The 103,491-nt window shown below is 60.6% G+C and carries 103 protein-coding genes; 54 read left to right on the top strand and 49 right to left on the bottom strand.

Going from position 1 to position 103,491, the window contains the following annotated elements; translation table 11 throughout:
* Positions 1-192: 192 nt before the first annotated feature.
* Both AC1DTN_RS26875 and AC1DTN_RS26870 read right to left on the bottom strand, forming a co-directional pair.
* The gene (locus AC1DTN_RS26875; RefSeq protein WP_477923312.1) at positions 193-714 is read right to left on the bottom strand and encodes a 2-thiouracil desulfurase family protein; all 522 of its coding nucleotides are present in this window, start codon (positions 712-714) and stop codon (positions 193-195) included.
* Between the two features lie 32 nt (positions 715-746).
* Positions 747-1,661 (bottom strand): LysR family transcriptional regulator, encoded by a 915-nt coding sequence (locus AC1DTN_RS26870; RefSeq protein WP_477923310.1) that lies wholly within the window; start codon positions 1,659-1,661, stop codon positions 747-749.
* A 97-nt stretch (positions 1,662-1,758) separates the two neighbouring features.
* Between AC1DTN_RS26870 and AC1DTN_RS26865 the strand changes: the two genes are divergently transcribed.
* Positions 1,759-1,968 carry a tautomerase family protein gene (locus AC1DTN_RS26865; RefSeq protein ID WP_007817881.1) on the top strand — a complete coding sequence of 70 codons (210 nt, stop codon included), beginning with the start codon at positions 1,759-1,761 and terminating at the stop codon, positions 1,966-1,968.
* Positions 1,969-2,019: 51 nt separating this feature from the next.
* On the opposite strand, the gene glyS is transcribed toward AC1DTN_RS26865, so the two are convergent.
* Positions 2,020-4,197 carry a glycine--tRNA ligase subunit beta gene (gene glyS, locus AC1DTN_RS26860; RefSeq protein WP_477923308.1) on the bottom strand — a complete coding sequence of 726 codons (2,178 nt, stop codon included), beginning with the start codon at positions 4,195-4,197 and terminating at the stop codon, positions 2,020-2,022.
* Between the two features lie 238 nt (positions 4,198-4,435).
* On the opposite strand from glyS, the gene AC1DTN_RS26855 reads away from it, so the two are divergent.
* The 4 genes from AC1DTN_RS26855 (at position 4,436) to AC1DTN_RS26840 (ending at position 9,694) form a co-directional block, all read left to right on the top strand.
* Positions 4,436-6,745 (top strand): Tex family protein, encoded by a 2,310-nt coding sequence (locus tag AC1DTN_RS26855; protein ID WP_477923307.1) that lies wholly within the window; start codon positions 4,436-4,438, stop codon positions 6,743-6,745.
* Between the two features lie 133 nt (positions 6,746-6,878).
* The gene (locus tag AC1DTN_RS26850; protein WP_477923305.1) at positions 6,879-8,138 is read left to right on the top strand and encodes a class I SAM-dependent methyltransferase; all 1,260 of its coding nucleotides are present in this window, start codon (positions 6,879-6,881) and stop codon (positions 8,136-8,138) included.
* Positions 8,139-8,188: 50 nt separating this feature from the next.
* Complete coding sequence (locus AC1DTN_RS26845) at positions 8,189-8,767, top strand: histidine phosphatase family protein (protein ID WP_439014224.1); 579 nt, start codon at positions 8,189-8,191, stop codon at positions 8,765-8,767.
* Between the two features lie 117 nt (positions 8,768-8,884).
* Complete coding sequence (locus AC1DTN_RS26840; protein WP_310378487.1) at positions 8,885-9,694, top strand: MipA/OmpV family protein; 810 nt, start codon at positions 8,885-8,887, stop codon at positions 9,692-9,694.
* 24 nt (positions 9,695-9,718) lie between these two features.
* Here the strand turns inward: AC1DTN_RS26840 and AC1DTN_RS26835 are convergent, their stop codons facing one another.
* The gene (locus AC1DTN_RS26835; RefSeq protein WP_439014225.1) at positions 9,719-10,510 is read right to left on the bottom strand and encodes an SDR family NAD(P)-dependent oxidoreductase; all 792 of its coding nucleotides are present in this window, start codon (positions 10,508-10,510) and stop codon (positions 9,719-9,721) included.
* Between the two features lie 161 nt (positions 10,511-10,671).
* Positions 10,672-12,573: an autotransporter outer membrane beta-barrel domain-containing protein gene (locus AC1DTN_RS26830; protein ID WP_477923303.1), complete on the bottom strand. Its 1,902-nt coding sequence runs from the start codon at positions 12,571-12,573 to the stop codon at positions 10,672-10,674.
* Positions 12,574-13,130: 557 nt separating this feature from the next.
* On the opposite strand from AC1DTN_RS26830, the gene AC1DTN_RS26825 reads away from it, so the two are divergent.
* Positions 13,131-13,808, top strand: coding sequence for a FadR/GntR family transcriptional regulator (locus AC1DTN_RS26825; protein WP_439014227.1), 678 nt, complete (start codon positions 13,131-13,133; stop codon positions 13,806-13,808).
* A 148-nt stretch (positions 13,809-13,956) separates the two neighbouring features.
* Positions 13,957-14,916 (top strand): 4-hydroxybenzoate octaprenyltransferase, encoded by a 960-nt coding sequence (ubiA, locus tag AC1DTN_RS26820; RefSeq protein ID WP_477923301.1) that lies wholly within the window; start codon positions 13,957-13,959, stop codon positions 14,914-14,916.
* Positions 14,917-14,993: 77 nt separating this feature from the next.
* Here ubiA and AC1DTN_RS26815 read toward each other — a convergent pair whose 3' ends face one another.
* Positions 14,994-15,560, bottom strand: coding sequence for a DUF6101 family protein (locus AC1DTN_RS26815; RefSeq protein ID WP_007817899.1), 567 nt, complete (start codon positions 15,558-15,560; stop codon positions 14,994-14,996).
* Positions 15,561-15,860: 300 nt separating this feature from the next.
* Here AC1DTN_RS26815 and AC1DTN_RS26810 point away from each other — a divergent pair, with 300 nt between their 5' ends.
* Positions 15,861-19,607 carry a DUF1217 domain-containing protein gene (locus tag AC1DTN_RS26810; protein ID WP_477923300.1) on the top strand — a complete coding sequence of 1,249 codons (3,747 nt, stop codon included), beginning with the start codon at positions 15,861-15,863 and terminating at the stop codon, positions 19,605-19,607.
* 35 nt (positions 19,608-19,642) lie between these two features.
* On the opposite strand, the gene AC1DTN_RS26805 is transcribed toward AC1DTN_RS26810, so the two are convergent.
* From AC1DTN_RS26805 to AC1DTN_RS26795, 3 genes are all read right to left on the bottom strand, one after another.
* On the bottom strand, positions 19,643-21,073 hold the full coding sequence (locus AC1DTN_RS26805; RefSeq protein ID WP_477923299.1) for an FAD-binding oxidoreductase: 1,431 nt from the start codon (positions 21,071-21,073) through the stop codon (positions 19,643-19,645).
* Positions 21,074-21,092: 19 nt separating this feature from the next.
* Complete coding sequence (locus tag AC1DTN_RS26800) at positions 21,093-22,067, bottom strand: L-threonylcarbamoyladenylate synthase (RefSeq protein WP_477923298.1); 975 nt, start codon at positions 22,065-22,067, stop codon at positions 21,093-21,095.
* Between the two features lie 90 nt (positions 22,068-22,157).
* On the bottom strand, positions 22,158-22,766 hold the full coding sequence (locus AC1DTN_RS26795; protein ID WP_113323041.1) for a DUF6656 family protein: 609 nt from the start codon (positions 22,764-22,766) through the stop codon (positions 22,158-22,160).
* A 392-nt stretch (positions 22,767-23,158) separates the two neighbouring features.
* Here AC1DTN_RS26795 and AC1DTN_RS26790 point away from each other — a divergent pair, with 392 nt between their 5' ends.
* Both AC1DTN_RS26790 and AC1DTN_RS26785 read left to right on the top strand, forming a co-directional pair.
* Positions 23,159-24,403: an aromatic ring-hydroxylating oxygenase subunit alpha gene (locus tag AC1DTN_RS26790; RefSeq protein ID WP_477923296.1), complete on the top strand. Its 1,245-nt coding sequence runs from the start codon at positions 23,159-23,161 to the stop codon at positions 24,401-24,403.
* 144 nt (positions 24,404-24,547) lie between these two features.
* A complete protein-coding gene (locus AC1DTN_RS26785) occupies positions 24,548-25,033 on the top strand; it encodes a BA14K family protein (protein WP_477923295.1) in 486 nt (161 codons plus the stop codon).
* A 54-nt stretch (positions 25,034-25,087) separates the two neighbouring features.
* On the opposite strand, the gene AC1DTN_RS26780 is transcribed toward AC1DTN_RS26785, so the two are convergent.
* Positions 25,088-26,080 carry a transporter gene (locus AC1DTN_RS26780; RefSeq protein ID WP_477923294.1) on the bottom strand — a complete coding sequence of 331 codons (993 nt, stop codon included), beginning with the start codon at positions 26,078-26,080 and terminating at the stop codon, positions 25,088-25,090.
* 311 nt (positions 26,081-26,391) lie between these two features.
* Between AC1DTN_RS26780 and AC1DTN_RS26775 the strand changes: the two genes are divergently transcribed.
* From AC1DTN_RS26775 to AC1DTN_RS26760, 4 genes are all read left to right on the top strand, one after another.
* Positions 26,392-28,170, top strand: a complete 1,779-nt coding sequence (locus AC1DTN_RS26775) for an acyl-CoA dehydrogenase (protein WP_477923293.1) — start codon at positions 26,392-26,394, stop codon at positions 28,168-28,170.
* Between the two features lie 10 nt (positions 28,171-28,180).
* Positions 28,181-28,933 (top strand): crotonase/enoyl-CoA hydratase family protein, encoded by a 753-nt coding sequence (locus AC1DTN_RS26770; RefSeq protein ID WP_439014237.1) that lies wholly within the window; start codon positions 28,181-28,183, stop codon positions 28,931-28,933.
* 290 nt (positions 28,934-29,223) lie between these two features.
* Positions 29,224-29,589 carry an ArsR/SmtB family transcription factor gene (locus AC1DTN_RS26765; protein ID WP_113323047.1) on the top strand — a complete coding sequence of 122 codons (366 nt, stop codon included), beginning with the start codon at positions 29,224-29,226 and terminating at the stop codon, positions 29,587-29,589.
* A 4-nt stretch (positions 29,590-29,593) separates the two neighbouring features.
* On the top strand, positions 29,594-30,067 hold the full coding sequence (locus tag AC1DTN_RS26760; protein WP_162748021.1) for an SRPBCC family protein: 474 nt from the start codon (positions 29,594-29,596) through the stop codon (positions 30,065-30,067).
* Between the two features lie 7 nt (positions 30,068-30,074).
* Here the strand turns inward: AC1DTN_RS26760 and AC1DTN_RS26755 are convergent, their stop codons facing one another.
* Positions 30,075-31,325: a class I SAM-dependent RNA methyltransferase gene (locus AC1DTN_RS26755; RefSeq protein WP_477923292.1), complete on the bottom strand. Its 1,251-nt coding sequence runs from the start codon at positions 31,323-31,325 to the stop codon at positions 30,075-30,077.
* Positions 31,322-32,068: a TlyA family RNA methyltransferase gene (locus AC1DTN_RS26750; RefSeq protein WP_477923315.1), complete on the bottom strand. Its 747-nt coding sequence runs from the start codon at positions 32,066-32,068 to the stop codon at positions 31,322-31,324. The genes AC1DTN_RS26755 and AC1DTN_RS26750 overlap by 4 nt, the downstream gene beginning before the upstream one ends.
* 313 nt (positions 32,069-32,381) lie before the next feature.
* Between AC1DTN_RS26750 and AC1DTN_RS26745 the strand changes: the two genes are divergently transcribed.
* Positions 32,382-34,328: a methyl-accepting chemotaxis protein gene (locus tag AC1DTN_RS26745; RefSeq protein WP_477923290.1), complete on the top strand. Its 1,947-nt coding sequence runs from the start codon at positions 32,382-32,384 to the stop codon at positions 34,326-34,328.
* A gap of 63 nt (positions 34,329-34,391) precedes the next feature.
* On the opposite strand, the gene AC1DTN_RS26740 is transcribed toward AC1DTN_RS26745, so the two are convergent.
* Positions 34,392-35,267 carry an AraC family transcriptional regulator gene (locus tag AC1DTN_RS26740; RefSeq protein WP_439014242.1) on the bottom strand — a complete coding sequence of 292 codons (876 nt, stop codon included), beginning with the start codon at positions 35,265-35,267 and terminating at the stop codon, positions 34,392-34,394.
* A gap of 175 nt (positions 35,268-35,442) precedes the next feature.
* Here AC1DTN_RS26740 and AC1DTN_RS26735 point away from each other — a divergent pair, with 175 nt between their 5' ends.
* Complete coding sequence (locus tag AC1DTN_RS26735; protein ID WP_439014243.1) at positions 35,443-36,180, top strand: SDR family oxidoreductase; 738 nt, start codon at positions 35,443-35,445, stop codon at positions 36,178-36,180.
* A 2-nt stretch (positions 36,181-36,182) separates the two neighbouring features.
* Positions 36,183-36,521 (top strand): Atu4866 domain-containing protein, encoded by a 339-nt coding sequence (locus AC1DTN_RS26730; protein WP_310378445.1) that lies wholly within the window; start codon positions 36,183-36,185, stop codon positions 36,519-36,521.
* 23 nt (positions 36,522-36,544) lie between these two features.
* Here AC1DTN_RS26730 and dxs read toward each other — a convergent pair whose 3' ends face one another.
* The 5 genes from dxs to AC1DTN_RS26705 all read right to left on the bottom strand — a co-directional run bounded on the left by dxs (position 36,545) and on the right by AC1DTN_RS26705 (position 41,623).
* Positions 36,545-38,461, bottom strand: coding sequence for a 1-deoxy-D-xylulose-5-phosphate synthase (dxs, locus tag AC1DTN_RS26725; RefSeq protein WP_113323054.1), 1,917 nt, complete (start codon positions 38,459-38,461; stop codon positions 36,545-36,547).
* Between the two features lie 102 nt (positions 38,462-38,563).
* A complete protein-coding gene (locus tag AC1DTN_RS26720) occupies positions 38,564-39,487 on the bottom strand; it encodes a pirin family protein (protein ID WP_439014244.1) in 924 nt (307 codons plus the stop codon).
* Between the two features lie 89 nt (positions 39,488-39,576).
* Positions 39,577-40,344, bottom strand: coding sequence for an SDR family NAD(P)-dependent oxidoreductase (locus AC1DTN_RS26715; RefSeq protein ID WP_477923287.1), 768 nt, complete (start codon positions 40,342-40,344; stop codon positions 39,577-39,579).
* 89 nt (positions 40,345-40,433) lie between these two features.
* Entirely contained in the window at positions 40,434-40,685 is a 252-nt protein-coding gene (locus AC1DTN_RS26710) for an exodeoxyribonuclease VII small subunit (RefSeq protein WP_003545921.1), read from the bottom strand.
* Between the two features lie 2 nt (positions 40,686-40,687).
* Positions 40,688-41,623, bottom strand: coding sequence for a histone deacetylase family protein (locus tag AC1DTN_RS26705; RefSeq protein ID WP_007817938.1), 936 nt, complete (start codon positions 41,621-41,623; stop codon positions 40,688-40,690).
* A gap of 186 nt (positions 41,624-41,809) precedes the next feature.
* Here AC1DTN_RS26705 and AC1DTN_RS26700 point away from each other — a divergent pair, with 186 nt between their 5' ends.
* Entirely contained in the window at positions 41,810-42,211 is a 402-nt protein-coding gene (locus AC1DTN_RS26700; RefSeq protein WP_113323057.1) for an acyl-CoA thioesterase, read from the top strand.
* On the opposite strand, the gene AC1DTN_RS26695 is transcribed toward AC1DTN_RS26700, so the two are convergent.
* From AC1DTN_RS26695 to AC1DTN_RS26685, 3 genes are read right to left on the bottom strand one after another with little or no spacing between them, the layout of a single operon-like run.
* Positions 42,208-42,771 (bottom strand): biotin transporter BioY, encoded by a 564-nt coding sequence (locus tag AC1DTN_RS26695; RefSeq protein WP_113323058.1) that lies wholly within the window; start codon positions 42,769-42,771, stop codon positions 42,208-42,210. The two genes, AC1DTN_RS26700 and AC1DTN_RS26695, sit on opposite strands and share 4 nt — an antisense overlap.
* 23 nt (positions 42,772-42,794) lie before the next feature.
* Positions 42,795-43,403 (bottom strand): CbiQ family ECF transporter T component, encoded by a 609-nt coding sequence (locus tag AC1DTN_RS26690; RefSeq protein WP_477923285.1) that lies wholly within the window; start codon positions 43,401-43,403, stop codon positions 42,795-42,797.
* The gene (locus tag AC1DTN_RS26685) at positions 43,403-44,077 is read right to left on the bottom strand and encodes an energy-coupling factor ABC transporter ATP-binding protein (RefSeq protein WP_477923284.1); all 675 of its coding nucleotides are present in this window, start codon (positions 44,075-44,077) and stop codon (positions 43,403-43,405) included. The genes AC1DTN_RS26690 and AC1DTN_RS26685 overlap by 1 nt, the downstream gene beginning before the upstream one ends.
* 125 nt (positions 44,078-44,202) lie before the next feature.
* Here AC1DTN_RS26685 and AC1DTN_RS26680 point away from each other — a divergent pair, with 125 nt between their 5' ends.
* Positions 44,203-45,393 (top strand): winged helix-turn-helix domain-containing protein, encoded by a 1,191-nt coding sequence (locus AC1DTN_RS26680; protein WP_477923283.1) that lies wholly within the window; start codon positions 44,203-44,205, stop codon positions 45,391-45,393.
* 33 nt (positions 45,394-45,426) lie between these two features.
* Here AC1DTN_RS26680 and ribB read toward each other — a convergent pair whose 3' ends face one another.
* The 3 genes from ribB to AC1DTN_RS26665 form a co-directional block, all read right to left on the bottom strand.
* Complete coding sequence (gene ribB / locus AC1DTN_RS26675; RefSeq protein ID WP_113323062.1) at positions 45,427-46,530, bottom strand: 3,4-dihydroxy-2-butanone-4-phosphate synthase; 1,104 nt, start codon at positions 46,528-46,530, stop codon at positions 45,427-45,429.
* 11 nt (positions 46,531-46,541) lie between these two features.
* The gene (aroC, locus tag AC1DTN_RS26670) at positions 46,542-47,639 is read right to left on the bottom strand and encodes a chorismate synthase (protein WP_113323063.1); all 1,098 of its coding nucleotides are present in this window, start codon (positions 47,637-47,639) and stop codon (positions 46,542-46,544) included.
* A gap of 175 nt (positions 47,640-47,814) precedes the next feature.
* The gene (locus AC1DTN_RS26665; protein ID WP_477923281.1) at positions 47,815-50,988 is read right to left on the bottom strand and encodes a bifunctional diguanylate cyclase/phosphodiesterase; all 3,174 of its coding nucleotides are present in this window, start codon (positions 50,986-50,988) and stop codon (positions 47,815-47,817) included.
* A gap of 246 nt (positions 50,989-51,234) precedes the next feature.
* On the opposite strand from AC1DTN_RS26665, the gene AC1DTN_RS26660 reads away from it, so the two are divergent.
* On the top strand, positions 51,235-51,495 hold the full coding sequence (locus AC1DTN_RS26660) for a DUF1344 domain-containing protein (RefSeq protein WP_037071313.1): 261 nt from the start codon (positions 51,235-51,237) through the stop codon (positions 51,493-51,495).
* Positions 51,496-51,511: 16 nt separating this feature from the next.
* Here AC1DTN_RS26660 and AC1DTN_RS26655 read toward each other — a convergent pair whose 3' ends face one another.
* From AC1DTN_RS26655 to AC1DTN_RS26640, 4 genes are all read right to left on the bottom strand, one after another.
* On the bottom strand, positions 51,512-52,102 hold the full coding sequence (locus tag AC1DTN_RS26655) for a histidine phosphatase family protein (protein ID WP_113323065.1): 591 nt from the start codon (positions 52,100-52,102) through the stop codon (positions 51,512-51,514).
* 32 nt (positions 52,103-52,134) lie between these two features.
* A complete protein-coding gene (gene fabI, locus AC1DTN_RS26650) occupies positions 52,135-52,953 on the bottom strand; it encodes an enoyl-ACP reductase FabI (protein ID WP_007817957.1) in 819 nt (272 codons plus the stop codon).
* Positions 52,954-53,075: 122 nt separating this feature from the next.
* The gene (locus tag AC1DTN_RS26645; RefSeq protein ID WP_477923279.1) at positions 53,076-54,245 is read right to left on the bottom strand and encodes a DnaJ C-terminal domain-containing protein; all 1,170 of its coding nucleotides are present in this window, start codon (positions 54,243-54,245) and stop codon (positions 53,076-53,078) included.
* Between the two features lie 287 nt (positions 54,246-54,532).
* Positions 54,533-54,991 (bottom strand): RT0821/Lpp0805 family surface protein, encoded by a 459-nt coding sequence (locus AC1DTN_RS26640; protein WP_007817961.1) that lies wholly within the window; start codon positions 54,989-54,991, stop codon positions 54,533-54,535.
* Positions 54,992-55,055: 64 nt separating this feature from the next.
* On the opposite strand from AC1DTN_RS26640, the gene pdxH reads away from it, so the two are divergent.
* Complete coding sequence (gene pdxH / locus AC1DTN_RS26635; protein ID WP_113323067.1) at positions 55,056-55,676, top strand: pyridoxamine 5'-phosphate oxidase; 621 nt, start codon at positions 55,056-55,058, stop codon at positions 55,674-55,676.
* 5 nt (positions 55,677-55,681) lie between these two features.
* Here pdxH and AC1DTN_RS26630 read toward each other — a convergent pair whose 3' ends face one another.
* The gene (locus tag AC1DTN_RS26630) at positions 55,682-56,716 is read right to left on the bottom strand and encodes a polysaccharide deacetylase family protein (RefSeq protein WP_477923278.1); all 1,035 of its coding nucleotides are present in this window, start codon (positions 56,714-56,716) and stop codon (positions 55,682-55,684) included.
* A 232-nt stretch (positions 56,717-56,948) separates the two neighbouring features.
* Here AC1DTN_RS26630 and AC1DTN_RS26625 point away from each other — a divergent pair, with 232 nt between their 5' ends.
* From AC1DTN_RS26625 to AC1DTN_RS26615, 3 genes are all read left to right on the top strand, one after another.
* Positions 56,949-58,235 carry a serine hydrolase gene (locus tag AC1DTN_RS26625; protein ID WP_439014257.1) on the top strand — a complete coding sequence of 429 codons (1,287 nt, stop codon included), beginning with the start codon at positions 56,949-56,951 and terminating at the stop codon, positions 58,233-58,235.
* A 62-nt stretch (positions 58,236-58,297) separates the two neighbouring features.
* The gene (locus AC1DTN_RS26620) at positions 58,298-58,615 is read left to right on the top strand and encodes a pyrophosphatase (protein ID WP_477923277.1); all 318 of its coding nucleotides are present in this window, start codon (positions 58,298-58,300) and stop codon (positions 58,613-58,615) included.
* A gap of 59 nt (positions 58,616-58,674) precedes the next feature.
* A complete protein-coding gene (locus tag AC1DTN_RS26615) occupies positions 58,675-59,199 on the top strand; it encodes a hypothetical protein (protein ID WP_477923276.1) in 525 nt (174 codons plus the stop codon).
* Between the two features lie 9 nt (positions 59,200-59,208).
* Here AC1DTN_RS26615 and maiA read toward each other — a convergent pair whose 3' ends face one another.
* From maiA to AC1DTN_RS26595, 4 genes are all read right to left on the bottom strand, one after another.
* Positions 59,209-59,853 (bottom strand): maleylacetoacetate isomerase, encoded by a 645-nt coding sequence (gene maiA, locus AC1DTN_RS26610; protein ID WP_310378403.1) that lies wholly within the window; start codon positions 59,851-59,853, stop codon positions 59,209-59,211.
* Positions 59,854-59,875: 22 nt separating this feature from the next.
* Entirely contained in the window at positions 59,876-60,367 is a 492-nt protein-coding gene (locus AC1DTN_RS26605; protein WP_477923275.1) for a GNAT family N-acetyltransferase, read from the bottom strand.
* Positions 60,368-60,377: 10 nt separating this feature from the next.
* Entirely contained in the window at positions 60,378-61,793 is a 1,416-nt protein-coding gene (gene tldD, locus AC1DTN_RS26600) for a metalloprotease TldD (protein ID WP_477923274.1), read from the bottom strand.
* A gap of 81 nt (positions 61,794-61,874) precedes the next feature.
* Positions 61,875-62,537 carry an invasion associated locus B family protein gene (locus tag AC1DTN_RS26595; protein WP_439014262.1) on the bottom strand — a complete coding sequence of 221 codons (663 nt, stop codon included), beginning with the start codon at positions 62,535-62,537 and terminating at the stop codon, positions 61,875-61,877.
* Between the two features lie 314 nt (positions 62,538-62,851).
* On the opposite strand from AC1DTN_RS26595, the gene coxB reads away from it, so the two are divergent.
* From coxB to AC1DTN_RS26565, 6 genes are all read left to right on the top strand, one after another.
* Positions 62,852-63,745 (top strand): cytochrome c oxidase subunit II, encoded by an 894-nt coding sequence (coxB, locus tag AC1DTN_RS26590; protein ID WP_113323075.1) that lies wholly within the window; start codon positions 62,852-62,854, stop codon positions 63,743-63,745.
* Positions 63,746-63,761: 16 nt separating this feature from the next.
* A complete protein-coding gene (gene ctaD, locus AC1DTN_RS26585; RefSeq protein WP_007817983.1) occupies positions 63,762-65,465 on the top strand; it encodes a cytochrome c oxidase subunit I in 1,704 nt (567 codons plus the stop codon).
* 65 nt (positions 65,466-65,530) lie between these two features.
* The gene (locus AC1DTN_RS26580) at positions 65,531-66,487 is read left to right on the top strand and encodes a heme o synthase (protein WP_037105949.1); all 957 of its coding nucleotides are present in this window, start codon (positions 65,531-65,533) and stop codon (positions 66,485-66,487) included.
* The gene (locus AC1DTN_RS26575) at positions 66,487-66,624 is read left to right on the top strand and encodes a hypothetical protein (protein WP_007817987.1); all 138 of its coding nucleotides are present in this window, start codon (positions 66,487-66,489) and stop codon (positions 66,622-66,624) included. Before AC1DTN_RS26580 ends, AC1DTN_RS26575 begins: the two co-directional genes overlap by 1 nt.
* A 4-nt stretch (positions 66,625-66,628) precedes the next feature.
* Positions 66,629-67,234 carry a cytochrome c oxidase assembly protein gene (locus AC1DTN_RS26570; protein WP_113323077.1) on the top strand — a complete coding sequence of 202 codons (606 nt, stop codon included), beginning with the start codon at positions 66,629-66,631 and terminating at the stop codon, positions 67,232-67,234.
* 57 nt (positions 67,235-67,291) lie between these two features.
* Positions 67,292-68,170 (top strand): cytochrome c oxidase subunit 3, encoded by an 879-nt coding sequence (locus tag AC1DTN_RS26565; protein ID WP_113323078.1) that lies wholly within the window; start codon positions 67,292-67,294, stop codon positions 68,168-68,170.
* Positions 68,171-68,297: 127 nt separating this feature from the next.
* On the opposite strand, the gene AC1DTN_RS26560 is transcribed toward AC1DTN_RS26565, so the two are convergent.
* Positions 68,298-68,909, bottom strand: a complete 612-nt coding sequence (locus AC1DTN_RS26560) for a GNAT family N-acetyltransferase (RefSeq protein WP_439014263.1) — start codon at positions 68,907-68,909, stop codon at positions 68,298-68,300.
* Positions 68,910-69,114: 205 nt separating this feature from the next.
* A complete protein-coding gene (locus tag AC1DTN_RS26555; RefSeq protein ID WP_439014264.1) occupies positions 69,115-69,756 on the bottom strand; it encodes a chloramphenicol phosphotransferase CPT family protein in 642 nt (213 codons plus the stop codon).
* Between the two features lie 126 nt (positions 69,757-69,882).
* On the opposite strand from AC1DTN_RS26555, the gene AC1DTN_RS26550 reads away from it, so the two are divergent.
* The 5 genes from AC1DTN_RS26550 to rnhA all read left to right on the top strand — a co-directional run bounded on the left by AC1DTN_RS26550 (position 69,883) and on the right by rnhA (position 73,553).
* Entirely contained in the window at positions 69,883-70,263 is a 381-nt protein-coding gene (locus tag AC1DTN_RS26550; protein WP_477923271.1) for a DUF983 domain-containing protein, read from the top strand.
* The gene (locus tag AC1DTN_RS26545; protein ID WP_113323081.1) at positions 70,256-71,008 is read left to right on the top strand and encodes an SURF1 family protein; all 753 of its coding nucleotides are present in this window, start codon (positions 70,256-70,258) and stop codon (positions 71,006-71,008) included. The genes AC1DTN_RS26550 and AC1DTN_RS26545 overlap by 8 nt, the downstream gene beginning before the upstream one ends.
* A gap of 61 nt (positions 71,009-71,069) precedes the next feature.
* Complete coding sequence (gene ispH / locus AC1DTN_RS26540; protein ID WP_113323082.1) at positions 71,070-72,074, top strand: 4-hydroxy-3-methylbut-2-enyl diphosphate reductase; 1,005 nt, start codon at positions 71,070-71,072, stop codon at positions 72,072-72,074.
* Positions 72,075-72,138: 64 nt separating this feature from the next.
* Positions 72,139-73,104 carry a homoserine kinase gene (locus AC1DTN_RS26535; protein ID WP_477923270.1) on the top strand — a complete coding sequence of 322 codons (966 nt, stop codon included), beginning with the start codon at positions 72,139-72,141 and terminating at the stop codon, positions 73,102-73,104.
* On the top strand, positions 73,101-73,553 hold the full coding sequence (rnhA, locus tag AC1DTN_RS26530) for a ribonuclease HI (RefSeq protein ID WP_477923269.1): 453 nt from the start codon (positions 73,101-73,103) through the stop codon (positions 73,551-73,553). The genes AC1DTN_RS26535 and rnhA overlap by 4 nt, the downstream gene beginning before the upstream one ends.
* On the opposite strand, the gene AC1DTN_RS26525 is transcribed toward rnhA, so the two are convergent.
* The 3 genes from AC1DTN_RS26525 to AC1DTN_RS26515 all read right to left on the bottom strand — a co-directional run bounded on the left by AC1DTN_RS26525 (position 73,554) and on the right by AC1DTN_RS26515 (position 75,603).
* Positions 73,554-74,630: a zinc-binding metallopeptidase family protein gene (locus AC1DTN_RS26525; RefSeq protein WP_477923268.1), complete on the bottom strand. Its 1,077-nt coding sequence runs from the start codon at positions 74,628-74,630 to the stop codon at positions 73,554-73,556.
* A gap of 86 nt (positions 74,631-74,716) precedes the next feature.
* A complete protein-coding gene (locus AC1DTN_RS26520) occupies positions 74,717-74,908 on the bottom strand; it encodes a CsbD family protein (RefSeq protein WP_477923267.1) in 192 nt (63 codons plus the stop codon).
* A gap of 89 nt (positions 74,909-74,997) precedes the next feature.
* Positions 74,998-75,603: a YqgE/AlgH family protein gene (locus tag AC1DTN_RS26515; protein ID WP_007818010.1), complete on the bottom strand. Its 606-nt coding sequence runs from the start codon at positions 75,601-75,603 to the stop codon at positions 74,998-75,000.
* Positions 75,604-75,744: 141 nt separating this feature from the next.
* Between AC1DTN_RS26515 and AC1DTN_RS26510 the strand changes: the two genes are divergently transcribed.
* From AC1DTN_RS26510 to AC1DTN_RS26485, 6 genes are all read left to right on the top strand, one after another.
* Positions 75,745-76,584, top strand: a complete 840-nt coding sequence (locus AC1DTN_RS26510; protein ID WP_439014266.1) for a protein-disulfide reductase DsbD domain-containing protein — start codon at positions 75,745-75,747, stop codon at positions 76,582-76,584.
* Between the two features lie 70 nt (positions 76,585-76,654).
* Positions 76,655-77,140 carry a redoxin family protein gene (locus tag AC1DTN_RS26505; RefSeq protein WP_477923266.1) on the top strand — a complete coding sequence of 162 codons (486 nt, stop codon included), beginning with the start codon at positions 76,655-76,657 and terminating at the stop codon, positions 77,138-77,140.
* Positions 77,141-77,321: 181 nt separating this feature from the next.
* Positions 77,322-77,450, top strand: a complete 129-nt coding sequence (locus tag AC1DTN_RS26500) for a hypothetical protein (protein ID WP_439014268.1) — start codon at positions 77,322-77,324, stop codon at positions 77,448-77,450.
* The gene (locus tag AC1DTN_RS26495; RefSeq protein WP_477923265.1) at positions 77,447-78,187 is read left to right on the top strand and encodes a metal ABC transporter ATP-binding protein; all 741 of its coding nucleotides are present in this window, start codon (positions 77,447-77,449) and stop codon (positions 78,185-78,187) included. Before AC1DTN_RS26500 ends, AC1DTN_RS26495 begins: the two co-directional genes overlap by 4 nt.
* A complete protein-coding gene (locus tag AC1DTN_RS26490) occupies positions 78,184-79,056 on the top strand; it encodes a metal ABC transporter permease (protein WP_113323089.1) in 873 nt (290 codons plus the stop codon). The genes AC1DTN_RS26495 and AC1DTN_RS26490 overlap by 4 nt, the downstream gene beginning before the upstream one ends.
* A gap of 15 nt (positions 79,057-79,071) precedes the next feature.
* Positions 79,072-79,971 carry a metal ABC transporter solute-binding protein, Zn/Mn family gene (locus AC1DTN_RS26485; RefSeq protein WP_477923264.1) on the top strand — a complete coding sequence of 300 codons (900 nt, stop codon included), beginning with the start codon at positions 79,072-79,074 and terminating at the stop codon, positions 79,969-79,971.
* Positions 79,972-79,983: 12 nt separating this feature from the next.
* On the opposite strand, the gene AC1DTN_RS26480 is transcribed toward AC1DTN_RS26485, so the two are convergent.
* The 6 genes from AC1DTN_RS26480 to thrC form a co-directional block, all read right to left on the bottom strand.
* On the bottom strand, positions 79,984-80,292 hold the full coding sequence (locus tag AC1DTN_RS26480) for a Dabb family protein (protein ID WP_113323091.1): 309 nt from the start codon (positions 80,290-80,292) through the stop codon (positions 79,984-79,986).
* Positions 80,293-80,396: 104 nt separating this feature from the next.
* Complete coding sequence (locus tag AC1DTN_RS26475; RefSeq protein ID WP_113323092.1) at positions 80,397-80,822, bottom strand: hypothetical protein; 426 nt, start codon at positions 80,820-80,822, stop codon at positions 80,397-80,399.
* A gap of 134 nt (positions 80,823-80,956) precedes the next feature.
* Positions 80,957-83,869: a sensor domain-containing phosphodiesterase gene (locus AC1DTN_RS26470; RefSeq protein ID WP_113323093.1), complete on the bottom strand. Its 2,913-nt coding sequence runs from the start codon at positions 83,867-83,869 to the stop codon at positions 80,957-80,959.
* Positions 83,866-84,480, bottom strand: coding sequence for a GNAT family N-acetyltransferase (locus tag AC1DTN_RS26465; RefSeq protein WP_113323094.1), 615 nt, complete (start codon positions 84,478-84,480; stop codon positions 83,866-83,868). The genes AC1DTN_RS26470 and AC1DTN_RS26465 overlap by 4 nt, the downstream gene beginning before the upstream one ends.
* A 30-nt stretch (positions 84,481-84,510) precedes the next feature.
* A complete protein-coding gene (locus tag AC1DTN_RS26460; protein WP_310378360.1) occupies positions 84,511-85,809 on the bottom strand; it encodes a M16 family metallopeptidase in 1,299 nt (432 codons plus the stop codon).
* Positions 85,810-85,836: 27 nt separating this feature from the next.
* Complete coding sequence (thrC, locus tag AC1DTN_RS26455) at positions 85,837-87,237, bottom strand: threonine synthase (protein WP_477923262.1); 1,401 nt, start codon at positions 87,235-87,237, stop codon at positions 85,837-85,839.
* Between the two features lie 264 nt (positions 87,238-87,501).
* On the opposite strand from thrC, the gene AC1DTN_RS26450 reads away from it, so the two are divergent.
* On the top strand, positions 87,502-88,188 hold the full coding sequence (locus AC1DTN_RS26450) for a hypothetical protein (RefSeq protein WP_310380025.1): 687 nt from the start codon (positions 87,502-87,504) through the stop codon (positions 88,186-88,188).
* Between the two features lie 131 nt (positions 88,189-88,319).
* On the opposite strand, the gene AC1DTN_RS26445 is transcribed toward AC1DTN_RS26450, so the two are convergent.
* On the bottom strand, positions 88,320-89,009 hold the full coding sequence (locus AC1DTN_RS26445; protein WP_477923261.1) for an HAD family hydrolase: 690 nt from the start codon (positions 89,007-89,009) through the stop codon (positions 88,320-88,322).
* Positions 89,010-89,168: 159 nt separating this feature from the next.
* On the opposite strand from AC1DTN_RS26445, the gene AC1DTN_RS26440 reads away from it, so the two are divergent.
* From AC1DTN_RS26440 to AC1DTN_RS26430, 3 genes are all read left to right on the top strand, one after another.
* A complete protein-coding gene (locus AC1DTN_RS26440) occupies positions 89,169-89,837 on the top strand; it encodes a GntR family transcriptional regulator (RefSeq protein WP_113323099.1) in 669 nt (222 codons plus the stop codon).
* 190 nt (positions 89,838-90,027) lie between these two features.
* Positions 90,028-90,618, top strand: coding sequence for a biotin transporter BioY (locus AC1DTN_RS26435; protein WP_477923260.1), 591 nt, complete (start codon positions 90,028-90,030; stop codon positions 90,616-90,618).
* Positions 90,615-91,040, top strand: a complete 426-nt coding sequence (locus AC1DTN_RS26430) for a DUF1284 domain-containing protein (protein WP_439014275.1) — start codon at positions 90,615-90,617, stop codon at positions 91,038-91,040. The genes AC1DTN_RS26435 and AC1DTN_RS26430 overlap by 4 nt, the downstream gene beginning before the upstream one ends.
* Here the strand turns inward: AC1DTN_RS26430 and AC1DTN_RS26425 are convergent.
* Complete coding sequence (locus tag AC1DTN_RS26425; protein WP_310378349.1) at positions 91,037-91,723, bottom strand: ArsR/SmtB family transcription factor; 687 nt, start codon at positions 91,721-91,723, stop codon at positions 91,037-91,039. The two genes, AC1DTN_RS26430 and AC1DTN_RS26425, sit on opposite strands and share 4 nt — an antisense overlap.
* A 72-nt stretch (positions 91,724-91,795) precedes the next feature.
* On the opposite strand from AC1DTN_RS26425, the gene AC1DTN_RS26420 reads away from it, so the two are divergent.
* The 3 genes from AC1DTN_RS26420 to AC1DTN_RS26410 all read left to right on the top strand — a co-directional run bounded on the left by AC1DTN_RS26420 (position 91,796) and on the right by AC1DTN_RS26410 (position 93,761).
* Positions 91,796-92,125: an NIPSNAP family protein gene (locus tag AC1DTN_RS26420; protein WP_477923259.1), complete on the top strand. Its 330-nt coding sequence runs from the start codon at positions 91,796-91,798 to the stop codon at positions 92,123-92,125.
* Positions 92,122-92,481 (top strand): antibiotic biosynthesis monooxygenase family protein, encoded by a 360-nt coding sequence (locus AC1DTN_RS26415; RefSeq protein WP_477923258.1) that lies wholly within the window; start codon positions 92,122-92,124, stop codon positions 92,479-92,481. The genes AC1DTN_RS26420 and AC1DTN_RS26415 overlap by 4 nt, the downstream gene beginning before the upstream one ends.
* A gap of 149 nt (positions 92,482-92,630) precedes the next feature.
* Positions 92,631-93,761, top strand: a complete 1,131-nt coding sequence (locus tag AC1DTN_RS26410; protein WP_310378344.1) for a site-specific DNA-methyltransferase — start codon at positions 92,631-92,633, stop codon at positions 93,759-93,761.
* Positions 93,762-93,885: 124 nt separating this feature from the next.
* Here the strand turns inward: AC1DTN_RS26410 and AC1DTN_RS26405 are convergent, their stop codons facing one another.
* From AC1DTN_RS26405 to mutY, 3 genes are read right to left on the bottom strand one after another with little or no spacing between them, the layout of a single operon-like run.
* Positions 93,886-94,251: a nuclear transport factor 2 family protein gene (locus tag AC1DTN_RS26405; RefSeq protein WP_477923257.1), complete on the bottom strand. Its 366-nt coding sequence runs from the start codon at positions 94,249-94,251 to the stop codon at positions 93,886-93,888.
* Between the two features lie 3 nt (positions 94,252-94,254).
* On the bottom strand, positions 94,255-94,869 hold the full coding sequence (locus AC1DTN_RS26400; RefSeq protein WP_477923256.1) for an HAD family hydrolase: 615 nt from the start codon (positions 94,867-94,869) through the stop codon (positions 94,255-94,257).
* Positions 94,870-94,871: 2 nt separating this feature from the next.
* Positions 94,872-95,963 carry an A/G-specific adenine glycosylase gene (gene mutY, locus AC1DTN_RS26395; RefSeq protein ID WP_477923255.1) on the bottom strand — a complete coding sequence of 364 codons (1,092 nt, stop codon included), beginning with the start codon at positions 95,961-95,963 and terminating at the stop codon, positions 94,872-94,874.
* Positions 95,964-96,060: 97 nt separating this feature from the next.
* Between mutY and AC1DTN_RS26390 the strand changes: the two genes are divergently transcribed.
* The 6 genes from AC1DTN_RS26390 to AC1DTN_RS26365 all read left to right on the top strand — a co-directional run.
* Positions 96,061-96,549: a DUF721 domain-containing protein gene (locus AC1DTN_RS26390; protein WP_007818063.1), complete on the top strand. Its 489-nt coding sequence runs from the start codon at positions 96,061-96,063 to the stop codon at positions 96,547-96,549.
* Between the two features lie 69 nt (positions 96,550-96,618).
* The gene (locus AC1DTN_RS26385; protein WP_477923253.1) at positions 96,619-96,894 is read left to right on the top strand and encodes a ribbon-helix-helix domain-containing protein; all 276 of its coding nucleotides are present in this window, start codon (positions 96,619-96,621) and stop codon (positions 96,892-96,894) included.
* Positions 96,857-97,183: a type II toxin-antitoxin system RelE/ParE family toxin gene (locus AC1DTN_RS26380; protein WP_477923251.1), complete on the top strand. Its 327-nt coding sequence runs from the start codon at positions 96,857-96,859 to the stop codon at positions 97,181-97,183. The genes AC1DTN_RS26385 and AC1DTN_RS26380 overlap by 38 nt, the downstream gene beginning before the upstream one ends.
* 137 nt (positions 97,184-97,320) lie before the next feature.
* Complete coding sequence (locus AC1DTN_RS26375) at positions 97,321-98,019, top strand: DsbA family protein (protein WP_477923250.1); 699 nt, start codon at positions 97,321-97,323, stop codon at positions 98,017-98,019.
* Between the two features lie 78 nt (positions 98,020-98,097).
* Positions 98,098-101,556, top strand: a complete 3,459-nt coding sequence (locus tag AC1DTN_RS26370; RefSeq protein ID WP_477923249.1) for a chromosome segregation SMC family protein — start codon at positions 98,098-98,100, stop codon at positions 101,554-101,556.
* A gap of 442 nt (positions 101,557-101,998) precedes the next feature.
* On the top strand, positions 101,999-103,491 hold a 1,493-nt coding region (locus AC1DTN_RS26365), incomplete at its 3' end, for a pyruvate, phosphate dikinase (RefSeq protein WP_477923248.1).

Below are 103,491 nucleotides of genomic sequence, written 5' to 3'. Positions count from 1 at the left end.
CACCCAGCAGAACGCCGCCATGGCCGAAGAGACCACGGCATCGGCCGAAACGCTGGCTGCCGACACCGATGAACTACTCGGTCTCATCCGTGGCTTCCGCGTCGGCAATGCTGCCGCAGCTCCTGCCATACATCAGGGTCGCCGCGCCGCATAAAGACGGGGTGACTAAAAGCAATTTCATCACGAAGGAAATTAGCGGCCGCCGGTACTCCCGGCGGCCGTGCTGTTGGGGCCGATGCGTTGGATGAGCCGATCGATCTCATGGTCGGAAAAGACTTCGATGCCTGCCTGTTTCAGCGCCGCCGCGGTAACGCCGTTGCCAGCCCGCCGGCTGCCCGAGAAGGAGCCGTCATAGATAAAGCCGGAACCGCAGGACGGGCTGCCGTCGATCAGCAGCGCATAGCGGCAGCCGGTATCGGTCGCAAGCCGCACGGTATTTTCCGCCGCCCGCAGGAATTCATCGGTCACGTCGCCACCGGTCAACTCCACGACGCGGGCAGTTCCTGCCAGGACGTCCTCGCCATCAGCCGCATCGCCGATTTCGGCGGGTGGCCGTGGCACCGGCATGCCGGCCGACATTTCCGGACAGATCGTCACGATCAGGCCTTCCTGCATCCAGCGCTCGATTGCCGGATGGACGAGCTGCTTCGCGCGTCCGTCATATCGGACGGCGTGGCCCATGAGACAGGCACTGACGAGGATCTTGGACATCATGGGATGAGGTTTAATGGAGATTCATGCGGACGTCATCGCCTGACATCAAGTGCAACCTCGGCAATGCAATTCCGGAACCAGCGCTGCGCCGGATGTGCATCGTTGCGCCGATGCCAGGACATGACGAAGGGGATGGGCTCCAGCATGAGCGGCGGCTCCAACAGGGCAAGTTCGTCCGCATGGCCGGAGGCCTCCACGACGCCGGCCATCAAGGTGGCGATCATGTCGGAACGGGCAATCAAGAGCGGCGCGGCATACATATTGGGAAGCGTGAGCGCGAGCCGCCGCTGAAGCCCTGTCTTTGCCAGCGCCGCGTCGACATGGCCGAAACGCTCGTTTTCCGGCGAGACAAGCAGGTGTGGGAGAGCCAGAAAGGCGTCGAGATCGAGCGTGCGTCGTGCAGCCGGATGATCCCTCCTGACGATGCAGACGAAACGCTCCTCAAACAGAGGCTGGGTCAGAATACGTCCCGTTTTCGTTGCCGGCACTCCGACCGTCACATCGACCTCTCCGGCATCCAAGAGATCGATGGCGTCGTCGCGGGCGCTGAAATTCCGGACCTGCAATGTCGCATCCGGAGCCGCCTTGACAAGATGCGCAACGAGTTGCGGCAGCAGCGCGAAAGTCGGATGGTCGGAGAGGCCGATCGTGAAGGCGGCAGACGAGGTCGCAGGATCGAATGCCTGGGTGAAATCGAGTGTGCGCTGGATATCGGCAAGAGCACGCGACAATGGCTCGGCGAGATCAAGCGCTCTTGGTGTCGGCTGCAGGCCCTGCGGTCCCCGCACCAAAAGCTCATCCTTGAGAAGGCTGCGCAAACGCGCCAGGGCAGCGCTCATGGCAGGTTGCGTGCGGCCGATGCGAATGCCGGCCTTCGTCACGCTCCGTTCCTTCATGAGCGCGTCGAAGGCAACGAGCAGGTTGAGATCGATACCGTGCAAATCCATGGCGTGGATGAATGCATATACTTCATATCAATTTCAAGCATGTTGCCGATGCCGCTAGGCTTGCCGGGTCACAACGTAAACCAGGCAGGAGCACATCATGCCATTCGCAAACTACAAGTTTCCCGAGGGTACTCTGACCGCAGAGCAGAAGGAGGATATCATTCTTCGAACGACGGCCATGTTCGTCGACTTTTTCGGGGAGGGCGTTCGCCCCTACACCATGGTCCTCGTCGATGAGGTCGTCGACGGCGGTTATGGTCGCGCAGGCGAAACGCTGACCATCGCCAAGATGCAAAAGGGACGATGAGGCAGAAAAGCAAAATGGGGCCATTCGGCCCCATTTTCACTTGTTGGCCGTTTAGCCGGCGATCTTGGAAAAGTCCGCGACTGTCCCCGTCGCCGCGCGGATCATCCGCAACAACGCGAGGCGGTTGGCGCGGATCGCGGCATCCTCGTCATTGACCAGCACATCGGTGAAGAAGCGGTCAACGGGAGCCCGCAGCTTCGACAGCGCTTCCATCGCCGAGCGGAAGTCTTCATGCGCAACCGCGCCGGCAGCTTCCGACGAAGCCTTGGTGATGGCGGCAAACAGTTCCTTCTCGGCATCAAGCTTCAGCAATGCCTCGGAAACGCCGTCGGCGACAACCGTGCCCTTCTTTTCCTCGGCGGCCAGAAGCTGCGTGGCGCGCTTGGTGCCGGCAAGCAGGTTGATGCCGTCTTCCGAGGTGATGAAGGCCGTCAGCGCCTCGACGCGGCGGGCGACCATCAAGAGGTCGTCGGATTCAGGTGTCAGCACGGCATCGATGAGGTCGTGTCGAGCACCCTGTTCGCGCAGATAGACCTTCAGGCGGTCGTGGAAGAAGGAGAGCAGATCGAACTGCCTCGTCAGGTCGTCGGTATCGACGCTGGCGCCAATATCCGTATCGATGCGCTGCATATGCGAGGTGATGCGCGGCAAGAGCGTCACGCGGGCGCGCTTTTCGAGCAGGATGCGGATGATGCCGAGTGCCGCACGGCGAAGCGCAAACGGATCCTTCGAGCCGGTCGGCTTCTCGTCTATTGCCCAGAAACCGATGAGCGTATCGAGCTTGTCGGCAAGCGCCACCGTGATCGCCACCTTGTCGTCGGGCACACGGTCGGACGGACCCTGCGGCTTGTAATGGTCTTCGATCGCGGTCGAAACGGAGGCGTCTTCGCCCTGCAGCGTCGCGTATTTGCGGCCCATGACGCCCTGCAGTTCCGGGAATTCGCCAACGGCTTCGGTGCGCAGGTCCGCCTTGCAGAGAACCGCGGCGCGATCCACCACCTTGTAATCGGCGCCGACGGGCATGGCGATCTTGGCGGCCATCGCCCGGATGCGTTCGACGCGATCGCCCTGCGTGCCGAGCTTGGCATGAAAGGTCACGTTGAGAGCATCGAGCTTGGCCATGCGCTGGTCGAGCGGCTTGGCGAGGTCGAGGCCGAATTTCTTTGCGGAAGCTTCCAGCGTCTCGAGGTCCGGCAGGTTGCCCTGGTCGCGCTTCCAGAAATGCAGCGCGTCCGACAGGCGCGCACGCACGACCTTGCCGTTGCCGTGAACGATTTCCTTGCCGCCATCCTTCGCCTGGATGTTCGACACGAGAATGAACTTGTTCGAAAGCGTCTCTTCACCCTGTTTGCGGGTGACGAAGCATTTCTGGTTGGTCTTGATGGTCAGGCGGATGATTTCTGACGGGATCGAAAGGTAGTCCTCCTCGAAGGAACCCATCAGCACCTGCGGCCATTCGACGAGGCCGGAGACTTCGTCCAGCAGGCCCTCGTCCTCGACCAGTTCCAGCCCGCTCGCAAAGGCGATGTCGCGGGCATCATGCAGGATGATGTCCTTGCGCCGCTCAGCATCGAGAATGACCTTCGCCTTTTCGAGGCTCGCGACGTAATCGTCGAAGCGCTTGACGGTGATGGCCTCGGGCGCGTGGAAGCGATGGCCGTAGGTCACGTTGGAGGCAACGAGGCCGTCGATCTCGAAGGGGATGACGACCGTTTCTTCATGCTCGGTCCCGAAGGTGCAAACGATCGACTGCAGCGGACGAACCCAGCGCAGCGAGCCAGGCTGCGAGGAGGCCTTGCCCCAGCGCATCGACTTCGGCCAGGGGAAATCCTTGATAATGCCGGGCATGACTTCGGCGATGATCTCCTCGGCGCCACGGCCGGGCTTGGAGATGACGGCGACGTAGAAATCGCCCTTCTTCGGATCGCTGACGACCTGTGCCTCGGAAACTGAAGAAAGGCCGGCGCCGCGCAGGAAGCCCTCGATCGCCTTTTCGTTGGCGTCGGTGCGCGGCCCCTTGCGCTCCTCGCGGATATCGGCGGAGCGGGCCGTCAGCCCGTGAATGTCGAGCGTCAGGCGACGCGGCGTCCAGTATTCGCGCGCACCCTCATAGGTCAGTCCTGCTTCCACCAGGGCATCGGTGAGGAGCTTCTTGAGGTCACCGGCGGCCTTGCGCTGCATGCGGGCGGGGATCTCTTCGGAGCGAAGTTCGAGAAGCAGGTTCGGCATGGTACTCTTTTCCTGGCGCCTGCAGGGCAGGGGCAATCAAAAATGGTCGCCTCTGCTACCAAAGAATGCCGCATCTGCACAACCGCAAAAACAGGAGGCGAAAGGCTCAATTGCGCCTCAGATATATGGCTTAAACCCACAGGAGCGTTCCCTTCCGCTGTGGAAAGCGGCGGTAGGCATTGCCTTGCTGCTTTTCGCCGCTATGGTCCGCCAACCCTAATAAACTGCAGGAAATCTCATGGCCGCTGACCTTCGTTCGCTCGCAGCAAGTATCTCCGCCGAAATCAACGCCCGGCCCGATCAGGCCAAGGCGGCGATCGAGCTGCTGGACGAGGGTGCAACGGTGCCGTTCATCGCCCGCTACCGCAAGGAAGTGACGGGCGGGCTGGATGATACGCAGCTGCGTACGCTGGCCGAGCGGCTTGTCTATTTGCGCGAGCTTGAAGCCCGCCGCGATACGATCATCGAATCCGTCACCAGCCAGGGCAAGATGAGTGACGAGCTGATGGCGAAGCTCTCGGGGGCCGCCACCAAGGCCGAGCTGGAAGACCTCTACCTGCCCTACAAGCCGAAGCGCCGCACCCGCGCCGAGATTGCCCGCGAGCGCGGCCTTGGCCCGCTTGCCGAAGCGATCCTCGCCGATCGTGGCAAGGATCCGGCCGCGCTGGCGGAGGCCTATATCACGGCCGATGTGCCTGACGTGAAGACGGCCCTCGAAGGGGCCCGCGATATCGTCGCCGAAGGTTTTGCCGAAAATGCCGATCTGCTCGGCAGGCTGCGCGCCCATATGCGCAATGCCGCCCTTCTGAAGGCCAAGGTCGTAGACGGCAAGCAGGCGACCGGCGAAAAGTTCTCCGATTATTTCGATCATTCCGAACGCTGGGCAACCGCCCCCGGCCACCGTGCGCTGGCCATGCTGCGCGGCTGGAACGAGGAAGTGCTGACGCTGACAATCGAGGCCGATGCCGAGCTTGCCTCGCCGAACAAGCCGGTCGAGCGCATGATCGCCGCTGCTTACGAGATCGGCGCAAGCCGTCCGGGCGATCGCTGGCTGATGGATGCCGTAAGCTGGACCTGGCGCGTGAAGCTCTCCATGTCGCTTTCGCTCGACCTGATGCGCGAACTGCGCGAAAGGGCGGAAGAGGAGGCGATCCACGTTTTCGCTCGCAACCTCAAAGACCTGCTGCTCGCGGCGCCTGCCGGCTCGCGGGCCACGATGGGTCTCGATCCGGGCATCCGCACCGGCGTCAAGGTTGCGATCATCGACGGCACCGGCAAGCTGCTCGACACAACGACGGTCTATCCTTTCCCGCCAAAGAATGACGTGCGCGGCACGCAGGCAGAGCTTGCCTCCCTCATCCGCAAGCACAATGTCGAACTGATCGCGATCGGCAACGGCACGGGCAGCCGCGAGACGGAAAAGCTCGTGGCCGATATGCTGGCCGCACTTCCTGCGCCAAAGCCCACCAAGGTCATCGTCTCTGAAGCCGGTGCCTCCGTCTATTCAGCTTCCGAAACCGCGGCCGCCGAATTCCCGCAGCTCGACGTTTCGCTCCGCGGCGCCGTCTCCATCGCGCGACGCCTGCAGGACCCACTCGCCGAACTCGTCAAGATCGAGCCGAAGTCGATCGGCGTCGGCCAGTATCAGCACGATGTCGATCAGACGAAGCTCTCCCGCTCGCTCGACGCGGTCGTGGAAGATGCTGTGAATGCCGTCGGCGTCGATCTCAATACGGCGTCGGCGCCGCTGCTGTCGCGCGTGTCCGGCCTTGGCCGTTCGATTGCCGATGCGATCGTGCTGCACCGAGACCAGAATGGTGCTTTCGAAAGCCGCAAGGACCTGTTGAAGGTTGCCCGCCTTGGCCAGCGCACCTTCGAACAGGCGGCCGGCTTTCTGCGCATCCCTGACGGTAAGGAGCCGCTCGATGCGTCTTCCGTGCATCCGGAAGCCTATGGCGTAGCAAAGAAGATCGTTGCCGCCTGCGGCCGTGATCTGCGCTCGCTGATGGGCGACAGCGCCACCCTGAAGGCGCTCGACCCGCGCAAGTTCATCGACGACAAGTTCGGCCTGCCGACCGTCAAGGATATCATCGCCGAGCTGGATAAGCCCGGACGCGACCCGCGCCCCAGCTTCAAGACTGCGACTTTTGCGGAAGGCATCGATGAAATCAGTGACCTGAAGCCAGGTATGGTGCTGGAAGGCACCGTCACCAATGTCGCGGCCTTCGGCGCCTTCGTCGATATCGGCGTGCATCAGGATGGTCTGGTCCACGTCTCCCAGCTTGCCGACCGTTTCATCAAGGATCCTCACGAAATTGTGAAGGCCGGCGACGTCGTCAAGGTGCGCGTTGTCGAGGTGGATGTGAAGCGTAAGCGCATCGGCCTTTCTATGCGCAAGGATGACGGCGTTCCGGCCGGCTCTCCGCGTGGTGAGTCGCGTGGCAATACCGGCCAGCGCCCGCAGGAGGATCGTAAGCCCACGCCGGCAAAGCCGCAGAGCCAGGGCGCCTTCGGTGCGGCGCTGGCCGAAGCGATGAAGCGAAAATAAGGGCTTAGGCCCCGAAATGGCAAAAATGTCACACTTTGGCAATGGAATCTGCGGAGTGCTAAATCCGGCGCTTGTAAGGCAGAAGAGAGCTATTAAGTTGATGTGACCATCCTGTCACATTTGCGAGGCGTCCATGGCGTCGGCATTCTTATCGATTGTCCAAAAAATTGTCCGAAAGGGTTCTTTGGCCCTTACTCTTGCCAACGGCGAAACCCACACGATTGGCGACGGCACCGGGGAACTGGTTGCCGTTCGTCTTGCCGATCAGGAAGCCGAGGATGCGATCCGTCGCGATCCGACGCTGAAGCTCGGCGAAATGTATATGGAAGGCCGGTTCATTCTCGAACAGGGCGACATCTACGACTTCCTCGCTCTGGTGAAGCAGAACACCACCAACGAAATCTTCGATTTCAAGATGGCCGCCCTGCTGATCGGCCGCATTGCCATGCAGCAACTCAAGAGCCGCATGCCGATCAACCACAACAAGCGTAATGTCGCCCACCATTACGACCTCTCCGAAAAGCTCTTCGAACTCTTCCTCGACGAGGACTGGCAATATTCCTGCGCCTATTTTGATCCGCCCGGTATCAGTCTGGAAGAAGCGCAGGTCGCCAAGAAGCGCCACATCGCGGCAAAGCTCATGCTGCGGCCGAACCAGCGCGTGCTAGAGATCGGCTCCGGCTGGGGCGGCATGGCCATGTATCTGGCGGAATCGACGCCCGGCCTAGACGTCACTGGCATTACGCTCAGCGAAGAGCAGCTGAAGATTTCCCGCGAACGGGCAGAGAAACGCGGTCTTGCCGATCGCGTCCGCTTCGAGCTGCAGGATTATCGTTACATGAACGGCAGGAAGTTCGACCGCATTGTCTCGGTCGGCATGTTCGAACATGTCGGCATCGGCAATTACGGCAACTTTTTCAAGAAGGTGCACGAGCTCCTGGATGACAACGGCATCATGCTTCTGCATTCGATCGCGCGTCCGAAGCCGAGCTTCGCCACCAACGCCTTCATCGAGAAGTACATCTTCCCGCAGGGCTACATTCCCTCGATCGCCGAAACACTGGTGCCGCTCGAAAAGGCGGGCCTGCTGACGCGCGACGTCGAAGTGCTCCCGCTGCATTACGCCTATACGCTGCGCCACTGGCGCGAGCGCTTCGTTGCCCGCAAGGCCGAAGCCGTGGCGCTTTACGACGAGAAGTTCTTCCGTATGTGGGAATTCTATCTGGCCGGCTCCGAAATGGGCTTCCGCTGGGATGAACTCTTCATCGAGCAGATCCAGATCACCAAGAACCAGTTCGCGACGCCCGATAACCGGAATTATATTCCGGAGAACGAGGCAAAGCTTAGGGAATTCGAGGCGGCGCGTCCGCCATTGGAAAAGTTTACCTTCTGATATTGAAAGCGCGGCCTGGCCCGCGCTTTTTTCTTTTTGGAGAGCCGGATATGAGCGCATTTCCCGAAATCACTCTTGTACGCCACGGCGAGACGGCATGGTCGCTATCCGGCCAGCACACTGGCCGCAGCGATATTCCGCTCACCGCCAATGGCGAGGCTGCGGCCCGCGCGCTCGCTCCGCGGCTCGCAGGTCTTTCCGTCTCCGCTGTCTGGTCCAGCCCCTCGCAGCGGGCGCGCAACACATGCGCACTCGCAGGTTTCGGGGAGGGGGCCGTCATCAAGCCCGATCTCGCCGAATGGGATTACGGTGCCTACGAAGGCATCACCACCAAGGAAATCCTGTCGAAACGTCCCGGCTGGCGGCTCTTCCGCGACGGCTGTCCGGATGGTGAAGCCGCCGCCGATATCGGCGCTCGTGCCGATCGCATCATTGCCGAATTGCGGCAGGCCAATGCCCCGGTCCTGATCTTTTCGAGCTCGCATTTCCTGCGTGTGCTCGGCGCCCGCTGGCTCGGCCTGCCCCCGGAAGACGGCTCCCGTTTCATTCTGGATACGACGAGCATCAGCGTTCTCGGCTATGAGCACGATTTGACCGAACCGGTCATCCGCCGCTGGAACCAGAAGTAATTTCCCATCCCTTCGATCTTTCCGCCTTGGTTAAGATAGAGGTAACACCCTCGCTATAAATGTACCGATCGCCGCCGTCCGCGGCCGTTCTTGTATTGCGTTTCCTGGAGTGCGGATGTGTTTAATCGATCTGTCGTATCGATCTCTTTAGCTATTGCTCTTTCCTCTTTCGGCACCGCCTCCGCCCAGGAAGGCGGCCATTGGTGGTCCGGCGACTGGTATCTGAAAGTCGGCGTATCAGGCTTTTCCGCGCCGAAATTCGAAGGCGCCTCAAGCAACGAATTCAAGTTCAGCCCGCTGATTTCGGTCGGTCGTCAGGGCGCCGGTCCGCGCTTTTCCTCGCGCAACGACAATCCATCCTTCGCGCTCGTCGATAACAGCGGCTTCCGCGCCGGTATCGTCGGTCGCTATGTGCCTGAGCGTGACCAAGACGACGACAGCGATCTGCACGGCCTGAAGAAGGTCAAATGGGGTGCGGAAATCGGTGGTTTTGCCGAGGTTTATCCGACCGACTGGCTGCGCGCCCGCGCCGAAGTCCGCCAGGGTATCCGCTCCCATGACGGTCTCGTGGCCGACGTGGCGCTTGACGCCTTCACCGATATCGCGCCCGATCTGCAGCTCTCCGGCGGCCCGCGTGCCACCTTTGCGACGAGCGGCTACTTCCATTCCTATTACGGCGTCAACGAAGCGCAGTCAGCCGCAAGCGGGCTGAAGCCTTATGATCCCTCGGGCGGCATCCAGTCCTATGGTGCCGGCACCGCACTCACTTGGAACGCGACTGAGAACCTGTCGACGAGCGCCTTCGCGGAATATAAGCGCCTTGCCGGTCCGGCCGCTGACAGCAGCCTTGTGCGCGAGAAAGGTTCGAAGAACCAGTTCCTGATCGGCTTGTCTGCGAGCTACAAGTTCAATTTCACGCTGAACTGATCCAGCCGCCCGAACGGGTCCAAATCACACCCAGCCGCCGTCGACGATGAACTGCTGACTTGTGCACATGGCGCTGTCGTCGGCTGCGAGAAACAGCGCCATGCGGGCGATGTCGGAAGGCTGCAGTCTGTCCGGCAGGCACTGACGCTCGGCGATCTGCCGCTCGCCTGCCTCATTCAGCCAGAGGCTCATCTGCCGTTCGGTCATCACCCAGCCGGGCACCATGCAATTGACACGGATTCGCTCGGGGCCGAATTCGCGGGCGAGCGCCCGCGTCATGCCCCAGATTGCCGCTTTCGCCGTCACATAGGCAGGGCAGTCCGGATCGCCGACCATCCAGGTGATCGAGCCGAAATTGATGATCGAGCCGCCGCCGAGCGCCTTCATGAAGGGTCGGGCGGCTTGTGCGGCGAAGAACTGATGACGCAGGTTGATCGCCATGCGGTCATCCCAATAGGCGACGGTTACGTCCTCCGTCTGGTGCCGGTCGTCATTGCCGGCATTGTTGCAGAGAACCTGAAGCGGGCCGTTCTGCGCAACCGCTTCACCGATCGCGTGCTTCAGCGCCTCGATATCGCGCAGATCGCAGGGAATGAAGAGCGGTGCGGCATGACCATCGGCATCTATCGCAGCGACAAGCTCGCGGCCGCTCTCCTCGGCGATATCGACGAAGGCGACCCGGCTGCCCTGGGCACAAAAGTGCCGCACCAGGCTTTCGCCGATGCCGCTTGCACCCCCGGTGATGAACACGCTTCTGGCTTGGAGGCTCGGATAGCTGGCGTAGGTCACAAGATTGTCGCTGGCATCTCGGCTCATCGGGAACTCCGGAAAAGAATGTCGTAAAGGCTGGTGGGCCGCGCACGAACGTGCCGCCCGACTGTATCAAACGGAAGACGCCGCAGGCACCCCGGAAGCGCTGCGGCGTCTTTTTTCAACGGTGTTCAGAACCCGGACCTGCGGCGGACTTCAGGCCCGGTTCAGAAGCTCACGTTGAAATTGATCTTGACCGCATGGTCCTGGGTATCGCCCGCAATCTGACCGGCGTAGGATGCGCCGATCGTTGCGTTTTTCGCCAGGTTGAAATCCAGGCCGGCTTCCATGGTCAGTGCATTCTCGGCAATCGGGGCGCCGACGGAATCGAAGCTTGCGCCGGTATTGAAGGCGAGTTTGGAGCTCGGCGTGACATCGCCATAGGCGTGCCGCCAGCCAAGCATGCCGCGCACGGTCGCCTTGGTATCCTGCAGATCGATATCGGTGGAGGCGCGAATGCCGAACGTGGTGAAAGCGGTGTCCATGCTGGACGATCCGGTTGACAGCGCTGCGATCGTGCCGCCTTCTTCCGAGAAGGCATCGCTCTTCAGGCGAGCATAGGCGAGGTTGGCGAAGGGCTCGAAAGCGGTATCTTCAAAATCCATCCGGTAGGCCAGTTCCGCGAAGGCCTGGGTGGTGCGGGCGTCGTAGTCGGCCGACAGGGTCTCGTTGAAGGCTGGGAAGACGACATGGCGCTTAGTGCTGATATCGTGCGAGGTATAGAAGACGCCGGTGCGGAAGCCCAGCGCACCCCATTGCGTGCCGCCATAGATACCGAGATGGACGTTATCGCTCGAGCCGGATGAGGTGCGGGCATCGACATCAAAACTGGTATTGCTGTAGCCGGCCATTGCGCCGAAGCGCCATGTCCCGACCGCCGCATCGACGCCGAAGACGATGCCACCGGTCGAGTGATCGAAATCGGCCGCGTAGCCCGCTCCCTCGGTCGTGCTCTTGGCGCCGATCGCCTGGCTCCAGATGGCGAGGCCTTCGGTGTCGCTGATAGCGCCTGTCAAACCGTTCTCGTCATAGGAGGTGACCTCCGACATGGGCGTGCCCACTGCGCTGAACGCCGAGCGGAGGCGCTGGCCGACCGCATCGTCGAGATAGAGGCTGTCCTGGATGAAGGCGCCCTTGACGCTGGAATGGATCTCGCCGGAGAGCGCATTGCCGTAGGGCCGCAGATAACGATAGAAGCCGATGGACTCGTCGATCAGCGGATCGGGCTGTTCGCGGTTGATGACATAAAGCGACCAGCCATCCTTGGTCCAGCCGAAGGAGAGGCCCTCGACTTCCTGGTCGCCGGGAGTGTCGAGTTGGCCGATCTCTTCCACTTCGCCTGTCGTCAGATTGGCGCGATAGAGCGATTTTGTATCGCTTTCGGTGGAGAAATACATCCAGCCATCAAGGATCTTGCCGCCCTGTGCCTGGTCGATCGTCCTCGAAAGGGGAATGTACTGCTTGAAGGAGCCGTCGGAGAGATTGTAGACCGCGATCTCCGTGGAGTTGTCATAGGCCATGCCATAGAGGAGGCCCTTCTTGGCATCCACGGCCACCCAGCTCGCGACGTCATGCTTGCCATGCGGAGGGGTCAGGGCGAAATACTTGCCCGTATAGGTCATGTCGCTCGCGTTATAGATCGCAAAGACCGGCGTGTTGTATTTCTCGCCAGTGATCGGATCGCGGGTGCTGGTATCCAGCGAGATGTAGAGGTATCCGTCGGCGTAATCGATGTCGCCGATATGATTGAGGCCTCTGGGCGCACCGGCAAACGGGTTTGCCAGGGCCGGATCGATCGCGCTGTTGTCGCGCGTTATCGTGTTGAAGTTGCCGTCCGCCTTGTCCAGCGCGTTCGTGCCGGAAAAGTACCAGTTCTTGCCGTCCGTCGTCACGCCCTGGCCGCGATAGGTGATGGGATCGTCGGTGAATGTAAACTTCTCGACCATGATCCAGGGCTCGACGGCATAAGCAGGCATGGCCGTCGCGCAGAGGAGAGCGGTCAGGACGAGCGGTCTTGCCGCTTGCGCCATGGGCGCCGTGGTTGAGGGACCTCTGGTCATGAATGGCATTTCAAGTTTCCTTTTCGTAGGGCAAAGGCTGCTTGATCGCAGCCGAGAGGGGCCGCCGACCTGATGGCAGGCGGCGGCGGTGAAGGCGGCGTGATGAAAGCGCAGTGATCCGCTGACAGGCCGCGAAGGCCGGTCGGTCGTGATGCTTTCATGGAGAGTGGGGTGCGTGCTGGTTCAGCGCGCGTAGTCGAACCGATCGAAAATGCGATTATACATTTGCGATATTCGAGTTATAAATCGCGTCATTTTCAAATGTTGAAAATATAGACACAGAAATATAGAATAAAATCGGGATCTAAGCTCGAAATTTTGTCAGTAAATCCATCATAAATCTTCCATTTCTGGGACTCTGATTCTACTTAAACACGTTTATCMAAGTTTATTCATGTATTGCGAGTTGACGTCACTAAAGAGACTGTTCTATGAGAGCGGTAATAGGGGAGCGATATGACAATAGTATGAATAGTATGAAGAATAGGAAGAATGCGAAAGCCCGTCTGGCTCTCGCGGCGCCGTTGCGCATGGAGGGGATGGTCGGCAGCAGCCTTCACACGAGGGTGCTCAATGAGATCGGCCAGAGCATCGTGCGCGGTGATCTTTTGCCCGGCGATCCGTTGCCGAATGCGGATGACTGGAGTGCCGCGCATGGGGTAAGCCGCACCGTATTGCGTGAAGTGATCAAGGTTCTGGCCGGCAAGGGCATGGTGGAATCGCGTCCGAAAATCGGCACCCGCGTGCGTCCGCGCAGGGACTGGAATTTTCTCGATCCGGATGTGCTCCTGTGGCGCTACGGCGGCAGGACCACCGCCGAGGACGCCCGTTCGCTTTTCGAGTTGCGCCGTGCGATCGAGCCGACCGCCGGTGCGCTGGCGGCCGAACGCGCCACCGCGGCAGAGATCGAGCATTTGCGTGGTCTGCTCGCCGAGATGGAGCGGGCGGGCGATGACGGAGCGCGTTTTGCCGTGCCGGATCTTGCTTTCCATCAGGCGATCCTACGCATGTCCGGCAATGAATTGATCGGTTCGTTGGCGGCGCTGATCGAGACTGCGCTGGTGATCAGTTTCCGGCTTTCCGACGACAATCCGCAGGGCCAGAGCCATTCGCTGCCGCTGCATCAGCAGGTCGTGGAGAGTATGGCAAATCGCGATTCCGCCGGCGCGAGCAAGGCCCTGGTTTCTTTGCTGGACGGGGCCGAGGAAGATGTGAGGCGTGCCCTGGCCGCGCGTCAGCGATAGATATGCCGGCCAGTGATCCGACGATGCTCTCCTTCGTGCCGCGGGACAGGAGCCTTGTGGCATAAGCGGATACGATCGGGCAGCAGATGGTGGAGCTCGCCGGCGATGGAGTCTTGACCGTGGGCGCTGCCCATCGCTAGATGACCGTATGCAACAGATTGACGGTCTCAACGGGCGCGTTGCCGATGCGCCCTCGGATAATTGGGTTTATCGCATCCTGCCGCCCTGGCTGTGGCCCTATGCGCAGCTTGCGCGCTGGGACCGGCCGATCGGCTGGCAGCTCCTCATGTGGCCCTGCTTCTGGTCGGCGACCCTTGCCGCCAATGCGGCAATCGAGCCACGCGTCTTTTCTGGCGCCCTGTTGCTCTACCATCTGTTCCTGTATTTTATCGGCTCTGTCGCCATGCGCGGCGCCGGCTGCACCTATAATGACCTTGTCGATCACGAGATCGACATGCAGGTGGCGCGCACTCGCTCTCGTCCACTGCCCTCGGGTCGTGTAACGCGCCGGCAGGCAAAGATATTCATCGGACTGCAGGCGCTGGTCGGCCTGTTCGTGCTGTTGCAGTTCAACTGGTTTGCGGTGCTTCTCGGCGTGCTGTCGCTCGGGGTCGTCGCCCTCTATCCCTTCGCCAAGCGCTTTACCGACTGGCCGCAATTCTTCCTCGGTCTTGCCTTTTCCTGGGGCGCGCTCATGGGCTGGGCAGGGATTTTCGGCAGCCTCTCCTTCTCTGCCTTCCTGCTTTTTCTAGCCTCGGTCGTCTGGACGATCGGCTACGACACGATTTATGCCCATCAGGACAAGGAGGATGACGAGCTGATCGGCGTTCGCTCCACCGCGCGCCTGTTCGGCGAGTGCACGCGTCTGGCGCTTGTCGGCCTCTACGGACTGACGCTGGTGCTGATGTTCCTGTCCTTTGCGCTTGCTGGTGTCGGCCTTCTGGCCTTCGTCGGTCTGTTGATTGCCGCCGGAATGTTCGCCTGGCAGATCAGGACGCTCGATATCAACGACGGCGCCCAGTGCCTCGCGCTCTTTAAATCGAACACCCGAGTCGGATTGATCATCTTTCTCGGCCTGTTCGTCTCGCTGCTTTTTGCCATTCCCTGATCTGAAGTGAAAAATGACCCCGAAATGAAAAACCCGGCACGATGGCCGGGTTTTGAAATCGGTTCAGAACGTATCGCTCAGCTGCGGGCGATGATTTCCTTGCCTTCGATCTTCATGATGACGCCGAGCTTGCCGGTCGTGCGGCGCACGAGGAAGCGCGGGCGGCGGTTTGCGAAATAGGAGTGACGACGGCGCGGCTTCATTTCGCTGGTGCGCAGTCCGCCAAGATGTTCTTCGAGAGGGCGGGCGACACCGTCGGCTTCCACCATCAGCATGGGAATGCCGAAGGCTTCCGACCAGCTGCGCCAGTCGGCCGCGATATCGCCGAGATCGTGGGCGACGAGCAGCGGAATGCAGAGTTCCGGATCTTCGTGATGCAACTCGAGCGTCACGGTGACTTCACCATTGCCGTGGTCGATGGCGCGGGCTGCAACGCCTTTGAAGACGCGCCGCGGYAAGGCGATGGAGAGCGGCAGGCCGCTGGAGGGGAGAATCTTGCGCAGGACCGCGCCGCGTTCGTCGATCGTTATGCTGACGTCACTGGCATGGTCGTGGATGGCGTAGCTTACCTGCTGCGGAAAGCGAGACGGATCAAGACGCAATGTCGTGCCAGCCCAGACGGGCTTCAGAACGGTATTCTTCATTTCATTTCTACCCTTGTCTTACCTGAGAGCCGGTTTCCGGTCTTCTCCTCGGGACTTTTCGTCCTCTGTGGTCTGACAATAGGCGGCCCCCGTTCCGTACAGCTTAAAAATTGCGGTTAAAGAAATCCTGCCTCCCGGAATGGTTAGCAAAACTGAATATGGCAGGGTTTCCGGATGGTGAACGCGCCCGTGTCTTAAAGCGGGACAGCTTCAGGTAAGTCTCGGGTAAGCTTTGCGTGGCAAAATGTTCGCACCAATGGTCCGTCATTCTTTAAAGACTTTGCTGAAAAGGGCGCATTTATGATCACGGCATCCCTGGCATACGTCATTCTGTCTCGTGATATGCCTAAGAGTCTGGACCGCGTCGCCAATCAGACGCAGGTCAAAAAAGACGCCCAGTATTACGCCGACAACATCAACAAGGTGAAGGACGTCGACGACTTCCTTGGCGACTACAAGCTCTACAGCTACGCCATGAAAGCCTATGGTCTTGATGACATGATCTATGCCAAGGCCTTCATGAAGAAGGTTCTGGAGAGCAATCTCACGGATGCGAACAGTTTCGCCAACAAACTTTCCGACACGCGCTACAAGGAATTCGCCGCCGCCTTCAACTTCAATGCGCCGCCCAAGGATATTCAAACGGACGCGCAGGAAGACGATCTGATCGGCCTCTACAAGCAGTCCTTTGCCGACGCGGCACAACAGACTGCCACCGAAACGAAATATTACAGCGCGCAGATGGATGGCGTGAAGACCGTCCAGGACTTCGTCGGCAATTCCCGGCTGCTGAACTACGCGTTGAAGAGCGTCGGCATCGACCCGACATACATGTCGAAGGACTACATCGCCAATGTCCTGACCACTGACATCAGCAAGCTTGGCGGCAATGCGCCTGATCCGAGCGATCCGGCTTACGATCCGACCAAGACATATATCGGTGACAAGCTCTATGCGCTCGCGCAGCAATTCAACTTCAAGCCTGACAACGGCGACACCCAGTATTTCCGCAACAATATCGGTTCGGTGCAGTCGGTCGACGACCTTCTAGCCGATCCGCGCCTGCGCACGGTGGCACTGCAGTCCGTCGGCATCGATCCGGCAACGGCCGATAACGCTTTCATCAAGATGGTGCTTACAAGCGATCCGGCCACACTTGGCGGCGACGCTCCCCTCAACAACCCTAATCCATCGCTCAACTATGTCGGCGACAGATACAAGGAACTTCGTTCTTATTTCAACTTCAACGCCGATGGTTCGGTCAATGGTTCGGTGCAGAATTCCGGCCAGACCGACACGGTCGCGGAGCTATACGCTTTCCGCGCCCCCGTAGTCGGTGGCGCCGCCCAGACCGCGACACAGAAGAACAACGTCATCGAACAGTATAACATCAAGACTGCGCCGCAGATCGTCGACCGCGACGGCACGGCGAGCGATGTGTACTATACCAGCCAGGTGATGTCCGATCTCAACAAGAGCTACTATCTGTCCAAGATCGGCACGATCACCAATGTCGATCAATTGGTCAACGACAAGCGGCTTGCAGATTATGTTCGTGCCGCATTCGGTATGGATCCGGGCTTTACGCAGCTGAAAAACGTCCTTACAGATCCGGCCTATGCCCGTTCGGTCGATTTGGGAGATGCCTACAAGGCCTTCAATTTCAAATCCGACGGTACGGTCTCTCCGACGGAGCGCGCGCAATCCTACGATCAATTGACGGGCATAGTGAATGCCGCGTCGAACGTCTCGAGCTACTTCTCGAACATGATGAAGCCGCCGGGTGGCGTCAGCCCGATCGACAACGTCGACGAACTGCTTTCGGACAAGATGTTGGCCTCCTATATCAAGGATGCCTACGGCCTTGGTCAGGATTTCAGCAATGCCGAACTGAAGAACATCCTCACGGATTCCGCCTATGCCGCTACCGCAGGCCATCAGAACATCCATGATGCCTTCAATTTCAACGCGGATGGCTCGGTCACCTTCCAGACGCAGCCGGATGGCAGTGTTGTCGGCGCCCAAAATACTCTCCAGCTTCAGGGCATCAATCAGCTCGTTGCGAACAACTCTTCGTATTATCAGGTCAAGCTCAGCGACCTTTCCAACAACGGCGCGACCGCGGCGGTCGACGTATTCCTAGCCGACGGCAGAGCCGTGAGCTTCCTGCGCTCCAGCATGCAGATCGGCAACGACATCAGCGACACCACGCTTCGCAGCATTCTGACCGATCCAACGGTCGCGGCTGCCCAGGGCTATAGCGACGTCTATAAGCTCTTCAATTTCCACCAGGACGGCACGGTCGCCCAAAACACCCTGTCGCAGAGCGCCGGCCAGGTGGCCGCGATGACTAAGAAGGCAGACGACGCTGCCACCTATTACGGCAGCACTATGTCTTCGATCACCAGCGTCGATCAGTTGCTGGGCGACCAGAAGCTCAACAGCTACATCCGTTATGCCTTCAGTATTCCGACGAGCGTTTCGGATACCGATTTGCGCAACATTCTCACCGATCAGAGCGACACCGGACCCTATGCCAATGTGAAGGCGGCGTTCAATTTCGCGGCGGACGGCACTGTCACTCCCGGTTGGGCGCAGACCTCCGCACAGATGGCTTCTGTGAATTCGGCGGCTAACGCGCGGGAACAAGGCGTTCTGGACCGGATGGGCGACGTCAATGATGTCGATCAGCTGCTCGCTGACTCGTCCCTGACGGACTATCTGAAAATGGCTTACGGCCTAGCCTACGACACGAGCAACGCCGAGCTAAAGAATATCCTCACCGATCCGGCCCATGCTGCTTCCGTCGGCCAGGGCGATCTCAACGCCGCTTTCAATTTCGGCTCGGATGGATCGCTGCCGACTTCGACCACCGCCCAGACGGGCGAGCAGACGACGAACACGTCAGACAATTACGGCGCTCGCGTCAACAGTCAGGGCGACGATCTCATTGACCGCATCATCGCGAACTACAAGTCGCGAATGGACGACGCCAAGGGCGTAAAGAGCATCAATGATTTCATGAAAACCAATGCCACCGCCGATACGCTCCTCGGCAACGACTCCTATCCGGATCTTTATCAGATGTCGCTGCAGGCTTACGGCCTGACGACGAACGACGTGTCGCGCTCCACCATGCGCAAGCTGCTGGTCAGCGACCCCTATGATCCGAAGGGATATGTCGCATCCTTCAAGGACGACCGTATCACCAAGATGGTGCGCGCTTTCAATTTCGGTTCCGATGGCAAGGCTGCCGAGCCCCTGTCGGCTCTGTCTGCCGCCACCTTGGCGAAATATGCGACCGATTATAAGTCGCACGTGACCATGCTCATGAAAGACGGCCCCGCAAAGGACCGCGCTTCCAAGGATGCCACCAAGGAAGTGGATTATTTCGGCAAGACCATTCCAGGCATAACCTCGCTCGACGATTTCCTGGCCGACAAGCGCCTGACGGATCTCGTGCTGAAAGCAAATGGCCTCGATCCGAAGAAATACGACAAGGATACGCTGAAGAAGATCTTCACCTCCGATCCTGATGACAAGAAGAGTTATCTCAACACCACGGCTGACGCGCGCTTCAAGGAGATCGTCGCCTCCTTCAATTTCGACAAGGACGGCAACCTGACCCGTGCCAAGATGGGTACGATCCAGGACAAGCAGGCCGAAGCGAATACGCAGCAGCAGTATGTGCAGATGACCCTGGAAACCCAGGAGGGCGAAAAGAATGATGGCGTTCGCCTGGCGCTCTATTTCAAGCGCAAAGCCGGTGACGTCACCTCGCTCTACCAGATCCTCGGCGACAAGGCGCTCTATCAGGTCGTCCAGACGACCTATAGCCTGCCGGCGCAGATTTCGTCGATGGATGTCGCCAAGCAGGTCGATCTCCTCGGCCGTTTCGTGAAGCTAGAGGACCTGCAGGATCCCAAGAAGGTTGACAAGCTGGTCAAGCGCTTCACAGCCATGTACGACATCAAGAACAACACGCAGCAGTCGCCGGCGCTTCAGCTTCTGACCGGCGGCACCGGCCAGGCGTCATCGTTGCTTTAATAATAGTGTGAGCCTCCTAGAGCCCAGGAAAGGTTCTAGAGGCTCACCACCTTGTCTGGGTTCATGATGCCGGCCGGATCGAAGGCGCGCTTGATGCGGCGCATCAGTTCCATCTCGATTTCCGGCCGAATCGACGCGAGCTCATCACGCTTCAGCTGACCGATGCCATGCTCGGCGGAAATCGAACCGCCATGGGTAAGCACCAGCCCATGCACGATATGGTTCATCTCGTGCCAGCGGGCGATGAAGGCATCCTTGTCGGCACCGACAGGCTGCGAGATGTTGTAATGGATGTTGCCGTCGCCCATATGGCCGAAGGCGCAGATGCGTGCGCCGGGCATTGCCGCCATCACCGCCTCCGCAGCCTCGTTCATGAAGTGCGGGATCTTCGAAACCGGCACGGAAACATCGTGCTTGATCGAACCGCCCTCCGGCTTCTGGGCGTCCGACATGCTCTCGCGCATGTGCCATAGCGCCTTCTGCTGCGCGACGGAGGAGGCGATTGCCGCATCCTGAACAAGTCCCGCTTCGAAACCCTGCTCCAGAACGGCATTCATCATCCTCTCGGCCGTTTCGGCGGAATCGGAGGTGGAGATGTCGATCAGCACATACCAGTCATGCGGCGTTTCCAGCGGATCGCGCACGCCATCGATATTGCGCGCGGTGATCTCGACGCCGAAGCGCGGCATCAGCTCGAAGCCGGTGAGAGAGGCGCCGCAGAGGCTGGAGGCAAGGTTGAAGAAGGCGAGCGCATCCTCGACCGAGGACAGCCCGGCAAATGCCACCTGATGGCCGAGCGGTTGCGGGAAGAGCTTCAGTACCGCGCCGGTGACGATCCCGAGCGTGCCTTCCGCGCCGATGAAGAGATCGCGCAGATCGTAGCCGGTATTGTCTTTCTTCAGGCGGCGAAGGCCGTCCCAGATCTCACCGGTCGGCAGCACGACTTCGAGGCCGAGGCAGAGCTGGCGCATGTTGCCATAGGCGAGAACCGCTGTGCCGCCTGCATTGGTGGAGAGATTCCCGCCAATGCGGCAGGAGCCTTCCGAGCCAAGCGAGAGCGGAAACAGGCGGCCATGTGCCTCGGCCGCTTTCTGCACCTCGGCCAGGATCGCGCCGCCGTCGGCGACCAGCACGTTTGCGACCGGATCAACATCGCGGATCTTGTTCATGCGTTCGAGCGACAGGATGACGTCCGCCTTGCCCTCGCGCGGCGTCTGCCCGCCGACGAGGCCGGTATTGCCGGTTTGCGGCACGATGGCCGTGCCGGTTTCGGTGGCAAGCTTCATGATCGCGGAGACTTCCTCGACCGTACCGGGTTTCAGTAGGAGAGGGGAGGAGCCGTGATAGAGGCCGCGGTTTTCAATGAGGTGCGGCGCGAGATCAGCTTCGCTGCGCAGCGCATATTTCTCGCCGACGATGGCGGTGAAACGTTCGATGATCTCTGGAGAAATGCTTGTGCTGCTCATGGAGCCCGGTCCCTCTTCCTCACTCACGCGGTGCTGCCGCTCGCCGCAGCCGGTCATTGATTGCCTCTCCAAGTCCTTCGTCGGGAATCGGCGAAAAGGCGATCACGGCGGCGCCGCTGGCGTCAGCCTTCTTCATGTAGTCGAAAAGATTGGCGGCCGCTTCCGAGAGATCGCCGCGCGGGCTGAGGTTCAGCGCGATCGCCGCTTGCTCGGCCCCTGCCACTCTGTCCGGACCGAAAGCAATCAACGCTTCACCGGGTTCCAATGCCGTGGCTTCGAGCCGGACGGCCGCGCCCGGCGCGTAATGTGAAGCGAGCATGCCCGGCGCTTCGATCGCTGCGGTTGCCTTCTTCGAACGCAGCAAACGCTTGCCTGCCACCCGCTCGATCTCCTTGGCCGGCAGTCCGCCGGGCCGCAGCAGTCGCAGTTCGCCGTTTTCGACCTTCACGATCGTCGATTCCACGCCAACGGTACTCGCGCCTGCGTCAAGGATGAGAGGTATCTTTGCCCCCAGATCAGCCTCGACATGGGCAGCGCTTGTGGCGCTCACCTTGCCGGATGTATTGGCGCTCGGAGCCGCAAGCGGCCGCCCGAAGGCCCGGATCAGATCGCCGGTAAAACCTTTCGGTATGCGGATGCCGACGCTGTCGAGGCCCGCGGTCGCCAGCGCATGGATCGCGGTGCCGGTCCTCAGGGGCAGTACCAGCGTCAGCGGGCCAGGCCAGAAGGCTTCTGCCAAAGCGCGGGAGATCGGATCGAATTCGGCATAGGTCTCTGCCATCGCAAGATCCGCCATGTGGCAGATCAGCGGATTGAAGCGTGGCCGCCCCTTGGTCTCATAGATGCGGGTGATCGCCGCCGGATTGGTGGCGTCGGCGGCAAGGCCGTAGACGGTCTCGGTCGGAATGGCGATCGCAAAGCCTTCGCCGAGCGCCGCGCAGCCGGCTTCGAGTGCCGTCTGCCTGTCCGCCTTGATGTCGATTATTCTTGCCATGTCCTGCCCGGTTTTACTGCGGCAGTCATTAGGCTTTCCTTGCGGCGCGATCAATCCCGCCCGAAGCTTGTAGATCAACTGTCGGCGAACCTACAGTTGGCGGATGATCTGGCGAAGCTGCTCGTTGCGGGCGCCGAGCAGGAGGATGTTGCGGATGGCGATCTGCGGATCGTTGGTGCGGAAGAGCAGGCCGTTGCCCCGCACCGAGCGGTCGACCACCATCCTCTCCGGCGTGCTTTCACCCGGCTTGATCGCCACGGCGAAATACATCCGGGAATTCTGCACCGCGATATTGTCGAAGAAATTGTCGTTGTCGCCGATGTCGGAATAGAAGTTGGCGATGTAGAAGGCCCATGCCACTTCGTCGTAGCGAGCGAATTTGGTGCGTGCGGCCGTGACGTGGCAGTAGCCGAGATGCGGGCTATCGGCCAGCGTCCGGTGGAAGATCATCTTCGGAAACTGGATCGCGCGGTGGAAGCCGTTGATGTTCTGGTGGGTCTTTTCGCCGGCGGCCTGCAGCTTGCGTGCGGTCTTTTCAGCCACTTCCTCATGGGTGAGATAGCGGCGTTCGTCCGGGAGCCAGTCTTCGCGACGGCGGCTGATGCGGCCGGTGCGCAGGAATTCAGAGTGCTTGGCGAAAAGCCGCGGTTCTGTAGGCTTGATTTCTTCCCGCGTGTCGAAATATCGAAGTTTGGCCATGGCTTCCGCAGTCTTCGCTGTGTGGGTCGTCGGCAAGGATAGGATTTCGTGCTTAACACGCTGTTAAAATAGCGCGAAGAAGGCGCGAGAGCTGGGTTTGCGAGCGGCATGTCGCAAATGCGACAGTGCCTCGCCGGCCACATTGGATTCGCTTATGTCTAACGAGTCATCAAATGTCGCAATTGACGATGATCAAAGGCGAGTGAAGGTTTCCGAGGACGACCCGGCTCCCTGTCGTCAATTTCGAAGCGGATGTCGCTTTACAACCAAGCGACCGGCATGCTCGGTGCTTAAATAACGCCATGACCAGTTCTCCGGAGGGAGAAGGAAGCGGGCGCGCTTCCGCTGCCGTGCTCGAAAAGAGTAGCAGCCACATGCACGAGGATAGGCAGATGGATATTCGCAGCAACGTTTTGCGCCAGCTCAAGAGCCGCCGCGAGGGTTTCAGTCTCGAACAGCCCTTCTACATTGACGAGGATTATTTCCGTCTGGATATGGAGATGATCTACTATCGCGACTGGCTGTTCATCGGCCATGATTGCGAACTGCCGAAGCCAGGCGCCTACTTTACCGTCCAGATCGGCGAATATCCCGTCGTCATCGTGCGCGGACGCGACAATGTCATTCGCGCCTTCCACAATAGCTGTCGCCATCGCGGCTCGCGCGTCTGCACCAAGGAGCACGGCTCGTCGGTACGGCTCGTCTGCCCCTATCACCAGTGGACCTACGATCTCGACGGCAAGCTCGCCTTCGCGCGCCACATGGGCGATGATTTCGACAAGAGCGGCTACGGGCTGAAACCGGTCCATTGCGAAATCGTCGCCGGTTACGTCTTCATCTGCCTCGCCAATGTCGCGCCGGATTTCCAGACCGTGCGCGACAAGGTCGAACCCTATATGGCGCCCCACCACATCAGCGAGGCCAAGATCGCCTTCCAGAGCACCATCATCGAGAAGGGCAACTGGAAGCTTGTCTGGGAAAACAATCGCGAGTGCTATCACTGCGCCGCAAACCATCCCGAGCTCTGCCGCACCTATCCGGAAGCGCCGAGCGTGACAGGCACTGATGGCGGCGCCGACGATCCGGAGATTGCCGGCCACTGGGCGCGCTGCGAGGCCGCCGGTCTACCGAGCAAGTTCCAGATCTCGCCGGACGGGCAGTTCCGCACTGCCCGCATGCCGCTGATCGAGGATGCCGAAAGCTACACCATGTCCGGCAGGCCCGCCGTCAAGCGCCCGCTCTCCGACGACGTGAAGATCGGCCACATCGGCACCATGCTGCTCTTCCACTATCCGACGACCTGGAACCATCTGCTCGGCGACCACGCCATCTCCTTCCGCGTGCTGCCGCTCAGCGCCAACGAGACGGCGGTGACGACCAAATGGATCGTTCACAAGGATGCTGTCGAAGGTGTCGATTATAACCTCGAGGAACTGACGCACGTCTGGACCGAGACCAACGACCAGGACCGCCGCATCGTCGAAGAGAACGCCTTCGGCATCCGGTCGCCGGCCTATGAGCCCGGTCCTTATTCGCAGGTCCACGAAGGTGGCGTCATGCAGTTCCTCGAATGGTATTCGAACTTCATGGTCAACCGGCTGCAGGGCGATCAGGCCAAGCTCTCGGTCGTTGCCTGAAGGCGATCGTCACCGGTTAATGTCCAGTTCATTTCGCCTCCGGTAGAGATGGAGTGTGGGTGCCGTTTTCGGGTCTTTCGGGAACAATTCTCCGTTTTGTCCGTTATCCGGCAGGCTTTTTTCGCTCTTAATCGGAGACATGCAATGTTTGGGCTGAGTAAGAGGGTCGCGACTGCGGTTATGGCCGCCGCTGTCGTTGCGACGAGCTTCGTGCCATCGCTAGCAATCCAGATGCCGACCGCCCCGCAGGTGGAAAAATCTTCGCCTGTCGAAAACGTCCAATATCGCCGTTACTATCGTCCTGGCTACCGCCACGGCTACTATCCGGGCTACCGCCCCGCATATCGTTCTGGCTGGTACGGCGGCTATCGCGGTTATTCCTATTATCGTCCGGGCTACCGCCACTATGACGGCTACTGGTATCCGCTAGCAGCCTTTGGCGCCGGTGCCGTCATCGGCGGCGCTATCGCGGCGCAGCCGCGCTACTATGCGCCCGCGCCGGCTCCCTCGGGCATCAATCCGAGCCATGTCGCCTGGTGCGAAAACCGCTACCGTTCCTACAGGGCCTACGACAATACGTTCCAGCCCTATAACGGTCCGCGCCAGCAGTGCTACTCGCCTTACTACTGAGGCGAAACCAGAGATCGAGATTGAACGCCCGGCCATCGAGCCGGGCGCTTTCGTTCAGAGAATATCCACCCGCTTCAAGAGCCACCAGGCCAAGGCGATGGAGGCGAGGATGAGCCCCACGGCATATTCCGTACCGTAGTCTCCGACGGCAAAGGGCAGGTTGGCCGTGTTCATGCCGAAGAAGCCGGTCACCAGTGTCGGCGGCAACAGGAAGGCCGTCATGATCGACAGGATGTAGAGGTGGCGGTTCGTCTCCGATGAAAGCTTGGAGTCGATTTCTTCGTGCAGCAGCCTTGCCCGGTCCTGCAGCGCGTAGACATCGTGGTCGACTGTCTCCAACCGGCTCGTCAGTCGCCCGGCAATATCGTCGAAACCGAAGGGCATTTCGTCTTCGTCGGAGGCTGCCGCTCGCCGCATCAGCGCAAGGACCGTGCGCAGATGGCGATGCAGGCGCACGATCGTGCGACGGACGGGAGCGAGCCTGCGGCGTTCGTCACGCGGCGCGTTGTCGTAGACGAAGTCCTCGATCAGGTTGAGCTCTTCGGTGAGCTCCATGACGACGGAGATCAGCGTACGCTGGAACTCGGTCACAAGCAGCTCGAAGAGGTCGACGGGGCGGGCGAACTTGCCGGCATTCTTCTCGATCATCACACGTGTCCGCTCCACGCTTCTCAGCGGCTGCAGGCGCGTGGTGATGATGAAACGGTCGGAGATGGCGAAATGCAGCCAGCCGAGATCGGCCGTGTCCTGATCGAATTCGCGCTGGCAGTCCACCAGCGTGCCGTAGAGCATCTGTTCGTCGACAGTCAGGACCGCGTGCGTGTCGCGCGTGGTCAGCGCCGACTTGGCGTCATCCATCACGCCGAGCGTGTCGAGCAGAGCGGGCACGCGGGCATCGGCGAGGTTGAGATGCAGCCAATAAAAACCGTCGTCCACGGTCAGCTCTGCGGCCGTCGCGCTGTTTTGCAGTCGCGCGGCCTTCTTGCTTTCCGGCGAGAAACGGTAGGCCCATACGAGGCCGGGTATGTTGACGGGCAAGGTATCCATTATTGCCGATCCTCTCGCGAAAGCGATCAATCCTACTAAAGCATGTCGCGCAAAACTGTGTAGCGGTTTTGCGATAACGACATGCGTCAAAACAAAGGCCTGAAGCGTGGCAGCGGATCTGAAAGATCGCGACACGCTTAGAGATTCTCCATGACGTCTGTTTGTGCAAGTGCACAAGCGAAAAGGCGCTCTCGATCAAGGTTATCGACGGAAACCAAATTGACGTTTACGTAAAAATCAATTAGCTCTTCGAATCGAGGCGCTTGTGCACCGGCTCTGCCGTGCGTGAGCTGAATGCGGAGGAAAATAAGATGTATAAGGCGCCTGTCGAGGAAATCGCGTTCACGCTGAAGCATGTCGCCGGCATGGCTGAGGCGATCGACGACGGTCTTCTCGGCGATCTTGGCGAGGATCTCGTCGATGCCATTCTTGCCGAGGCGGGACGATTTGCCACGGAGGAAATCGCCCCTCTCGCCGATATCGGAGACCGCCAGGGCACCCGGCTTGCCGACGGTGAGGTGAAGACGCCGGACGGCTGGCGCGACCTCTACCGCAATTGGGCCGCAGGCGGCTGGAACGGCCTGACCGCGCCGGAGGACTTCGGTGGCCAGGCTTTGCCGCACATGCTGAATGTCGCGGCCCTCGAAATGTGGAACTCCGGCTCAATGGCTTTCGCACTCTGCCCGACGCTCACCATGGGTGCCGTCGAGGCGCTGAACGTGCATGGTAGTGCCGCTCTCAAGGAAAAATATCTGGCGCGCATGGTGTCCGGTGAATGGACCGGCACGATGAACCTCACGGAACCCCATGCCGGCTCCGATCTCGGCGTACTGAAGGCGCGCGCCGAGCGCCGTGAGGATGGTAGCTACCGCATCTTCGGCCAGAAGATCTTCATCACCTGGGGCGAGCATGACGCGGCCGACAACATCATCCATCTCGTGTTGGCGCGCCTGCCGGATGCGCCGGCCGGCACTCGCGGCATCTCGCTTTTCCTCGTGCCGAAATTCCTTGTCAATGATGACGGCTCGCTCGGCGCCCGCAACGATCTTCACTGCCATTCGCTCGAACATAAGCTCGGCATTCACGGCTCGCCCACCTGCACCATGATCTATGGCGACGGCAAGTTCGGCGAAGAGAAGGGTGCGATCGGCTGGTTGATCGGCGAGGAGAACAAGGGCCTCGCCTGCATGTTCACGATGATGAACAATGCCCGACTTGCCGTCGGCATGCAGGGTGTGGCGATCTGTGAAGCGGCGACGCAGAAGGCGMTYGCCTATGCMAAGGAGCGCACGCAGGGCAAGGCCCCTGGCTGGAGCGGCTCCGGCATGAGCCCGATCATCGACCATCCCGATGTCACGCGCACGCTGCTCACCATGAAGGCCCTGACGCAGGGCTCACGCGCCATCGCCTATGCTTGCGCCCATGCGATCGATATGGCGCATCGCGCCAATGAGCGACGCGAACACTGGCAGGAGCGCGCTGCGCTGCTTACGCCGATTGCCAAGTCCTTCGCGACGGATGCCGGCGTCGATGTCGCCTCCCTCGGCATCCAGGTGCACGGTGGCATGGGCTTCATCGAGGAGACAGGTGCCGCTCGCTATTTGCGTGATGCCCGCATCGCCCCGATCTATGAAGGCACGAACGGCATTCAGGCAATTGATCTCGTCACCCGCAAGCTGCCTTTGTCTGATGGCAAGCAGGTCAGGGGCTTCATTGCCGAGCTGAAGGCGATCGCCGAGGCTGTCCACAGTTCAAATCTCGACGGTTTCGGCACGACGGCCAACAGGCTGGAGACAGCACTTGCCGATCTGGCAGAGGCTACCGACTGGCTTCTCGCGCGCCTTGCAGAGAGCAAGTCCGCCGAGGCCCTGTCCGGCGCAACCCCCTATCAGCGTCTGTTCGGCCTTGCGCTCACAGGCTGCTATCTCGCCAAGGGCGGCCTTGCCCGCACCGCGGATGGGGCAGGCGAGGGCCGTATCGCGCTCTGCCGTTTCGCAGCCGAAAACCTTCTGTCCGAAACGGCGGCGCTGAAAGACCGTGTCGTCAACGGTGCCAATAGCCTTGCAGCTGCCCGCACCGTCCTTGCCTGAGGAGACTGATATGAGCGATCCCATCATCATCGAGCGATCCGCGGAACATCCGTCCGTCCAGCTCATCCGTTTCAACCGGCCGGAAAAGAAGAATGCCTTCACTCGCGCCATGTACCGGACCATGACCGACGCGCTGAATGCCGCCAATGCCGATGCCGATATCCGGGTGACGGTCTTTCTCGGCACCGAAGGCTGCTTCTCGGCCGGCAATGATATCAGCGATTTTCTCGCCGTGGCCATGGGCGGCAGCATGGGCCAGGAACTGATTGATTTTCTCTATGCACTCGTCAATGCCGAAAAACCGCTCGTCTCGGGCGTCGATGGTCTGGCGATCGGCATCGGCACGACGCTCAACCTGCATTGTGACCTGACTGTTGCTTCCGACCGCAGCCATTTCCGCACGCCTTTTGTCGATCTGGCGCTGGTGCCGGAGGCGGGCTCGAGCCTGATCGTCCCGCGCATTACGGGTCATCAGCGCGCCTTCGCCATGCTCGTTGCCGGAGAGGCCTTTACGGCTGAGGATGCGAAGCAAGCCGGCCTGATCTGGAAGGTGACGACGCCGGAAGATGTGGAAAGCCAGACGATCGCTGCGGCCGCAAAGCTTGCAGCCAAACCGCCGGAAGCGTTGAAGATCGCTCGCGATCTCGTTCGCGGCCCGCGGGAGGAGATCATCGCGCGTATCGATGAAGAGGCCCGTCACTTCGCCGCCCGCATGAGAAGTGATGAGGCGCGCGCTGCCTTCGAGGCTTTCATGCGCCGCTGAGCCCTAGAAATCAGTGGTTATTGTCAGACGCGAATTTCAAGCCTCTCTTAAGCATAGTCTAACTAATGAATGGAGGATGGTTCCCCCGAACTGTCCGGGCGCGTGATGTGTTTCGTACGACCCCCCTTGTCCGAATTCATCCAACGTCTATCGCCGTTCGCAGCGCGCTTAACCCCCGCGCTGCGAAACTTTGGGCGACGTGCATCCCAGCCGCGCACCCCCCGTGGAATAGTTAGGTATTTGCCGAACTATTTATTGACTCTCGCCATCTCATATCTATAGTTAGGTACATGCCTAACCAATCACATGCGCTCGATTTGATGTTTCAGGCGCTGGCAGACCCCGCCCGGCGCAGCATGGTGGATCGGCTCTGCAAGGGCCCCGCCTCGGTGAAGGAGCTTGCGGAGCCGCTGTCCATGGCGCTGCCTTCTGTTCTCCAGCATCTGCAGATGCTGGAATCGAGCGGCCTTGTGCGATCGGAAAAGAACGGCCGCGTGCGCACCTGCCGGATCGAGCCGCGGGCGCTGCGCTCCGCCGAAGCCTGGATCAATGAGCGTCGCACCCTCTGGGAGCACCGCCTCGACAAACTGGGCGCATATCTCGAAGCCAATCCGGAAATGCCGGACAAACCTGAGAAGCAGAACGAAAAGGAGTAAGACCATGCAGGAAGAGTACAGCACCTTTCATTCCACCTTCTCCATCGAGCGCACCTATGACGTGCCGGCTCCACGCGTCTTTGCCGCCTGGTCCGATCCGAAGGCGCGCCTACAGTGGGAGGCGATCGGCGAGGATTTCACCACCACCTATACCGAAAATGATTTCCGCGTCGGCGGCCGCGATATCAGCCGGTTCAACTTCGGCAAGAGTGACGAATATGTCGCCGATGCGCGTTATGAAGACATCGTCAGGGATCGCCGCATCGTCTACGCCTATACGATGTCGCACAATGAGCGGCGCATCTCCTCGTCACTGACGACCATCAGCCTGACGCCGGTTGCCGAAGGCACGCATGTCGTCGTCACCGAGCAGATCACCATTCTCGACGGCGGCGATAAGGTGGAATATCGCCAGGCCGGCATCGCCGGACAACTCGACCAACTGGGCCGTTATCTCGCCGGCGAAAAGGTCGGCTGACGGCTGCTTATTTCTCCAACGTCGCGACGATCTCAACATGCGAGGTCCAGAGGAATTGGTCGATGGGCGTGACCGATGTAATTCGGTAGCCGCCCTCGACGAGGATGGCGAGGTCGCGGGCAAGCGTCAGCGGATTGCAGCTCACCGCCACGACCTTCTTGACGATCGAGCGCGCCAGTTCCTTGCACTGGAACTCCGCGCCCGCACGTGGTGGATCGAAGACGACGGCGTCGAAGACTTTGAGCTCCGAGGTCATCAGCGGGCGGCGGAAGAGATCGCGCTTTTCGACGGTCACCGGCTTCAGGCCCTGCGTATTGCGCGCCGCGTAGTCGAGTGCCGCAATCGCCTTGCCGTCGCCTTCAACGGCATGCACGCGGCCGAGACGGGCAAGCTGCAGCGAAAAGGTGCCGGCGCCGGCAAAGAGATCTGCGATCCGCTTGGCCTTGCCGACATGCGCAAGCACCAGCTTTGCCATTGCTTCTTCTGCAGGCTTCGTCGCCTGTGTGAAGCCGCCGGCAGGCGGATAGACCTGGATACCGCCGAACTCGACGGCAGGCTTGGCCGGCTCGATCAGGATTTCACCATCAAGCGAAACGCGGGCAATGCCGCGAAGGCCGAGTATGACCTCGACCGCCTTGCGACGCTGCTGGTCGGACAGCTTCTTTATGCCTTCGACCGCAAGGTCGAGGCCGGAGAGCGTTTCGAGAACCGCGATGCGGAAGGCATCCGCATTGGTCGCGACTGCCGCCCCGACAGCCTTGATTGCCGGCAGCCGGGAAATGATCCCCGCCGACGAGATGGGACATTCCTCGATGGCGACGATGTGATGGCTTTCTGCCTGGTTGAAACCAACAAGCATATCCTTTTCGGTCTTGCGTGCAGCAAAGACCACCCGCCGCCGCTCGCCCGGATGGGCGGCGACGATCTCGCCGACCTCAGGCGTCAGCCCTTTGGACTTCAGCGCATCAATGACGAGCTGCCGCTTGAAGGCGCGGTAGGGCACATCTGCCATATGCTGCAGCGTGCAGCCGCCGCAGGTGCCGTTGACGCCGTCTGGTCCGAAATGCCGGCAGGGCGGCTCCTGCCGGTCGGCGGAGGCCGAGGCGATCGACATGACCGTGCCCTGGCTCTTGACGCGGGCGATCGCTACCGTCTCTCCCGGCAGCGTGAAGGGCACATAGACAGGTCCGTCCTTGCCGTTGGCGATACCGTCGCCCTGTGCGCCGAGCCTGTCGATGGTGATTGTTTCCGTGCTCACGCTTTTGTCCCTGCCAATAGAAATTCCTGATTGCCGTCTCCGCCCGAAATAGGTGAGGGGATGAGCCCGAAACTCTTCCAGCCCATGTCTTCAGTGAACCATCGCTCGAGTTCTGCCGCCACGGCAGGCCCGGAAGTCGGATCCTTGAGCAGCCCGCCCTTGCCGATCGCCTCGCGCCCCGCCTCGAATTGCGGCTTGACGAGGATCGCGGCAAGCGCTCCCGGCTCCGCAATATCGAGCGCCGGAGCAAGCGCCAGCTTGAGCGAGATGAAGGAGACGTCGGAGACGATGAACGCCACGGGCTGGCCAATATCCTCAGCCGTCAGATTGCGGGCATTGAGCCCCTCGATATTGGTCACGCGCGGATTGCCCGATATGCGCGGATGCATCTGCCCGTGGCCGACATCTACAGCCGTCACATGCGCAGCACCCCGCTCCAGCAGCACTTCGGTGAAGCCGCCGGTCGAAGCGCCGACATCGAGACAGTGCCGTCCTGCCGGATCGAGCCCGAAGTGGTCGAGTGCGGCCACCAGCTTCAATGCTGCACGCGAAACATAGTCCTGCGCTGGGTCGTCGATTTCGATTGTCGCATCGTCGCCGAAGACGGCGCCGGCCTTCGTCACCACCTTGCCGGCGACCTTCACCGTGCCGCGTGCCACGGCGTCTCGCGCCCGCGAGCGGCTCGCAAAGAGGCCGAGGGTGACGAGAAGCTGGTCGAGGCGCTGGCTGTTTTGATCTGACATCGGCTGTGAATGACCGTCAAAGCCGCCGGTTGCAAGCGTTTTGTTGGCATCGCGGGCACGCCAGTGCAGGCTCACATCGCCGGAACTGCAATAAACTAAATCGACCTGTGCTGCGACGCACCAAATTTAAACAATTTTAAATCCTGCCCGCATAGGTTCGTTTTGATTGCAGCGGCTCGCTTTTGAATCGCTTCGTGCCATGAAGGCTCCCGCGTCCTCCCCGCCGATCATGTCCCTCATCAAGAAGTCTTGTGGCTGCGCATTTGCGTAGTCGCCCCTTGTCGCGCCTGATGTCGCCAGGAGAAATTGACCGATGTTCGCTCGAAACATATCCTTGAATGGTAAGCTTGCGGCCACTTTCGCAGCACTCATCCTTATTTTCGTATCCGTTTCCGCTTTCGTTTATTCCAAGGCAACGACATCGGCGAGCGCTTCCGCTGAACAGGAAAAATCCGAGCTTCTCGTCAACCAGATCGATGACGCGCTGCAGGCCATGCTTGAGCAGGCCGTCAACCTGCGCGGCTTCATTCTCTTCCGCAGCGACAGTACCTATGGCGATATTTTTGCCAACCGCGAGCGCATGCTGAAGGCGATTGCCGCTGCAAAGCAGACCGCCGCTTCCCAGCCTGAGCTCGTCTCGATGATCGACGAGATGCAGAAGGCTGCAGACCTTTATTTCCACGAGCTCGCCGAGCCGCAAGCCAAGGCCCGCAAGGAAACAGAAACGCCGATCGCAGAGGTCGTCAAGATCGGTGTCAACGCCACCAAGGGCCAGCTCGACGGCTTCCGCGCCGCTTCCGCCAAGATCAAGTCTCTCGCCCGCGACAAGTCCATTGCACTCGCCGCGGCCCAGGCGGACGCCAATAGCGATCTCAAGACGACGCTTCTGGCCGGTGGCATTGCCGCAGCTCTTGCCGCCGCCGCACTCGCCTGGGCTCTGTCGCGCACCATCGTTCGCCCGATCGTCGGCATGACGGCCGCCATGGACCGTCTGGCCGGCGGCGACCACAATATCGAAGTCCCGGCAACTGGCCGTCACGACGAAGTCGGCCGCATGGCCCAGTCCGTTCTGGTCTTCAAGGATGCTGCCATCGAAAAGCAGCAGCTTGCTGGCGAAACTGACCGCATGCGCGGCGAAGCCGAGCGCCAACGACAGATGAGCGACGAGCAGAAGGCCCGCGAAGAAGGCGAAATCCGCTTCGCCGTCGATGCTCTGGCCGGCGGCCTTGCCGGCCTTGCCATTGGCGATGTCGCATCCCGCATCCATACGCCGTTTGCGCCGCAGTACGACAGCCTGCGCAACGACTTCAACAATGCCGTCGAAAAGCTGCAGGCTGCCCTGCAGTCCGTTGGCCGCAACGCTTCGGCCATCAATGCCGGCGCCGGTGAAATTCGCTCTGCCGCGGACGATCTCGCCCACCGCACCGAACAGCAGGCCGCTGCCGTCGAAGAGACCGCAGCTGCTCTCGAAGAAGTCACGACCACGGTGCGCGACTCCGCCAAGCGCGCCGAAGACGTCGGCAACCTCGTCGAGCGCACCCGCCTCGGCGCTGAAAAGTCCGGCGAAGTCGTCCGCAGGGCGGTTTCGGCCATGCAGCAGATCGAAAAGTCTTCGGGCGAGATCTCCAACATCATCGGCGTCATCGACGACATCGCCTTTCAGACCAACCTTCTGGCGCTGAACGCCGGCGTCGAAGCAGCACGTGCCGGTGAAGCCGGCAAGGGTTTTGCCGTCGTCGCACAGGAAGTGCGTGAACTCGCCCAGCGTTCCGCAAATGCCGCCAAGGAAATCAAGGCGCTGATCAACACGTCGAGCGAACAGGTCAACTCCGGCGTCGGCCTTGTCGGCGAAACCGGCAAGGCGCTGGAAGCGATCGTCGCCGAGGTTCAGGAAATCAATCGTCATGTCGGCGCAATCGTCACCGCGACCCGCGAACAGTCGATCGGCCTGCAGGAGATCAACACCGCTGTCAACAACATGGACCAGGGCACTCAGCAGAACGCCGCCATGGTTGAAGAGCAGACTGCTGCGAGCCACGCGCTTGCCCAGGAAGCATCCGCTCTTGACGACCTGCTGCGCCAGTTCAAGCTCGGCGCTCAGGCTGCCGCTCCGGTCCAGAGAACCACTGCAGCAACCACCGCGTCCCGACCGGTCGCCTCTCCGGCCCGCGCGCTCGCTAGCAAGGTCACTAGGGCCTTCGGCGGCAAGCAGGCAACCGCGGCTGCTGCCGTCGTCCAGGAAGACTGGACCGAGTTCTGAGAGCGATCTCTTCGGAAATGAAAAAGAAAGGGCGGCATTGAGTGCCGCCCTTTCTTTTTGGGTTTACCCGGCGGAGGCGCGCAGCCGCTCGATATCCCGCCGCGGCGGGATGCTATGCATGCGGACATAATCGCGGCTGAACTGCGAAGGGCTGTCGTAACCGACACGGAAACCAGCCTCGGCAGCGCTCAGCCCCTCGGTCACCATCAGCCGCCGTGCCTCCTGCAGACGAAGCTGGGTCCGGAACTGCAGCGGGCTCATCGCCATCACGGTCTTGAAATGCTCGTAGAAGGATGAAGCGCTCATGCCAGCCACCGAAGCCAGATGCTCGATGGCGAAGGGCTCGCTGAAATTCTTCCGCACGAAATCGATCGCCCGGCCGATCTGGTTGAGCCTGCTTTCGCCATTGGCGATCTGCCGCAACAGCGCGCTCTGCGGCCCGCGGATCAGCCTGTAGAGGATCTCCCGCTCGATCAGCGGCGCCAGAACCTCCGCATCCTCGGGTGTGTCGAGCAGGCGCAACAGGCGCACGACCGCGTCGATGAGTTCAGGCGTCGTGGCACTGACACCGGCCGCAGGGCTTTCCGGCAGACGCCCCTCTACGGCAGGCAGCATTTCGGCAAGCGTGCTGCGGTCGAGCTGTAGCCGAAGGCACAGGTATGGCCGGTTGGCGCTCGCCTCGACAACGGCGCCGATCACCGGCAGGTCGACACCGACCACGAGATAATGCGCGGCATCATAGACATGCGCGATCTCGCCGATCACGGCGCGCTTGCGCCCCTGCGCCACGATGCAGAGCGAAGGTTCATAGAGCGTATGGATCGGTTCGGTGCGGGCGGAGGATCGTATGATACCGACCCGCGGCAGCACCGTGTCGAAATTACCATCCGTCTCGGTATGACGATCGATCAAGTCTGCAAGTTCGGCAATCTTTTCCATGGAAGCAGCATGAACCCTACTGCTGCAAATGCCAAGCGCCTGAAGCGGCTTTCGGAAGATCGTGCAAGAAATCCGGAAAAGCTTGCTATCGGTCGCTGCCTGGCCAAGCCCAATCTTATGCGCATGGATCGGCAGCATTCGGCTGCGGTCCCGATTGAAGCATGAGGAAAAGAACATGACGGGTATAAAAGGCAAGACAGTTCTCATCACTGGCGCGAGCAGTGGCATCGGCGCCGGCACCGCACGCGAACTGAGTGCTGCCGGCGCCAAGCTGATGATCGGCGCACGCCGTACCGACCGGCTGGAAGAGCTGGCAAAGGAAATCCGCGCCGGTGGCGGCACGGTGGAATTCCGCGCGCTCGACGTTACCGACCGGGCCGATACCGAGGCCTTCGCCAAGGCCGCGGTCGAGGCTTTCGGCGGCGTCGATGTTCTGGTCAACAATGCCGGCGTCATGCCGCTGTCGCTGATGTCCTCGCTCAAGGTCGAGGAATGGGACCGCATGATCGATGTCAATATCAAGGGCGTACTCTACGGCGTCGCCGCCGTACTGCCGATCATGAACACGCAGGAGCGCGGCCAAATCATCAACGTCTCCTCGGTCGGCGGCTTGGCGGTTGTGCCGACGGCTGCCGTCTACTGCGCCACGAAATATGCAGTGCGGGCGATTTCCGATGGTCTGCGCCAGGAAAACAAGAAGCTGCGTGTGACCTGCATCTATCCCGGCGTTGTCGAATCCGAACTCGCCGAGACGATCACCGAACCTTTTTCGGCCGAAGCCATGGTCGCCTTCCGCGAGATCGCCCTGAAGCCCGATGCCATTGCCCGGGCGATCCGTTTCGCCATCGAGCAGCCCGAGGATGTTGATGTCAACGACATCACCGTCCGCCCGACGGCGAGCGTGGGACTGTGACCATGCGGATCCGCGGGGCTCTCGCCGGGGCGGTGCTTTCGCTTGCCGCCTCATCCGCTCTTTCAGAGGAAACGAAAATGCAGAACCGTCCCTATCTCGGCCCCTATCTCGGAATGTGGATCACCGGTGACGGCCACATCCAGCAGGAACTGCTGTCCAACGGCCGTTATGACGAGGCGAGGGGTACGCGAAAGAGTGCCTACCAGGGCCGCTATGAAGTGACCGGCGATCATATCGAATATTGGGACGATACCGGTTTTACCGCCGATGGTGATTTCATCGACGGCGTGCTGCATCACGGCGGAATGATCTTCTACCGTGATGGAAAAAAGCCTGAGTGAGAAAAGCCCGTCGGCGTGCTGCCTTAACCGGCCACGCCGACGGCAACACCACGTCCGAGCGCGTTGAACACAGTCGAGACGATGCCGGCACGGTCGAGACCGGCATGGGCGATCATCGCTTCCGGCTTAGCCTGTTCCATCCAGATATCGGGCATAACCAGCGAGCGCACCTTCAGACCACGGTCGAGAAGGCCATCCATCGCCATGAACTGCATGACCTGGCTGCCGAAGCCGCCGACGGAGCCTTCTTCCACCGTGATGAGGATTTCGTGGTGGCGCGCAAGCTGGCGGATCAGCGCGTGGTCGAGCGGCTTTGCAAAGCGCGCATCGGCAACCGTCGTCGAAAGGCCAGCGGCATCTAGGTCTTCGGCCGCCAGCAGACAGTCGGCAAGCCGCGTCCCGAAGGAAAGAAGCGCAACCTTCGTGCCTTCCTTGACGATGCGGCCCTTGCCGATCTCAAGGATCTGGCCGCGCTCCGGCATGTCGACGCCGACACCTTCGCCACGCGGATAGCGGAACGAGATCGGGCCGGCATCATATGCGACGGCCGTGCGCACCATATGCTTGAGCTCCGCCTCGTCCGCGGCCGCCATGACGACGAAGCCGGGCAGGGTGGCAAGGAAGGCCGTATCGAAGGAACCGGCATGTGTCGGACCATCGGCACCGACGAAACCGGCGCGGTCGATCGGGAAGCGCACGGGCAGGCCCTGGATCGCCACGTCATGCACGACCTGGTCGTAGGCGCGCTGCAGGAAAGTGGAATAGAGCGCTGCGAAAGGCTTGAAACCTTCGGCGGCAAGGCCGGCGGCGAAGGTCACTGCATGCTGTTCGGCAATGCCGACATCGAAACAGCGTGACGGGAAAATCTCGGCGAACTTGTCGAGGCCGGTGCCGGTCGGCATGGCGGCAGTGATGCCGACGACGCGGTCGTCGAGTGTTGCTTCCTGGACCAGCGTCTCAGCGAAGACATTGGTATAGCTCGGTGCATTCGGCTTCACCTTCGCCTGCGTGCCGGTGATGACATCGAACTTGTTGACGCCATGATATTTGTCGGCTGCAGCTTCCGCCGGCGCATAGCCCTTGCCCTTCTGGGTCACGACATGGATCAGCACCGGGCCATTGGCATTGTCGCGCACGTTGCGCAGCACGGGCAGAAGGTGGTCGAAGGAATGACCGTCGATCGGGCCGATATGGTAGAAGCCCATCTCTTCGAACATCGTCCCGCCAGTCACGTAGCCGCGGGCATGCTCGACGGCGCGGGTGATCGCCCGGTCGATGTTCTTGCCGAGATAGGCCGTCAGTTTCTTGCCGAAGTCGCGGAAGCCCATATAGGTGCGGCCGGAGGCAAGGCGGGCGAGATAGGCGCTCATCGCCCCGGTCGGCGGGGCGATCGACATGTCGTTGTCGTTGAGAATGACGATCAGGCGGGCATCGAGCGCGCCGGCATTGTTCAGCGCCTCATAGGCCATGCCGGCTGACAGTGCCCCATCGCCGATGACGGCGATGACGCGGCGGTCCGTCCTGTCGATATCGGCAGCAACAGCCATGCCGAGGCCGGCGGAAATCGAGGTTGAGGAGTGCGCAGCACCAAAGGGGTCGTATTCGCTTTCGGCCCGGCGCGTGAAGCCCGAGAGACCGTTTTCCTGGCGCAGCGTGCGAATGCGGTCGCGGCGCCCGGTCAGGATCTTGTGCGGATAACATTGATGGCCGACATCGAAGATCAGCCGGTCGTCAGGCGTGTTGAAGACGTTGTGGATGGCGATCGTCAGCTCCACCACGCCGAGACCTGCGCCGAGATGCCCGCCGGTGCGGGAGACGGCGTCGATCATTTCGTCCCTGACTTCGCGTGCAAGCTGCGGCAGATCGCGATCCTCGAGCTTGCGCAGGTCGGCAGGATAGGTGACCTGATCGAGCAGCGGGGTCTTCGGGGATTGTGTCACGGGCGGGCGCTCTTCTTTGACTGATCGGCTTTGCTTTATTCGATTGAATTGCGGCAAAACAACTACATTTGCATAACCGCAAGTTTTTCACCTTAGAGCACTTCAGCCCTCCGGCAAAGGCACGAATTCCTCTTCATCGCCGGGAACGATATCGAAGCGGCCGGTGCGCCATTCCTCCTTGGCCTTCTCGATCCGCTCCTTCGAGGAGGACACGAAATTCCACCATATGTAGCGTTTGGAATTCAGCGCGGCACCGCCGAACAGCATCAGATGACAGCCCTCAGTGCCAGCTTCGAGCGTGATCGCATCGCCGGGCCGGAAGACAAGAAGCTGGTCTGCCGCAAACCTGTCGCCAGCAATGACGACCTCGCCTGACAGCACATAGACGGCGCGTTCCTCGTGAGCCGCGCCGAAGGGAAATTTCGCGCCCGGCTGTAAGTCGAGATCGACATAAAGCGTATCGGTAAACACCTTCACCGGCGAGGCGAGACCCTCGAACGAGCCGATGACGACGCGCCCACGCACGCCGTTGGTCTCGATCAGCGGCATCTCTCCCTTTTCGGTATGGGCGAAGGAGGGGTCGATTTCCTCCTTGTCGTCAGGCAATGCCAGCCACGTTTGCAGTCCGGACATCAGAAGCGGATGGCCGCGCAGATTGTCCGGCGTGCGCTCCGAATGCACGATGCCGCGGCCGGCCGTCATCAGGTTGATATCGCCGGGGCGGATGACCTTTTCCGTTCCGAGACTGTCGAGATGACGGATCTCGCCATCGAAGAGATAGGTGACCGTCGAAAGCCCGATATGCGGATGCGGCTTCACGTCCAATGCTTCGTCTGGCTTCAGGATCGCCGGTCCCATGCGGTCGAAGAAGATGAACGGCCCGACAAGCCGGCGCTGGCGGGTCGGCAGGGCGCGGCGCACCTGGAAGCCGCCGATATCGCTGGTGCGCGGGATGATCAGATTCTCGATCGCATCGCAGGCGAAGGCATCGCCGGGCAGGGGATCTTTACCGGGGAAGAAGGACATGGCGCACTCCAATCACAAAGGCTTCCGCCACAGATAGCGCCTGCGGGTCCGGCGCGAAAGGGCCAGTTTGCGAGATCGTCGGGAAGCCGTCAGATTGCCGTAAAACCATTGTCGACGAAAAGATGGGCGCCATTGACGAACACCGATTCATCGCTCGCGAGATAGAGTGCGGCGCGAGCGACATCCTCGGGCTCACCGATCCGGCCCTGCTGCGCGGCAATCGCCGCGTCCGAAACATCAACGCCATGCGCCTGCAATTCCTTCACTTCGCGCAGGCCATGCGGCGTGCGGATGAAGCCGGGGCAGACGGCATTGCAGCGGATGTTGCGGTCGCGAAATTCGACGGCGATGGCGCGCGCAAACATATGCACCGCGCCCTTGGTCGTGTCGTAGAGCACTTCCATCGGCGTCGCCGCGACCGCCGAGATTGACGAGGTGCAGACGATCGATCCGCCGCCGGCTTCGATCATCTTGGGCAGCACCGCCTTCGCCATCAGAAACATGGAGCGGACGTTGACCGCATGCAGCCAATCCCATTCCTGCAGCGTGGTCTCCAGGAACGGCTTGATGACGATCGTACCCGCGTGATTGAAAAGGACAGTGACCGGTCCGTAGCGCTCCTCGACGCCGGCCACCGCGGCATTGACGGCTGCTTCCTCCGAAACATCAGCCGTCCAGTAATCGGCCTCGCCGCCGGCAGCGCGGATCTCATTGACGGTTTCCGCCGCCGCCTCGCCATTGCGGTCGATGATGGCGACACGCGCGCCCTCGGCCGCAAAGAGCTTCGAGGCTGCGCCGCCCATGCCGGTCGCGCCGCCCGATATGATGGCGACCTTGCCCTTCAATCTGTCCGTCATCAGTCAGTCCCCTTCTTGCTTTGAAAGGGGATCATAGATCGGTCGGAAGCTGGTCGCCAAGCGTCTTGAAAGGGAGTTTCCGTACGCCTTTAAGCGCCGTCGAGCGGCTCGACGCCCTGTGGCTTGCCGGCGCGGTCGAGACGGATCTTCTCGATACGGTTTTCGGCGGCCGAAAGCAGCGTTTCGCAATGCTTCTTCAGCGCTTCGCCACGCTCGTAAATCTCGATGGATTCATCCAGCGCCACATCACCGCGTTCCAGCCGGGCAACGATGCTTTCGAGTTCGGCAACCGCCTTTTCGAAGGAAAGACCGGAAACCTCCGGCTTGGCGCTGTCAGTCATTCTCAACCCTTCATCATTCTGAGGATATGCATGCCCGCCGACTCGGCGAGTCCTTCCAGATCATACCCACCTTCCAGCAGGCTGACGACCCGGTTATTGGCGCTGCGGTCGGCAACCTCCAGAAGACGGCCCGTCGCCCAGTCGAAATCCTCGCCGGTCAGGTTGATCTGCGCCAGCGGATCGCGGTGATGGGCGTCAAATCCGGCAGAGATAATGATGATATCAGGCCGGAAATCGTTGAGTGCCGGCAGCACGCGCGATTTGAACGCCTCGCGGAAATGATCGCTGCCGACATTGGGCGAAAGCGGCGCATTGACGATCGTGCCGTGCGCGCCGTTTTCATCCTTGGCCCCAGTGCCGGGATAAAGCGGCATCTGATGGGTGGAACAGAAAAGCACGGAGGGATCGTCCCAGAAAATATCCTGCGTGCCATTGCCGTGGTGGACGTCCCAATCGACGATGGCGACGCGTTCGGCGCCGTGCGCCTTCTGCGCATGGCGGGCAGCGATAGCCGCATTGTTGAAGAAGCAGAAGCCCATCGCCGTCATCTTTTCAGCATGGTGACCCGGCGGGCGCGCCGCGACGAACACATTGTCGGCCTTGCCGCGGAACACGTCGTCGACGGCGGCCATCGCCCCGCCGATGCCGGTCAGTGCCGCCTGCAGGCTCTTCTGGCTGGCATAGGTATCGGCTTCGAGCTGGTTGATTTTGTCTTCCTCTTCCGGGATCTGCCGCATGACGGCGATCAGATGTTCCTCCGGGTGGGCAAGCAGCACGGCGTCTTCATTCGCCTGCGGCGCTTCCTTTCGGTCCAGGCGCTCGAAATTCGGATGCTCCAGCGCGACATTGAGCGCGCGGATGCGGTCGGAGCGCTCGGGATGGCCTGACGGCGTCACGTGCTCGAGAAAGATGGGATGTTCGTAAAGACGGGTGCTCATGCCGGCACTCTATCGATCGCAAATGTCATGATCCACAGCAGATGGAGCGCAGCGTGTCGATTTCAACACGCTGCATCGTCGCGGTTAACGCTCCGCATCCTCCGTTTACGCTATTTTAATTGTTTCGTTTACATCGACGGACCCCATGCTAGGGTCCTAGTGATAACCTGCAAGGCAGACCTGTAAATGAGTAAGACGAACCGCCCGGACGTGGTGGAATTGCGCATACCGTTTCGTGATGTGGATATGAACGGCCAGATGTTTCTGGCCTCCTATATTTCCTATGCCGAATCCGTACTTGCGGGTTTCTGGTCATTGAGACCTGATGTGGAGGACGAGCCTGTCTATACTCCCGCCAAGGTGTCCTGCATCCTTCACCGGCCATTGCACTATCACGAAGCAGTGACCTTCACCGCCGGCGTCGACAAGATCGGTGTGCGCTCCATCGGCTTTCTCATCGCCGCCGAGATTGACGACGAGCGTGCTGCCGAGGTCGAAATCACCTGGCAGGCGCGCAGCCGCGACGACGGCTCGCCAGTCTCGCTTCCCGAAGAGACGCGCGACTGGCTCTATGGCTTCCTGGATTAAGCGCGAATCCGCAAGAGTGGATAACCGGCCATGACGGCCCGGCCGACGAGCGCTGCGACGAAGGCCTTTATGACGTCACCTGGGATGAATGCCATGCTGCCCACAAAGGCCTGCTTCAGGCCGATATTTGCTGCAAGAGCCAGATAGGCGATCCCGAAGGCGTAAAGCACGACGATGCCGCCGATCATGGCGGCAAGGAAGAAGCTTACCGTCTGGACGAGGCCGGACTGATCGCCGTGAACCAGCCGTTCACTGAGGAGGCCCGTCACAAAAGCGGCAAAGACCCAACCGAACAGGAAGCCGGAGGTTGGGGCCACGAAAGCGGCAAATCCACCGCGGCCACCCGAAAGCACCGGCAGCCCGATGGCTACGAGCACCAGGACGATCAGCACGGCAATCGTGGCGCGTCTTGCGCCAAGCACGACGCCTGCCATCATGACGCCGAGCGATTGCGCGGTGATCGGCACCGGGATGAAGCCGAGATAGATGGGCGGCAGCAGGCCGAGAGCCACGATAATCGCGGCGAAAAGAGCGGCAAGAACGAGGTCGCGCGTGCTCATCGTGATCTCCAATTCATAAATCGTTAACTGACATGCCGCCGAATGCCGCGCGCGTCAATCGCCGCGGCAATGTTATCCGCATCCCTGAGCGTTAAAATGATGAGCGGGGTAAGGATCGTCGCCGGTCGCACCTTCAGTCCACGCGCGGCATGCGCTTCGCTGATCGCATGGTAGCGGGCGATGATTTCTGGTACGAAGCGCAGCACGAGACCGACCGCCAGCCCAATGTCGTCGGCCTTCACCCAGCCTGTCCGTTCCAGCGGTCGTGCAAGCGCCGTTATCTCATCCATGAATTGCGTGATTGTCGTCGTTACGGTCACGGCGGCAGCAAACAGCATCAGCGCCGTCAGCCGGAGCAGCGTCGCAAGCGCCGCGTGCCACGGACTGACGATGAGGGTGAAGAGTGCCACGATCACGATCGTCAGCAAGATTGGCCGCAGCCGGACGGCCGATTCCTTCAGCGACAAGCCGATGCTGCGATAGGTCAGCGCCGTCAGCAGCGTGACGACGGCAAGCACCGGAAGATTGTCGCCGAGGAACAACACGACGCCGAGCAGGAAGAGGGAAAAGATCTTTACCCGCGGCGAAAGCCGGTGCAGCGCACTGTTACCTTCGACATAAAGCGACTGCATCAGACGGCAAGCTCCCTGTAGCGGGCAATCGCATCTCCTGCCGGCGCATCGGCCTCCAGCCTGCCCTCATGAAACAGTAACACCCGCTCGAAGCCTGATATCAGCTCGAGATCATGGGTGATGACGACGACATTTTCTTCAAGCCCATCGATGGTGTTCTGCACGAGCGCGCGGTTGCGCAGGTCAAGCTGATTGGTCGGCTCGTCGAGGATCAGGATATTGGGACCGGTTGCCAGCACCGAGCAGAGTGCTGCGATCTGCAACTCGCCGCCCGAAAGCTCATGCGCACGGCGGGTGGCTAGTTCCTCGGCGTTGAAGCGGGCCAGCACCATCTCGACCTTTCGATCGATCTCCGCCTTGCTAAAGCCGCGGCCCTTCAGTCCGAAAGCGATGTCGTCCTTGACGATCGGGAGGATTATCTGGTTCTGCGGCGACTGGAAGATGAAGCCGACATCGGCAAGCGCCGTCTTCTCCCCAAGTGTGTCGCGCCCGTTGACTATGACCTTGCCAGTGGTGGGTTTCATGAGCCCGTTGATCATCCGCGCGAAGGTCGTCTTGCCCGAACCGTTGAGCCCGATGACGCCGAGACGGTTTTCGGTGAGAGACAGTGTCAGTGGCTCGACCGCGACTCTTGCTCCGAAACTGGCGCCCGCGCTCTCGAAACGAATATCCAACTATGGTCCCCTTGTTTGAATTCCTGCTTCTATAAGGCGGTGACGACGCGATAAAGGATCAAAATCGAATCGGCTCGAATATCGTATCGGCTAGCTAGGAAGATTTTCCGCGCTATGATCGCGGCATGACGAATCTGCTCTCCAATTCCGATGCCCGCCGTGTCTTTCTCACCAAGCAGGGGCTGAGCGCGCCTCCGAACCGTGCATTGACCAAGGCCGGCCTACTGGACCTCATTCACGACCTCGGCTTCGTGCAGGTGGACAGCATTCAGACGGTGGAGCGCGCCCATCATCAGATCCTCTTTTCCCGCAATCAGACATATCGGCGCGAACACCTGACCGCACTCCTGGAGAAGGATGGTGCGCTCTTCGAGCACTGGACGCACGATGCCTCCATCCTGCCGAGCGCCTTCTTCAAATACTGGAAGCACAAGTTCCTCGACGAGGAGAAGGCAATCGTCGAGCGCTGGCGTAGATGGCGCGGCGAGGGCTTCGAAGCTTCCTTCGAGGAGACCTATGATCGGGTGGTCAAGGATGGGGCGATCCTGGCGCGCGACATGAAGGCGGACGGCCACGTCTCCGGCGGCTGGTGGAACTGGCACCCCAACAAGACGGCGCTCGAATATTTCTGGCGCACCGGCAAATTCGCCATCGCCGGCCGCTCCAACTTCCAGAAGATCTATGATCTTGTCGAGCGCGTCATTCCCGCCGAATTCCATGAGCCTGAGGTCAGCCGCGAGGATTTCGTGGATTGGGCCTGCAGAAGCGCGCTTGCCCGTCTGGGCTTTGCCACCCACGGCGAAATCGCCGCCTTCTGGGATCTGCTGTCGCCGGATGAAGCCAAGGTCTGGGTAACTGAACACCGGGACGAATTGATTGAGCTGCTGATCGAACCGGCCCTCGGCGGCAAGCCGCGATCCTCATGGGCCTTTGCCGATTTCCTCGCCACTACAGACACTTACCCAGAGCCGCCGCCCCGAATCCGGGTACTCAGCCCGTTTGATCCGATGATCCGCGACAGAAACCGGACGGAGCGCCTATTCGGCTTTTTCTATCGTATCGAGATCTTCGTGCCGGAGCCGAAGCGGGAATACGGCTATTACGTTTTCCCGCTGCTGGAAGGCGACAGGCTCATCGGCCGTATCGATATGAAGGCGGACAGGAAAAAGGGCACGCTGGATGTCAAGCGCCTGTGGCTTGAGCCACGCGTGAAGGCATCCGCAGGGCGGCTGGAAAAGCTGGAAGCCGAGTTGGAGCGCTTAGCGCGCTTCGCCGGCGTGGAGAACGTCGTCTATCTCGACCGCTGGAAAGGGTAATCCCTTCTCCCAGACGGGAGAAGGGATAGCTAGTCAGCAGATTTCCGTCTTGGAAATCTTGATCCCAAATCCTTCGAGACCGACATAGTGCCGCTCGCGGCTCGTCATCAGCTTGATCGAGCTGACGCCGAGATCCCTGAGGATCTGTGCGCCGAGGCCGATTTCCAGCCATTCGCTGTCGCGCGTCTGTGCTTCGGTATGCGCCTCACGGCCTTGATTGCGTGCCTTGCGGCCATTGTCGTAATGGCCGACTCCGACGGAGCCTTCACGCAGGTAGACGATGATGCCGCGGCCCTCTTCGGCGATCTTCTGCATATAGAAGTCGACCGGTTTGCGCTTGCCGAAGAGGTCGTCGGCTACGTTTTCCGGATGCAGGCGCACCGGAATATCGACACCGTCCCTGATATCGCCGAAGACGACGGCGAGATGCTGCATCGGATCCCAGGGCAGGGCGTAGGTATGCGCCTTGGCCTTGCCGAACGGTGTCTCGATATCGAAGCTCGAGCCGAGCTCGATCAGCGTTTCCTTGCGCTGGCGATAGGCGATGAGGTCGGCAACCGACAGAAGCTTCAGTCCGTGCTGTTCGGCGAAATCCACGACCTGCGGGCCGCGCGTCACCGTGCCGTCGTCATTGACGAGTTCGGAGATGACCCCGATCGGCGGCAGGCCGGCAAGCTTGCAGAGATCCACGGCCGCTTCCGTATGGCCGGAACGCATCAGCACGCCGCCTTCGCGGGAGACCAGCGGAAAGATGTGGCCGGGACGGACGAAATCTGACGCACCCACATTCGGGTTTGCAAGGTTGCGTACCGTCAGCGTGCGGTCGTCGGCGGAAATGCCCGTGGTCGTACCGTGCTTGAAGTCGACGGAAACGGTGAAGGCGGTCGTGTGGGCGGAATCGTTTTCCGCCACCATGGCGTTGAGGTTCAGCCGCTTGGCCTCTTCCTTCGGCATGGGCGCGCAGACGATGCCTGACGTGTGGCGCACGATGAAGGCCATTTTTTCGGGCGTCGCATGCACGGCGGCAACGATCAGGTCACCCTCGTTTTCACGATCATTGTCGTCCATGACGACGACGATCTCGCCGGCTTCGAAAGCCCTGATGGCATCAACAACGCGCTTCTGATCATAAGGCATGTGACAAATTCCTATTTCAGCCGGCCGGTCTGGCCGCGGTCGCGAAGATAATGGTCGGCAATGGCGCAGGCGATCATCGCCTCTCCGATCGGCACGGCGCGGATGCCAACGCAGGGGTCATGACGGCCCTTGGTGCGGATATCGACATTCTTGCCGTCGGCATCGATCGACTGCCGTTCGGTGAGAATGGAAGAGGTCGGCTTGACGGCAAAGCGGGCGACGACCGGCTGGCCGGTCGAAATGCCCCCGAGGATGCCGCCGGCATTGTTGGACAGGAAGATCGGCTTGCCGTCATTGCCCATGCGCATCTCATCGGCATTGTCCTCGCCGCTCGTCTCTGCGGCGGCAAAGCCGTTGCCGATCTCGACGCCCTTGACGGCGTTGATCGACATCAGCAGCGAGGCGATATCCTGGTCGAGCTTGCCGTAGATCGGGGCGCCGAGACCGGCGGGTACACCTTCGGCGATTACCTCGATGACGGCGCCGATAGAGGAGCCGGCCTTGCGGATGCCGTCGAGATACTCTTCCCAGACCGGCACGATCTCGGCGTCCGGCGAGAAGAACGGGTTCTGCCCGACCTGATCCCAGTCCCAGTTGGCACGGTTGATCTTGTGCTTGCCGATCTGCACCAGCGCCCCGCGGATGGTGACACCAGGCACTACGAGCCGGGCGATGCCGCCGGCTGCCACGCGGGCAGCGGTCTCGCGGGCCGAGGAACGGCCGCCGCCGCGATAGTCGCGGATGCCGTATTTGGTATCATAGGTATAGTCGGCATGGCCGGGGCGATATTGCCGGGCGATCTCGCCATAGTCCTTGGAACGCTGGTCGGTATTCTCGATCAGCATGGAAATAGGTGTGCCAGTCGAAATCATCGTCTCGCCGTCGGCGTCCATCATCACGCCCGAGAGAACTTTCACCAGGTCGTCTTCGCGCCGCTGGGTGACAAAACGGCTCTGGCCGGGCTTACGCTTGTCGAGCCAGACCTGCAGGTCCTCGAGCTTGAAGCGCAGCCCCGGAGGGCAGCCGTCGACGACGGCGCCGAGCGCCGGCCCATGGCTTTCGCCCCAGGTAGTTACACGGAAGAGATGACCGAATGTATTGTGCGACATGTGTTCCCGCCGGATGCGCGGAACCAGTCGTCACTGGCCGCGCCATTACTCGACAAGGCGCGACACTCATAGGCCAAAAAACCGTTCAGGCAAAAGCCTTTCTTTGCGCCTGATGGTGCGATCAGGGAAATGGTATTTCCCGTATTTGCGACCGATAGCCGCTGCGGCTTCAGCGCTAGGATGCCAGCAGCCAGGCCGTGCCGCGCGCCTCAATGGCGAAGTCGTCGAAGGAAAGGGGACGTGCGAAGGCGTAACCCTGCAGCAGATCGCAGCCGAGATCGCGCAGCAGTTCGGCATGTGCCAGCGTCTCGACACCCTCCGCCACGGTCTCCACACCGAGCGAACGGGCGATTTCGATGATGGAACTGACGAGCGCGCGCTCCTGTGAGGATGCGACGATCGGCTGGACAAGCTGCCGGTCGATCTTCAGCCGTTTCGGCTTGAGCTTCAGCAGCGACACGATCGAGGTGTGGCCGGTGCCGAAATCGTCGATCTCGATATCGATGCCGAGCGCCTTGATCCGTTCGAGGTTTTGCGAAACCACGTCCTCGCTTTCGTCGAGAAAGATGGATTCCACCAGCTCGAACGAAATTTCGCCGGGGTGGATCTGCAGGTCACCAAGCGATTCCAGAAGGCTGCCATCATGCAGGCGCCGCGCCGAAACGTTGACGGAGACTTTCGGTACATAGATGCCCTGTGCCGCCCAGCGCATCTTGTCGCGCAGCGCGGTTTCCAGGACGATGCGGTCGAGCGTCTGCACGACGTTGATCTCGTCGGCAATGCGCAGGAATTTGTCCGGGGTGAGCAAGCCCTTGGAGGGATGGCGCCAGCGCACCAGCGCCTCGACGCCCGTCAGCTTCATCGTCCGCGCGCAGAATTGCGGTTGGTACCAGGCCGTGAACTCGCCATTGTCGATGCCGGCAAGGATTTCATCGGCCGTGCGTTTATTGTTGATGATGTCGGCCTGCAGATTGTGGTTGAAGAATTCGAAGCGGTTGCGGCCGAGGCTCTTGGCGCGATAGAGCGCGATGTCGGCATTGATCAACACTTTGCGGGCATCGACATGAATGCCGTTCGCCAGTGCAATGCCGATCGACACGCCGCAACGGCAGGGAAACCCCTGGAAATCGACGGGCTGGCGCATTTCCTCGATGACGCGGCCTGCAAGCTTCGCCATCTCCTTGTCGCCCACGTCGAAGGAGAGGATGACGAACTCGTCGCCGCCGATACGCGCAACGACATCGCTGTCACGCAGATTTCTGGAAAGCACGCGTGAAGCATGGACCAGCATCGCATCGCCGGCTGCATGTCCCAGCGTGTCGTTGATTTCCTTGAAGCGGTCGAGGTCGATATGCAGGATCGCAAATTTCTGCCGGTCGTTATGGCCGGCATCCGTCAGGTTTTCCAGCGCGATATCGAGCTTGCGACGGTTGGCAAGCGAGGTCAGCGGGTCGTGCAGGGAATTGTGCTCGATCCTGTTCTTTGCGAGTTCCAGCTCGATGTTCTTGGTGATCGCCTCATCCTTCGCGGCCTTGAGGCGCAGCGTCATCAATGCATCCTCGGTCGAATCGAAGGCGATGCCGATGATCTTCATCTCGCCGGTCGGCGTGCGGTGCACCTTTCCGACGGAACGCACGTAGCGCACGCCGCCATTTTCGTCCGGCACGCGGCAGACCAGCGTATGCGTGTCTCCGAGCTGCCTGAAATGCCGGGCGCTTTCGAGCGCCAGCCCGCGGTCATCGGGGTGAATGCAGGAGAGCCATGCGTCCTCGGTCACGAAGGCATTGCTCTGCTTCAACCCGTAGAGCTCGTGCATGCGCTCGTCCCAGATCGAGCCGCTCTTGCCGAGAATTGCCTCCCAGATGCCGCATTGATAGGAATCGAGGGCCAGATCGAGCTTGCCGGAGAGTTCGGAAAGCTCCGCCTCGCGGCTTGAAAGTTCTTCCAGCGCGAGTTCCAGCTCGGCATTCTTGAGCTCGCTCGTTTCCTTGGCAAGGCGAAGCGTGTTGGTGACTTCCGCATCGGCTGTCACGTCCCAGACGATGCCGATCGTCTTTCCTGTGCCGCCGGCATCCGTATAGAAGGCGCCGATGGAACGCAGATGGCGGATGCGGCCATCGTCCCGCATCACCCTGTATTGCGCGGTGCAGGCTTCTCCAGCGATGCTGCAACCGAAGAAATGAACCTCGGCGATTTCGCGGTCTTCCGGCACGATAGTCGAAAGCCACACTTCCAGTGGCCGGCTGCCTTCGATCGCTTTGAGGCCGTGAAGGGTGGATGCGCGTGCATCCCAGGCAAGGTTGGTGGCGTTTTCCTGCAGCTCCCATATGCCGATCCGGGAAGATTCCAGCGCCAGGTTGAGGCGCTGCGACAGTTCCATAAGTTTGGCTTCCCGGGCCTCGAGCTGCGTGATGTTGCGGTTGCGTTCGCCAAGCAGCAACGTGGCGAAAAAGATCGGGATGATGATCACGCAGCCTGCGGCGACGATGATCAATCGCAGTTCACGCTGATTATTGGGAACCGCATGCCAGCCGGAGTTCGGCACTGCCGCCAGTTCCCATCGCCCGCCCGCGAAGTTGATTTTGCGGCGAAGCGGATCCTTCTCGTAGATATTGGAAGGGCCGAAGAAGGGCGCGGCCGTTTCGTCCGGAATGCCGATGTCACGCACCGCGATCGACAAATGGTCGAGATGCGGATAGCGCTCCTGGTTTTCGCTGTTGCGCGCGGGCTTCAGGCCGGTCGCCTCGTAGAACATGTTCTGGTCGATGACCACCTCGACCGCGCCCCAGATGCGACGCTGGCCGTTCTGCTTGACGAAAACCGGGAAGAAGATCGCGAAGGCGTTTTCTGCATCCGCCGTCTTGAAGGGACCGTAGAAGCGCGCCGACTGGTCGCCGGTATTGCGGCTGATCGACATGCGCTCCATCAGCCGCTCGCGCACATCCTTGCCGATCCTGTCTCGACCGGATTGCGCCGGATAGACCGACTTGACGATGAAATCAGGCGCGACCGCAATATGGATGAAATGTGGGTTCTGGATCAGCAGCCAGTTGATCTGCCGTTCCATCTCCACTTCGTTCGTCTGCGTGCCGAGTGAGATCAGGTTGGAAAGGTCGCGGACGGCGGTAATGTCCATATTGATCTGCGCCATCATGCGGGCACGGATCAGGTTCGTCTCGTTTTCAGTACGGATTTGCAGCTCGCGCAGATGGGCGGCAGTATTTGCTCTGTCGAGTGCAAAGCCGACGGCAATTACGACAATGGCCACGAGGGCTGAAACCAGCAGCGAGACACGCGTATTCTTCAGAACACGCCGCAGCTGGTTGCCGTTGCTCAGCCGGAATTGCAAATCACATACCCCTACATTCGGGCCGACTTTAGGGGGCAGGAGTTAATTTACGATTGCGCGCATTCGCGGCCGCTAAATCGCGTAAACAGAGAGAAAATGACGGTTAATCGAGCCTCTTGATTATCCGTAAAATCCTATTCATCAATTGGGCGCCGAAAGCCATTCTTCCGGGCAATTTTCGCCATATTCAGGAGTTTATCTGTGGCCACTCGATATCAATGGCAGCGTTTCAAAGGGATTGCCGACATGCGTTTCGTTATTGCTACGCTTCTGGCCACGGCAAATTTTCTTTCGCCCATGAGCAGTTTTGCCGAGAGCGCTGATGTCGAGGCGACGATCAAGAAGGTCGATACGGCCAATCTCGTCCTGACGCTCGATGATGGCAAGACCTATCAGGCGCCCGAGGAATTCGATTTCGAAGGCCTGAAGGCCGGCGTCAAGGTGGTGATTTTCTATACGGAAGTCGACGGCAAGCGCGTCATCAACGATCTCGACATCGTCAAGTAAGCAAGCCGCATTTGGGCTAGATCCAGCCGATCAGGCTCTGCGACGTCTCGATTTTCAAAATCCGGTCCTGCGGGATTTCGCCCTCAGAGGCGACGTCCTTCGGCAGGTTGGAGATTATCTTGAACAAGCTTCTGATGACGCCGCCATGGGTGACGCAGACGGTCGGCCGGTCGACTGAATTCAGCCATGCGCCGGTCCGCCACGACATGATCTCGTAGCTTTCCGCATCTTCGCCCGGCGGAATGAAATCCCATTTGTTGATGTTGCGTTCCGTCACTCTCTCGGCCTGCGAGCCCCTGAGCTGCTTTAGCGTATAGCCTTCCCAGTCGCCAAAGGAGACTTCGACCAGACGTTCGTCGGTTCGGTAATCCTTGGGCGGGAGCCCCATGGCCGATCGCATGATCTCCATGGTCTCGCGCGTACGCCCGAGCGGGCTTGCGACGAAATCGAATTCCGTATCTTCGCCCTTCAGGACCGCCGCAAGGGCGATCCCGTTCTGTTTTGCCTGTTCGCGGCCGATCGCATTGATCGGAATATCCTTCTGCCCCTGCAGACGGCGTTCCGCATTCCAGTCGGTCTGGCCGTGTCTGATCACATAGATGAGCACGGGGATCGGCTCCGCTTAGGGGGGAGGACGCCTCAGTCCTTGATGACAGAAATATCAGGCGCGTCCACAGCCTTCATGCCGATGACATGATAGCCGCTGTCGGCATGATGCACTTCACCCGTCACCGAACGGGACAGGTCCGAGAGAAGGTAGAGGCCGACATCGCCCACTTCCTCGATGGTCACGGTACGGCGCAACGGCGCATTATACTCGTTCCACTTGAGGATGTAGCGGAAATCGCCGATGCCGGAGGCAGCAAGCGTCTTGATCGGGCCTGCCGAAACAGCGTTGACGCGGATGTTCTTCGGTCCGAGGTCGACGGCGAGATACTTCACGCTGGCTTCAAGAGCCGCCTTGGCGACGCCCATGACATTGTAATTCGGCATCACCTTTTCAGCACCGTAATAGGTGAGGGTGAGCATCGAACCGCCTTCCGTCATCAGCTTCTCGGCGCGGCGAGCGACCGAGGTGAAGGAGTAGACGGAGATCTGCATGGTCTTTGCGAAGTTGTCGGCCGACGTATCGACGTAACGGCCCGTCAGCTCGTCCTTGTCGGAAAAGCCGATCGCGTGCACGATGAAATCGATCTTGCCCCACAGCTTCTCGACGTTTTCGAAAACGGCATCGATCGTGGATTCATCGCTGACATCGCAATGGCCGACCATGACGGCGCCGATTTCGGCAGCCAGCGGCTCCACGCGCTTCTTCAAGGCATCGCCCTGGTAAGTGAAGGCAACTTCTCCGCCCTGCGCATGAATGGCCTTGGCAATACCCCACGCAATCGAACGATTGTTGGCGACACCCATGATGACGCCGCGTTTGCCTGCCATGAGGCCGGATGCTTGAGCCATATTTCGCTTCCCTAGGAATTCTGATGATCCTGCCTATGGCATAGGCCGTTAATCGGTTCAAGCAGGCCCAAGATCATCAACTGTTAGGGATCGTAACAAAGGGTGCGATTGTCACCGAAATTTCATAAAAACAGCCCTTCACGCATGCTCCGCATGAGATCAGTGACTTTAGCGTCGGGTTTTTCCCACAACATAATACGCAATTCGACGACGAGATCGCCTTTTCCGCCGCTGTCGTTAGGCAGACCTTGGTCGGGAATGCGGATAGTCTTGTCGGAGCCGGACCAGGCAGGGACTGTCACATTGAGCGGTCCCTGCGGACCGTCAACGCGCGCCTCGGTGCCAAGCACTGCGTTTTCGATGTTGAGCGGCAGCACGGCATGCACGTCGAAGCCATCGACGGTAAAGCGCGGATCGGGCGCGATGTGGATATTGATGACGGCGTCGCCGCGTTGCATGCCCGGCAGCTTGAATCCTTGCCCTTTGAGCCGGACCTGATGGCCTTCAGTCGTGCCGGCCGGAAGGGCGAAGCCGACTTCGCGGCCCTCCGGAAGGGAAACTGTCGTCCAGCTTCCCTTCATGATGTCTTCGATCGTCACGGTTGCGGTCGCCACTTCATCCGGCGCCTTCTCAAGGCCTGGCTGGCCGGCGCCGGTGAAGCGGCGCACGAGCGAGGTCAGCAGGCTGAGCGGTAGCGACATGTTGGCGCCAGTGCCGGTGGTGGACTCGGTCTGATCGTCCTCCGCCCTGGCGGTTTCGGATTCCGCTGTTTCCTGTTCCGGCTGCTTGGCCGCCTCGGCTGCATGCGGCCTGGCTTGTGCTTGCTGAGAATGCGCTTGCTGGGCGTGCGATTGCGCCTGGGCGCCAAAAATGCGTTCGACCATCTCTTCTGCGGCTTCGGTTGTGCCTGCCTGCTGCTGTTTGGCACCTGCTGCTGCGGCCTTCTGCGCATTGGCATTGGCGCGCGCAAGCTCTTCCATCACGCGCTCGGCATTGGCCTGCGCGGCCTTGGCGCGGACGGCGGCCTCACGGGCAGCCTGGCGCTGCTGCATGATCGTCTGTTCCTGCTTCTTGGCTTCTGCCATGCGCACGGCGCTGTCGAAGAGATTACGCTTTCTCGGATCTTTCAACGTTTCATAGGCGCGGCCGATCTCGGCGAAACGTGCGGTCGCCGTCGGGTCGCCCTGATTGTGATCAGGATGCACGGCCTTGGCCATGTTGCGCCAGGCAGTCTTGATTTCGTCTGCTCCTGCGTCGCGCTTGACGCCCAGCACCTTGTATGGATCACGCATTGTTCGCACCACCGCTGTCGCAATCCGGGAGGCATGTTCCTCGTGGCCGTTCCCGGAAACCGAATCTCAATTCATGACGCGCCGTCCGGTTCGCTCTCGCGACAGGAAAGCCCGCTCGTTGGGCGATCGTGCGGTAGAGTTGCTAATCACTTCTTATTTCCGAAGTTGGATATGGGGTGTTTTGCCGCGAATGGTTAGCCTTTCACTAAACATTGAGGCGAATCGGCACGGCACATTAACCCTGACGTGTCAGGGGCGCATCGTGCCGGAACAGGTGGACAGTGGGATCAGCTTTCCGGCTGGAAGCTCAGAAGCTGCCAGTTGCCGCCACCGACAAGGCAGGTCTTGCCGTAGAATTTGGCGATGCCGACATAGGAATGCCGCGTCGTGCGGAACTGGCGGCAAACCTGGCCGGCGTCATTATTCTCCACGATCGTGTCGATGATGCCGGCGCTGCCGGTGGACGCATTGGCCCAGGGAAGCGGCTGTCCTTCGAGCTTCTGGATATCGGCAGACGTCACGGCGTTGCGCACCGTCATCTCGTCGGAAAGCGTATCGGTGCTGGGCGCTGGCTGCGGCACCGTGCCGGTCGCAACCGAACGGTCCACCTTTGACGAACTCAGGAAATCGAACCCTCCGGCCACGCAGCCGGAAAGTGACAGAATCGCGATACCGACGATGGAGAGCCTGAAGCTGCGGCGCAGCGAACCCTTTGTATGGCGATGTGTCTTTGCTATGACTTCCACCCTGTATCCTTCCCCAGCTTCGAAAGCTGGGTCAGTTTTCATAAACCGCGGGATTTGAATTAATATGTCGGAAAACGGGTTAACAGGTGGTGACTTTACCGAAAGTGAAGAGCCCTTCAAGCTCTTTGGGGAATGGTTGAAGGAGGCGGAGGCTTCCGAAGTCAACGACCCCAATGCTGTCGCGCTCGCGACGGTCGATGAAGATGGGCTGCCCAATGTCCGCATGGTTCTCCTGAAGGGTTTCGATACCGACGGATTCGTCTTCTACACGAATTTCGAGAGCCGGAAAGGTCGCGAAATCTTGGGGCAGAAGAAAGCCGCCATGTGTTTCCACTGGAAAACGCTGCGCCGCCAGGTGCGCATTCGCGGCCCTGTCGAATTGGTCACCGATGCCGAGGCCGACGCTTATTTTGCGACCCGCGCCCGCGGCAGCCGTATCGGCGCCTGGGCTTCCAAGCAGTCGCGCCCGCTCGAAAGCCGCTTCGCGCTGGAAAAGGCCGTTGCCGAATATACGGCGCGTTACGCCATCGGCGACATCCCGCGCCCGTCTTACTGGTCCGGCTTCCGGATCCGCCCGACCTCGATCGAGTTCTGGAAAGACCAGAAGTTCCGACTGCACGACCGCGTCGAGTTTCGCCGACCGACGCCTGAGGGGGCCTGGGACAAGGTGCGAATGTATCCGTAAAGGGCTTATTTCCCGAGTAGTTTCAATGGAATGCCTGATGCCAGCGCCGAAACATAGCGTGGCTTTTGGTAAAAGCCGTTGAGCGAGATGCGCGGCATATAGGTGGGCAAGCTTGCGGTCGGAAAGCCTGGCTGCGTTGTTACTGCGATGGCAAATCCGAGCTTTGCCGCAAGGTCCGCTTCGCGGCCCGTTGCTGCCTCGGGCGTGCCGTAGGGAAAAGCGATCGTCCGGGGGCGGGTGCCGGTGATCGACTCGACATAATCGGCCGAGATTTCCATCTCGATCCGAGCTTCCGCATGCGGCAGGCGGGCAAGCGCCCGATGGCTGATCGTATGGGCGCCGAGACTGGCGAGCGGGCTTGCCGCGAGCTCGCGCAATTCCTGTGGCTCCATGACCAGTTCCCGCGTGATATCGACCGGCTCTATACCGTGGCGCCGCGCCAGCGCATCCACCTCCGAGATGGCGCGGCTCTCGTCTTGCCTGTGGATAAACTCGGCAAGCCGGTCGAAGGCGTCCCATTTCCGGACGGGCGTATCGAGCGCCAGCCTCTCTCTGCCTAGGCCGAAATTGAACTCGATGCTGTTCTCCCTGCCGAGCAGCAGCGCTAGCGTCTCCCACCAGATGCTGTGCGAGCCTTCGGCAAAGCCTTGCGCAATGAAAACCGTAAAGGGTGCGCCATGCCGTTCGAAAACGGGCAGGGCATGGACGAAATTGTTGCGATACCCATCATCCAGCGTGAAGGCGGCGAACAGGCGATCGTCCTGCGCGTCCGACAATAGGGAGGGCACCGCATCGAGCGGCACGAAACGATAGCCGCTCCGCTTCAGCCGCCGAAGCGCCGCGTCTAGAAATTCCGGCGTGATTTCAAGATGTTGGTTTGGCTCGAACGGTTGGGCGATATGCGGACGTACATGATGGAGTGTGAAGATGACGACGCGTCCGCAGGCCTCTTTCATGAGCCCGGCGGCATTCGCCAGCCAGGCCGCTTCCAGCCCGCCGCCGATCGCGATGCGCTTCAGACGCCGCTTCCACTGCCCCATTTTTTCCGTGACCCCGCTTTGTAATCGTGTCACACAGACTATCAATGCCGCCGTTAAACCTTGCTGAATCCGATTGGAAAGCGGTTTATTTACCGGCCTTTAACCAAGCGAAACAAAAGCTTGGAAAAAACTTGGGCGTTGCCTCAAAGTCGCGCCAGATTGTGGGCATCTGTCACAATACGGGACATAATTCCGGTTGTAGCGACTCGCCGGATATAATGAGGGGAAGTGCATGAGAAGGCTTTTGGCTGCCATTTTGACCGCGACGCTGGCAATTACTGCACCCGTTGCGGCCTTTGCCGGAAGCGCTTCCCTCGTGCTCGATGCCCGCACCGGCAAGGTCCTTGCGTCCGAAAACGGTGATACGCTGAACCATCCGGCCTCGCTCACGAAGATGATGACGCTCTATCTCACCTTCGAGGCGCTCAATCGCGGCAAGATCACCTGGGATACACCGATCACCATGTCGAAATATGCTGCCTCCCGTCCGCCGACGAAGCTCGGGGTGAAAGCGGGCGGTACGATCACAGTGCGCGAGGCGGTCTATGGCATGATCGTCAAGTCGGCCAACGATGCTGCTGCCGCCATCGGTGAAAAGCTCGGCGGTTCGGAAAGCAATTTCGCCCGGCTTATGACCCAGAAGGCCCGCCAGCTCGGCATGAGCCGCACGGTCTTTGTCAATGCATCTGGCCTGCCGGACGCGCGTCAGATCACGACTGCGCGCGACATGTCCACGCTCGCTGTGGCGCTGCTGAAGAATTATCCCAGCGAATATCGTCTCTTCTCCATTGCAAGCTTCAATTTCCGTGGCCAGACCATCCGTGGCCACAATAATCTCATGTATCGCTACCAGGGCATGGACGGCATCAAAACCGGTTATACCAATGCGTCCGGCTTCAACATCGTCAGCGCCGTGAAGGACGGCAATCGCCGCGTGGTCGGCGTGGTTCTCGGCGGCCGTACGGCCCGCAGTCGCGACGCCAAGATGGCCGGATTGTTCGACCGCTATATGGGACGTGCCTCCTCCGGCAGCGCCAAGCTGACCGCCAGCATCAATGCAAAACAGCAGGTCGAAGTCGCCTCGGCCGCGGATGAGGCCGATGTTCCCGCGCCGGCGATCGCGCCGCGCGTTGCGGGCGAGGCAGCAGCACCCGCACCGAAGGCGCTCGGTTATGCCGATAACGGCGTTATCCCGTTGGAGCGCCCGGCGGCAATGGACGAGATCATGAATGCCGGCAAGGCGCCTAAAGCGCCAGTCGGCAAGGCAGGTGGCTGGCAAATCCAGATCTCGGCTGCTCCGAGCGCCGATGCTGCCCGCGCGCTTCTTGCGCAGGCCCAGTCCGAGGCAGGTGCGCCGCTCGTTTCCGCCTCGCCCTACACCGAAGCTGTGGGGAAGGGGCCTGGCACGATTTACCGCGCCCGTTTCGTCGGCTTCCAGAGCAAGGAAGATGCGACCTCCGCCTGCGATGCCCTGAAGAAGCGCTCATACGACTGCATGCTTCTGCCGAACCAGGGCTGAGCTGGCTACTCTGGACAATTTCCGGGAATCGGCGCTCTCCTCATAAACAAAAGGAGAACGTCATGCTGCAGCGCCTCGCCGACCAGTTCGAAACATCATCCTCCGCTTACGCCGCCGCCAACGACATTGAGCGTGATGCCGACTGGTTTCTGCTGAAACTGCAGGAGGAGATGGGCGAGTTGACCCAGGCTTGGAACCGCCTGACTGGCCGCGGCCGTGCCAAAGGCCGCTCGCCCGAGGAGATGGAACTCGACCTTGCGGACGAAACCGCCGATATCCTCGGCCACCTGCTGCTTTTCGCCCGTCGCCATGACATCGATCTCTCCGCTGCGATCGAGCGGAAATGGAGATTTAAGCCGGCGCGAACGTGGGAGAGCTAACCCGTGTCGCTTGGGGATGGGACACATACATGCGCTGGATAGGGCAGGCGAGCGCTTCCGTGGATCTCGTCGGTGACCCGGCGCGGCTGGAAGTTTGGGAAAATGTCTGGAAATATTGGACGATCGTTGCGTTAAATGCCGTGATTTGCGCCGTCCTTGTCCTGATCGCCAGCAGTGCAATAGACGTCCAGGCTTTCCCTGCACTCATGGCCGGTCTTGCTCTCGTCTTCATGCCGGTTCAACTCGCCCGCTCGATCTACCGAGGCTCGAAGATCACCTTCTGCAGGCCGATCGTCGTCTTATCATCCGAAGGCATTCAGCATCAGGGGCTGTCGGTCAGCCTTGGCTGGCGGTCGATCAGCCAAATCAGCAAGGTGAATCGGGCACGCACGCGGGAGAGAACACTGCGACTGGTCGTTCGAGATGACGCCGATCCAAAACTTTTGAGTGATCTTTTCATCTGGAACTGGGGGATACTGCCGAGGACGATTTTCGTTCCGTTGGATCAGATCAAGAGCTATTCGGCCAACGATGCGGCATCAATTATCGATCGGTATTTCAAAGAATCCACTCATTCGGCTTAGTGGCATAATTTAAGCGAGGTCATCCGGCTTCGGGAAATCTGGTTGCGCCTCCGGCCTTGCCGACCGGAATGCCTCAAGCACCACGCAGCGCTGCTCGACCGAAAGCAATAGGGGATAGGGCGAAAGATCGTGGCCAAGACGACGGGCATTGCTCATCTGCGGAACGAGATGCAGGTCAGCCCAGCCGGGACGGTTGCCGAAACAGAAGGGCGACTGGATTTCGCGCTTCGCGAGCGTTTCTTCGAGTGCGGTGAAGCCAAGACCGAGCCAGTGCTGCGCCCATCGCTTTACCTCTGCCTCGCCGCCGCCGCGCTCGTCCATCAGGAAACGCCGGACGCGCTGGACCGTCAGGGAGTGCATCTCTGAAGCAATATGGGCCGCAAAACCTCTTGCCTGCGCACGCAGTACCGGATCCTCCGGTAGGAGGCTCGGGTCGGGATAGCTCTCCTCTATGTAGGCGAGGATGGCCGACGACTGTGGCACGACGTGGCCGCCGATATCCAGCGCAGGCAGAAGCCCCTGCGGATTGAGTCGGTGATATTCGCCGGCTTCAAGCGATCCGACGGGAATGTAGCGATAGGAAATACCTTTGAGATTGAGCGCGATCCGCACCCTCTCCCCTGCCGAATTCTGCCATCGCGAGATCAGCCGCATCAAAACCTTCTGAAAGCTCGAGTCAGCCGAGCTTATATTGGTAGAACTTGCTGTCCACCGCCATCAGCGGGAACGAGCGCGGCAGGGCGCTCTCGCTAATCTCAGCAAACCCGTTCTTCTCATAGAACCGGTGCGCGGCAACGAACTTGTCCGTCGTGCCGAGGAAGATGTCGGTTACGCCGACTTCACCGGCATGAGCAAAGAGCGCCGCGAGCAGCCGGGTGGCCACACCATGTTCGCGGCCTCGCACCTCGGCTGCCACGAACATCTTCCGAAGAGCCGCCTGGTTGTTGCCGATATCCTTGAGGCCGACCGTGCCGACAATGGCGCCATCCTTCACTGCGACCCAAAATTGACCCTTGCCTGACTGGTAGAAGTCGGGAATGACGCGCAGGTCCGGCTGCGCGTCGGCGGTGATGTCGATGTCGAATTCCTCGCGCTGGATCRGCAGGATGACCGAGATCACGCCGTCGGCATCGTCAGGAGCGAAGGTTCTGATCTCGATTTCGACCATGAGTACCGCCTCAAGCCTGAGTGCCGCCGACGGTCACCTGATCCATGCGCAGATGCGGCTGGCCGACGCCGACAGGCACCCACTGGCCCGCCTTGCCGCAATTGCCGATGCCGGTATCGAGCTTCATGTCGTTACCGATCATGGAAACACGCTTCATCGCATCCGGGCCGTTGCCGATCAGCATGGCGCCCTTGATCGGCGCGCCAATCTTGCCGTTTTCGATGAGATAGGCCTCGGTGCAGCCGAAGACGAATTTGCCCGATGTGATATCCACCTGACCGCCACCGAAGGAGACGGCATAGACGCCCTTCTTGACCGAAGAGATGATCTCTTCCGGCGTCTTGTCGCCGCCGAGCATATAGGTGTTGGTCATGCGCGGCATCGGCACATGCGCATAGCCTTGGCGACGGCCGTTGCCGGTCGGCGTCATGCCCATCAGCCGGGCGTTCTGCCGGTCCTGCATGTAGCCGACGAGCTTGCCGTTTTCGATCAGCACGTTGTAGGCGGACGGCGTGCCTTCGTCGTCGATGGTGATAGAGCCGCGGCGGCTGTCGATCGTGCCGTCGTCGACGACGGTCACGCCCGGTGCCGCCACCAWCTGGCCGAGGAGGCCCGCAAAGGCAGATGTCTTCTTGCGGTTGAAGTCACCTTCGAGGCCATGGCCTACGGCCTCGTGCAGCATGACGCCCGGCCAGCCGGAGCCGAGCACGACATCCATCGTGCCAGCCGGCGCATCGATCGCTTCGAGATTGACGAGCGCCTGCCGCAGCGCCTCATCTGCGCCGTGCTGCCAGCTTCCGGTCGCGATGAAATCGCCGAAACCGATGCGGCCGCCCTGGCCATAGGAGCCGCTCTCCTGCCGGTCGCCGTCGCCGACCATGACGGAGATGTTGATACGCGTCATCGGCCGGATGTCGTGTACGCGATGGCCATCGGCGCGCAGGATATCGACCACCTGCCAGCTTGCCGCAACCGAAGCCGTGACCTGCCGCACCTTGTCGTTCTTGCCGCGCAGATAGGCATCGATATCGGTCAGCACCTTCACCTTCTCCTCGAAAGTCGGTGAACCGATCGGGTTCTCGTCTGTATAGAGCTTGCGGTTCGTGCCCTGGGGCGCGGCAGCATAGCTGCCGGAATAGCCGCGCGTGACGGCGCCGACCGCGTCGGCTGCCCGCTTCAGCGCTGAGGCGGAGAGATCGCCCGCATGCGCGTAGCCGACAGCTTCACCTGCCACTGCGCGCAGGCCAAAACCCTGTTCAGTGTTGAAGCTGCCGCCCTTGAGGCGACCGTTATCGAAGGTCAGCGATTCCGCCTGCGCGTGCTCGATGAAGAGCTCGCCGTCATCGGCGCCGGAAAGCGCCTCGGCGACATGCTTGCGCATTGTCGCTTCGTCGGCATCAAAAAGCGTCAGGAGATCGGTGGTCATGGTCTTTTGCTCCGCAAGAAGAGCGGGAATGCTCAATAGCCGATGTAGGTCTGTTGTGCTGCGCGAGCAAGCCCCGCCAAATCAGGGCAGAGCGTCGTAGCCTTCCGCGAACCCCTTGAGGTCGACAGGAATGCCGATGCCTTCTTCCGGCGTCTGGAAGACGATGAAGGTCGCCTGCGCGCCGCTGCGGAAGGTCTTGAGCAGCTCGTCTTCAAGAACGACTTCGGCATAGCAGCCGTCGGCGAAGCAGCGCACGAAATAGGCGCGGCCGATATCCTTGCCGTCGACATTGAGGCCGAGGCCGTTCGGCAACAGCACGCCGAGCGGTGCCAGCACGCGCAGGATCTTCGACTTGCGGTCAGCCGTCTTCAGGACGACGACGGACAGGCCTACTTCCGGACGGTCTTCGGCGATGACATTCTGCATCAGCGCACACTGCTCGGTCGAGGCACCCGCCGGCTTGTCGCAGACGACGGACCATGCGCCATGGTTGGAACGGACCGTGCCGGGTGCCGGTGGCTGCGCCTGGCTAGGCGTCACCTGCTCGACGTTCGGCGTCGTTGACGGCGCGGGCTGCTGTGTCGGGGCGGGCTTCGGAGCAGGCGCGGCGGGACGCGACTGCGCGGGCGCCGGCGTCTGCTGAGCGAAAACGGGGCTCGTCGCGGCGGTCGCGATGCCCGCGGTCAGTACAAAAGACCGCGCGAGGGAACGGAAACCCATGAAAACCTCTGGATATCGAATCATTGCCGCTATTTGTGAAGCTGCCCACAGAAAATGAAAAGCCCCACCCCGTGAAAACCGGGGGACTGCGGCAGAAATAGGACCTCGCCAAAAGAATGTGCAGCCCGCGGATTGGCCCTGAAGCGCGTTTTTCGTATGCTGATGAAAAGCTTGCAATGTTTTGCCGTGACTGGGGAGGCAGTCTTTGAGCAAATATGCCGCATAGACAATTGCTTCTGCCTGTTGCGGCGGATGCCAAACTGTGGTTTGAAGCGCAGAAGATGGCAAGGATTCTGCGTCCGATTTGATGCAGATCAGCGCTCGAGGGAGATTACAAGGTGATTAAGAAGGCTTTTGCAGCTCTGACCGCGCTGGTCTGTCTGCTTTTTGCTTCCGGCACATATGCCGATCAGCCGATGCCGTGGCAGGCTACCCTGCAGCCGGCAGCGACGCCGATCATGCGGGAGATCCACTGGTTCGAACAATACACGCTGTGGTTCATCGTTCCGATCACGCTGTTTGTTCTCGTTCTCCTTCTGGTCGTCTGTTTCAAGTTCCGTGCTTCGGCAAACCCCGTTCCCTCCAAGACGAGCCACAATACGGTGATCGAAGTCATCTGGACCGTGGGGCCGGTCTTGGTACTTCTCTTCCTTGCCATTCCCTCCTTTACCCTGTTGACCGCGCAGCTCACCCTGCCGGAAAACCCTGATGTGACCATCAAGGCGACCGCGACCCAGTGGCAGTGGAACTATGAATATGAAGGTTCGGGCGAAACGCCTGTCGCCTTCGACTCCTATCTTCTGAAGGAGCCGGATCGTGCCGCTGCGGGCAAGACGGATCTTTCCGTCTATCCGCGCCTGCTCGCCGTCGACAACGAACTCGTGCTGCCAGTCAACAAGACCGTTCGCGTTCTCGTCACCGCCGCGCCGACCGACGTCATCCACGCTTTCGCCATGCCGTCCTTCGGTGTCAAGATCGACGCCGTTCCGGGCCGCCTGAACGAAACCTGGTTCCGCGCCGAGCGCGAAGGCCTCTTCTACGGCCAGTGTTCCGAGCTTTGCGGCAAGGACCATGCGTTCATGCCGATCGCCATCCGCGTCGTCTCCGAGGACAAGTACAAGCAGTGGCTGGCTTCGGCCGCCAGTGACTTGCCCGGCGCCTACAAGACACTGATCGCCGCCGCCGATGGTCCTGCAAAGACCGTTGATGTCGCTGAAAACGTCGCAAAGTAAGATAGGGATCGGGACAATGGCTGGACCTTCCGCTCACGACGATCATTCTCATGATCACCACGCTCATGACGCTCACGCGCATGACGACCATCACGATCACTCTCATACGCCGAGCTTTGCCGATCGCTGGTTCTTCTCCACGAACCACAAGGATATCGGCACGCTCTACCTGATCTTCGCGATCTTCGCCGGTATCGTCGGCGGCCTTCTCTCCGTTGCCATGCGCATGGAGCTGCAGGAGCCGGGCATCCAGATCTTCCACGGCCTGGCCTCCATGGTCTACGGCTTCGAAGGCGATGCTGCCATCGATGGCGCCAAGCACATGTTCAACGTCTTCACTACCGCTCACGCGCTGATCATGATCTTCTTCATGGTCATGCCGGCGATGATCGGCGGTTTTGCCAACTGGATGGTGCCGATCATGATTGGCGCGCCTGATATGGCCTTCCCGCGTCTGAACAACATCTCCTTCTGGCTGATCGTTCCGGCCTTCCTGCTGCTGGTCATTTCGATGTTCGTCGAAGGCCCGGCCGGCGCATACGGTGCAGGCGGTGGCTGGACCATGTATCCGCCGCTCGCAGTCGGCGGTCAGCCGGGTCCGGCAGTCGACCTTGCGATCTTCTCGCTGCACATTGCCGGCGCCTCGTCGATCCTCGGTGCGATCAACTTCATCACCACAATCCTCAACATGCGCGCTCCCGGCATGACGCTGCACAAGATGCCGCTCTTTGCCTGGGCCGTGCTGATCACCGCCTTCCTGCTGCTGCTCTCGCTGCCGGTTCTGGCAGGCGCCATCACCATGGTGCTGACCGACCGTAACTTCGGCACGGCCTTCTTCGCGCCGGAAGGCGGCGGTGACCCGATCCTCTACCAGCACCTGTTCTGGTTCTTCGGTCACCCGGAAGTCTACATCCTGATCCTGCCGGGCTTCGGCATCGTCAGCCACATCGTATCGACCTTCTCGAAGAAGCCGGTCTTTGGTTACCTCGGCATGGCCTACGCCATGGTCGCCATCGGTGCTGTCGGCTTCGTCGTCTGGGCTCACCACATGTACACGGTCGGCCTGTCGCTCGACGCACAGCGCTACTTCGTCTTCGCAACGATGGTCATCGCCGTTCCGACCGGCGTGAAGATCTTCTCCTGGATCGCAACGATGTGGGGTGGCTCGATCACCTTCCGCACGCCGATGATCTGGGCGATCGGCTTCATTTTCCTCTTCACCGTCGGTGGCGTGACGGGCGTCCAGCTCGCAAACGCCGGCCTCGACCGTTCGCTGCATGACACCTACTACGTCGTGGCTCACTTCCACTACGTTCTGTCGCTCGGCGCCGTCTTCGCCATCTTCGCTGCTTGGTATTACTGGTTCCCGAAGATGACCGGCTACATGTATAGCGAGTTCCTTGGCAAGCTGCACTTCTGGGTCATGTTCATCGGCGTGAACCTGGTGTTCTTCCCGCAGCATTTCCTCGGCCTCGCCGGCATGCCGCGCCGCTACATCGACTATCCGGATGCATTTGCCGGCTGGAATTATGTCTCGTCGATCGGCTCCTACATCTCCTTCGTCGGCGTGATCATCTTCCTTGTCGGTGTCTGGGAAGCCTTCGCCAAGAAGCGCGTTGCCGGTGACAATCCGTGGGGTGAGGGCGCAACGACCCTCGAGTGGCAGCTGCCTTCGCCGCCGCCCTACCATCAGTGGGAACAGCTTCCGCGCATCAAGTAAGATGCCGGATCCAGACGCCGCAGGCCTCTGCGGCGTCTGGCGATTGAGGAATTCAGGACGGAATGATGACGGTAATCGACAATCACGAGGCTCTTGCTGAAGACGGCGATTTTCGCCTGTCGGAAGCCAGTGCACGCGATTATTTCGAGCTTCTGAAGCCGCGGGTCATGTCGCTCGTGGTCTTCACGGCCTTTGCCGGCCTGGTGCTGGCGCCGGACCACATCAACCCCGTTCTCGGCCTGATCGCCATTCTCTGCATTGCCGTCGGTGCAGGCGCATCGGGTGCACTGAACATGTGGTATGACGCCGACATCGACGCCGTCATGAGCCGCACCGCCAAGCGCCCGATCCCGGCCGGCCGCATCAAGCCCAAGGAAGCCCTGGCCTTCGGCCTCGTGCTCTCCTGCTTCTCGGTGACGATCCTGGGCCTCGCGGTCAATTGGCTGTCGGCCTCGATCCTTGCCTTCACTATCTTCTTCTATGCCGTCATCTACACGATGTGGCTGAAGCGCTCGACGCCGCAGAACATAGTCATCGGTGGCGCGGCCGGCGCCTTTCCGCCGATGATCGGCTGGGCATGCGTGACGAATTCCGTCACGATCGAAAGCACCGTCCTCTTCCTCATCATCTTCCTGTGGACGCCGGCGCATTTCTGGGCGCTTGCCCTCTTCAAGATGCGAGATTACGAAGCGGTTGGCGTGCCGATGCTGCCGAACGTGTCCGGTGAGCGCACCACCAAGCACCAGATCGTTGCCTATGCCGTGCTGACGGCCATATGCGCGGTGCTGCCGACCTTCCTCGGCTTTGCCAGTGTCGGTTATGGCGTGGTGGCCGCGGCACTCGGTGCGGTCTTCATATACTGTTCCATCGCCGTCTGGCGCATGCCCGACGGCGATCTCAAGATGATCCCGGCGAAGAAGCTGTTCGGCTTCTCGATCTTCTATCTCTTCGCCGTGTTCTCCGCGCTGATGCTCGACCGGCTGGTCGCCATGCTGGCCTCGTATGCAGGAGGCTCGTTCTGATGGAATTGGTCAAGCTTACTGAAGCGCAACGCAAGTCGCGCCGCAATCGCAACATTGCGCTCGGCGTCGTGCTCGCCGGTCTGGTAATCCTTTTTTACGTCATCACCATCGTCAAGTTCCTCGGACATGGAGGCTGATGAGATGAGCGACGCCGTCAACACACCGAAGAAGCCGCGCAACAACGCTGCCGTCGTCTTCATGTGCCTGAGCTTCGTCGTCGGTATGGGCGCGGCAAGCTATGCCGCCGTGCCGCTCTATCGGCTCTTCTGCCAGGTGACCGGCTATAACGGCACGACACAGCGTGTTGATCAGGTTTCCAGCGTCATTCTCGACCGTACGATGCGTGTCACCTTCGACGCCAACGTCGCTCCCGGCCTGCAATGGGAATTCAAGCCGGTCGAGCGCGAGGTCAATCCGAAGATCGGCGAGACCATCCAGGTCAATTTCATTGCCGAAAACCGTTCCAACGAAACCCAGCGCGGCCAGGCGATCTTCAACGTGACGCCGGGCGAGGCGGGCGCCTATTTCAACAAGGTGCAATGTTTCTGCTTTAATGAAACGGACCTGAAGCCGGGCGAGAAGCTTGAAATGCCGGTCGTGTTCTACATCGATCCGGAGATTACCAAGGCCGCTGAATCGAAAAGCATTCACACGGTCACGCTGTCATACACGTTCTATCCTAAAGAGGGTCCGAAGCCGGTGGCTTCGAATGAGGATGGAACGGGACAGGCTGAAAAGAAACTTTGATTGAGGAGTGTTTCCGGCCGTGCCGGAAGCGGAGAAGGAAGACACCGGGGATCTGACATGGCCGATGCTCATCAGAAGAATCACGACTATCACATCATAGCTCCGAGCCCGTGGCCGATACTGGCCTCGCTCGGCGCATTCCTGATGGCCTTTGGCGGCGTCGGCTACATGCGCTACCTGAACGGCGGCTCGCTGCATGTTTTCGGTATCGAATGGGCGCATCCGTGGCTCTTCTTCATCGGGCTGGCTGTCGTTTTCTACGTCATGTACGGCTGGTGGTCTGACACCGTGAAGGAAGCCCATGAGGGCGCCCATACACGCGTCGTGTCGCTGCACCTGCGCTATGGCATGATCATGTTCATCGCTTCGGAAGTGATGTTCTTCGTCGCTTGGTTCTGGGCCTATTTCGACGCCAGCCTCTTTCCGCACGAGGCCATCCAGGCTTCGCGCCTTGCCTATACCGGCGGTGTCTGGCCGCCGAAGGGCATCGAGGTTCTCGATCCCTGGCACCTGCCGATCTACAACACCGTCATCCTGCTGCTCTCGGGCACGACGGTCACCTGGGCTCACCACGCTCTGCTGCACAACGACCGCAAGGGCCTTATCCAGGGCCTGACGCTGACGGTCCTGCTCGGCGTGCTCTTCTCCTCCGTCCAGGCCTATGAATATGCCCATGCTCCGTTCGAGTTCCGCAACTCGATCTACGGCGCGACCTTCTTCATGGCCACCGGTTTCCACGGCTTCCACGTTCTGGTCGGCACCATCTTCCTGCTGGTCTGCCTCCTTCGTGCGTTGCGCGGTGACTTTACGCCGAAGCAGCACTTCGGCTTCGAGGCGGCCGCCTGGTACTGGCACTTCGTCGACGTCGTCTGGCTGTTCCTGTTCTTCTGCATCTACGTCTGGGGCGGCTGGGGCGCACCGGTTGCGGCAGGCTGATCGAGACCGGATAGAAATCAAAAAAGGCGGGTGCTCACTGACCCGCCTAACCGAAAGTGGAATACTCCTTGTCGCAAGTATCGGCGCGAAACTCCGACTTTTGCGGTTTTTGCGACAGGAGTTTAATCTAGCGAACTTCGGAGCATTCACGCTCGGAAAGTTTGAGCCGCATCAACGGTCGTCTCGGAGATCGGCGCGCGATCTCCGAGAATCCAAGCTTCGTAAATACCGAGGCGATACCGACAAAACCCTCCCCCCACGTCAGAGGTTTTTCGGGATCGATGGCGCAGGCGTCAACTGCAACCGCATTATTGGCTATCGCGAATTCAACGGCGGCACTGGCAAGATGCCGCATAAGGCCTTGCCGGCGGTAGCCTGTGCGAATGAAAAAGCACGTGATGGCATAGACACTCGAAGCATCAGGCTCACTCACATCTTCCAGCGGCCGTGAAGTTTTTGCCTCTTGAAAGCGTGAGAAGCCAGGCCGAGGGCCGATCGCACACCAACCGACCGCTGTCCCGCGATGATATGCAATCAGCCCCGGTGGCGGCCCAGCCTCCACTATCGCCCGGAAAGCATCTTTCCGGCCAGTTCTCTCCATTGCCTTGTAGTCAGCGCCCTTGATGCGAGGCCACATGCACCAGCATCCCGAATTGGCTCCGCGCAATGGACCAAAAAGGTCTTCAAGATCGGCCCAACGATCGGCCGTCAGTGGGTGGATATCAAACGTATCAGGCATTCCGCCTCTCAAAGGTATCTCAGTCGGTCGCGTAGCAGACAGCCTGAAGTTTATTGCTGTCGGGGTCGATGTAATATCGCGGATCCCGACATCTTCATCCCGGCATGAATTCAGCAAAGCTATACCCTTGCTGACGACAGTCTGTCAGTAGGGGCAGGCTGTCATTTAATCCCAAGCCTCTTTGTCTTAACTGCTGCTCTTCGTCTTACCGTTGGCCAGCCAGCCTCTCGAAGGCCGAAGGCTCGGGAATGCCGAGGTCCAGCTGATGGCGGATCGCCTCGGCGCATTCGAGCGCCGTCAGCACGGATGTATCAACCTCCATGTCGTAGAGGCCGGGGCGATGCACCTCGTCCTGCCAGCGCTGTACTGGTTCCGGCACGGGTGCCTCCCCGGTGGCGCGCAGGTAGAGGGTCTCACGCCCTTCCTCCGCGATTTCCCGCCGCTGCATGATCGTCTCGATCGGACATCTGACGCCGACGAACAGCACGGGAAAACCGTCCAGTCGTCTGGCGCAGTCGCCGAGGATGCCGAGTGGCTGCGAGTAGCTGTCGTGGTGGCCGAGGTCGGCGACGACGTTGAGCCCCAATCCGGCATGGATGGCGATCGATTCATAAAGCGCTGCATAGAGGAACGGCACGAGTTCTTCGAGATCCGGCCGCTCGCCGCCGGGCCTCAATCCGATACCGGGCAGGTAGCGCTTTGGCGTCATGGAATTATAGGTATCGACGCCGAGGTTGATCCACGGCCCCTCGAATTCTTCCTGGATTGCGCGTGCAATGCTGGATTTGCCGCTTCGCGGTGCGCCGTTCAGGATAATGATCTGTCCGGCATGGCTGTCGTTGGTCATCAGTCTTCTTCTTCTGTTTGGCGCGAATCGCTGAGGCGAAATCGCGCAGGTATTTCCATTCGGGATGCGAATACTTTATGGGAGAGTTAAGGCAGACGACGAAAAGCCGCCTGCATGGAGATCGGCATGAACGAAGATAGCGCACAATTTCCACCGGTCGATCCGGTCAAGACCGGCATCAAGGGATGCTGCCCGCGCTGCGGTCATGGGCAGCTCTTCGATGGCGTGCTCGGCCTGAAACCGAGCTGCGCCGCCTGCGGGCTGGATTATTCCTTCGCCGATGCAGGCGATGGTCCCGCCGTCTTCGTTATCCTCATCGTCGGCTTCATCATCATCGGTTCGGTGCTCTGGCTGCAGGTCAATTATGCGCCACCGATCTGGGTTCACATTCTGCTCTTTGCTCCGCTCACAATCATACTCTCCCTGCTGGCGTTGCGCTGGTGCAAGGGCATCCTCATCGCCATGCAATATCGCCATAATGCCCGCGAGGGACGCCTGAGTGACTGACATCGAGAGTCCGGCCCCGCGCCGCAAGCTGCCGGTGTTTACCGGCATAACCGTTCTCATTGCGCTCGCCATCCTGATCTCGCTCGGCACCTGGCAGGTGGAGCGTCTTCACTGGAAGGAAGGCCTGCTCGCCGATATAGCCGAGCGCCGAGCCGCAGCCCCGGTTCCGCTTGCCGATATCGAGGCCATGGCCGCTCAGGGCGGCGACATCGAGTATCGCACGGTCACGGCCACCGGCCGCTACATCAACAACAAGGAGCGCCATTTCTTCGCCACCTGGCGTGGCCAGACCGGCTATTACATCTATACGCCGCTGCAGCTCGCGGATGGGCGCTACCTCTTCGTCAACAGAGGCTTCGTTCCCTATGAGAACAAGGAGCCGGAAATGCGGATGCAGGGCCAGTTGACGGACCAGCAGACGGTAACCGGCCTCGCGCGTGCCAAACTCCCCGGCAAACCCTCCTCGCTCGTGCCTGACAACGACGTGGCGAAGAATATCTTCTACTGGAAAGATCTTGATGTGATGGCGTCGAGCGTCGACCTCGACAAGGCTGATGTCTTACCCTTCTTCCTCGATGCCGATTCCACGCCCAACCCGGCGGGCTTTCCGATCGGCGGCGTCACGCAGGTCGATCTGCCGAACGACCATCTGCAATATGCTTTCACCTGGTACGGGCTGGCTGCGGTGCTGCTCGTTGTCGTCGCCATCTCCTGGTTCCGTCCCCGCAAGGGTGCAGCGCAATAGTATCGCTTCAATTCCGACCCATATTGGGTTAGAGGTCCCTGAAGCTTAACCTGGGTATGTTATGAACATTGCGGCAAAACCTCCGTTGACGATCAGGCTCTGCGGTCCGCGCGGCTTCTGCGCCGGCGTCGATCGGGCGATCCAGATCGTCGTGCTGGCGCTGAAGGCTTACGGCGCGCCTGTATATGTCCGCCACGAGATCGTCCATAACCGCTATGTCGTGGAAGGGTTGGAAGCCAAGGGAGCGGTCTTCGTCGAGGAGCTTGACGAGATCCCGGCGGAACATCGTGCCCAGCCGGTTGTCTTTTCCGCCCATGGCGTGCCGAAATCCGTGCCCGAGGATGCGAATGCCCGCAACCTGTTCTATCTCGACGCAACCTGTCCGCTGGTCTCCAAGGTCCACAAGCAGGCGATGCGCCATAATCGCCTCGGCCGCCATGTCGTCCTGATCGGCCACGCCGGCCATCCCGAAGTGATCGGCACCATGGGTCAGTTGCCCGAAGGCACTGTTTCGCTCATCGAAACTGTCGAGGATGCGGACGTTTATCAGCCGGTCGATCCCGATAATCTCGGCTATGTCACGCAGACGACGCTTTCGGTCGACGACACCGCCGGCGTCATCAAACGGCTGGAAGAGCGCTTCCCCAAGCTACAGGCTCCGGCCGCTGATTCCATCTGCTATGCCACGACCAACCGCCAGGAAGTGGTGAAGGAAGCAGCCCCCGGCTGCGATCTGTTCATCATTGTCGGCGCGCCGAATTCGTCCAATTCCAAGCGGCTCGTCGAAGTGGCACTCCGGGCAGGCGCGAAGAAGTCGATCCTCGTGCAGCGTGCTTCAGAGCTCGACTGGGATGAGATCGGCCCGATTGCCACGCTCGGCCTGTCCGCCGGTGCTTCCGCCCCGGAAGTGATCGTCAACGAGATCATCGAGGCCTTCCGCACACGCTTCGATGCCCGCGTCGAGCTTGCCGAAACCGTGCAGGAAAACGAGCACTTCCTCGTCAATCGCGAACTGCGCAGCCTTGAATTGACGACGGCTGACATGGCATTCGTGAACGGGGAATGAGGTGAGGGGCCCACCCTCCGTCCTGCCTACCTGATGACACCGCTTCTACAGTGAGATACCCACCTTGGCAGTTTATACCGATATCGCCGAAGACGATCTGAAATGGTTTCTCACCGAATATGATGCCGGTACGCTGCTCTCTTACAAGGGCATCGCGGAAGGCGTGGAGAATTCCAATTTCCTGCTGCACACATCCAAGGCGCCGCTCATCCTGACGCTTTACGAGAAGCGGGTGGAAAAGAGCGATCTGCCCTTCTTCCTCGGCCTGATGCAGCATCTGTCTGCCGGCGGCCTGTCCTGCCCACTGCCGCTGCCGCGCAAGGACGGCGCGCTGCTCGGCACTCTGTCGGGCCGTCCCGCCGCACTCATCTCCTTCCTTGAAGGCATGTGGCTCAGAAAGCCGGAAGCCAAACACTGCCGCGAAGTCGGCAAGGCGCTGGCGCAGATGCATGTTGCTGGTGAAGGTTTTGCACTGACGCGGCCGAATGCCTTGTCGCTGGAAGGCTGGCAGACGCTCTGGGACAAATCCGAGGCACGCGCCGACGAGGTCGAGTCGGGACTGCAGAACGAGATCCGCAGCGATCTCAATTTCTTGCGGGCCTATTGGCCAAAGGATTTGCCGGCTGGCGTCATCCACGCCGATCTTTTCCCTGACAACGTCTTCTTCCTCGGCGACGAGCTCTCGGGCCTCATCGATTTCTATTTCGCCTGCAACGATCTGCTCGCCTATGACGTCTCGATCTGCCTCAATGCCTGGTGCTTCGAGAAGGATGGCGCCTACAACATCACCAAGGGCATGCAGATGCTGGAAGGGTACCAGAGCGTACGGCCGCTGAGCGAGGCGGAGATTAAAGCTCTGCCGGTTCTCTCCCGTGGCTCGGCGCTGCGCTTCTTCCTGACCCGTCTCTACGACTGGCTGACGACGCCCGAGGGCGCGATGGTCACCAAGAAGGATCCGCTGGAATATCTGCGCAAGCTGCGCTTCCACCGCCAGATTTCCTCGCCCGCCGAATATGGACTGAGCCTATGAAGCACATCGATATCTTCACCGACGGGGCATGCTCCGGCAACCCTGGCCCCGGTGGGTGGGGCGCTGTGCTGCGCTACGGCGAGGTCGAGAGGGAACTCTCCGGTGGCGAGGCTGAAACCACCAACAATCGCATGGAGCTCCTGGCTGCCATTTCCGCACTGACTGCCCTGAAGGAGCCCTGCGAGGTCGATCTCTATACCGACAGCGCCTATGTGAAAGACGGCATTTCCAAATGGATCTTCGGCTGGAAAAAGAACGGCTRGAGGACATCGGACAATAAGCCGGTGAAGAATGCCGAACTCTGGCAGGCGCTGGAAGAGGCCCGCAACCGGCACAAGGTGACCCTCCATTGGGTCAAGGGCCACGCCGGCCACCCCGAAAACGAGCGTGCTGATGAGCTCGCCCGCAAGGGTATGGAGCCTTTCAAGAAGAGCAAGAAGGCAGGCTGATCAGGCCGCCTGCCGCTGCTCTGCCGTAGCATTCCGTATCAGCCGGTGCATATATTCGAGCTTTGTCACGACAGGCGGTGACAGCACGAAGGGATAGGAATCCGGCTGTCCCATGCTGCGCTGGATCGCGTTGATCGCAAGGCTGAGTGGCACCCAGGCGCCGACAAGCTGTTCGACGCTCTGTGCCCGATAGGGATTGAAATCCACTTCACCGGCGATTTCTTCATGCCCGCGCGGATCGATCGCGATGCCGAAGCCACGCGCCGTTTCCAGTGTATCGACAATGTGCAGGTAGTGCGCGAAGCATTCTGCGAAATCTTCCCAAGGGTGAACGGAAGCATAGGCGCTGATGAAGTTCTCTTGCCAGCCTGCAACTGGCCCATTGGCATAGCGATCCTGTAATGCGGCGCCATAGTCCTGCCGCTCATCGCCGAAGACTGCGCGGAACTCGTCGAATCCATTGCGATCGCGGACCAGCTTGTTCCAGACGAAGTGCCCGGTCTCGTGGCGGAAATGGCCGAGCAGCGTGCGATAGGGTTCATCCATCGCCATGCGCGCCTGCTCGCGGGTCACATCGTCTGCTTCCGCTGCGCGGATCGCGATCAGCCCGTCCTCATGGCCGGTGATGGCCGGTACGACATTGCCGTCATTCTGCACGGTGTCTTCGAGAAAATCGAAAACGAGGCCGCCTTGCGGGTCTTCCCGCCGGTTGGGATGCGGCAAGTTCCAGCGTAGTAGCGAATAGAAGAGGTGGCGCTGCGCCTGGCTGATGCGGCGCCAGCGGTCGATCCCATCTTGCGTGTCGGTATTCGGCACCAGCCGGTTATGCCGGCAGGCGATGCAAAAATCATTGTTGTCATCGACCAGCCAGTTGCAGATGTCGAGGCCCGCATTGGCACAGAACTGCACAAGCCGGTTCGGATCGGAGACAAGCTGCCAGTTCGTCTCGTCGCGCGATTCCAGCGCATGCATGGAAAGATCGCGCGCGAAGAAGCCGAGGCGATGGTTGCAGCGCACGCACTGCCTGTTGTCGAAATGGATGACCTGATCGCAATTGTCGCAGGCAAACAGCCTCATGGCAGCCCCCTACAGGCAGGATATGATGGAAAATGCCCGCCGCACACGGATGCGACAGGCATTGCACCTATGAATAAGATAGGGCGTCAGAGCCGGTCGACAGCGCCTTCCAGCTTGTCCTTGACCTTGCCGCTCGCGACCTGGGCCTTGCCCTTGGCTTCCTGCATGGCGCCTTTGGCCTGCATTTCGGGGTTGCCGGTGGCCTTGCCGGCCGTCTTCTTCGCCTTGCCGGCCATCTCGTTGACCTTGCCGGAAATCTTGTCGCCAGTGCTACCCATTTGTATGTCTCCTCTCGGATCACGGACGGAGTATCCGTGTTTGCCGACAGGAAACGCCAGTGAACGAGTTTCGTTCCGGAATGATGCAGTCAGGCGTGGCCGGCTTCTGCAGAAAGCATGGCAGGCGTGATACCCATGCTGGCAAGCGCCCGCTCATACTTGTCATCGAGGCAGCGATCGAAGATCAACTCCTCATTGGCCGCGCAATTGAGCCAGCCATTGGAGGCCACCTCGTTTTCGAGCTGGCCCGCACCCCAGGAGGAATAGCCGAGTAGCATGGTGGCCCGCTTGGGACCGCCGCCCTTGGAGATGGCGCGCACGATATCGAGCGTTGCCGTCAGGCAGATATCGTCGCTGACGGGGATGGAGGAATCGCTGACATAATCGTCGGAATGCAACACGAAACCACGACCGCTCTCGACCGGCCCACCAGTCTGGATCGGAAACTCCCGCGCATCTTTCGGCAGCACGATGGAATCTTCCTGCTTGATCATGTCGAGATGCAGCAGGACATCGGTGAAGGTCAGGCTCTGCGGGCGATTGATGACAAAGCCCATGGCGCCTGCATCCGAATGGGCGCAGATATAAATCACTGTGCGTGCGAAGTTGCGATCCTCCATGCCGGGCATGGCGATCAGGAACTGACCGTCGAAAAATCCGCGTTCCCGTCTGTTCTTCAGCGTTGCTAGGGACATGGTTCCTCCTGCCGCCAGACCGCACAAAGGCTCCGACAAGAGAAACATGGGGCAATGTCACAAATCAATCAACTGAAAATGAAGATTTATATGGGCGGGACTTCTGGCGGCAATTGGCAAGTTTCGGTAAACCCTTGTTCCATGAGAGTTATTTCATTGCTCGCGCGCGCGCCATTAATTGCAGTCATTTCGGCTGCGTCCATGCTCGGATTGCTGCGTCAGGCGCATGCGGAAATGAGCGACTGGGCGGAGAACGAGGGTGGCCGCATGCGTCTCGTGGCGCTGCCGCCGGACGCTGATGGCCATATAAGGGCAGGCCTGCAGATCGAGCCGAAGCCTGGCTGGATCACCTATTGGCGTGAACCGGGCAATAACGGCATCCCGCCGCAGATCACCATCGCACCGCAAAGCGGTGTAACGCTGGACGCCATTTCCTATCCCGTTCCGAAACATATCTCCAGCGGCAAGGTCGAGGATATCGGCTATGAGACACCGGTGACCCTGCCATTATCGCTGACGGCTTCGAAAGTGGGACCGGTCGTTCTCGAAGCCACCGCTTTCATCGGCATCTGCAAGGATATCTGCATTCCGTTCCAGGCGCAGCTTTCATTGAAATTTGGTACTGTCGCCCAGTCGCGCCCGCAGGAGGAAATGATCCTTCAGAGCGCCGCTGGCCGCCTTCCCGAAGCGCCGTCTGCCGATTTCGAGGTCGTGGCACACGGGATGTCACCCGACCTGAAGCAACTCTCGCTGAAGGTTACTCTGCCGGAAGCAGGGAATGGAACGCCCGAAATCATCGTCACCGGCCCGAGCGGTTACGCCTTCACCAAGCAGATGAATGTGGGGCGCAGCGGCAAGGCCTATTCCGCCGATATTGCCATCGGAAAGCTACCGAAAAACTACGATATCAAGGGCAAGCAGTGGGGGGTACTGATCGTTGACGGCGTCCGCGCCATGGAAACCACGCTTGCCTTTGATTGACCGCATCTTATAGTCCCTCTCAATCCCTATGCGGTCTTGCCGCAACCAGCCAGAACCGAGGAGAAAATCCATGACCATCGCGATCGGCGACAAGCTTCCTGCCGCCACCTTCAAGGAAAAGACCACAGACGGCCCGGTCGAAACCACCACCGAGCAGCTCTTTGCCGGCAAGCGCGTCGTGCTCTTCGCCGTACCCGGCGCTTTCACGCCCACCTGTTCGCTGAACCATCTGCCGGGCTATCTGGAAAACCGCGATGCCATCCTCGCCAAGGGCGTTGACGACATCGCCGTTCTCGCCGTCAACGACTGGCATGTCATGGGCGCTTGGGCGCAGTCTTCGGGCGGCCTCGGCAAGATTCATTTCCTCGCCGACTGGGATGCCGGCTTCACCAAGGCAGTCGGTCTCGATGCCGATCTCTCCGGCGGCGGCCTTGGTGTCCGCTCGAAGCGCTATTCCATGCTGGTCGAAGATGGCGTCGTGAAGTCGCTCAACGTCGAGGAAACGCCCGGCCAGGCAACGGTTTCTGGCGCGGCTGCGATGCTCGAACAGCTCTGAGCCGGAAAAGCTCCCGTTGTTACGCAAGGGCGCCTTCTGGCGCCCTTTTTAATTTTGATCGCTGAAGTAAGCGTCAATGTCGCGCTGGGCATCCGCCGTATTGCATCAAGAGCGGCCTCGCCTCATTCTTGCCATAATTGTTATAACATAACGGTAATGTTATTACATATGAGGATTGAGAATGCCGCCCGATCAGGAACGTTTCGCCGTCAGTCTCCTCGGGCAATCGGCACTTCTGCGCGCCTGCGGTGCGGTCGCCATCGTCGCACTTCTCTGGCTCGCGATCCATTGGGCGATCCTCCTGCCATGAGCGCGCCAGTCATTCGCCTCGACAATCTGACGGTCTCCTATGATCGTCATCCTGCTGTCCATCATCTCTCCGGCACGTTCCAGCCCGGCAGCCTGACAGCAATCGCCGGGCCGAATGGGGCGGGAAAATCCACGTTGCTGAAGGCGATCATGGGGGAGCTGCGTCCTGCCGAAGGGCGGGTGGAGCATCGGCTGCAACGCACTGATTTCGGCTATCTTCCGCAGGCGGCAGAGATCAACAGGCGTTTCCCGATCTCAGTGCTGGATACAGTGCTGCTCGGAAGCTGGCGCTCGGCCGGTGCCTTTGGCCGCATCGCAAAACAAGAAGCCGCATGTGCCCGCGACGCACTTGCCACCGTCGGTCTGGAAGGGTTCGAAAAGCGCCATATCGGCTCGCTTTCGGCCGGCCAGTTCCAGCGCGTGCTTTTCGCCCGCCTGCTGCTGCAGGATGCGCGTATCATCCTGCTTGACGAACCCTTCACCGCCATCGATGCCCGCACGACGAGGGATCTGCTCGACATCGTCGTCCGTTGGCATGGCGACGGGCGGACGGTGATTGCGGTGCTTCATGATTTCGAGCAGGTGAGGGCACATTTCCCGGAAACCCTGCTGCTCGCCCGCAGGCTGATCGGCTGGGGGCCGACGCAGGAGGTCATGTCATCTGCCAATCTTCTGCAGGCCCGCGCCATGGCCGAACGCTGGGATGAGGATGCCGAAGCCTGTGAGCCTGCGGCATGACGGCCTACGATATCTTCTTCGCTCCTTTCGCCGATTATGGCTTCATGCGCCGCGCGCTCGTCGCCTGCCTATGCCTGGGTCTCGGCTCCGGCCCCATCGGTGTTTTCCTGATGCTTCGCCGCATGAGCCTCATGGGAGACGCAATGAGCCACGCCGTGCTGCCTGGTGCTGCGGTCGGCTATCTCGTCGCCGGCTCGCTGTCGCTGACGGCAATGGGTATTGGTGGTCTCGTAGCAGGTCTCTCCGTTGCGCTGCTGTCAGGTGTCGTCAGCCGTATGACCGTGCTGCAGGAGGATGCGAGTTTCGCAAGCTTCTATCTGGCGTCACTGGCCCTGGGTGTCCTCATCGTCTCTTTGCGCGGTTCGAACATCGATCTGCTGCATGTGCTTTTCGGCACGATCCTTGCCATCGACGCGCCGGCGCTGACGCAGATCGGCGCCATCACGTCGGTTACATTGCTGGCGCTCGCGATCGTCTACCGCCCGCTGGTCGCGGAATGTTTTGATCCGGGCTTCCTGCGCGCCGTCGGCGGGCGCGGGCCGGTCTATCATTTCCTCTTTCTGTTGCTTGTGGTGCTGAACCTTGTCGCGAGCTTCCAGGCGCTTGGCACGCTGATGGCCGTCGGCCTGATGATGCTGCCGGCGGCGATCGCCCAGCTCTGGTCCCGCAATCTGCCGGCCATGATGATGACAGCGGCGGCAAGTGCTGCGGCATCCGGCTATCTCGGCCTTATCGCCTCCTATCATCTCGAACTTGCCTCTGGCCCGACGATCATCATGACGGCGGCGCTGCTCTACGGCCTCTCCATCTTCTTCGCGCCGTCGGGCCTTGCCCGGCGCTTCTTCCCCCGCCCGCATCTGAAGGGCTGATTACAGGAGACATCGATGTTACCTAGCAGACTGCTTCTCTCCGCCGCCTTGCCCGTGCTGATCACGCTTTCAGCCGTGCCGGCTTCGGCAGAAACGCTGAAGGTCGTTGCGTCCTTCACCGTGCTTGCTGATGTCGTCCGACAGGTCGGCGGCAATCATGTCAAGGTCACGAGCCTCGTCGGTCCGAACGGAGATCCCCATGAATTCGAGCCGTCGCCGGCCGATGCCAAGGCGCTGAATGCTGCAAAAGTCACCTTCGTCAGCGGTGAGGGGCTGGAAGGCTGGATGGACCGCCTCATCACCGCCTCCGGCTACAAGGGAAATCCGGTCACAGTGTCCGAAGGCATCAACACCCGCACGATGGAAGAGGATGGTAAAACCGTCACCGATCCGCATGTCTGGAACAGCCCTGTCAATGTGAAGGTCTGGGTCGCCAATATCGAGAAGGCGCTTTCCGCAGCCGATCCGGCTGATGCCGATGCCTTCAAGGCCAATGCCGAGAAATATACGAAGACGCTCGACGAGCTGGACGCCTATGCGCATTCCAAGTTCGACAAGATTGCCAACGATCGCCGCAAGGTGCTGACCAGCCACGATGCCTTCGGTTATTTCGGCCGCGAATATAATGTCAGCTTCCTCGCACCCCTCGGCCTCTCCACCGAAAGCGAAGCATCGGCCGCCGACGTTGCCAAGCTGATCGAGCAGATCAAGCAGGAGCACGTGAAAACCTATTTCTTCGAAAACTCCAACGATCCGCGCCTCGTCAAGCAGGTTGCCACTGCGACAGGCGCCGAGCCGGGCGGTGAGCTCTACGTCGAATCTCTCTCGGACTCGAAAGGCCCGGCCCCGACCTACGAGAGGATGTTCCGCCACAATGTCGACCAGCTCTCCGCCGCCATGGCGAAATCGAGCTGAGCTGAGGGGATCTTAGAGAACGAAATCGAAAACCAGGAGGCCCGCCAGGCCTCCATCCGTCGACGAGACGATGCGCTCGCCGACGGTCACATGCTCGGGATGCACGAGATAGGTATCACGAGCCTCGGGGCTTTCGAAGGTCACGGCAAAGCCGTCGACGAAACCGCCATGCAGCCCCTCGGGCGAGACATTCGGCCCGTATTTAATGTCAAGAATTCCCGGGATCACCTGCTTCAGCGCCACGATGGCGTCGAACAGCGCCTGCTTGTCGTCAGGTGTCATAGCGCTCTTCAGACGCATGAATACGCAGTGCAGGATCATAAGGTACCTCCCGATTATGTTTTCGGGCAGAATAGCGACGAAAACGACAAGGGCAACGATATTTCGCGCCCGCAGCCGCCAGACCTGTCGAAGTCCAACCCAGCCTACATCTGGTCCGCCACCGCCACCGGACGGTTATAGATCTTGCGGACGAGATCATGGGACAAGGCACGTGCAGCCGCCTTCTGCTCTTCCGTCATCGGCCGGCAGGTATCCTTGAGATTGGAGCCGTCTATGACGGTTGCTGCCCCGGAATTGGCGATGACGATATGCCAGCTGCAAGCGGCGACCTTGTCGATGATCACAGCACCTCGGCAACCAGTGGAGAGGCAGAAGGCTACAGTCACCTGCGCGCCATGATCGCCCTTGTGGGCAAGCGCATAGGCGGCGGTGAAATCCTCCTTCAATTTTTCGCAGCGCGCCGGCGCTGCTGCCGCCAGGCAGCTCAGCGAGGGCGGGTGAATTTCGGCGGCGTATACCGGAGAGACGCAAAAGGCGCCCATCGAGAGGGCGAGCAGAAGCTTGAGCATCGGATTTTCCTTGTTGCGCTGAGGCAGAGGCGCATATCGGCGGCCAATGGTCAATGGCCGCCGCAGGCAAGGAAAGCCGTATCGATCCAAGAGGTGCCAATTCCTCGGCAAATCCGATGAAACAGGCTCTGGGATCAGGCCCGCTTCGTCAGCGGAAACCGTTCCCTCAGCAGCCGCAGCACCGATTCCGACGGCATCGGCGGGCCGAAGAGATAGCTCTGGCCGTAGCTGCAGCCCATCTTGGCAAGTTCGATCGCATCCTCATTGGACTCGATGCCTTCGGCCACCACCTTCATGTCCAGCTCGCGCGCCATGGCAATCACCGATTTCAAGATGGTCGCCTTCTTGTCGCTGTTGTCGCGCACCAGCGCCTTGTCGAGCTTGATCGTGTCGAAGGGGAAGCGGGTCAGGTAGGCGAGTGAGGAATAGCCGGTGCCGAAATCGTCGAGCGCCAGACCGAGGCCGGCCTCTTTCAGCTTTTGCAGTACGAGGCGAGCCTGTTCCGGGTTCTCCATCACCATGGATTCCGTCAGTTCCAGCTTCAGCCGCGAAGGATCGCAATGGGTCTTCGCCAGTACCGAACGGACATCGTCGTAAAGATCGTTGTTGAGAAGCTGCACGCTCGACAGATTGATGGAGACGAAGATCGGCAGCTCGCCGGTCTGGTTCTGCCACCCCATCAGGTCGTTGGTCGCCTGCTCCAGCGCGAAGATGCCGAGCGCGCCGATAATGTCGGAAGATTCGGCGATCGGGATGAATTCGGACGGCGGGATATTGCCGCGCTTGGGATGTTCCCAGCGCATCAGCGCCTCGAAGCCGGCGATCTCGACATCCTCCAGCCGTGCGATCGGCTGGTAAACCATCGAAAGCTCCTTGCGCTCGATGGCGCGGCGCAGATCCGATTCAAGCTGCAGGCGATCGGTGCCGAAATCGCGGAAAGCCGGCTGGAACGGTTCCACCCGATTGCCGCCAGCGCGTTTGGCCCGGTACATGGCAAGCTCGGCGTCGCTGAGCAGACCCGACGCGCTCTCCTGCTGGTCCACCCAGGAGGTGAGACCGATGGAGGCCGTCAGGATGATCTCGCGATTGGAGAAGTTGATCGGCACCATGATCGCCTTGCTCATCGCATCGGCGAAATCGGCAACCTTGGCCGGATCATGCTCGGAAACGAGGATGAGGCCGAACTGGTCGCCGGAAAGGCGCGCCAGTGTATCCTGCGGTTTCAGAAGGCGGCGCAGGCGGCGGGTAAGCGCGATCAGGATATTGTCACCGGCGGCGACACCGAGAGAATCATTGACCAGCTTGTAGCGGTCGATATCGATCACCATGACGGTCGGGCGCAGCGTCTCGCCGCCCGGTGCCAGCGTCAGCACCGACTGCAGGCGGTCGATGAACACCTGCCGGTTCGGCAGGCCCGTCAGGTTGTCGTGAAGCGCATCGTGCAGCAGCCGTTCGACGGAATTCTTCTGCTCTGTCACGTCGACGATCGTGCCCACGCAGCGGATGATCTCGCCATTCGAGCCGAGTACCGGCCGGGCGCGGATCAAGAGCCAGTGGAAGTGACCGTCTTCGGCGCGGATGCGGAACTCATGGTTCAGCCGCCCGCGCCGATGTTCCAGCAGCACGTCCAGCGTCGCCCGGAAACGGTCGCGATCGTCAGGATGCAGCCGCGGCAGCCAGTTGCGCGCCGCGCCATGCATCGTGCCCGGTGAAAGTCCGAGTTTGACGGAAACATCGGGAATGGTGACGACGCGATCGCGCGCCACATCCCAATCCCAGACCATATCGCCCGAGCCCGTCAGCGCCAGCGACTGGCGCTCGAGATCGGAGAATAGCCCCTGCTGGAAAGCGCCGCCCGCAAAGGCGTGCTGCATGACGGTGAAGCCGATCAGCAGTACGATGAGGACGAGGCCACCGCCAAGGGCCGGCTGGATGATGTCATTATCGAGCCGGCCGGTGATCGTCATCCATGCGCCAAACAGCCAGACGAGCGTCAGCGCCCATGCCGGCACGAGCAGGATGGCGCGGTCATAGCGATTGAAGCCGAGATAGATGATCAGCAGCAGACCGGTCGCCGCCGTCAGTGCGAAGGACAGCCGTGCAATGCCCGCCGCAATTGACGGATCGTAGATCGCAACGCCGAACAGAAGGGCAAGACCGAGAACCCAGGCAAGCGTCGCATAGCCGAGATGCACATGCCATCGGTTGAGATTGAGATAGGTGAACAGGAAGATCACGAAACTGGAGGCAAGCGCCACCTCCGCACAGGCGCGCCATATTCGTTGATCCGCCGAGGCGACGCTGATCAGCTTTCCGAGAAAGCCAAAGTCGACGCAGATATAGCCGAGCACCGCCCAGGCGAGTGCCGCCGTCGCCGGCAGCATCGAGGTTCCCTTGACGACAAAGAGGATCGTCAGGAAGACCGCGAGCAGGCCGGCAATGCCGAGCACTATGCCGCGATAGAGCGTGAAGGCGTTGATCGTGTCCTTGTAGGCATCCGGCTCCCATAGATAGATTTGCGGCAGGTCGGGTGTGGCAAGCTCGGCAACGAAAGTGATGACGGCGCCAGGGTTCAGCGTGATGCGAAAGACATCGGCCTCGTCGCTCGGCTGGCGGTCGAGCGCAAAACCTTCGCTCGGCGTGATAGCAATAATGCGCTGCGAGCCGAGATCGGGCCAGAACAGCTTGGAATTGACGAGACGGAAGTGCGGCGCGACGATAACGCGCTCGAGCTGTTCTTCCGAAACATTGGCGAGCGCAAAGACCGCCCAGTCACCCTGATGGTTTTCCGAGCTTGCGCGCACTTCGATACGTCGGCGGATACCATCGGCACCGGCGGCGGTGGAAACCTGGAAGGCCTCGCCCTGGTTGGCGTAGATTTCAGTCGTGGCAGTCAGGTCCAGCGCAGTATCGTCGCGGGAAATCTTAACCGGTTCGGCCGCCTGCACGGTTCCCGCCGCAAGGGCGAATACCGACAGGAGAAGGGCTGCGATCACCGCGATCACTCGTCCGGACGGTGACGTCAGCAGCATGCGGTCTTTGTTCATCGGCTGTTGGGTTTCCTGCCTGTATCCGCGTCGGTGGCTAGGCGTGAAAACATCACGTGATCATGCCACTGACCGTTGATCTTCAAATATCCGCGCAGGTAGCCTTCCCGCTGGAACCCGGCTTTCTCAAGCAGGCGAATGCTCCGTGCGTTGTCTGGAATACAGGCTGCTTCGATACGGTGCAACTCAAGCCCTGTGAAGATATAGGGAATAACCAATTGAAGTGCGGCGAACATATGTCCCTGGCCGGCATAACGCTCGCCCATCCAGTAGCCGATCATGCAGCTTTGGGCGGCTCCCCGGCGGATATAGCCGATGGTGATGCCGCCGACGAGCGTCATATCCTTTCTCAGAAAAATGAAGAGCGGGATCGCCTGTCCCGAGGCATATTCCTGCTTGCCGCGGATGACGCGGGCGCGAAACGAGCCTTCGGTCAGCTCGTCGCGCCGCCATGTCGGCTCCCAGGGTTCCAGAAAACGGCGGCTGTCGGCGCGGAGCCGGTGCCACTGGTTGAAATCCTGGTAGCGCGGCAGGCGCAGGACATATTTATCGTTTTCGAGTTCGACCGCTTCGGGCTGTCGCGAAAGGAACCGAAAAACCGATTTTGGCATCGATAACCCCCGGCGCAACGTATGTGTCGGTCAGCGGCTTGCCTGCTTCGTCTTCGGTGCCGGAACCGAAAGCGAGGCGGTGATGTCTTCCATCGGGGCAAGCTGCTCGAGCGGACCAATCGCCGAAAGCGTCGGGACGGTATCGTAGAAAAGGCGACCGGCAAGATCGGTGAGGCGCTCGATGGTGATGCCCTCCAACCGCTCCATCATCTCTGGATTGGAGATCGGACGGCCATAGAGCATCATCTGCCGGGCGATCTGGCCGGCGCGGGCAGCGGGGCTTTCCTGGCCCATGAGAAGCTGGGCGCGGATCTGCGCCCGTGCGCGCTCGATTTCCTTCTGGTCGATATTGTCCGCCGACTTGTGCAACTCGTCGATGATGACCGGCACCAGCTCCGGCAGATTCTCGCCACCGGTTGCGGCATGGATGCCGAAGATGCCGGTGTCGGAAAAGCCCCAGTGGAAAGCGTAGACGGAGTAACAGAGGCCGCGAAACTCGCGTACTTCCTGGAAGAGGCGGGAGGACATGCCGCCGCCGAGGATATTGGCGAGGATCTGTGAGCAGTAGAAATCGCGGGCATGATAGGCCTTGCCCTCGAAGCCCAGCAGTATCTGCGCGTCCATGAGGTCGCGCGGCTCGCGCACATTGCCGCCGATATAGCGTGCAGCCTCCATGACTGGCGGCGCGTTGGGCGTGGTCGGCAGGCTGGCGAAGCGGTCCTCGACCATGCGCACGAATTCGTCATGCTCGACGGCGCCGGTTGCGACCACGAACATCCGGTCGGTCGTGTAGTTGCGGCCGAGATAGGTGCGGATCTGCTGCGGCGTGAAGGAAACGACGGTCTCCGGCGTGCCGAGGATCGGCCGGCCGAGCGTCTGGCCACGATAGGCGACCTCGGAGAAGCGGTCGAAGACGACGTCGTCGGGCGTGTCGTTGGCCGCGTTGATCTCTTGCAGGATGACCTGCTTCTCGCGCTCCAGCTCTTCTTCCTCGAAGGCGGATTCTGTCAGAATATCGGCGAGGATATCGACGGCGAGCGGCACGTGATCCTTCAGAACGCGGGCATAATACGAGGTCGTCTCGGTGGACGTCGCGGCGTTCACTTCGCCGCCGACATCCTCGATTTCCTCGGCGATCTCACGGGCGGTACGTCGTGCCGTTCCCTTGAAGGCCATGTGTTCGAGCAGGTGGGCAATGCCGTGTTCGTCTTCCGTCTCGTTGCGCGAACCTGATTTGATCCAGACTCCGAGCGCAGCGCTTTCAAGGTGCGGCATGGTCTGTGTGACTACTGTCAGCCCGGATTTGAGCCGGGTGCACTCAACTGTCATGTGCTATCTTTCTGCGCCTGCCGTCATCTAGCTGCGGGCATGCTTGCCGATAAAGGTTTCAACCGCTTTGAGCTCGGGCTCGATGATCTGGAAGCGCTCCTCCCTGTGCATCACATCAGCAAGCCACGTCGGAAGCGCCGGGTCAATACCGGAGGCGGATTTTACGGCAGCCGGGAATTTCGCCGGATGGGCGGTGGCAAGCGTCACCATCGGCGTATTCGGCTTTTCTCGCTTGGCGGCCACGAAGACGCCGATCGCCGAATGCGGATCGAGCAGATAGCCGGTTTCCGCATAGGTCTTGCGGATCGTTTCCGCCACCTGGCGCTCGCTTGCGCGGCCGGCACGGAAATCCTTTCTGATGAATTTCAGCGCTTCGGGCGAGATCTCGAAGCCGTTGGATTGCTTGAGGCTTTCCATGGCGGCGCGAACCTTGGAGGCGTCGCGGTCATAGGCCTCGAACAGCAGTCGCTCGAAGTTGGAGGATATCTGGATATCCATGGAAGGCGAACTCGTGGCCTTCACCGCTTTCATGTCATAACGGCCGGTCTTCAGCGTCCGCGCCAGGATATCGTTCTCATTGGTGGCGATGACGAGCTTGTCGATCGGCAGGCCCATGCGCTTGGCACAATAGCCGGCGAAGATATCGCCGAAATTCCCAGTCGGTACCGTGAACGAGATCTTCCGGTCCGGTCCGCCGAGTGCGATCGCTGTCGTGAAATAATAGACGATCTGGGCCATGATGCGCGCCCAGTTGATCGAGTTGACGCCCGAGAGCTTCACCTTGTCGCGGAAGGCCGCGTCGTTGAACATGGCTTTGACGAGGTTCTGGCAATCGTCGAAATTGCCTTCGACGGCAAGCGCATGCACATTGCCTGATGTCGACGTCGTCATCTGCCGCTGCTGTACCGGCGAGACCTTGCCATGCGGGAAGAGGATGAAGATGTCGGTGCGCTCACGGCCGGCAAAGGCGTCGATCGCAGCGCCACCCGTATCGCCCGAGGTGGCGCCGACGATGGTCGCCCGCTCGCCGCGCTTTTCCAGCGCGTAATCCATCAGGCGGGCAAGAAGCTGCATCGCCACATCCTTGAAGGCGAGCGTCGTGCCGTGGAAGAGTTCCATCACGAAACTGTTCGGGCCGGTCTGTACCAGCGGCGCGATCGCTGGATGGCGGAAAGTGCCATAGGCTTCGTCGATCATCGCCCGGAAGGTTTCATCGGGGATTTCGCCATTGGTGAAGGGCGAAAGGATGGTGAAGGCGATCTCCTGATAGGTCTTGCCGCGCAGCGCCCGGATTTCCTTCTTGGAAAAACTCGGCCATTTGCGAGGAACGTAGAGCCCGCCATCGCGCGCCAGCCCTGCCAGAAGGGCGTCGCAAAAGCCGAGGGAAGGGGCCTCGCCGCGGGTCGAGATATAGTCCACGTTCGTCATCCTTGATCTATGGCTGGAGAAATTCGGCGCGCAAACGGGACGCTGCCGTTCCGCCGAAAAGAGGGGGCTTAACGGCCTGTCGGGGCAGTGTCGCAGGTATCCTATTGAACTTGCCCGCATCCGGCGCCGAAAAGTGCATCAAAACGGTGCTTACCCAATCGATTTTTCTTTGCGCCGCTGATATAGACCATCGCCAACTGTCATGAAAGGCCTTGCGCGAAAGTCGCAAGCACCTAGAAGAAAAGCGTTTGCAAGGGGTGGAATATCGTGCTCGGCAAGGTCTCTCGTCTCATCGTTTCCGCATCCCTTCTTGCCGCTCTTGCCGGCTGCAATTCGCTCGGCCTCGGCGGCGATAGCAAGCCCGAAGCCGCAAGTGCGAGCAGCGGTCCCGCTCCGCTTCAGCCGAACGGCAATGCCCAGATCATGCCGGTCGCGCCGACCAGTCCTTCGTCGAACCAGGCTCCGATCGGCACCGGCGTTACCGCGCAAGGAACGGTCGCGCCCGTTGTGCAGGGTGCATGCCCGCAGATCTTCATGCGTGACCAGGACGCGATCTACCGCACCTATGCGAAAGGTGCGAAGACCGGTGATCCGCAGCAGGTCGTCTTCCAGGCGTCTTTCGGCGACTATAGCCGCCAGTGCATGCTCAACGACACGGCGCTCTCCATGACCGTCGTGGCGCAGCTTCGTCTTGTTGCCGGCCCAGGCGGCACGCCAGGCCCGGTCACGCTGCCGATCCGCATCTCGGTGCTGGATGGACAGGACGTCTTGTCGTCCGAAGTCGTCAATTTCCCGACGCAGATCCCGGCCGGCGCGCCAGCCACGCAGGTCATCTTCCGCCACGAGGGCATCAAGATGCCGGTCGGCTCCGGCGCACTCGTGCGCGTCAATGTCGGCTTCGACAATCAGCCAGCCAAGAACGTCAAAAACTCCAAGAAGAAAAGCAGCTGAGGCGCCTGCTGCTGACAGTCGCTCAGCCCTAATGGCTTCGCGAAGGCGGGCGCGCCTCTGCAAACAAAAACCTGTTACGTGAATAAGGGCTGCCGTTTCTTGGAGGCATCAGGGCAGCGAAGCTGCTGCCCTTAGAGCACGCCTTCCCACTCTGCCAATGCGGCGACAACGCCTGGCAGATCATTCATGCGGGAAATTACCGTCTCCGCGCCCGCATCCGTCAGCTTATCAGCATGCGAGAGATAGGTGTGCGAGCCGCCGGTGAAGCCGATCACCCGCATGCCTGCAGCGCGTGCAGCATGAACACCATGTGTGGAATCTTCGACGACGACGGTCCTGGAGGGCGAAACGCCCATCTGGCTTGCGCCGTGCAGGAAGATATCGGGCTTCGGCTTGGCGCGGTCGGGGCCGAGATCCTTGGCGGAGAAGATATTGGGCGCGAAGAGCTTCTTCAGTCCGACCTTGCCCAGCATCATGTCAAGCCGCTGGCTCGACGAGTTCGAGCAGATGCAACGCTTCATCGACAGGCGGCTGACGGCGAATTCGACGCCGGGAATGGCCTGCACTTCCTGTTCGAGCCTGATGTCCAGAAGCTTCTGCGACTGATCGAGCAGCGATGCCGAAATCGGAATGCTGGCTTCCCGTTCGATTTGGAAGAGGATATCGCGCCAGGTGAGACCGGCGAAGCGCTCGTTCATTTCCTCGACGCTGATCGGATAGCCTGCTTCCGTCAGCAGCTTGGATTCAACATCCGCTGCGATGATTTCGGAATCGACCAGAACGCCGTCGCAGTCGAAGATGATGAGGTCGAAGCCGTCCATATACTCATGCCTTGTTTGGGGATGATGGGGCTTTACACGATGGCCGCCGAAAGCTCAACCGATGACGGGGCATGGCTGGATTGCGCCATGCGGGCGGCTTTGCCGTAACGGCTGTCATATGACCTCGACAAGCCCTGCAGGGCTCGTTACTGAACGACAATGAGTAGGGAACCCGAAGACACCATCGCCGCGCGTATTGCCCGCGTGCTTGCAGAGCGCATCGTGCATGGCGAACTCGCGCCCGGCGCCCGTCTTCGGCAGGACCATATCGCCGAAGAATTCGAGACCAGCCATGTACCCGTGCGCGAGGCCTTTCGCCGGCTCGAAGCGCAGGGGCTGGCAATCAGCGAGCCGCGCCGCGGTGTCCGTGTCGCCTCCTTCGATCTTGCCGAAGTGCGCGAAGTGGCGGAAATGCGCGCCGCCCTCGAAGTGCTCGCCCTGAAGCACGCCACCCGCCACCTGACGCCCGCCATCCTCGATGCCGCGGAAGAGGCGACGCGCGAGGGCGATGCCGCTGCCGATGTGCATGCCTGGGAGGAGGCAAACCGCCGCTTCCACCGCTTGATCCTCACCCCTTGCGCCATGCCGCGCCTGCTGGCTTCGATCGACGATCTGCACGCTGCAAGCGCCCGCTTCCTGTTTTCGGCCTGGCGTTCGGGCTGGGAGAAGCGCACGGATCACGACCATCGCGCCATTCTTGCCGCACTTCGCCAGGGCAAGGCGGAAGAGGCTGCCGCCATCCTGCAGAAGCATGTGCAGTGGATCGGACGCGCTCCGCAGCCCGCCCAGAAGGGCGGCGAGCGGGAAGCCTTTGCCATTGTCGGCTAAATTCCAAAATTATAGATAATTTCAGAATGCGTGAAATGTCCTGATTTTCGGGCGTTCTGGCGTGTATCTGCGTTCGTTTGTGGCCCAACTTCATTTGAATCCGCGCGCCTGCTCTTGCGTTACGCAAGAATCTCCGCCATAAAATAGATGGGAATCAAAATTTATCTATAATTTTGAAAAGGAGAATTTCATGTCCCTCTCTGACCAGTCCCGTCATATCGCTTTCGATCCGCTGCGCCTTTCCGCACGGTCGATTGCGGTCAAATATCTCTTCGTTTTCGCCGGTACGCTGGTGCTTGCCCTTGCCTCGCAGATCTCGGTGCCGATGGTGCCGGTGCCGATCACCATGCAGACATTCGCCGTCACCATGATCGGCGCGCTCTATGGCTGGCGCCTCGGCACGCTCACCGTTCTTGCCTGGCTCGGCGAGGCCATGCTCGGCGCACCGGTACTCGCAAACGGCTCAGGCGGTCTTGCGCCCTTTGCCGGGCCGACGGCTGGTTATCTCGTCGCCTTTCCGCTGATGGCGCTGATGGTCGGCTGGCTCGCCGAGCGCGGCTGGACCGGCGATAATATTATCAGAAGCTTCACCGCTCACCTTGCCGCAAACATCTTCTGCCTCGCCCTCGGTGGCGTCTATCTCGCCTCGCTGATTGGAGCGGAAAAAGGCTGGCTGCTCGGCGTCGCGCCCTTCATCCTCGGCGGCGTGCTGAAGTCCGCACTCGCTGCGGCCGTGCTCAAGGGCATCCGCATCTATGGCGGCCGGGCAGAACTGCATTGACCGTCAGGCTGCGCGCCCACCATCTGCTCTGCATGCTGACATTCGTCGGTGAAGGCTATACGCCGGCCTTCACCGCCAACTACCGCCGCATCGCTGAGCGTCTCTCGGCCGGAGAGGAGATAGAAATCGTCTCCGGCCCCGACGATATCTGCGCTCCCCTGCTGTCCGAGGCTTCAGCGCATTGCCTTCTGCCGAGTCCGAAGGCCAGGGACGAAGCTGCCGCCGAAGCAGTTGGCAGGCTCCTGGGCGTGCGGGTAGAGCAGGGCGCCCGTCTCATTCCTGACAAAGCCCTGCTAAAAAGACTACGCCGGGCCTTCGCTGCCGACCTCATCCGCAATGCCTGCACGGATTGCGAATGGAGTGAACTCTGTAGCACGGTTGCCCATAATCATTTCAGGAATACGCTGGTGGCACCTTGCTAGGCCTCCAGCGGAAAGAGTTTCAGGAATTGCCGCTCGCCTTCGGGTGAAAAGATCACCGAGCGGCTTTCCGGTATTCGCCGCGCCCAACCCTTTTCCATGAAATTTGCAAGCAGCGCCTTGCCAAGGCTTCCGGCGAGATGGGCGCGACGTTCACTCCAGTCGAGACAGGAGCGGCAGAGCGGCCGGCGCGAGGATTTGAGGCTGCCGACATCGATGCCGATGCATTGCAGATCGCTCTCGCCCTTGGCCGTCACTGCGAGCCCGTCGCCGATGGCATCGATCGATCCCGATGCCACCAGACTGTCCAGCATGCGCACGCCAAAATCGCCGGCGAGATGGTCATAGCAGATGCGCGCCTTGCGCAGCGCCGGATCCTTAGGGCCGGGCTGGTGGCGCAGATGTCCTCGGCTCGCTGCAAGGCCCATCATGCTTTCGATCAGCCGGGCCACGGCCTCGTCGGCGAGCGTGAAATAGCGGTGCCGTCCCTGCTTGCGCTGAGCCAGCAACCCGCCGGTTTCGAGCTTTGAGAGATGAGTGCTGGCCGTCTGCAGCGTGATGCCGCCGGCTGCCGCAAGTTCGGTTGCCGTCAGCGCACGACCGCCGGTCAGCGCCGCCAGCATGTTGGCGCGCGCCGGATCGCCGATGAGTGCGCCGATCTGCGCAATGTCGGGTCCTTCTTTCATACTTCGATCGTAACCGAAGCATTCTCGTACGGCAATGTGCGAAAACTCCTCTCACACGAAAGGAGAAAACCGATGATCACCTGCTTCATCCGCTACGAGATCGACCCCTTCCGCAAGGATGCCTTCGCCGAATATGCCCGCAACTGGGGACAGGCGATCCCGAGAAACGGCGCCGACCTTATCGGCTATTACGGCCCGCATGAGGGCTCGGCAACGGTCGCCTACGGTGTCTACAACATCGAAAGCCTCGCAGCCTACGAGGCCTATCGCGCGCGGCTTGCTGCCGATCCGCTCGGCCGGGAAAACTACGAATTCGCGCGTCGCGAACGCTTCATCCTGAAGGAAGACCGCATCTTCTTGAAGAATGTTTCGGCGCCTCATGCGAAGCTGGTGCTGCCATGATCGCCGTCATCTTCGAAGTTATCCCCTATGTCGGCGAGCGCCATCGATATCTGGACCTTGCCGGTGAGCTCAGGTCCGAGCTCGAAAAGATCGATGGTTTCATTTCCATCGAGCGTTTCGAGAGCCTGACGATGCGGGGCAAAATCCTCTCGCTTTCCTTCTTCCGGGACGAGGAGGCGATGCGCGAGTGGCGCAATCTCGAAGTCCATCGGGCTGCGCAAAAGGCCGGCCGCAACTGCATTTTCGCCGATTATCGGCTGCGCATCGGCCACGTCGTCAGGGACTATGGAATGGTCGAGCGCGCCGAGGCGCCTGAGGACAGCAGGCAGGTCCACATGCCCTCGGCGGCGGAGTGAAATCGGGGCGGGCGCAGCCCGGTGTCCGCTTTTTTCTTGTAGGTAAACCGGAATATTTTCCCGAAACGGGTCGGTGCTTCAGGCTTTGGTAACCAACTTGCGTAACCATAACGGACAGTTAAGCGTAAAGCGTATGAGTGAGTATCCACATGGCGTCTGTATTTCCGCTTGCCGACCTCAAGACCTCCGTAAAGCCGGGTTCTTGGGTCGACACGATCATCAAGGGTGATTGCGTTGCAGCCCTTGAGGCTCTTCCGAGCCAGTCCGTTGACGTCATCTTCGCGGATCCGCCCTACAATCTCCAGCTCGGCGGCACGCTGCACCGGCCGGACCAGTCGTTGGTCGACGCCGTCGATGACGAGTGGGACCAGTTTGCCTCCTTCGAAGCCTATGACGCCTTCACCCGTGCCTGGCTGCTTGCCTGCCGCCGCGTCCTGAAACCATCAGGCACGATCTGGGTCATCGGCTCCTATCACAACATCTTCCGCGTCGGCGCCACGCTGCAGGATCTGAACTTCTGGATCCTGAACGACATCGTCTGGCGCAAGACCAATCCGATGCCGAATTTCAAGGGCCGCCGTTTCCAGAACGCCCATGAGACAATGATCTGGGCAAGCCCGAACGCCAAGGCCAAGGGCTATACCTTCAACTATGATGCCATGAAGGCCGCCAATGACGACGTGCAGATGCGCTCCGATTGGCTCTTCCCGATTTGCAGCGGCAACGAACGCCTGAAGGGCGAGGACGGCAAGAAAGCCCATCCGACGCAGAAGCCGGAAGCGCTGCTCGCCCGCGTCATCATGGCCTCGTCCAAGCCTGGCGATATCATCCTCGATCCTTTCTTCGGTTCTGGAACGACTGGCGCCGTCGCCAAGCGTCTTGGCCGCCACTTCGTCGGCATCGAGCGCGAGCAGGACTATATCGATGCGGCCTCTGCCCGCATTGCCGCCGTCGAGCCGCTCGGCAAGGCGGAACTGACTGTGATGACCGGCAAGAAGGCCGAAGTGCGCGTGGCCTTCAACGTGTTGGTCGAAAGCGGCCTCATCAGGCCTGGCCAGGTGCTGACGGATGCCAAGCGGCGCTACAGCGCCGTGGTGCGCGCCGACGGCACGGTCGCCTCGGGCGGCGAGGCCGGCTCCATTCATCGCCTTGGCGCAAAAGTGCAGGGCCTTGATGCATGCAACGGATGGACCTTCTGGCACTTCGACGACGGGCAATCCCTGCGCCCGATCGACGAATTGCGGTCCGTCATCCGCAGTGACCTTGCAAAGGTGGGTTGAGCAACATCCTTGCAAGGACAGGACCAGGCCTCTTCCGGTTTGTACCTCCAGTTACGGAAGACGCATAAAGAAAGCCCGGGACCGAAAGGCCCCGGGCTTCTTACTATTAAAGCTAAGATCTGCGTCAGAATTCCTGGTAGTCGATTACATCGACGCGCGTAACCTTGCCGTCCTCGTTGAAAGTGATCGTTTCCTCGCCTTCGCGGATCAGCGGCTTGCCGGTCTTGCTATGGGTCGCGCGAACAGACCACACGGCACGGCCGGAGAGCGGCGTCAGCGTCTCGACCACAGAATTCTCCGCCGTCTGGTCCGGGTAGTCGTCGAAGTAGCGGCGGAATGCGGCCATGATCTCGGCGCGGCCGGCAAGGCTGCCGACGCCGTTGGAGACATAAGTCGCATCCTCGGCGAACCAGTTCTCGATTTCAGGAAAATCGAGATCGTTGATCGCGGTGTGGAAACTGTCGATGGCTGCTGCAGGGTCGAAGCTCATGGCTCAGGCCTTCAGTCCATAGGTGGCGAGATCGGCGCGCAGCTTGTCGGCGCCGGTAAAGAGCACGGCATTCCAGCCGGCAGCCTTCGCACCCTCGATATTGACAGGCGCGTCGTCGATGAAGATCGTCGCGGCCGGATCGAGGCCGAAGCTCCTGGTATGCGTTTCGTAGATCGCGATATCCGGCTTGATGAGGCCGACATCGCCGGAAACGGTCACGCCGCGCGGCTTCTTGAGGAAGGCGAAGCGCTCCTGCGCCTCGCGGAACGTGTCGGAGGCGAAGTTCGTCAGCATCGTCACATCCCGGCCCTCGTTGATGAAGCCTTCCATGATCGCGACGCTGTCCTCATAGGCATGCGGCACCATTTCGTGCCAGTTCTTGCGGAAGGCGCGGATATGCTCTTCGCGGGCCGGGTGCTGCTCGATCAGCAATGCCTCGGCATCGGCCCAGGTGCGACCGCGGTCCTGTTCGATGTTCCAGTCGTGCGTGCAGACGTTGGCGAAAAACCATTTGCGCTCGGCCTCATCGGGAATGAGGCGGCTGAAGGGAATATGCGGATCGTAATGAATAAGAACTTTGCCAATATCGAAAACGATATGCTTGATGTCGTTTGCCATAATCATCCCTTGGCTGTTTTGAACGCGAGAGGAATAGCCGCTGCGATCGCCTTTTTCATGATAGTCGGCAGCGCCTGAGCTTCAAGATTTATAACCGGCTCCCACCAGCCGTCATCGATTTGAAGGCGATTGGCAATCGCGACGCGGAAGATCGAAAGCCTGAGCTCGAAATGGGTGAAGACGTGGGTGACGCTGCCGGCGCTCTCCCAGTCAGCCTTGAAGGGTGCCGCTTCGGCTGACGTCTCGCCGTCCTGCCGTGCGGTCCATGCTGTCGTCGGAATTTCCGTCATGCCGCCAAGCAACCCGCTTTCGATCCGCCGCCGAAGCAGGATATCGCCATCGGAGGTGACCGCCACGAAGGCGGCGCCGCGCCGGAYCGGCTTTTCCTTCTTGGCGGCCTTGACTGGAAACTGCTCGGGATCATGCAGCCTGAGCGCCTCGCACGATACATTGAAAGGACAGAGCGAACAGGCCGGTCGCTTCGGCGTGCAGATGGTGGCGCCGAGATCCATCATCGCCTGGGCGAAATCGCCGGGCCGATCGGCCGGCGTCAGCAGCGCCACCTTCTGGCGCATCAGCGGCTTGCCGGCTGGAAGCGGCGTGGCGATGGCATAGAGCCGCGAGATCACCCGCTCCACATTGCCGTCCATCACGGCCGCCTGCCGGTTGAAGGCAATCGCTGCCACCGCAGCCGCGGTATAGTCGCCGATGCCGGGCAGGGCTTTCAAGCCCTCTTCGGTGTCGGGAAAGATGCCGCCATGCTGGCTCGCAACGGCTTCGGCACATTTCTTCAGATTGCGCGCTCGAGCATAATAACCGAGCCCCGCCCAGGCGGCCATCACCGCTTCAACAGGCGCATCGGCGAGATCCGCCACCGACGGCCATTTCGCCAGGAAATTGGCGAAGTAGGGTTTTACCGCCTGCACCGTCGTCTGCTGCAGCATCACCTCGGACAGCCACACGTGATAGGGATCGGCCTTGACGCCACGCCCGGCCATTGGCGGCGAAACCCGCCAGGGCAGGTCGCGATGATGACGGTCGTACCATTCTAGGAGAGGGAGGGCGGTCGGCGCGTCCGGTGTGCGTATCGTCATTATTTGCCGCGATCGGGGGAAGTGCTCTATACTTGGCGAAGCAATGCGGCGTGATCAAGCCGATGGCCTCGAATGGCTATCGCTTACCAAGGTTTCGATGAGTTATCCACGCAAAGATGGGAAGCAGATTTCCGAGCTGACGAACGGCATCATCGATCCCGTTCTGGCTCGCCGTGCCGGCATCAATAGCGCGCTTCTCGGCTCGTGGGACGAAATCGCCGGCGAGGACTTTGCCGATTGCACCCGGCCGGAAAAGATCGCCTGGGCCCGCGGTGGCGATGACGGCAGCTTCCGCCCCGGCGTGCTGACCGTTGCCTGCGAAGGCGCGCGCGCGCTTTTTCTGACCCACGCGCAAGGCGAACTCATCCAGCGCATCAACAGCTTCTTCGGCTTCGCCGCCGTCCACCAGCTCCGCATCGTCCAGAAACCGGTCTACCAGCCGGTCAAACGCTCTCGCACGCCCCCGCCCCTGAAGGGCGAAGCCGCTCGCAAGCTGGAAGGCATGATGCAGGGTATAGAGGACGACAAATTGCGCCAGGCGATCGCTCGTCTGGGTACGGCAGTATTGGGTAAAAAGCCGAAATAACCTTCGCCATTCTGTTGGCAGCATCCGCGCCGTGTATTACACTGTAATAGATCGAAGCGAGGTCAAGCCATGCGCACCAGCAAGCCCATCACGGTCACACTCGGCAGCCAGCAGAAAAGTCTCGACACGCGGCTGGAATCGGGGGCTTACAGCTCCGCCAGCGAGGTTCTGCGCGCCGCTCTGCGGGCTCTTGATCGCGAAGATGACGCGATTAACGAGATCATGAGGCAGAAGATTCGCGAAGCGCTCGATGATCCGCGTCCGGATATCGACGCAGAAACGGTTTTCGATCGTATAGAACAACTCCATGCCGAACGCGGTGGTGTGGGCGGCAGTGGCGATTAGGGTCTTCTTTCGGCCAAAGGCAGAGGATGATCTTCTTGCCATATACGAATTCATCGCCCGCGACAGCCCGGTCCGGGCTATCGAATTTGTCCGCAGGCTGAGAAGCTTCTGCGTCTCACTGGAAACAATGCCTGAGCGTGGCGCGCTACGCGATGATTTCGCGCCCGGCGTCAGAATTCTGGTCTTTGAACAGCGCGTTACGATCGCCTACCGTTTGCGGAACGGTGAGATACAGATAATCCGTCTCTTTTATGCGGGGCGAAACACTCCTTCTGCATTCCGGGAATGATTGATTTGTTCATTGATCTGCGGTTTCGTCTCGCGCAGGTCACAATTCTTTGAAGAAAGTTGGCGAAGCGTGCCTTGTTCGCGGCTTCTGGCCGTTATATCGCACAATTAGCTGCCACACTTGTTTATGGGGAACCCATGCGCATCTCTGAAATGCAACTGACGAAACGCCAGCTTCTGGGCGGTGTCGCCGCCGCAACCGCATCCATGGCGGTATACGGCACGGCGCAGGCGCAGGCAGCCGTCGAAATCCCGAAGCCGGATGGCGATGTTGACATGGCCAAGGTCATGACCCCTGGCGCGCTGCCGGAAATGGCGCTCGGCAAGACCGATGCCCCGGTCAGGATCGTCGAATATATGTCGATGACCTGCCCGCACTGCGCCCACTTCCACAACACCACCTTCGATACGATCAAGCAGAAATACGTCGACACCGGCAAGGTCGAGTTCGTCCTGCGCGAATTCCCCTTCGATCCGCGGGCTGCCGCCGCCTTCATGCTCGCCCGCTGCAACCCGCAGAAGCCTGAAGAGCTCGCAACGCCCGAGCAGTATTTCCCGATGGTCGCCATGCTCTTCAAGCAGCAGCAGGTCTGGGCTGCCGCCGATGACGGCCGCGCAGCGCTGCTGCAAATGTCGAAGCTTGCCGGATTTACTGAGGATAGCTTCACGAAGTGCTTGACGAACCAGAAACTGCTGGATGAAGTGAATGCCACGCGGGAACGCGGTTCCAAGGACTTCGGCGTCAATGCCACGCCGACGTTCCTCATCAATGGCAAGCGCTACTCTGGAGACATGCCGGTTGACACCATGTCGGCCCTCATCGACAGCCTCCTCTGATCCGTACCGTTTTGCAAAGGCGGGCGACGGCGAAAGCCGTGCGCCCGTTTTTTCATATGTGCAGCGTGAGGCTGGGGCATGAAGTTCAACAAGCTCCGCCTTGTCGGCTTCAAATCCTTCGTCGAACCGACCGAATTCTTCATCGAGCGCGGGCTGACGGGCGTGGTCGGGCCGAACGGTTGCGGCAAGTCCAATCTCGTGGAAGCCCTGCGCTGGGTCATGGGCGAGAATTCCTACAAGAATATGCGCGCGTCCGGCATGGACGACGTGATCTTTTCCGGCTCGGGAAACCGCCCGGCGCGGAACACTGCCGAAGTGGCGCTCTATCTCGACAATGGCGAGCGCACGGCGCCGGCCGCCTTCAACGACAGCGATGAAATCCAGGTCACCCGCCGCATCGAGCGCGAGCAGGGATCGATCTATCGCATCAACGGCAAGGAAAGCCGGGCCAAGGATGTGCAACTGCTCTTTGCCGATGCCTCCACCGGCGCCCGCTCTCCTTCCATGGTCGGGCAGGGGCGCATCGGCGAGCTGATCGCTGCAAAACCGCAGGCCCGCCGTCAGTTGCTGGAAGAAGCCGCCGGCATTTCCGGCCTGCACTCCCGCCGCCACGAGGCCGAGCTTCGCCTGCGTGCCGCCGAAAGCAATCTCGAGCGGCTGGATGACGTCACCTCGCAGCTTGAAAGCCAGATCGAGAGCCTGAAACGTCAGGCCCGTCAGGCAAACCGCTTCAAGACGCTCTCTGCCGATATCCGCGCCCGCGAGGCGATGCTCTTGCATATCCGCTGGGTGCAAGCGAAAGAGGCCGAAGCCGAGGCCGACAGCGCGCTCAACCAGGCAACCGTCGCCGTCGCCGAGAAGGCGCAGATCCAGATGGATGCGGCAAAGAACCAGGGCATCGCCGCCCTGAAGCTGCCCGAACTGCGCGAAGGCGAGGCGAGAGCGGCTGCCGCACTCCAGCGCCTGCAGATCGCCCGCAGCCAGCTCGAGGAGGATGCCAACCGCATCCTGCGCCGCCGCGATGAACTCACTCGCCGCCTGGCGCAACTTGCCGAAGACATCAGGCGTGAGGAGCGGCTTGTCGCCGACAATGCCACGATCCTGGCAAGACTCGACGCCGAAGAGGCCGATATTGCTGAAATTCTGGCCGATTCCGGTCGTTATGCCGAAGAGACGCAGCAGGCTTTCGAAGAAGCCGCCGCCAAACTCGCCGACAGTGAGCGTATCTTTACCACCCTGACTGCAGAGCGCGCTGAAGCCGCAGCCGGACGCAATCAGCTGGAACGCACCATTCGCGACCTCGCTGATCGCAAGCTGCGGCTCGAACGCCAGATGGACGATGCCCATCGCGAATTCGCCGGCATCGAGCAGAAGATCGCAACGCTGCCCGACCCGGACGAGAAGCGGGCCATGGTCGAGGCGGGCGAAGTCGCCCTGGCCGAGGCCGAGACGACAATCCAGTCAGTCGAGCAGGCGCTTGCCAGGGCGCGCGAGACGGAAGCGCTTTCCCGTACCCCCGTCGAGCACGCGCGCAGCAAGCTCAACGCGCTGGAAACGGAAGCCCGTACCATCCAGCGCATGCTGGCAGGTGCTGCGGCAGGCGAATTTCCGCCGGTTGCCGAAGAGTTGAAGGTTGATCGCGGTTTCGAGACGGCGCTCGGTGCCGCACTCGGAGACGATCTCGAATCACCGCTCGATCCGAACGCGCCTGCCCACTGGTCGGAAAACGGCGATGGCTCTGACGATCCGGCGCTTCCGGTCGGCGCTGAGCCCCTGCTGAACCACGTCCGCGCACCCGCTGCGCTGATCCGCCGCCTGCGTCAGATCGGTCTGGTGGCTGATGCCGACGCGCCGCGTCTGGTGAAGGAACTCAAGGCTGGCCAGCGCCTGGTCACCAAGGAAGGCGCCGTCTATCGCTGGGATGGCCACGTCGCCGGCGCGGATGCCCCGAGTGCCGCGGCGTTGCGCCTTGCGCAGAAGAACCGCCTTGCCGAGCTGGAAGGCGAGGCGGAGCTTGCCCGCGACGTTCTCGCCGAGGCTGAGGAGCGTCTTGCCGCCGCCGCCGATACCATTCGCGAGCAGGAGCGCAGGCTCACTGAAGCCCGCGACATGAGCCGCTTGTCCGCCCGCCATCTGGCCGAGGCGCGAGAGGCGCTCGCCGCCGCCGAGCGTGCCTCCGGTGATCTTATTCGCCGCCGCGATGTCATTGCCGAAGCCGTCAGCCAGTTGCAGACGCAGCTCGAGGATGTCGCCGTCCAGGAAGAAAATGCCCGCATCGAGCTGGAGGATGCGCCGGACTTGACCGCGCTCGACGAACGGCTGCGCTTTCAGCAGGCCGAGGTCGCGACGGATCGCGGCGCCCTTGCTGAAGCCCGCGCCCGCCACGAGAGCCTGAATCGCGAGAACGACGCCCGCCAGCGCCGCATCTTCGCCATCGGCCAGGAGCGCGAAACATGGCGCCAGCGCGCTGCAAGTGCTGAGGATCACATCGCCACGCTGCGTGAGCGCGAGGAGGAGGCCCGCGAGGAGGCCGCCGAACTCGAAATGGCGCCTGATGAATTTGACGACAAGCGTCGCGCCTTGCTGACGGAGCTGCAGAAGGCCGAGGAAGCCCGCCGCGGCGCTGCCGATCTCCTGGCGCAGGCCGAGCTTCTGCAGCGCGATGTCGACCACAAGGCAGCGATGGCGCTCTCCGAACTTGCCGAAAGCCGCGAGCGCCGCGGCCGCGCTGAGGAGCGCCTCGTATCCGCACGCGAGAAACGGCAGGAGAGCGAACAGCGCATTCGTGAAACGCTGAACGTGCAGCCCCATGAGGCGATGCGCCTTGCCGACCGGCCGGGACTGCAGACGCTGCCGGATCCGCGCGAGGTCGAACGCGAGGTGGAGCGGCTGCGGATCGAGCGCGAACGTTTGGGTGCGGTCAACCTGCGCGCCGACGAGGAGCAGAAGGAGCTCAGCGAGAAGCTGGAAGCGCTTATCAAGGAACGTGACGACGTCATCGATGCCATCCGCAAGCTGCGCGGCGCGATCCAGAGCCTGAACCGCGAAGGCCGTGAGCGCCTGATCGCCGCCTTCGATGTCGTCAATGCCCAATTCCAGCGCCTCTTCACCCACCTCTTCGGCGGTGGTACAGCGGAATTGCAACTGATCGAATCCGATGATCCGCTGGAGGCTGGTCTCGAAATTCTTGCCCGCCCGCCCGGCAAGAAGCCACAGACCATGACGCTGCTCTCGGGCGGCGAGCAGGCGCTGACGGCAATGGCTTTGATCTTCGCCGTCTTCCTCACCAATCCTGCGCCGATCTGCGTGCTGGACGAGGTGGATGCACCGCTCGATGACCACAATGTCGAGCGCTACTGCAATCTGATGGACGAGATGGCGGCCTCCACCGAGACCCGATTCGTCATCATTACCCACAACCCCATCACCATGGCCCGCATGAATCGCCTCTTTGGCGTCACGATGGCGGAGCAGGGTGTTTCTCAACTTGTCTCGGTCGATCTGCAGACCGCAGAGCGTCTCCGTGAGACGGCTTGAGGCCGCATTTTAATTAAAGACCAAAAAAGGTCACCCCGACATCGGGTACGTACCCCATTTGGGTGATGCTCTTTTGCGCGCATTGCATTAGAAGTTGTTTTATCGCAACCGCGCCGTTACGGATAAGTAGCAATCGGTCGTTGTGATCTGTTGAATTTGCAATGCTGTCTTCGGGTTGGGGATCGGCCCCGAAGATCACAAGGCATAAGTGGACCCCCCGTCCGGTTTTCCTGGCCGGACGGAAACAAGGCTTTGCGGGACCGTTGTTGCAGTCCCGCAAAGCTTTTTTTTGTGCGCCTTCGCTGCGCCTCATCAGTTTCAATCGTTTGATCTTGCATCCTGTCAGGGATTTATTGTGCGGCGCAACATTTCGCCGCATTTGTCGATTTTCATTTCAACACCAAGGGATTAAGCTGGTCTCCGAAATGGTGTTGGGGGGAAGATGACCAAGTGGGTCTATACGTTCGGCAACGGGCAGGCTGAAGGCCGGGCGCGAGACAAGGAGATCCTTGGCGGCAAGGGCGCCAATCTTGCCGAAATGTGCAGCCTCGGCCTCCCCGTTCCTCCCGGCCTGACCATCGTCAGCGAAGCCTGCAGCACCTATTACAAGAACGGCCGCAAGATCGATCGGGCACTGAAGGAGCAGGTGCTCGCGGGCATTGCGGCTATCGAGGAGATCACCGGCCGCCGTTTCGGTGCGGGCAACCAGCCTCTTTTGCTCTCCGTTCGCTCCGGTGCCCGTGTTTCCATGCCGGGCATGATGGATACGGTGCTCAACCTCGGCCTGAATGATGAGACGGTGCAGGCGCTCGGCCATGATGCCGGCGATGCGCGCTTCGCCTGGGACAGCTATCGCCGCTTCATCCAGATGTATGCCGATGTCGTCATGGGGCTCGGCAATGACCTCTTCGAGGAAATCCTCGAGGACGAGAAGGGGCGCCTCGGCCACGAGTTCGATACCGAACTCAACGCTTCCGAATGGCAGCATATCGTTTCGCTCTACAAGGCGCTGATCGAGGAAGAGCTGGATGAGGCTTTCCCGCAGGACCCCGCGGTACAACTCTGGGGCGCTGTCGGCGCGGTGTTTTCCAGCTGGATGAGCGCACGCGCCGTTACCTACCGCCAGCTTCACAATATTCCGGAAGCCTGGGGCACGGCGGTCAACATCCAGGCGATGGTCTTCGGCAATCTCGGCAATGCGTCTGCCACGGGGGTCGCCTTCACGCGCAATCCCTCGACTGGGCAGAAGCTGCTTTACGGCGAGTTCCTCGTCAATGCGCAGGGTGAAGACGTCGTCGCCGGAATTCGCACGCCGCAAAGCATCACCGAGGAGGGGCGTATAGCCTCAGGCTCCGAAAAGCCCTCGATGGAAAAGCTGATGCCGGAAGCCTTTGCCGAGTTCGGCCGCATCTGCAACGAGCTCGAAGCCCATTACCGCGATATGCAGGACATCGAATTCACTATCGAGCGCGGCAAGCTCTGGATGTTGCAGACACGCTCCGGCAAGCGCTCGACACGGGCAGCCATGAAGATCGCTGTCGACATGGTGGACGAAGGTGTCATTACCGAGGACGAAGCCGTCCTGCGCATCGAGCCATCGACGCTCGATCAGCTCCTGCATCCGACCATCGATCCGCGCGTCACCCGCCAGGTGATCGGCTCCGGCTTGCCGGCCTCGCCGGGGGCGGCCACCGGCGAGATTGTCTTCACGTCGGAAGAGGCCGTTGAGGCAGAGTCGGAAGGTCGCAAAGTGATCCTGCTGCGCGTCGAGACGAGCCCGGAAGACATTCACGGCATGCATGCCGCAGAAGGTATTCTCACCACGCGCGGCGGCATGACCAGCCACGCCGCCGTCGTTGCTCGCGGCATGGGCATCCCCTGCGTCGTCGGCGCCGGCACCATGCGTATCGACGCCCGCAATGAACGGTTGGGTTG

The sequence above is a fragment of the Rhizobium sp. 01T444 genome, assembly GCF_056398305.1.
This window is presented reverse-complemented; position numbering and strand designations above follow the sequence as displayed.

Coding starts and splice junctions, on each gene's coding strand:
- AC1DTN_RS26870 (WP_477923310.1), bottom strand. CDS start 1,661: ATGGATTTGCACGGTATCGATCTCAACCTGCTCGTTGCCTTCGACGCG.
- AC1DTN_RS26510 (WP_439014266.1), top strand. CDS start 75,745: ATGAGAGTTATTTCATTGCTCGCGCGCGCGCCATTAATTGCAGTCATT.
- AC1DTN_RS26770 (WP_439014237.1), top strand. CDS start 28,181: ATGAGCGATCCCATCATCATCGAGCGATCCGCGGAACATCCGTCCGTC.
- AC1DTN_RS26625 (WP_439014257.1), top strand. CDS start 56,949: ATGAGAAGGCTTTTGGCTGCCATTTTGACCGCGACGCTGGCAATTACT.
- glyS (WP_477923308.1), bottom strand. CDS start 4,197: ATGCCGAACCTGCTTCTCGAACTTCGCTCCGAAGAGATCCCCGCCCGC.
- AC1DTN_RS26790 (WP_477923296.1), top strand. CDS start 23,159: ATGGATATTCGCAGCAACGTTTTGCGCCAGCTCAAGAGCCGCCGCGAG.
- AC1DTN_RS26765 (WP_113323047.1), top strand. CDS start 29,224: ATGCCTAACCAATCACATGCGCTCGATTTGATGTTTCAGGCGCTGGCA.
- AC1DTN_RS26690 (WP_477923285.1), bottom strand. CDS start 43,403: ATGCAGTCGCTTTATGTCGAAGGTAACAGTGCGCTGCACCGGCTTTCG.
- AC1DTN_RS26710 (WP_003545921.1), bottom strand. CDS start 40,685: ATGACTGACAGCGCCAAGCCGGAGGTTTCCGGTCTTTCCTTCGAAAAG.
- AC1DTN_RS26415 (WP_477923258.1), top strand. CDS start 92,122: ATGATCGCCGTCATCTTCGAAGTTATCCCCTATGTCGGCGAGCGCCAT.
- AC1DTN_RS26735 (WP_439014243.1), top strand. CDS start 35,443: ATGACGGGTATAAAAGGCAAGACAGTTCTCATCACTGGCGCGAGCAGT.
- AC1DTN_RS26570 (WP_113323077.1), top strand. CDS start 66,629: ATGAGCGACGCCGTCAACACACCGAAGAAGCCGCGCAACAACGCTGCC.
- AC1DTN_RS26475 (WP_113323092.1), bottom strand. CDS start 80,822: ATGCTCAAGCTTCTGCTCGCCCTCTCGATGGGCGCCTTTTGCGTCTCT.
- AC1DTN_RS26875 (WP_477923312.1), bottom strand. CDS start 714: ATGATGTCCAAGATCCTCGTCAGTGCCTGTCTCATGGGCCACGCCGTC.
- AC1DTN_RS26575 (WP_007817987.1), top strand. CDS start 66,487: ATGGAATTGGTCAAGCTTACTGAAGCGCAACGCAAGTCGCGCCGCAAT.
- AC1DTN_RS26850 (WP_477923305.1), top strand. CDS start 6,879: ATGGCGTCGGCATTCTTATCGATTGTCCAAAAAATTGTCCGAAAGGGT.
- AC1DTN_RS26795 (WP_113323041.1), bottom strand. CDS start 22,766: ATGGCCAAACTTCGATATTTCGACACGCGGGAAGAAATCAAGCCTACA.
- AC1DTN_RS26560 (WP_439014263.1), bottom strand. CDS start 68,909: ATGCCTGATACGTTTGATATCCACCCACTGACGGCCGATCGTTGGGCC.
- AC1DTN_RS26485 (WP_477923264.1), top strand. CDS start 79,072: ATGTTACCTAGCAGACTGCTTCTCTCCGCCGCCTTGCCCGTGCTGATC.
- AC1DTN_RS26760 (WP_162748021.1), top strand. CDS start 29,594: ATGCAGGAAGAGTACAGCACCTTTCATTCCACCTTCTCCATCGAGCGC.
- AC1DTN_RS26380 (WP_477923251.1), top strand. CDS start 96,857: ATGCCGAACGCGGTGGTGTGGGCGGCAGTGGCGATTAGGGTCTTCTTT.
- ctaD (WP_007817983.1), top strand. CDS start 63,762: ATGGCTGGACCTTCCGCTCACGACGATCATTCTCATGATCACCACGCT.
- AC1DTN_RS26385 (WP_477923253.1), top strand. CDS start 96,619: ATGCGCACCAGCAAGCCCATCACGGTCACACTCGGCAGCCAGCAGAAA.
- AC1DTN_RS26465 (WP_113323094.1), bottom strand. CDS start 84,480: ATGCCAAAATCGGTTTTTCGGTTCCTTTCGCGACAGCCCGAAGCGGTC.
- AC1DTN_RS26440 (WP_113323099.1), top strand. CDS start 89,169: ATGAGTAGGGAACCCGAAGACACCATCGCCGCGCGTATTGCCCGCGTG.
- AC1DTN_RS26565 (WP_113323078.1), top strand. CDS start 67,292: ATGGCCGATGCTCATCAGAAGAATCACGACTATCACATCATAGCTCCG.
- aroC (WP_113323063.1), bottom strand. CDS start 47,639: ATGTCGCACAATACATTCGGTCATCTCTTCCGTGTAACTACCTGGGGC.
- AC1DTN_RS26705 (WP_007817938.1), bottom strand. CDS start 41,623: ATGAGCACCCGTCTTTACGAACATCCCATCTTTCTCGAGCACGTGACG.
- AC1DTN_RS26495 (WP_477923265.1), top strand. CDS start 77,447: ATGAGCGCGCCAGTCATTCGCCTCGACAATCTGACGGTCTCCTATGAT.
- AC1DTN_RS26800 (WP_477923298.1), bottom strand. CDS start 22,067: ATGGCAAGAATAATCGACATCAAGGCGGACAGGCAGACGGCACTCGAA.
- AC1DTN_RS26745 (WP_477923290.1), top strand. CDS start 32,382: ATGTTCGCTCGAAACATATCCTTGAATGGTAAGCTTGCGGCCACTTTC.
- AC1DTN_RS26445 (WP_477923261.1), bottom strand. CDS start 89,009: ATGGACGGCTTCGACCTCATCATCTTCGACTGCGACGGCGTTCTGGTC.
- AC1DTN_RS26855 (WP_477923307.1), top strand. CDS start 4,436: ATGGCCGCTGACCTTCGTTCGCTCGCAGCAAGTATCTCCGCCGAAATC.
- AC1DTN_RS26730 (WP_310378445.1), top strand. CDS start 36,183: ATGCGGATCCGCGGGGCTCTCGCCGGGGCGGTGCTTTCGCTTGCCGCC.
- pdxH (WP_113323067.1), top strand. CDS start 55,056: ATGTCGGAAAACGGGTTAACAGGTGGTGACTTTACCGAAAGTGAAGAG.
- AC1DTN_RS26420 (WP_477923259.1), top strand. CDS start 91,796: ATGATCACCTGCTTCATCCGCTACGAGATCGACCCCTTCCGCAAGGAT.
- AC1DTN_RS26405 (WP_477923257.1), bottom strand. CDS start 94,251: ATGAGCTTCGACCCTGCAGCAGCCATCGACAGTTTCCACACCGCGATC.
- AC1DTN_RS26390 (WP_007818063.1), top strand. CDS start 96,061: ATGAGTTATCCACGCAAAGATGGGAAGCAGATTTCCGAGCTGACGAAC.
- AC1DTN_RS26695 (WP_113323058.1), bottom strand. CDS start 42,771: ATGAGCACGCGCGACCTCGTTCTTGCCGCTCTTTTCGCCGCGATTATC.
- AC1DTN_RS26580 (WP_037105949.1), top strand. CDS start 65,531: ATGACGGTAATCGACAATCACGAGGCTCTTGCTGAAGACGGCGATTTT.
- AC1DTN_RS26500 (WP_439014268.1), top strand. CDS start 77,322: ATGCCGCCCGATCAGGAACGTTTCGCCGTCAGTCTCCTCGGGCAATCG.
- AC1DTN_RS26845 (WP_439014224.1), top strand. CDS start 8,189: ATGAGCGCATTTCCCGAAATCACTCTTGTACGCCACGGCGAGACGGCA.
- AC1DTN_RS26525 (WP_477923268.1), bottom strand. CDS start 74,630: ATGAGGCTGTTTGCCTGCGACAATTGCGATCAGGTCATCCATTTCGAC.
- AC1DTN_RS26715 (WP_477923287.1), bottom strand. CDS start 40,344: ATGACGGACAGATTGAAGGGCAAGGTCGCCATCATATCGGGCGGCGCG.
- AC1DTN_RS26660 (WP_037071313.1), top strand. CDS start 51,235: ATGCGTTTCGTTATTGCTACGCTTCTGGCCACGGCAAATTTTCTTTCG.
- AC1DTN_RS26400 (WP_477923256.1), bottom strand. CDS start 94,869: ATGGCAAACGACATCAAGCATATCGTTTTCGATATTGGCAAAGTTCTT.
- AC1DTN_RS26425 (WP_310378349.1), bottom strand. CDS start 91,723: ATGAAAGAAGGACCCGACATTGCGCAGATCGGCGCACTCATCGGCGAT.
- AC1DTN_RS26805 (WP_477923299.1), bottom strand. CDS start 21,073: ATGAGCAGCACAAGCATTTCTCCAGAGATCATCGAACGTTTCACCGCC.
- AC1DTN_RS26700 (WP_113323057.1), top strand. CDS start 41,810: ATGAGTAAGACGAACCGCCCGGACGTGGTGGAATTGCGCATACCGTTT.
- AC1DTN_RS26515 (WP_007818010.1), bottom strand. CDS start 75,603: ATGTCCCTAGCAACGCTGAAGAACAGACGGGAACGCGGATTTTTCGAC.
- AC1DTN_RS26595 (WP_439014262.1), bottom strand. CDS start 62,537: ATGATTCGATATCCAGAGGTTTTCATGGGTTTCCGTTCCCTCGCGCGG.
- AC1DTN_RS26645 (WP_477923279.1), bottom strand. CDS start 54,245: ATGCGTGATCCATACAAGGTGCTGGGCGTCAAGCGCGACGCAGGAGCA.
- AC1DTN_RS26410 (WP_310378344.1), top strand. CDS start 92,631: ATGGCGTCTGTATTTCCGCTTGCCGACCTCAAGACCTCCGTAAAGCCG.
- AC1DTN_RS26865 (WP_007817881.1), top strand. CDS start 1,759: ATGCCATTCGCAAACTACAAGTTTCCCGAGGGTACTCTGACCGCAGAG.
- AC1DTN_RS26460 (WP_310378360.1), bottom strand. CDS start 85,809: ATGACAGTTGAGTGCACCCGGCTCAAATCCGGGCTGACAGTAGTCACA.
- AC1DTN_RS26720 (WP_439014244.1), bottom strand. CDS start 39,487: ATGTCCTTCTTCCCCGGTAAAGATCCCCTGCCCGGCGATGCCTTCGCC.
- AC1DTN_RS26830 (WP_477923303.1), bottom strand. CDS start 12,573: ATGCCATTCATGACCAGAGGTCCCTCAACCACGGCGCCCATGGCGCAA.
- AC1DTN_RS26480 (WP_113323091.1), bottom strand. CDS start 80,292: ATGATCCTGCACTGCGTATTCATGCGTCTGAAGAGCGCTATGACACCT.
- AC1DTN_RS26620 (WP_477923277.1), top strand. CDS start 58,298: ATGCTGCAGCGCCTCGCCGACCAGTTCGAAACATCATCCTCCGCTTAC.
- maiA (WP_310378403.1), bottom strand. CDS start 59,853: ATGCGGCTGATCTCGCGATGGCAGAATTCGGCAGGGGAGAGGGTGCGG.
- fabI (WP_007817957.1), bottom strand. CDS start 52,953: ATGGCTCAAGCATCCGGCCTCATGGCAGGCAAACGCGGCGTCATCATG.
- AC1DTN_RS26680 (WP_477923283.1), top strand. CDS start 44,203: ATGACGAATCTGCTCTCCAATTCCGATGCCCGCCGTGTCTTTCTCACC.
- ribB (WP_113323062.1), bottom strand. CDS start 46,530: ATGCCTTATGATCAGAAGCGCGTTGTTGATGCCATCAGGGCTTTCGAA.
- AC1DTN_RS26550 (WP_477923271.1), top strand. CDS start 69,883: ATGAACGAAGATAGCGCACAATTTCCACCGGTCGATCCGGTCAAGACC.
- ispH (WP_113323082.1), top strand. CDS start 71,070: ATGAACATTGCGGCAAAACCTCCGTTGACGATCAGGCTCTGCGGTCCG.
- AC1DTN_RS26780 (WP_477923294.1), bottom strand. CDS start 26,080: ATGGATACCTTGCCCGTCAACATACCCGGCCTCGTATGGGCCTACCGT.
- AC1DTN_RS26490 (WP_113323089.1), top strand. CDS start 78,184: ATGACGGCCTACGATATCTTCTTCGCTCCTTTCGCCGATTATGGCTTC.
- AC1DTN_RS26630 (WP_477923278.1), bottom strand. CDS start 56,716: ATGGGGCAGTGGAAGCGGCGTCTGAAGCGCATCGCGATCGGCGGCGGG.
- AC1DTN_RS26370 (WP_477923249.1), top strand. CDS start 98,098: ATGAAGTTCAACAAGCTCCGCCTTGTCGGCTTCAAATCCTTCGTCGAA.
- AC1DTN_RS26785 (WP_477923295.1), top strand. CDS start 24,548: ATGTTTGGGCTGAGTAAGAGGGTCGCGACTGCGGTTATGGCCGCCGCT.
- AC1DTN_RS26435 (WP_477923260.1), top strand. CDS start 90,028: ATGTCCCTCTCTGACCAGTCCCGTCATATCGCTTTCGATCCGCTGCGC.
- AC1DTN_RS26520 (WP_477923267.1), bottom strand. CDS start 74,908: ATGGGTAGCACTGGCGACAAGATTTCCGGCAAGGTCAACGAGATGGCC.
- AC1DTN_RS26470 (WP_113323093.1), bottom strand. CDS start 83,869: ATGAACAAAGACCGCATGCTGCTGACGTCACCGTCCGGACGAGTGATC.
- AC1DTN_RS26810 (WP_477923300.1), top strand. CDS start 15,861: ATGATCACGGCATCCCTGGCATACGTCATTCTGTCTCGTGATATGCCT.
- AC1DTN_RS26750 (WP_477923315.1), bottom strand. CDS start 32,068: ATGTCAGATCAAAACAGCCAGCGCCTCGACCAGCTTCTCGTCACCCTC.
- AC1DTN_RS26505 (WP_477923266.1), top strand. CDS start 76,655: ATGACCATCGCGATCGGCGACAAGCTTCCTGCCGCCACCTTCAAGGAA.
- thrC (WP_477923262.1), bottom strand. CDS start 87,237: ATGACGAACGTGGACTATATCTCGACCCGCGGCGAGGCCCCTTCCCTC.
- AC1DTN_RS26555 (WP_439014264.1), bottom strand. CDS start 69,756: ATGACCAACGACAGCCATGCCGGACAGATCATTATCCTGAACGGCGCA.
- AC1DTN_RS26835 (WP_439014225.1), bottom strand. CDS start 10,510: ATGAGCCGAGATGCCAGCGACAATCTTGTGACCTACGCCAGCTATCCG.
- AC1DTN_RS26740 (WP_439014242.1), bottom strand. CDS start 35,267: ATGGAAAAGATTGCCGAACTTGCAGACTTGATCGATCGTCATACCGAG.
- AC1DTN_RS26375 (WP_477923250.1), top strand. CDS start 97,321: ATGCGCATCTCTGAAATGCAACTGACGAAACGCCAGCTTCTGGGCGGT.
- ubiA (WP_477923301.1), top strand. CDS start 13,957: ATGCAACAGATTGACGGTCTCAACGGGCGCGTTGCCGATGCGCCCTCG.